This is a genomic window from Kosakonia radicincitans DSM 16656, assembly GCF_000280495.2.
GTDB lineage: Bacteria > Pseudomonadota > Gammaproteobacteria > Enterobacterales > Enterobacteriaceae > Kosakonia > Kosakonia radicincitans.
In genome coordinates this window covers 2408831-2523101 of record NZ_CP018016.1, presented here as the reverse complement: position 1 = coordinate 2523101, position 114271 = coordinate 2408831, and the positions used below count along the sequence as shown (strand labels likewise).

General features: G+C 54.0%; 110 protein-coding genes, 2 tRNA genes, 3 other RNA genes and 4 pseudogenes (2 of these 119 cut by a window edge). 60 read left to right on the top strand and 59 right to left on the bottom strand.

The window, feature by feature from the left end; all coding sequences use genetic code 11:
- From Y71_RS12270 to yciA, 3 genes are all read left to right on the top strand, one after another.
- On the top strand, positions 1–37 hold the 3' end of the coding sequence (locus Y71_RS12270; RefSeq protein ID WP_035885517.1) for a YciC family protein. It extends 704 nt beyond the left edge of the window; 37 of the gene's 741 nt are visible here — the last part of the coding sequence; its start codon lies beyond the left edge, outside the window; its stop codon occupies positions 35–37.
- Positions 38–88: 51 nt separating this feature from the next.
- A complete protein-coding gene (locus tag Y71_RS12265; protein WP_007371910.1) occupies positions 89–631 on the top strand; it encodes a septation protein A in 543 nt (180 codons plus the stop codon).
- 98 nt (positions 632–729) lie between these two features.
- Positions 730–1131 carry an acyl-CoA thioester hydrolase YciA gene (gene yciA / locus Y71_RS12260; RefSeq protein ID WP_007371909.1) on the top strand — a complete coding sequence of 134 codons (402 nt, stop codon included), beginning with the start codon at positions 730–732 and terminating at the stop codon, positions 1129–1131.
- A 27-nt stretch (positions 1132–1158) separates the two neighbouring features.
- On the opposite strand, the gene tonB is transcribed toward yciA, so the two are convergent.
- A complete protein-coding gene (gene tonB, locus Y71_RS12255) occupies positions 1159–1884 on the bottom strand; it encodes a TonB system transport protein TonB (RefSeq protein WP_035885515.1) in 726 nt (241 codons plus the stop codon).
- Positions 1885–2101: 217 nt separating this feature from the next.
- On the opposite strand from tonB, the gene Y71_RS12250 reads away from it, so the two are divergent.
- Complete coding sequence (locus Y71_RS12250) at positions 2102–2398, top strand: YciI family protein (RefSeq protein WP_007371907.1); 297 nt, start codon at positions 2102–2104, stop codon at positions 2396–2398.
- A gap of 45 nt (positions 2399–2443) precedes the next feature.
- On the opposite strand, the gene Y71_RS12245 is transcribed toward Y71_RS12250, so the two are convergent.
- The 3 genes from Y71_RS12245 to Y71_RS30025 all read right to left on the bottom strand — a co-directional run bounded on the left by Y71_RS12245 (position 2444) and on the right by Y71_RS30025 (position 3662).
- Positions 2444–2782 (bottom strand): SMR family transporter, encoded by a 339-nt coding sequence (locus tag Y71_RS12245; protein ID WP_007371906.1) that lies wholly within the window; start codon positions 2780–2782, stop codon positions 2444–2446.
- 19 nt (positions 2783–2801) lie between these two features.
- Positions 2802–3422: a LysE family translocator gene (locus Y71_RS12240; RefSeq protein ID WP_007371905.1), complete on the bottom strand. Its 621-nt coding sequence runs from the start codon at positions 3420–3422 to the stop codon at positions 2802–2804.
- Between the two features lie 66 nt (positions 3423–3488).
- Complete coding sequence (locus Y71_RS30025) at positions 3489–3662, bottom strand: YciY family protein (RefSeq protein ID WP_017457170.1); 174 nt, start codon at positions 3660–3662, stop codon at positions 3489–3491.
- A gap of 139 nt (positions 3663–3801) precedes the next feature.
- Here Y71_RS30025 and cls point away from each other — a divergent pair, with 139 nt between their 5' ends.
- Together cls and Y71_RS12230 are read left to right on the top strand one after the other, a co-directional pair.
- On the top strand, positions 3802–5262 hold the full coding sequence (cls, locus tag Y71_RS12235) for a cardiolipin synthase (RefSeq protein WP_007371903.1): 1461 nt from the start codon (positions 3802–3804) through the stop codon (positions 5260–5262).
- Positions 5263–5293: 31 nt separating this feature from the next.
- The gene (locus Y71_RS12230) at positions 5294–5623 is read left to right on the top strand and encodes an HI1450 family dsDNA-mimic protein (RefSeq protein ID WP_007371902.1); all 330 of its coding nucleotides are present in this window, start codon (positions 5294–5296) and stop codon (positions 5621–5623) included.
- Positions 5624–5677: 54 nt separating this feature from the next.
- On the opposite strand, the gene oppF is transcribed toward Y71_RS12230, so the two are convergent.
- The 5 genes from oppF to oppA all read right to left on the bottom strand — a co-directional run bounded on the left by oppF (position 5678) and on the right by oppA (position 11314).
- On the bottom strand, positions 5678–6682 hold the full coding sequence (gene oppF / locus Y71_RS12225) for a murein tripeptide/oligopeptide ABC transporter ATP-binding protein OppF (protein WP_007371901.1): 1005 nt from the start codon (positions 6680–6682) through the stop codon (positions 5678–5680).
- Entirely contained in the window at positions 6679–7692 is a 1014-nt protein-coding gene (locus Y71_RS12220) for an ABC transporter ATP-binding protein (protein WP_007371900.1), read from the bottom strand. The genes oppF and Y71_RS12220 overlap by 4 nt, the downstream gene beginning before the upstream one ends.
- Positions 7693–7703: 11 nt before the next feature.
- Positions 7704–8612: an oligopeptide ABC transporter permease OppC gene (gene oppC, locus Y71_RS12215; RefSeq protein WP_007371899.1), complete on the bottom strand. Its 909-nt coding sequence runs from the start codon at positions 8610–8612 to the stop codon at positions 7704–7706.
- 14 nt (positions 8613–8626) lie between these two features.
- Positions 8627–9547 (bottom strand): oligopeptide ABC transporter permease OppB, encoded by a 921-nt coding sequence (gene oppB / locus Y71_RS12210; protein ID WP_007371898.1) that lies wholly within the window; start codon positions 9545–9547, stop codon positions 8627–8629.
- Positions 9548–9682: 135 nt separating this feature from the next.
- Positions 9683–11314 (bottom strand): oligopeptide ABC transporter substrate-binding protein OppA, encoded by a 1632-nt coding sequence (oppA, locus tag Y71_RS12205; RefSeq protein ID WP_007371897.1) that lies wholly within the window; start codon positions 11312–11314, stop codon positions 9683–9685.
- Between the two features lie 226 nt (positions 11315–11540).
- Between oppA and Y71_RS30020 the strand changes: the two genes are divergently transcribed.
- Positions 11541–11777, top strand: a complete 237-nt coding sequence (locus tag Y71_RS30020) for a hypothetical protein (protein ID WP_007371896.1) — start codon at positions 11541–11543, stop codon at positions 11775–11777.
- 365 nt (positions 11778–12142) lie between these two features.
- On the opposite strand, the gene Y71_RS12200 is transcribed toward Y71_RS30020, so the two are convergent.
- Positions 12143–12787 carry a YchE family NAAT transporter gene (locus Y71_RS12200; RefSeq protein WP_007371895.1) on the bottom strand — a complete coding sequence of 215 codons (645 nt, stop codon included), beginning with the start codon at positions 12785–12787 and terminating at the stop codon, positions 12143–12145.
- A 477-nt stretch (positions 12788–13264) separates the two neighbouring features.
- Here Y71_RS12200 and adhE point away from each other — a divergent pair, with 477 nt between their 5' ends.
- Complete coding sequence (adhE, locus tag Y71_RS12195; protein WP_035885505.1) at positions 13265–15949, top strand: bifunctional acetaldehyde-CoA/alcohol dehydrogenase; 2685 nt, start codon at positions 13265–13267, stop codon at positions 15947–15949.
- A 60-nt stretch (positions 15950–16009) separates the two neighbouring features.
- On the opposite strand, the gene tdk is transcribed toward adhE, so the two are convergent.
- Positions 16010–16639: a thymidine kinase gene (tdk, locus tag Y71_RS12190; protein ID WP_035885504.1), complete on the bottom strand. Its 630-nt coding sequence runs from the start codon at positions 16637–16639 to the stop codon at positions 16010–16012.
- Between the two features lie 535 nt (positions 16640–17174).
- Between tdk and hns the strand changes: the two genes are divergently transcribed.
- Complete coding sequence (gene hns, locus Y71_RS12185) at positions 17175–17588, top strand: histone-like nucleoid-structuring protein H-NS (protein ID WP_035885502.1); 414 nt, start codon at positions 17175–17177, stop codon at positions 17586–17588.
- A gap of 274 nt (positions 17589–17862) precedes the next feature.
- Here hns and galU read toward each other — a convergent pair whose 3' ends face one another.
- The 3 genes from galU to rssA form a co-directional block, all read right to left on the bottom strand.
- A complete protein-coding gene (galU, locus tag Y71_RS12180) occupies positions 17863–18774 on the bottom strand; it encodes a UTP--glucose-1-phosphate uridylyltransferase GalU (protein WP_035885501.1) in 912 nt (303 codons plus the stop codon).
- Positions 18775–18971: 197 nt separating this feature from the next.
- Positions 18972–19985 (bottom strand): two-component system response regulator RssB, encoded by a 1014-nt coding sequence (rssB, locus tag Y71_RS12175; protein WP_007371886.1) that lies wholly within the window; start codon positions 19983–19985, stop codon positions 18972–18974.
- Positions 19986–20073: 88 nt separating this feature from the next.
- Positions 20074–20982 (bottom strand): patatin-like phospholipase RssA, encoded by a 909-nt coding sequence (rssA, locus tag Y71_RS12170; RefSeq protein WP_007371885.1) that lies wholly within the window; start codon positions 20980–20982, stop codon positions 20074–20076.
- A 110-nt stretch (positions 20983–21092) separates the two neighbouring features.
- On the opposite strand from rssA, the gene Y71_RS12165 reads away from it, so the two are divergent.
- From Y71_RS12165 to Y71_RS12135, 7 genes are all read left to right on the top strand, one after another.
- Positions 21093–21551: a YchJ family protein gene (locus Y71_RS12165; RefSeq protein WP_071532000.1), complete on the top strand. Its 459-nt coding sequence runs from the start codon at positions 21093–21095 to the stop codon at positions 21549–21551.
- Positions 21552–21599: 48 nt separating this feature from the next.
- Positions 21600–22442, top strand: a complete 843-nt coding sequence (purU, locus tag Y71_RS12160; RefSeq protein ID WP_007371883.1) for a formyltetrahydrofolate deformylase — start codon at positions 21600–21602, stop codon at positions 22440–22442.
- A gap of 163 nt (positions 22443–22605) precedes the next feature.
- Positions 22606–22690, top strand: a tRNA-Tyr gene (locus Y71_RS12155).
- 36 nt (positions 22691–22726) lie between these two features.
- Positions 22727–22811 (top strand) — tRNA-Tyr (locus Y71_RS12150).
- A 45-nt stretch (positions 22812–22856) separates the two neighbouring features.
- Positions 22857–22988: non-coding RNA, RtT sRNA (locus tag Y71_RS12145), on the top strand.
- A 45-nt stretch (positions 22989–23033) separates the two neighbouring features.
- A non-coding RNA gene (locus tag Y71_RS12140) (RtT sRNA) lies at positions 23034–23165 on the top strand.
- 45 nt (positions 23166–23210) lie between these two features.
- A non-coding RNA gene (locus Y71_RS12135) (RtT sRNA) lies at positions 23211–23342 on the top strand.
- 1 nt (position 23343) lies between these two features.
- Here Y71_RS12135 and Y71_RS12130 read toward each other — a convergent pair.
- Positions 23344–23787 (bottom strand): Lrp/AsnC family transcriptional regulator, encoded by a 444-nt coding sequence (locus tag Y71_RS12130; protein ID WP_007371882.1) that lies wholly within the window; start codon positions 23785–23787, stop codon positions 23344–23346.
- 108 nt (positions 23788–23895) lie between these two features.
- Between Y71_RS12130 and Y71_RS12125 the strand changes: the two genes are divergently transcribed.
- Entirely contained in the window at positions 23896–24780 is an 885-nt protein-coding gene (locus Y71_RS12125) for a DMT family transporter (protein WP_007371881.1), read from the top strand.
- A 30-nt stretch (positions 24781–24810) separates the two neighbouring features.
- On the opposite strand, the gene narI is transcribed toward Y71_RS12125, so the two are convergent.
- The 5 genes and pseudogenes from narI to Y71_RS12095 all read right to left on the bottom strand — a co-directional run bounded on the left by narI (position 24811) and on the right by Y71_RS12095 (position 33252).
- The gene (narI, locus tag Y71_RS12120; RefSeq protein WP_007371880.1) at positions 24811–25488 is read right to left on the bottom strand and encodes a respiratory nitrate reductase subunit gamma; all 678 of its coding nucleotides are present in this window, start codon (positions 25486–25488) and stop codon (positions 24811–24813) included.
- Positions 25488–26198: a nitrate reductase molybdenum cofactor assembly chaperone gene (gene narJ / locus Y71_RS12115; RefSeq protein ID WP_007371879.1), complete on the bottom strand. Its 711-nt coding sequence runs from the start codon at positions 26196–26198 to the stop codon at positions 25488–25490. The genes narI and narJ overlap by 1 nt, the downstream gene beginning before the upstream one ends.
- A complete protein-coding gene (narH, locus tag Y71_RS12110) occupies positions 26195–27730 on the bottom strand; it encodes a nitrate reductase subunit beta (protein ID WP_007371878.1) in 1536 nt (511 codons plus the stop codon). The genes narJ and narH overlap by 4 nt, the downstream gene beginning before the upstream one ends.
- Positions 27727–31470, bottom strand: a pseudogene (locus Y71_RS12105) (nitrate reductase subunit alpha). The gene narH and the pseudogene Y71_RS12105 overlap by 4 nt, the downstream one beginning before the upstream one ends.
- 390 nt (positions 31471–31860) lie before the next feature.
- Entirely contained in the window at positions 31861–33252 is a 1392-nt protein-coding gene (locus tag Y71_RS12095; protein ID WP_007371875.1) for a NarK family nitrate/nitrite MFS transporter, read from the bottom strand.
- Between the two features lie 308 nt (positions 33253–33560).
- Here Y71_RS12095 and narX point away from each other — a divergent pair, with 308 nt between their 5' ends.
- Complete coding sequence (narX, locus tag Y71_RS12090) at positions 33561–35360, top strand: nitrate/nitrite two-component system sensor histidine kinase NarX (RefSeq protein ID WP_007371873.1); 1800 nt, start codon at positions 33561–33563, stop codon at positions 35358–35360.
- Positions 35353–35973, top strand: a complete 621-nt coding sequence (narL, locus tag Y71_RS12085) for a two-component system response regulator NarL (RefSeq protein ID WP_007371872.1) — start codon at positions 35353–35355, stop codon at positions 35971–35973. Before narX ends, narL begins: the two co-directional genes overlap by 8 nt.
- A gap of 3 nt (positions 35974–35976) precedes the next feature.
- Here the strand turns inward: narL and Y71_RS12080 are convergent, their stop codons facing one another.
- Positions 35977–37380 carry a YchO/YchP family invasin gene (locus tag Y71_RS12080; RefSeq protein ID WP_050998909.1) on the bottom strand — a complete coding sequence of 468 codons (1404 nt, stop codon included), beginning with the start codon at positions 37378–37380 and terminating at the stop codon, positions 35977–35979.
- A 172-nt stretch (positions 37381–37552) separates the two neighbouring features.
- Between Y71_RS12080 and Y71_RS12075 the strand changes: the two genes are divergently transcribed.
- From Y71_RS12075 to Y71_RS12060, 4 genes are all read left to right on the top strand, one after another.
- A complete protein-coding gene (locus Y71_RS12075) occupies positions 37553–38104 on the top strand; it encodes a YbhB/YbcL family Raf kinase inhibitor-like protein (protein WP_007371870.1) in 552 nt (183 codons plus the stop codon).
- Between the two features lie 100 nt (positions 38105–38204).
- A complete protein-coding gene (locus Y71_RS12070; protein ID WP_007371869.1) occupies positions 38205–38558 on the top strand; it encodes a DsrE/DsrF/TusD sulfur relay family protein in 354 nt (117 codons plus the stop codon).
- Positions 38559–38665: 107 nt separating this feature from the next.
- Positions 38666–40450: a methyl-accepting chemotaxis protein gene (locus tag Y71_RS12065; RefSeq protein WP_007371868.1), complete on the top strand. Its 1785-nt coding sequence runs from the start codon at positions 38666–38668 to the stop codon at positions 40448–40450.
- A 215-nt stretch (positions 40451–40665) separates the two neighbouring features.
- Positions 40666–40911: a DUF1883 domain-containing protein gene (locus tag Y71_RS12060; RefSeq protein WP_007371867.1), complete on the top strand. Its 246-nt coding sequence runs from the start codon at positions 40666–40668 to the stop codon at positions 40909–40911.
- Positions 40912–40915: 4 nt separating this feature from the next.
- On the opposite strand, the gene Y71_RS12055 is transcribed toward Y71_RS12060, so the two are convergent.
- Both Y71_RS12055 and chaB read right to left on the bottom strand, forming a co-directional pair.
- Positions 40916–41614: a gamma-glutamylcyclotransferase gene (locus tag Y71_RS12055; protein WP_007371866.1), complete on the bottom strand. Its 699-nt coding sequence runs from the start codon at positions 41612–41614 to the stop codon at positions 40916–40918.
- Between the two features lie 172 nt (positions 41615–41786).
- Positions 41787–42017 carry a putative cation transport regulator ChaB gene (chaB, locus tag Y71_RS12050; protein ID WP_007371865.1) on the bottom strand — a complete coding sequence of 77 codons (231 nt, stop codon included), beginning with the start codon at positions 42015–42017 and terminating at the stop codon, positions 41787–41789.
- A 275-nt stretch (positions 42018–42292) separates the two neighbouring features.
- On the opposite strand from chaB, the gene chaA reads away from it, so the two are divergent.
- Positions 42293–43393, top strand: coding sequence for a sodium-potassium/proton antiporter ChaA (gene chaA, locus Y71_RS12045; protein WP_007371864.1), 1101 nt, complete (start codon positions 42293–42295; stop codon positions 43391–43393).
- 52 nt (positions 43394–43445) lie between these two features.
- Here the strand turns inward: chaA and kdsA are convergent, their stop codons facing one another.
- The 6 genes from kdsA to hemA are packed head-to-tail and all read right to left on the bottom strand — an operon-like array spanning position 43446 to position 48766.
- Positions 43446–44297, bottom strand: coding sequence for a 3-deoxy-8-phosphooctulonate synthase (gene kdsA / locus Y71_RS12040; protein WP_007371863.1), 852 nt, complete (start codon positions 44295–44297; stop codon positions 43446–43448).
- 36 nt (positions 44298–44333) lie between these two features.
- Positions 44334–45143, bottom strand: coding sequence for an invasion regulator SirB1 (gene sirB1, locus Y71_RS12035; RefSeq protein WP_007371862.1), 810 nt, complete (start codon positions 45141–45143; stop codon positions 44334–44336).
- Positions 45144–45146: 3 nt separating this feature from the next.
- Positions 45147–45539, bottom strand: a complete 393-nt coding sequence (gene sirB2, locus Y71_RS12030; RefSeq protein WP_007371861.1) for an invasion regulator SirB2 — start codon at positions 45537–45539, stop codon at positions 45147–45149.
- A gap of 6 nt (positions 45540–45545) precedes the next feature.
- The gene (gene prmC / locus Y71_RS12025) at positions 45546–46385 is read right to left on the bottom strand and encodes a peptide chain release factor N(5)-glutamine methyltransferase (RefSeq protein WP_007371860.1); all 840 of its coding nucleotides are present in this window, start codon (positions 46383–46385) and stop codon (positions 45546–45548) included.
- Complete coding sequence (prfA, locus tag Y71_RS12020; RefSeq protein ID WP_007371859.1) at positions 46385–47467, bottom strand: peptide chain release factor 1; 1083 nt, start codon at positions 47465–47467, stop codon at positions 46385–46387. Before prfA ends, prmC begins: the two co-directional genes overlap by 1 nt.
- A gap of 42 nt (positions 47468–47509) precedes the next feature.
- Positions 47510–48766: a glutamyl-tRNA reductase gene (gene hemA / locus Y71_RS12015; protein ID WP_007371858.1), complete on the bottom strand. Its 1257-nt coding sequence runs from the start codon at positions 48764–48766 to the stop codon at positions 47510–47512.
- Positions 48767–48967: 201 nt separating this feature from the next.
- Between hemA and lolB the strand changes: the two genes are divergently transcribed.
- The 4 genes from lolB (at position 48968) to dauA (ending at position 53313) form a co-directional block, all read left to right on the top strand.
- The gene (gene lolB / locus Y71_RS12010; protein WP_007371857.1) at positions 48968–49591 is read left to right on the top strand and encodes a lipoprotein insertase outer membrane protein LolB; all 624 of its coding nucleotides are present in this window, start codon (positions 48968–48970) and stop codon (positions 49589–49591) included.
- Positions 49588–50454, top strand: coding sequence for a 4-(cytidine 5'-diphospho)-2-C-methyl-D-erythritol kinase (gene ispE / locus Y71_RS12005; RefSeq protein WP_007371856.1), 867 nt, complete (start codon positions 49588–49590; stop codon positions 50452–50454). The genes lolB and ispE overlap by 4 nt, the downstream gene beginning before the upstream one ends.
- Positions 50455–50577: 123 nt before the next feature.
- Entirely contained in the window at positions 50578–51525 is a 948-nt protein-coding gene (gene prs / locus Y71_RS12000) for a ribose-phosphate diphosphokinase (RefSeq protein WP_007371855.1), read from the top strand.
- A 108-nt stretch (positions 51526–51633) separates the two neighbouring features.
- On the top strand, positions 51634–53313 hold the full coding sequence (dauA, locus tag Y71_RS11995) for a C4-dicarboxylic acid transporter DauA (RefSeq protein ID WP_007371854.1): 1680 nt from the start codon (positions 51634–51636) through the stop codon (positions 53311–53313).
- Here dauA and Y71_RS11990 read toward each other — a convergent pair.
- Both Y71_RS11990 and ychH read right to left on the bottom strand, forming a co-directional pair.
- On the bottom strand, positions 53299–54354 hold the full coding sequence (locus tag Y71_RS11990; RefSeq protein WP_007371853.1) for a MerR family transcriptional regulator: 1056 nt from the start codon (positions 54352–54354) through the stop codon (positions 53299–53301). The two genes, dauA and Y71_RS11990, sit on opposite strands and share 15 nt — an antisense overlap.
- Before the next feature lie 113 nt (positions 54355–54467).
- Complete coding sequence (ychH, locus tag Y71_RS11985; RefSeq protein WP_007371852.1) at positions 54468–54743, bottom strand: stress-induced protein YchH; 276 nt, start codon at positions 54741–54743, stop codon at positions 54468–54470.
- 271 nt (positions 54744–55014) lie between these two features.
- On the opposite strand from ychH, the gene pth reads away from it, so the two are divergent.
- The 5 genes and pseudogenes from pth (at position 55015) to Y71_RS11965 (ending at position 59215) form a co-directional block, all read left to right on the top strand.
- Positions 55015–55599: an aminoacyl-tRNA hydrolase gene (gene pth / locus Y71_RS11980; protein WP_007371851.1), complete on the top strand. Its 585-nt coding sequence runs from the start codon at positions 55015–55017 to the stop codon at positions 55597–55599.
- Positions 55600–55725: 126 nt separating this feature from the next.
- Complete coding sequence (gene ychF / locus Y71_RS11975; protein WP_007371850.1) at positions 55726–56817, top strand: redox-regulated ATPase YchF; 1092 nt, start codon at positions 55726–55728, stop codon at positions 56815–56817.
- Positions 56818–56986: 169 nt separating this feature from the next.
- Positions 56987–57166: pseudogene (locus tag Y71_RS30695) on the top strand (hypothetical protein); the annotation flags it as partial.
- A 300-nt stretch (positions 57167–57466) separates the two neighbouring features.
- Complete coding sequence (locus Y71_RS11970) at positions 57467–58399, top strand: DMT family transporter (RefSeq protein WP_007371847.1); 933 nt, start codon at positions 57467–57469, stop codon at positions 58397–58399.
- A 273-nt stretch (positions 58400–58672) separates the two neighbouring features.
- The gene (locus tag Y71_RS11965) at positions 58673–59215 is read left to right on the top strand and encodes a GNAT family N-acetyltransferase (RefSeq protein ID WP_007371846.1); all 543 of its coding nucleotides are present in this window, start codon (positions 58673–58675) and stop codon (positions 59213–59215) included.
- Positions 59216–59514: 299 nt separating this feature from the next.
- Here the strand turns inward: Y71_RS11965 and Y71_RS11960 are convergent, their stop codons facing one another.
- From Y71_RS11960 to Y71_RS11945, 4 genes are read right to left on the bottom strand one after another with little or no spacing between them, the layout of a single operon-like run.
- Positions 59515–60384, bottom strand: a complete 870-nt coding sequence (locus Y71_RS11960; protein ID WP_050998905.1) for an efflux RND transporter periplasmic adaptor subunit — start codon at positions 60382–60384, stop codon at positions 59515–59517.
- Complete coding sequence (locus tag Y71_RS31000) at positions 60381–60587, bottom strand: DUF1656 domain-containing protein (RefSeq protein ID WP_007371844.1); 207 nt, start codon at positions 60585–60587, stop codon at positions 60381–60383. The genes Y71_RS11960 and Y71_RS31000 overlap by 4 nt, the downstream gene beginning before the upstream one ends.
- Positions 60584–62611 carry an FUSC family protein gene (locus tag Y71_RS11950; RefSeq protein WP_007371843.1) on the bottom strand — a complete coding sequence of 676 codons (2028 nt, stop codon included), beginning with the start codon at positions 62609–62611 and terminating at the stop codon, positions 60584–60586. The genes Y71_RS31000 and Y71_RS11950 overlap by 4 nt, the downstream gene beginning before the upstream one ends.
- On the bottom strand, positions 62608–63207 hold the full coding sequence (locus tag Y71_RS11945) for a MarR family winged helix-turn-helix transcriptional regulator (protein ID WP_007371842.1): 600 nt from the start codon (positions 63205–63207) through the stop codon (positions 62608–62610). Before Y71_RS11945 ends, Y71_RS11950 begins: the two co-directional genes overlap by 4 nt.
- Before the next feature lie 213 nt (positions 63208–63420).
- Between Y71_RS11945 and Y71_RS31100 the strand changes: the two are divergent.
- A pseudogene (locus Y71_RS31100) lies at positions 63421–63518 on the top strand (transposase); the annotation flags it as partial.
- On the opposite strand, the pseudogene Y71_RS11940 reads toward Y71_RS31100, so the two are convergent.
- A pseudogene (locus Y71_RS11940) lies at positions 63514–63636 on the bottom strand (transposase); the annotation flags it as partial. The pseudogenes Y71_RS31100 and Y71_RS11940 sit on opposite strands and share 5 nt — an antisense overlap.
- A 228-nt stretch (positions 63637–63864) precedes the next feature.
- Between Y71_RS11940 and oqxR the strand changes: the two are divergent.
- Entirely contained in the window at positions 63865–64344 is a 480-nt protein-coding gene (oqxR, locus tag Y71_RS11935) for an efflux pump transcriptional repressor OqxR (protein WP_007371841.1), read from the top strand.
- A 66-nt stretch (positions 64345–64410) separates the two neighbouring features.
- On the opposite strand, the gene oqxB is transcribed toward oqxR, so the two are convergent.
- Together oqxB and oqxA are read right to left on the bottom strand one after the other, a co-directional pair.
- A complete protein-coding gene (oqxB, locus tag Y71_RS11930; RefSeq protein ID WP_007371840.1) occupies positions 64411–67563 on the bottom strand; it encodes a multidrug efflux RND transporter permease subunit OqxB in 3153 nt (1050 codons plus the stop codon).
- A 23-nt stretch (positions 67564–67586) separates the two neighbouring features.
- The gene (gene oqxA, locus Y71_RS11925; protein ID WP_007371839.1) at positions 67587–68762 is read right to left on the bottom strand and encodes a multidrug efflux RND transporter periplasmic adaptor subunit OqxA; all 1176 of its coding nucleotides are present in this window, start codon (positions 68760–68762) and stop codon (positions 67587–67589) included.
- Positions 68763–69093: 331 nt separating this feature from the next.
- On the opposite strand from oqxA, the gene Y71_RS11920 reads away from it, so the two are divergent.
- Positions 69094–69456: a helix-turn-helix domain-containing protein gene (locus Y71_RS11920; RefSeq protein WP_007371838.1), complete on the top strand. Its 363-nt coding sequence runs from the start codon at positions 69094–69096 to the stop codon at positions 69454–69456.
- A 111-nt stretch (positions 69457–69567) separates the two neighbouring features.
- Here the strand turns inward: Y71_RS11920 and Y71_RS11915 are convergent, their stop codons facing one another.
- The 3 genes from Y71_RS11915 to aroQ form a co-directional block, all read right to left on the bottom strand.
- Positions 69568–70908 (bottom strand): glycoside hydrolase family 28 protein, encoded by a 1341-nt coding sequence (locus Y71_RS11915; RefSeq protein ID WP_035942457.1) that lies wholly within the window; start codon positions 70906–70908, stop codon positions 69568–69570.
- A gap of 229 nt (positions 70909–71137) precedes the next feature.
- Positions 71138–71515: a hypothetical protein gene (locus Y71_RS11910; RefSeq protein ID WP_007371835.1), complete on the bottom strand. Its 378-nt coding sequence runs from the start codon at positions 71513–71515 to the stop codon at positions 71138–71140.
- A gap of 559 nt (positions 71516–72074) precedes the next feature.
- Positions 72075–72608 (bottom strand): gamma subclass chorismate mutase AroQ, encoded by a 534-nt coding sequence (gene aroQ / locus Y71_RS11905; RefSeq protein WP_035942249.1) that lies wholly within the window; start codon positions 72606–72608, stop codon positions 72075–72077.
- A gap of 567 nt (positions 72609–73175) precedes the next feature.
- Here aroQ and Y71_RS11900 point away from each other — a divergent pair.
- The 8 genes from Y71_RS11900 (at position 73176) to Y71_RS11865 (ending at position 79792) form a co-directional block, all read left to right on the top strand.
- Positions 73176–73610, top strand: coding sequence for a RidA family protein (locus tag Y71_RS11900; protein ID WP_007371833.1), 435 nt, complete (start codon positions 73176–73178; stop codon positions 73608–73610).
- A gap of 4 nt (positions 73611–73614) precedes the next feature.
- Positions 73615–74289 (top strand): DUF1028 domain-containing protein, encoded by a 675-nt coding sequence (locus Y71_RS11895; RefSeq protein WP_007371832.1) that lies wholly within the window; start codon positions 73615–73617, stop codon positions 74287–74289.
- A 15-nt stretch (positions 74290–74304) separates the two neighbouring features.
- Positions 74305–75462 (top strand): acetylornithine deacetylase, encoded by a 1158-nt coding sequence (argE, locus tag Y71_RS11890; protein ID WP_007371831.1) that lies wholly within the window; start codon positions 74305–74307, stop codon positions 75460–75462.
- Positions 75463–75645: 183 nt separating this feature from the next.
- Complete coding sequence (locus tag Y71_RS11885; protein ID WP_007371830.1) at positions 75646–76794, top strand: ABC transporter ATP-binding protein; 1149 nt, start codon at positions 75646–75648, stop codon at positions 76792–76794.
- Positions 76795–76800: 6 nt separating this feature from the next.
- Entirely contained in the window at positions 76801–77796 is a 996-nt protein-coding gene (locus Y71_RS11880; protein ID WP_007371829.1) for an NAD(P)H-quinone oxidoreductase, read from the top strand.
- Positions 77793–78404 (top strand): glutathione S-transferase, encoded by a 612-nt coding sequence (locus Y71_RS11875; RefSeq protein WP_035888517.1) that lies wholly within the window; start codon positions 77793–77795, stop codon positions 78402–78404. Before Y71_RS11880 ends, Y71_RS11875 begins: the two co-directional genes overlap by 4 nt.
- Positions 78405–78416: 12 nt before the next feature.
- Complete coding sequence (locus tag Y71_RS11870) at positions 78417–78866, top strand: type II 3-dehydroquinate dehydratase (RefSeq protein WP_007371827.1); 450 nt, start codon at positions 78417–78419, stop codon at positions 78864–78866.
- Positions 78863–79792 (top strand): 2-hydroxyacid dehydrogenase, encoded by a 930-nt coding sequence (locus tag Y71_RS11865; protein ID WP_035888519.1) that lies wholly within the window; start codon positions 78863–78865, stop codon positions 79790–79792. Before Y71_RS11870 ends, Y71_RS11865 begins: the two co-directional genes overlap by 4 nt.
- Positions 79793–79879: 87 nt before the next feature.
- Here Y71_RS11865 and Y71_RS11860 read toward each other — a convergent pair whose 3' ends face one another.
- Positions 79880–80842: a LysR family transcriptional regulator gene (locus Y71_RS11860; protein ID WP_007371825.1), complete on the bottom strand. Its 963-nt coding sequence runs from the start codon at positions 80840–80842 to the stop codon at positions 79880–79882.
- A 341-nt stretch (positions 80843–81183) separates the two neighbouring features.
- On the opposite strand from Y71_RS11860, the gene Y71_RS11855 reads away from it, so the two are divergent.
- The 6 genes from Y71_RS11855 (at position 81184) to Y71_RS30005 (ending at position 87153) form a co-directional block, all read left to right on the top strand.
- Positions 81184–82215, top strand: a complete 1032-nt coding sequence (locus Y71_RS11855) for an ABC transporter substrate-binding protein (protein WP_035888522.1) — start codon at positions 81184–81186, stop codon at positions 82213–82215.
- A 65-nt stretch (positions 82216–82280) separates the two neighbouring features.
- A complete protein-coding gene (locus Y71_RS11850) occupies positions 82281–83135 on the top strand; it encodes an ABC transporter permease (RefSeq protein ID WP_007371822.1) in 855 nt (284 codons plus the stop codon).
- Position 83136: 1 nt separating this feature from the next.
- A complete protein-coding gene (locus Y71_RS11845) occupies positions 83137–83955 on the top strand; it encodes an ABC transporter permease (protein WP_007371821.1) in 819 nt (272 codons plus the stop codon).
- 130 nt (positions 83956–84085) lie between these two features.
- Positions 84086–85336, top strand: coding sequence for a flavin-containing monooxygenase (locus Y71_RS11840; RefSeq protein ID WP_007371820.1), 1251 nt, complete (start codon positions 84086–84088; stop codon positions 85334–85336).
- A 71-nt stretch (positions 85337–85407) separates the two neighbouring features.
- Positions 85408–86556, top strand: a complete 1149-nt coding sequence (locus tag Y71_RS11835) for an alpha-hydroxy acid oxidase (protein WP_035888524.1) — start codon at positions 85408–85410, stop codon at positions 86554–86556.
- Between the two features lie 57 nt (positions 86557–86613).
- Positions 86614–87153 (top strand): DUF2058 domain-containing protein, encoded by a 540-nt coding sequence (locus Y71_RS30005; RefSeq protein WP_007371818.1) that lies wholly within the window; start codon positions 86614–86616, stop codon positions 87151–87153.
- 8 nt (positions 87154–87161) lie between these two features.
- Here the strand turns inward: Y71_RS30005 and Y71_RS11830 are convergent, their stop codons facing one another.
- A complete protein-coding gene (locus Y71_RS11830; RefSeq protein WP_007371817.1) occupies positions 87162–87857 on the bottom strand; it encodes an RluA family pseudouridine synthase in 696 nt (231 codons plus the stop codon).
- A gap of 249 nt (positions 87858–88106) precedes the next feature.
- On the opposite strand from Y71_RS11830, the gene Y71_RS11825 reads away from it, so the two are divergent.
- On the top strand, positions 88107–88583 hold the full coding sequence (locus Y71_RS11825) for a cold-shock protein (protein ID WP_007371816.1): 477 nt from the start codon (positions 88107–88109) through the stop codon (positions 88581–88583).
- Between the two features lie 126 nt (positions 88584–88709).
- Here the strand turns inward: Y71_RS11825 and cybB are convergent, their stop codons facing one another.
- Positions 88710–89246, bottom strand: a complete 537-nt coding sequence (gene cybB, locus Y71_RS11820; RefSeq protein ID WP_072439871.1) for a cytochrome b561 — start codon at positions 89244–89246, stop codon at positions 88710–88712.
- Between the two features lie 30 nt (positions 89247–89276).
- The gene (locus Y71_RS11815; RefSeq protein ID WP_035888532.1) at positions 89277–89966 is read right to left on the bottom strand and encodes a VIT1/CCC1 transporter family protein; all 690 of its coding nucleotides are present in this window, start codon (positions 89964–89966) and stop codon (positions 89277–89279) included.
- A gap of 188 nt (positions 89967–90154) precedes the next feature.
- On the opposite strand from Y71_RS11815, the gene Y71_RS30370 reads away from it, so the two are divergent.
- Positions 90155–90547, top strand: coding sequence for a hypothetical protein (locus Y71_RS30370; RefSeq protein ID WP_007371813.1), 393 nt, complete (start codon positions 90155–90157; stop codon positions 90545–90547).
- Complete coding sequence (locus tag Y71_RS11810) at positions 90480–92042, top strand: EAL domain-containing protein (protein ID WP_050998900.1); 1563 nt, start codon at positions 90480–90482, stop codon at positions 92040–92042. The genes Y71_RS30370 and Y71_RS11810 overlap by 68 nt, the downstream gene beginning before the upstream one ends.
- A 38-nt stretch (positions 92043–92080) precedes the next feature.
- On the opposite strand, the gene Y71_RS11805 is transcribed toward Y71_RS11810, so the two are convergent.
- A complete protein-coding gene (locus Y71_RS11805; RefSeq protein ID WP_007371811.1) occupies positions 92081–92959 on the bottom strand; it encodes an AraC family transcriptional regulator in 879 nt (292 codons plus the stop codon).
- A 248-nt stretch (positions 92960–93207) separates the two neighbouring features.
- Here Y71_RS11805 and Y71_RS11800 point away from each other — a divergent pair, with 248 nt between their 5' ends.
- On the top strand, positions 93208–93606 hold the full coding sequence (locus Y71_RS11800; RefSeq protein WP_007371810.1) for a VOC family protein: 399 nt from the start codon (positions 93208–93210) through the stop codon (positions 93604–93606).
- 53 nt (positions 93607–93659) lie between these two features.
- The gene (locus Y71_RS11795; RefSeq protein WP_007371809.1) at positions 93660–94055 is read left to right on the top strand and encodes a VOC family protein; all 396 of its coding nucleotides are present in this window, start codon (positions 93660–93662) and stop codon (positions 94053–94055) included.
- A 10-nt stretch (positions 94056–94065) separates the two neighbouring features.
- On the opposite strand, the gene Y71_RS11790 is transcribed toward Y71_RS11795, so the two are convergent.
- The gene (locus Y71_RS11790) at positions 94066–94311 is read right to left on the bottom strand and encodes a hypothetical protein (protein WP_145954135.1); all 246 of its coding nucleotides are present in this window, start codon (positions 94309–94311) and stop codon (positions 94066–94068) included.
- Positions 94312–94539: 228 nt separating this feature from the next.
- Here Y71_RS11790 and Y71_RS11785 point away from each other — a divergent pair, with 228 nt between their 5' ends.
- From Y71_RS11785 to Y71_RS11775, 3 genes are all read left to right on the top strand, one after another.
- Positions 94540–95022, top strand: a complete 483-nt coding sequence (locus Y71_RS11785) for a hypothetical protein (protein WP_035888537.1) — start codon at positions 94540–94542, stop codon at positions 95020–95022.
- 52 nt (positions 95023–95074) lie between these two features.
- The gene (locus tag Y71_RS11780) at positions 95075–95692 is read left to right on the top strand and encodes a RhiA family protein (RefSeq protein WP_007371806.1); all 618 of its coding nucleotides are present in this window, start codon (positions 95075–95077) and stop codon (positions 95690–95692) included.
- Between the two features lie 89 nt (positions 95693–95781).
- A complete protein-coding gene (locus tag Y71_RS11775; protein ID WP_007371805.1) occupies positions 95782–96438 on the top strand; it encodes a hypothetical protein in 657 nt (218 codons plus the stop codon).
- Between the two features lie 46 nt (positions 96439–96484).
- Here the strand turns inward: Y71_RS11775 and urtE are convergent, their stop codons facing one another.
- The 8 genes from urtE to atzF all read right to left on the bottom strand — a co-directional run bounded on the left by urtE (position 96485) and on the right by atzF (position 108170).
- Complete coding sequence (urtE, locus tag Y71_RS11770) at positions 96485–97183, bottom strand: urea ABC transporter ATP-binding subunit UrtE (protein WP_007371804.1); 699 nt, start codon at positions 97181–97183, stop codon at positions 96485–96487.
- A gap of 1 nt (position 97184) precedes the next feature.
- Entirely contained in the window at positions 97185–97976 is a 792-nt protein-coding gene (urtD, locus tag Y71_RS11765; protein WP_035888540.1) for an urea ABC transporter ATP-binding protein UrtD, read from the bottom strand.
- Positions 97969–99045 (bottom strand): urea ABC transporter permease subunit UrtC, encoded by a 1077-nt coding sequence (gene urtC / locus Y71_RS11760; RefSeq protein WP_007371802.1) that lies wholly within the window; start codon positions 99043–99045, stop codon positions 97969–97971. Before urtC ends, urtD begins: the two co-directional genes overlap by 8 nt.
- On the bottom strand, positions 99045–100619 hold the full coding sequence (gene urtB, locus Y71_RS11755; protein ID WP_007371801.1) for an urea ABC transporter permease subunit UrtB: 1575 nt from the start codon (positions 100617–100619) through the stop codon (positions 99045–99047). The genes urtC and urtB overlap by 1 nt, the downstream gene beginning before the upstream one ends.
- 93 nt (positions 100620–100712) lie before the next feature.
- Positions 100713–101984: an urea ABC transporter substrate-binding protein gene (gene urtA / locus Y71_RS11750; protein WP_007371800.1), complete on the bottom strand. Its 1272-nt coding sequence runs from the start codon at positions 101982–101984 to the stop codon at positions 100713–100715.
- 65 nt (positions 101985–102049) lie between these two features.
- Positions 102050–102751 carry a GntR family transcriptional regulator gene (locus Y71_RS11745; protein WP_035888544.1) on the bottom strand — a complete coding sequence of 234 codons (702 nt, stop codon included), beginning with the start codon at positions 102749–102751 and terminating at the stop codon, positions 102050–102052.
- A 9-nt stretch (positions 102752–102760) separates the two neighbouring features.
- Positions 102761–106375: an urea carboxylase gene (uca, locus tag Y71_RS11740; RefSeq protein ID WP_007371798.1), complete on the bottom strand. Its 3615-nt coding sequence runs from the start codon at positions 106373–106375 to the stop codon at positions 102761–102763.
- Complete coding sequence (gene atzF, locus Y71_RS11735) at positions 106368–108170, bottom strand: allophanate hydrolase (RefSeq protein WP_007371797.1); 1803 nt, start codon at positions 108168–108170, stop codon at positions 106368–106370. The genes uca and atzF overlap by 8 nt, the downstream gene beginning before the upstream one ends.
- Before the next feature lie 284 nt (positions 108171–108454).
- On the opposite strand from atzF, the gene Y71_RS11730 reads away from it, so the two are divergent.
- Entirely contained in the window at positions 108455–109411 is a 957-nt protein-coding gene (locus Y71_RS11730; RefSeq protein WP_007371795.1) for a quinone oxidoreductase family protein, read from the top strand.
- Between the two features lie 64 nt (positions 109412–109475).
- On the opposite strand, the gene Y71_RS11725 is transcribed toward Y71_RS11730, so the two are convergent.
- From Y71_RS11725 to Y71_RS11710, 4 genes are all read right to left on the bottom strand, one after another.
- Positions 109476–110261: a DUF3750 domain-containing protein gene (locus tag Y71_RS11725; protein ID WP_007371794.1), complete on the bottom strand. Its 786-nt coding sequence runs from the start codon at positions 110259–110261 to the stop codon at positions 109476–109478.
- A 158-nt stretch (positions 110262–110419) separates the two neighbouring features.
- Positions 110420–110866, bottom strand: a complete 447-nt coding sequence (locus Y71_RS11720) for a DUF421 domain-containing protein (protein WP_007371793.1) — start codon at positions 110864–110866, stop codon at positions 110420–110422.
- Positions 110867–110875: 9 nt separating this feature from the next.
- The gene (locus Y71_RS11715) at positions 110876–111376 is read right to left on the bottom strand and encodes a hypothetical protein (RefSeq protein WP_007371792.1); all 501 of its coding nucleotides are present in this window, start codon (positions 111374–111376) and stop codon (positions 110876–110878) included.
- Positions 111377–111458: 82 nt separating this feature from the next.
- Positions 111459–111782, bottom strand: a complete 324-nt coding sequence (locus tag Y71_RS11710; RefSeq protein ID WP_007371791.1) for a hypothetical protein — start codon at positions 111780–111782, stop codon at positions 111459–111461.
- Between the two features lie 159 nt (positions 111783–111941).
- On the opposite strand from Y71_RS11710, the gene Y71_RS11705 reads away from it, so the two are divergent.
- Positions 111942–114271, top strand: partial view of a phosphoketolase family protein gene (locus Y71_RS11705; protein WP_007371790.1) — the 5' portion only. 61 nt of this gene lie beyond the right edge of the window; 2330 of the gene's 2391 nt are visible here — the first part of the coding sequence; its start codon is at positions 111942–111944; its stop codon lies off the right edge, out of view.

Genomic DNA, 114271 nt, shown 5'->3' with positions numbered 1-114271 from the left:
TATTTATCTGTTCCGCCTCTATATGCTGATGCGCTAATGATTGTTCCGGCAGCCCGCTCAGGGTTGCCCCTGTTTATGGAATCGTAGAATGAAGCAGTTTCTTGATTTTCTTCCGCTGGCGCTCTTTTTCGCAGTTTACAAACTTTACGATATTTTCGCCGCGACCAAAGTATTGATTATCGCCTCAGCCATCGTGCTGATTTATTGCTGGATCCGTTACCGCAAAGTGGAAAAAGTAGCGTTAATCACGTTTGTGCTGGTTGCCGTGTTTGGCGGATTAACCATCAAATTCCACGACGTTGAGTTTATTAAGTGGAAAGTAACGGTGATTTACGGTTTGTTTGCTGTCGCGCTGTTGTTCAGCCAGTGGGTGATGAAGAAAACCCTGATCCAGAGCATGCTCGGGAAAGAGCTGACGCTGCCCGCAGCCGTCTGGTCACGGCTGAACATCGCCTGGGCACTATTCTTTATCGTTTGCGGGCTGGCGAATATCTACATTGCTTTCTGGCTGCCGTTTGATGTTTGGGTCAATTTCAAAGTGTTTGGCCTGACGATTCTGACGCTGGTGTTTACCGTGCTCAGCGGTATTTACATCTACCGCCATATGCCGCAGCAGGATGATAATTCCTGAAAACTGAAGCCAGGCCAGCGCCTGGCTTTTTTCTTCCCGAACGCCCCGTATTCGTAGTAGCATCGCGCCAGAAATCCCTCATCACAGAAGAGATAATAATGACCACCATTCAGGAAACTCCTCAGGGAGAACTTGTTTTACGCACATTAGCAATGCCAGCAGATACCAATGCTAACGGAGATATCTTCGGCGGCTGGTTGATGTCACAAATGGATATGGGGGGCGCAATCCTGGCAAAAGAGATTGCGCACGGACGCGTGGTCACCGTGCGGGTGGATGGCATGACCTTCCTCCGGCCGGTTGCCGTCGGCGACGTGGTGTGCTGCTATGCGCGCTGCGTGAAACGCGGGAATACTTCCGTCAGTATCAATATGGAAGTGTGGGTAAAAAAAGTCTCTTCTGAGCCCATTGGCCAGCGTTACAAAGCCACCGAGGCGCTGTTTATCTATGTCGCGGTTGATAAAGAAGGGAAACCTCGCCCGTTACCGCAACAGTCATAAAAAAAGCCTCCTGACGGAGGCTTTTTCTTATTCCATTGACGCCCCGCCATTCAGGCGGAATACCACATTAACTATCAGTCCTGAACCGGGCTTACCGGCTTCGTAGCGCCATTTCCGCATAGCCGCTTTCACTTCACGTTCGAACATGTTTGCTGGCTGTGCAGACAGAACTTCAACATTCTCGACGCGGCCATCGGCCGTAACGTCAAATTTCACCCGCACACGACCTTCAATACGCAGCGCCTGCGCACGCGCCGGATATTGCGGCTGGTTACGACTCAGCGCGCGGGGACCAGCAGGCACAGACGGCGCTGGCGTGGAGGACGCCGACGGTGTCGGATTAGCCACCGGACGCGCTGGCGCGTTGTTGTTAAACGGTGATGCCGGACGCGACTGTGCCGGTTTCACCTCCGGCTTCGGCTGCTCGACCTTTTTCTCCGGTTTCGGTTTTGGCTTCGGCTTAGGTTTCGGTTTTGGCTTTTCAATCACTACCGGGGCTTCTTTCGGCGGCTCCACTACCGGTTCCGGTTCGGGTTCTGGTTCCGGTTCGACGACAGGTTGTGGCGGTTGCACTACCTGCGGCGGTTCGAGTTCAGCTGGCGTTACCATCGTCACAGAGATAGGCTGTGCGGGTGCGGGCAATTCAACAACCTGATGTACCGATGTATAGAGCAGACCCGCCACGACGGCTCCGTGAATACCGACGGACAACAGCGTCGGCCAGGGAAAGCGGCGAGGTAAATCAAGGGTCATTGAAGTCATAATCGTGTCAGTTAAAAAACCAGGGCTCAATTTTAAATGCAAATAGCAATCATATTCAACAAGCCATCGCATTCACTGGTTATTTTCTCTCTGATAGGGTAAAAAACCGCACTTTTTACACGCATATTAATGTCAGTGCATCTTTACATTGCAGTCGCATTCCCTTTCACATACGGTATGCCTTTCTGATAAGTAAGGAGCTCTTCCCGTGCTTTATGTGATTTTTGCTGAAGATGTTGCTGACTCGCTTGAGAAACGTTTATCCGTGCGCCCTGCCCATCTGGCGCGACTGCAGCTGCTGCGTGACGAAGGCCGTTTGCTGACTGCTGGACCGATGCCAGCGGTGGACAGTAACGACCCTGGTGCCGCAGGTTTTACCGGTTCAACGGTGATTGCAGAGTTTGAATCGCTTGAGGTGGCAAAAGCCTGGGCGGATGCCGATCCCTATGTTGCCGCTGGCGTGTACCAGAACGTTATTGTTAAGCCGTTCAAAAAGGTTTTTTAAAACTTAAGACCCGCCAAAGATGGCGGGTCCTTCTGGTTACAACGATTAATGAGCAACACTTTTGGAAAAAAGATTAATGATAACCACACCGGCAATAATCAACCCCATCCCCAACATTGCCGGAAGATCCAGTTTCTGACCGTGAACCAACCAGCCAACAATCCCAATCAATACGATCCCGGCGCCAGACCAGATGGCGTAAATAATTCCCGTCGGGATGGTGCGCATCGGAATCGTCAGGCACCAGAACGCGATGCAATACCCCGCAATGCTAATGATACTGGGCAGCAGCCGGGTAAAGCTGTCCGATGATTTCAGTGCGGTGGTGGCAATCACTTCAACAACAATGGCGATACCAAGGAAAATAAGCGCTTCTTTATTCATTTTGTCCAACTTATATCCGTTAACGCTTGCTCATGGCCAGGCGGGTAGCAAACAGCAGGAACACCATGCCGGTACTGCGATCCATCCAGCGTATCACTCTCTCTTTACGCAAGAATGACGACAGCGGGCGGGTCGCCGAAATTAATACCGTTGACCAGCAGGAGCCCAGCACAACATGAATCATGACCAGGCCGAATGTCCAGGCAATCAGCGGCTGCCCGTGCGGAATAAATTGCGGCAAAAAAGAGACGTAAAAGATGCCGACTTTAGGATTCAGCACATTACCCAGCATGCCTTTTATAAACCAGTTTTGTGCTTTAGTTTGCGTCCCATTGTCTGTAGCCAGTGAACCGCGGGGACGTAACAGCATATTCAGCCCCAGCCAGCAGAGATAAGCGGCGCCGCAATATTTCAGGATGTTATAAGCGAGTTCAGAAACCGCAATCAGCGCGCCAAGGCCGAAGGCAACCATCGCCCCCCAAATCAGGCATCCGGTATTGATACCAAGCGCGGCTTTGAATGCCTGCTTACGCCCTTCCACCGCCGCCGTACGCAGTATCAGCGCGGTATCAAGCCCGGGTGTTAACGTCAGCAGCGTTGCCGCAAAAGTGAATGCAAGAAGACTATCAAGAACCGACATGCTGCCTCTCCTGTAGATAAAAGAAAGCCCTAAAACGACCGCGGGCACCTTATCGGTGCCCGGGTATCAAAGATCGTAAATGGCGAACAACAGCACATTACGATGGCGATTTACGCCGCATTTTCTGATGGCGTGGATGCGCATATTGCGGCGTGATTGCGCTTCCAGCCAGCGGGCTTTACGGCGGCTCATCTGCCGAAGCATACGCCAGCGCCCCACTTCCGTTCGACTACGCTTCATTTTTACAACTCTGAACAAAACAGAGAGGCCATTATAGTCCGTCGTTTTTCCCAGACCAGTGCTTTTCCGCGTTTTTATTTGCCAGATGAATGCGGATGCGTAAACTCATGAGATGTGGTTTTTAAAAGGATTTTTATCTATGTCCGCTTTTTACACCGTAATGAGTTGGCTGATCGTCTTAGGTTACTGGCTACTGATTGCTGGTGTAACCCTGCGTATTTTAATGAAACGGCGGGCGGTAACATCGGCGATGGCCTGGCTGTTAATTATCTATATTCTGCCACTGGTTGGGATTATCGCCTATCTCTCGCTGGGCGAATTGCATCTCGGCAAACGCCGCGCCGAACGCGCCCGCGCCATGTGGCCTTCTACCGCCAAATGGCTCAACGATTTAAAAAACTTTAAACACATCTTCGCACAGGAAAACAGCAGCGTTGCTTCCTCATTATTTAAATTGTGCGAACGGCGCCAGGGCATCGCGGGCGTTAAAGGCAACCAGTTGCAACTGCTGACATCCAGCGATGATGTGATGCAGGCGCTGATCCGCGATATTCAGCTCGCCAGGCACAATATTGAGATGGTGTTCTACATCTGGCAACCCGGCGGAATGGCCGATCAGGTGGCAGAATCGCTGATGGCCGCAGCACGACGCGGCGTGCACTGCCGTCTGTTACTCGACTCTGCGGGTAGCGTGGCATTCTTCCGTAGCCCCTGGGCTGCGATGATGCGCAATGCGGGCATCGAGGTGGTCGAGGCGCTGAAGGTGAATCTGATGCGCGTTTTTTTACGTCGTATGGATTTACGCCAGCACCGCAAGATTGTGCTCATCGATAACTATATTGCTTACACCGGCAGCATGAATATGGTCGACCCGCGCTTCTTCAAACAGGACGCCGGCGTCGGCCAGTGGGTCGATTTGATGGCGCGAATGGAAGGCCCGGTTGCCACGGCGATGGGCATCGTTTACTCCTGCGACTGGGAGATTGAGACCGGCAAGCGCATTCTGCCACCGCCGCCGGATGCCAATATCATGCCGTTTGAAGAAGCCAGCGGGCATACGATTCACACAATTGCCTCGGGGCCAGGGTTTCCCGAAGATTTGATTCACCAGGCATTACTGACCGCCGTTTACGCCTCACGTGAATACCTGATCATGACCACGCCCTATTTCGTACCCAGTGACGACTTGCTGCACGCCATTTGCACGGCGGCGCAGCGCGGTGTCGATGTGAGCATTATTCTGCCGCGCAAAAACGACTCGGTGCTGGTCGGTTGGGCCAGCCGCGCCTTCTTCACTGAGTTGCTGGCGGCCGGGGTGAAGATTTATCAGTTTGAAGGCGGTCTGTTGCACACCAAAAGCGTGCTGGTTGACGGCGAATTGAGCCTTATTGGCACCGTGAACCTCGATATGCGCAGTTTATGGCTGAATTTTGAGATCACGTTGGTTATTGATGATGCCGGTTTTGGCGGCGATCTGGCGGCGGTGCAGGACGATTATATCTCCCGTTCCCGGTTACTTGATGCGCGGTTGTGGGTAAAACGTCCATTCTGGCACCGGATTGCTGAACGACTGTTTTACTTCTTTAGTCCGTTGCTGTAAAACGTGCCCAACAGACATGAAGAGGTAAATCATGGAAATGGATCTGAACAACCGCCTGACCGAAGACGAAACGCTCGAACAGGCTTATGACATCTTCCTCGAACTGGCGGCGGACAACCTTGACCCGGCGGACATCATTCTTTTCAACCTGCAATTTGAAGAGCGTGGCGGCGCAGAGCTGTTTGATCCAGGCGAAGATTGGGCGGAGCATGTCGACTACGATTTAAACCCGGATTTCTTTGCTGAAGTGGTGATCGGGCTGGCAGACACCGACGGTGGCGAACTCAATGACATCTTCGCGCGTGTTTTGCTGTGCCGTGAGAAAGATCATAAACTTTGCCATATTCTGTGGCGCGAATAAGCTGCCGTGGAAGTAAAAAGGGCTGACAAATGTCAGCCCTTTTTTATGCATCGCTTATAACGGGTCGACTTTCAGGCAAGAGACCGCATGGCGGAAACTGCCCTCCAGTACCGGACGCGTCTGCGCGCATTCCGGCCCGGCAATCGGACAACGGGTACGGAAGACACAACCTGACGGTGGGTTAATCGGCGACGGTAAATCCCCTTCCAGTAACTGGATAGTTTTATTCTTTTCCAGATCCGGATCGGGAACCGGCACGGCAGACATCAGCGCTTTGGTGTACGGGTGTAGCGGGTTCTGATACACCTCATCGTAAGTACCTAACTCAACGGCGTGTCCGAGGTACATCACCAGCACGCGATCGGAGATGTGCTTCACAACGGCCAGGTCATGGGCGATAAAAATCAGTGACAGCCCCATTTCACGTTGCAGTTGTTGCAGCAGGTTCACCACCTGCGCCTGAATCGACACATCCAGTGCGGATACCGGCTCATCGCAGATAATCAGCTTGGGTTCAAGAATCAGCGCGCGGGCAATACCAATACGCTGACACTGACCGCCGGAAAACTCATGCGGGTAGCGGTTGATCAGGTTCGGCAACAAACCGACCTTCATCATCATCGTTTTCACGCGATCGCGCACTTCCTGACGCGACATTTTCGGGTGATAGGTGCGCAACGGCTCGGCAATGATTTCCCCGATAGTCATACGCGGGTTCAGCGACGCCAGCGGATCCTGGAAAATCATCTGGATATCACTGCGCACATCGCGCCACTCTTCCGGTTTCATGCCCAGCAGATCTTTACCCAGCCAGGCAACTTTACCGTCGGTAGCTTTTACCAGCCCGATAATGGCGCGGGCAAAGGTCGATTTACCGCAGCCGGACTCACCGACCACGCCGAGGGTTTCCCCTTCGTACAGACGCAGGGTGACGCCATCGACTGCTTTCAGGGTTTTTGCCGGTTGCCAGAACCACTGTTTGCCGTCTTTGATATCGAAATGCACCTTCAGATCGGCGATTTCCAGCAGCACTTTTCTCTCTTCGGTCATCGCGTTCATACCAGTTCCTCTACCGACTTAAAGCAGGCGCGCAGGCGGCCCGGGGCAAACTGCTCCAGCGGTGGAGCACTGTTACAGATTTCCATCGCATGCGGGCAGCGAGGCTGGAACGGACAGCCTTTCGGCAGACGCAGCAAGTTCGGCGGATTGCCCGGAATGGTCAACAGCGCTTCACCTTCAGCGTCCAGACGCGGTACAGCACTTAACAGACCGATAGAGTAAGGATGAGACGGATGGTAGAACACATCGCGCGCGTTGCCATATTCCATGGTGCGCCCGGCATACATCACCAGCACTTTATCGCAAATCCCGGCAACCACGCCGAGGTCATGGGTGATCATGATAATCGCGGTGTTGAATTCACGTTTCAGTTCATTCAGCAAAGTCATGATCTGCGCCTGTACGGTCACATCCAGCGCGGTGGTCGGCTCGTCGGCAATCAGCAGTTTCGGCCGGCACAGCAACGCCATCGCGATCATCACACGCTGACGCATACCACCGGAAAACTCATGCGGATACATACGCATGCGCTTACGCGCTTCCGGCATTTTCACCGCATCGAGCATTTTAACGGATTCTTCAAACGCTTCCGCTTTGCCTATGCCTTTATGCAACATCAGGACTTCCATTAACTGCTCGCCAACCCGCATATACGGGTTCAACGAGGTCATTGGATCCTGGAAAATCATGGAGATCTGTTCGGCGCGCAGTTTGTTCAACGCCTGTTCCGGCAAATTGAGGATCTCTTTACCGTTAAACGTCGCAGAACCGCCAATGCGACCGTTAGCCGCCAGCAGCCCCATCAGCGCAAATGCAGTCTGCGATTTGCCGGAGCCGGACTCACCAACGATACCCAGTGTTTCACCCGCACGCAGCGAGAAATTGAGATCGTTGACCGCCGTAACATCGCCATCCGGCGTCTGGAAGGTGACCCGCAAATCTTTGACATCCAGCAGAAGGTCCGATTGCTGCCGCGTCGTGGACGCTAATGAGGTTTCAGTAATGCTCATGACAGCACTCCTTAACGATCTTTCGGGTCGAGGGCATCACGCAGGCCATCGCCGATAAAGTTAAAACAGAACAGAGTGACAACGAGGAAACCTGCCGGAAACAGCAGCAGCCACGGAGACACTTCCATCGAGTTGGCGCCATCGCTTAACAACGCGCCCCAACTGCTCAGCGGCTCCTGCGTACCCAGCCCCAGGAAGCTGAGGAAGGATTCGAACAGGATCATGCTCGGTACCAGCAGCGACGCGTACACCACCACCACGCCCAGAACGTTCGGTACGATGTGACGCACCACGATATTCGCCGTAGAAACACCACCAACCTGCGCCGCTTCGATAAACTCTTTACGCTTCAGGCTTAAGGTCTGACCGCGAACGATACGCGCCATATCCAGCCAGGAGACCATACCGATCGCCACAAAAATGAGCAGAATATTTTGCCCAAAGAAGGTCACCAGCAGGATAACGAAGAACATAAACGGGAAGGAGTTGAGGATTTCCAGCAGACGCATCATGACGGAATCGGTCTTGCCGCCGAGGTAGCCGGAAAGCGATCCGTAAAGCGTACCGACCACGACCGCCACCAGCGCCGCAGCAATACCAACCATCAGCGAGATACGCCCGCCGATCGCCACACGCACCAGTAGATCGCGTCCGGAGGAGTCAGTACCAAAATAGTGACCGGACTCCATATCCGGCTGGCTCGACATCATGCCCCAGTCGGTATCGAAATAGGTAAATTGTGAAACCATTGGCGCCAGCGTCACAAACAATGCGATCAGCAACAGCACAACCAGGCTGGCAACCGCCGCGCGGTTATGCATAAAGCGGCGACGCGCATCCTGCCACAGACTACGTCCTTCGACTTCGAGTTTCTCACTGAAGTTTTCCAGCGCCTCGCTGTTTTTCTTACTTAACATCATGGCGAACTCCAGTGTTAATAACGGATCTTCGGATCGATAACGGCATACAGCACATCAACGATCGCGTTAAAGATAATGGTCAGCGCCCCCACAAGGATAGTCAGGCTCAGTACCAGCGAATAGTCACGGTTCAGCGCGCCGTTCACAAACAGCTGGCCGATACCCGGCAGACCATAAATGGTCTCGATAACCATTGAGCCGGTAATAATGCCGACAAACGCAGGCCCCATGTAAGAGAGTACCGGCAGCAGCGCAGGTTTCAGCGCATGGCGGAAGATAATGCGGCGCATCGGCAAACCTTTCGCGCGGGCTGTACGAATAAAGTTTGAGTGTAATACCTCAATCATTGAACCGCGCGTAATACGGGCGATACTGGCAATATAGGCCAGAGAGAGCGCAACCATCGGCAGGATCATGAATTTCAGTGCACCGCCATTCCAGCCACCGGCTGGCAGCCATTTCAATATAATGGCGAAGATCATCACTAATAACGGTGCGACAACAAAACTGGGGATCACTACCCCGGTCATTGCCAGCCCCATCACCGTATAATCCCACTTCGTGTTCTGGTTTAACGCAGCAACAACGCCTGCGGTAACGCCAAAGACAATCGCAAGAATAAAGGCTGCCGCCCCTAATTTCGCTGAAACCGGGAAGCTGGCCGCAACCAGATCGTTTACGGTGTAGTCTTTGTATTTAAATGACGGTCCGAAATCGAAATGCGCCAACTGTTTCAGATAGCTGAAATACTGCGTAGTGATCGGATCGTTTAAATGGTATTTCGCTTCAATATTCGCCATCACTTCCGGCGCAAGCGCGCGTTCACCGGTAAAAGGACTGCCCGGCGCGAGACGCATCATAAAGAACGAAATCGTGATAAGGATGAAAAGCGTTGGGATCGCTTCAAGACAGCGACGTAGGATAAATTTCAACATTGCCCGTACCTTCTGGCCTGTGCCTTTTACACATTCGCTTCAAGACAGCAATTTAGCCGTCCGTGCATGATGTGTATTCTGTTGCGAAAAAAATAAGACACTGTGGGGCAGGTCACCCTGCCCCACTCATTGCCATTAATGCTTGATAATATACAAGTTTTTAACGTAGATATTATCCATCGGGTCTTTACCGGTGTAGCCGCCAACCCAGGTTTTCACCAGACGGGCGTTCACGTAGTAGTACACCGGAACGATCGCCGAGTCTTTATCCAGCTGCTGTTCAGCTTTGGAGTAAAGCTCAGTACGCTGCGCTTCGTCAGTGACTTTCAGCGTGTCACCAATCAGCTTATCAAACGCCGGGCTCTTATAGTGCGCGGTGTTGTTAGAGCTGTCGGACAGCATGGTATTCAGGAAGGAGGTCGGCTCGTTGTAGTCCGCACACCAGCCCGCGCGCGCCACATCAAAGGTGCCCTGATGACGCGTGTCGAGGAAGGTTTTCCACTCCTGGTTTTCCAGCGTTACGTTAGCGCCAAGGTTTTTCTTCCAGATGGAAGCCACGGCAATCGCCAGTTTCTTATGCAGGTCAGACGTGTTGTACAGCAGGCTGAAGGAGAGCGGTTTATCCGCAGTATAACCTGCTTCGGCCAGCAGTTTTTTCGCTTCGGCGTTACGCTGTTCCTGGGTCATTTTGAACCAGGCTGGTTCAGTCAGTTTTGCACCATCGGTATACGGCGGCGTGTAGCTGTATGCCGGCAGATCGCCCTGGTTTTTCACTTTATTGACGATAATGTCGCGGTCCAGCGCCAGTTTCAGGGCGGTACGAACACGAACGTCAGTGAATGGCGCTTTTTGGTTGTTAATTTCGTAGTAGTAAGTACACAGGTACGGATCGACGTGTACTTCTTTAGGAATCTCTTTTTTCAGCTTCTGGAACAGTTCAATCGGCATGTTGTTGTAAGTCATGTCGATTTCACCGCTGCGATAGCGGTTAACGTCTGTCACTTCAGAAGAGATCGGCAGGTAGGTAACCTGGTTGATAACTGTTTTAGCGTTATCCCAATAGTTGGTGTTACGCTCAAGAACGATACGTTCGTTGACCACCCAGTCTTTCAGTTTGTAAGCACCGTTGGTGACGATGTTGGCTGGCTGAGTCCATTTTTCACCGTATTTCTCAATAGCGGCTTTAGGCACAGCAGAAACTGATGGGTGAACCAGCAGTTTATAGAAATAAGGAACCGGCTCGCTAAGCGTCACTTCAAACGTGTTGTCATCGATAGCTTTTACGCCGAGATCGGTGACGGGTTTTTTACCGGCGATAATGTCGTCGATGTTAGCGATATGACCGTATTGCAGGTAGCTCGCATACGGAGAAGCCGTTTTCGGATCCGCCAGACGCTGCCAGCTGTAGACGAAATCTTGCGCCGTTACCGGCGTACCGTCGGACCATTTTGCGTTTTTGCGCAGATGGAAGGTCCAGACTTTAAAATCTTTGTTTTCCCACTTCTCTGCGACACCGGCGGTCGGGTGGCCTTCAACATCAGAGATCAGCAGACCTTCGAACAGATCGCGGCTGACGTTGGATTCAGGAACCCCTTCAATTTTATGCGGGTCGAGAGATTGCACTTCAGAACCATTATTACGGACCAGCGTCTGATTATCCGCCAGTTGAACACCTGCCGGAACGTCGGCAGCCATTGCCGCGTTGCCGGTAATTAGCGCAGCCAGAACTCCTGCTGCTACCAGACTTTTCTTTGTGATGATGGACATTGTGTTGATACTCCACTCATTATAATTACTGACGTTGACGTCAGCGTGTTTCATCCCCTGTGGGGGCCTGAAGAGCGCAGGAGCTTTTTGGCGCTATCAGACATCTTTTTTTACTGCTGCTATCACCGACTTTTTTTATTACGGATCGCTCAAACGGCAATCTTACGTCGATTCGGGAAACCACCTCCCCTGTCGAGGCAGTTCTGATTCTGGCGATGGTCGTTATATGAAAACGATTCTCATCTATATTGTTTATCTTGCAAATTATAAGGAGCTAAATATAAGGGCGGAAAATATCAAATGCCTCACACTGCCGCCAATACAATTTGCAAATTTGTTAACCATTTCTCTTTTGCGACACAGCATCAGCCATGAAGCGCTGCGTGCACAGCCTCCCTCTGAGTTTTTTATCTCTTTAAATCAAGAAGATAAGAGAGCATTACCGCCATGTAATGCTTTTTAGCAGACGCCACATTATTTTGCACAAATAATCAACAATTGACTACTTTTTAGCACATTCATCTGCAGGAAGTCTGAAAGTACTAATATCATTTCAATTATGTCACGGCAAGCCCAATAGTATGGTGTGAAAGAAATAACAGCTTCAATTGCGCGAAATACGCGCAGGATCGATTCACATTACTTATAATTCACTGATTGAGAACAGATTTTCTGATGAGTGTAAATTGTTATATTTCGCGCCGCTTTGCGCATTCTTCATATCTTTTACTAATTTTTGACTTTCTCAGGCGGGTTCGTAGCGGCTGAATTTACCTGTTATATAAAGGAAGAGATAACAAGCTCAGCCGTACTTAGTAAAAAGGTGAATCAGTTCAGCAGGCCGGGGAACAAGGATCTTATACCGCCGACAATAAACTCAATGCCCAGCGCCATCAGTAATAACCCCATAATACGGGTGATAACGTTGATGCCGGTTTGACCCAGTAAACGCACTAACCATGGCGCGATGCGGAACAATCCCCACGAACAGAAAGCAAATAGTGCAATTGCCACAGTAAAACCGATTAAATGCACCAGGTTGTGATAGCGCGTCCCCCACACAATCGTGGAACTGATGGCACCAGGCCCCGCCATCAAAGGTAATGCCAGCGGCACCACGCCGATACTTTCGCGAATCGCGGTTTCTGACTTCTCTTGTTTATTCTGTTTATCCTCGCCGAGTTTGCCGCTGATCATCGACATAGCTATGGTGACAACCAGAATGCCGCCAGCAATGCGGAACGAATCAATCGAGATGCCGAATAACTGCAAAATGCCATTACCGAGAAATAAAGAAGTCCAGAGGATAATGGCCACTGAGACGTTTGCTGTAAGGTTGGTTTTATTTCGCGCCCCAACCATCTGATAACTGGTCATGCTGATAAAAACCGGAATGATGCCGACCGGGTTCACCAGCGCAAAAAGGCCAATAAAAAATTTAAAATAAAGAGGTAAATCTATCAATGTTTGCACCGCTGTAAGCTCCGTAATGTCACCCTATATCAACTATATCGGCGTGGCAGGAAAATCCATGCAGAAGATACGCGTTTTCATACCGACGTTCATTAAGATTTGCAGAAAAATCATGCAATACAGTGCGTTACTCAGTTGTTGTAATTGTGATAATCTTACGGCGCGCCAGGCCAAATGCCATTAACATTTGATACAAACGCCCAAAAACGGCCTGCTGAAAGGTGTCAGCTTCGCTGAAACTTGACACAGATCACGCATTACTTACTCAGAAGTGGGTAATCTTGAAGCCACGAAAAGAGAGCAAAATCGTCAATAAATGCGACTTTTCTGTTAAGGCTCTTTCAGTAAACCAGTAGTATTGGGTTGGCGTTAAGTTTTTGTTTTTCTGAACTTTATGCAACCTGCACCCGGCCTGTCTATAATTTCACCCTGGACAGCTGGTTTACTAAAAGAGTTTAACATTATCAGGAGAGCATTATGGCTGTTACTAATGTCGCTGAACTTAACGCACTCGTTGAACGCGTGAAGAAAGCCCAGCGTGAATATGCCAACTTTACTCAAGAGCAAGTAGATAAAATCTTCCGTGCCGCCGCCCTGGCAGCCGCAGATGCTCGAATCCCTCTCGCTAAAATGGCCGTTGCCGAATCCGGTATGGGTATCGTCGAAGATAAAGTGATTAAAAACCACTTCGCTTCTGAGTATATCTACAACGCCTATAAAGATGAGAAAACCTGTGGTGTGCTGTCTGAAGATGATACCTTCGGCACCATCACCATCGCGGAACCTATCGGCATCATTTGTGGTATCGTTCCAACCACGAACCCAACCTCTACTGCTATCTTCAAATCGCTGATTAGCCTGAAGACCCGTAACGCGATTATCTTCTCTCCACATCCGCGCGCTAAAGATGCCACTAACAAAGCCGCAGACATCGTTCTGCAAGCTGCGATTGCCGCTGGCGCGCCGAAAGATTTGATCGGCTGGATTGACCAACCATCTGTTGAGTTATCCAACGCGCTGATGCACCACCCTGACATTAACCTGATTCTGGCCACCGGTGGCCCGGGTATGGTTAAAGCGGCGTACAGTTCCGGTAAACCAGCAATTGGTGTAGGCGCTGGTAACACCCCGGTTGTTATCGACGAAACTGCCGATATCAAGCGTGCTGTCGCATCCGTATTGATGTCCAAAACCTTCGATAACGGCGTAATCTGCGCATCTGAACAATCTGTCGTTGTTGTCGATTCTGCGTATGACGCCGTTCGCGAACGTTTCGCCAGCCATGGCGGCTACATGTTGCAGGGTAAAGAGCTGAAAGCCGTTCAGGACATTATCCTGAAAAATGGCGCGCTGAACGCCGCTATCGTTGGTCAGCCAGCCTATAAAATTGCTGAGCTTGCTGGCTTCACCGTTCCGGCTACAACCAAAATCCTGATTGGTGAAGTGAAAGTAGTTGATGAAAGTGAACCTTTTGCACATGAAAAACTCTCCCCGACGCTGGCAATGTACCGTGCGAAAGACTTCGAAGACGCGGTAGAAAAAGCGGAGAAACTGGTCGCCATGGGTGGTATCGGTCATACCTCCTGCCTGTATACCGACCAGGATAACCAGCCGGATCGTGTTGCCTTCTTCGGTCAGAAGATGAAAACCGCACGTATCCTGATCAACACCCCGGCATCACAGGGTGGTATCGGTGACCTGTATAACTTTAAACTCGCGCCTTCCCTGACTCTGGGTTGTGGTTCCTGGGGTGGTAACTCCATCTCCGAAAACGTTGGTCCGAAACACCTGATCAACAAGAAAACCGTTGCTAAGCGAGCTGAAAACATGTTGTGGCATAAACTTCCGAAATCTATCTACTTCCGCCGTGGCTCACTGCCAATTGCGCTGGATGAAGTGATTACTGATGGTCACAAACGCGCGCTTATCGTGACCGACCGTTTCCTCTTCAATAATGGCTACGCAGACCAGATCACCTCTGTGCTGAAAGCTGCTGGCGTGGAAACTGAAGTGTTCTTCGAAGTTGAAGCTGACCCGACACTGACCATCGTGCGTAAAGGTGCGGAACTGGCGAACTCCTTCAAACCGGACATCATCATCGCGCTTGGTGGTGGTTCCCCGATGGACGCCGCGAAAATCATGTGGGTTATGTATGAACACCCGGAAACCCATTTCGAAGAGCTGGCACTGCGCTTTATGGACATCCGTAAACGTATCTACAAGTTCCCGAAAATGGGCGTGAAAGCGAAAATGGTCGCTATCACCACGACTTCCGGTACCGGTTCTGAAGTGACGCCGTTTGCCGTAGTGACCGATGATGCAACCGGTCAGAAATACCCGCTGGCGGATTATGCACTGACTCCGGATATGGCAATTGTCGACGCCAACCTCGTAATGGAAATGCCGAAATCGCTGTGTGCTTTCGGTGGTCTGGACGCAGTGACGCACGCACTGGAAGCTTATGTTTCTGTACTGGCTTCTGAGTTCTCCGATGGTCAGGCGCTGCAAGCGCTGAAACTGTTGAAAGAAAACCTGCCAGCGTCTTACAACGAAGGCTCGAAAAACCCGGTAGCGCGTGAACGTGTTCACAGTGCAGCGACCATCGCCGGTATCGCGTTTGCAAACGCCTTCCTCGGCGTGTGTCACTCCATGGCGCACAAACTGGGCTCGCAGTTCCACATTCCGCACGGACTGGCTAACGCCCTGCTGATCTGTAACGTTATCCGCTACAACGCGAATGACAACCCGACCAAGCAGACGGCTTTCAGCCAGTACGATCGTCCGCAGGCGCGTCGTCGCTATGCAGAGATCGCCGATCACCTGGGTCTGAGTGCTCCTGGCGACCGTACCGCAGCGAAAATTGAAAAACTGCTGGCATGGCTGGAAAGCATGAAAGCTGAACTGGGTATTCCGAAATCTATCCGTGAAGCTGGCGTGCAGGAAGCAGACTTCCTTGCGAACGTGGATAAACTGTCCGAAGATGCATTTGATGACCAGTGCACCGGTGCTAACCCACGTTACCCGCTGATCTCCGAACTGAAACAAATCCTGCTGGATACGTTCTATGGTCGTGAGTTCAAAGAAGGTGATACGACATCAGCGAAAGTTGAAGTGGTAGTACCGGCTGTAAAAGCAGATAAAAAAGCGAAGAAAACCGCTTAATTATCTCTGCTAATAAAAAAACCCGCTTCGGCGGGTTTTTTTATATCTGACACATTAAACTCAACAATCGGACGTTGTTCCGCGTACACGTTGCTGTATCGCCGTTAACGAGCCTTCCGCAAGAGCTTCTTTGTAGTGTTTACGGCACACGGAGACATAACGCTCATTACCGCCTATCACGACCTGCTCCCCTTCATTGTAGGGACGTCCGGCCTGATCCAGACGCAGTACCATGCTGGCTTTACGTCCGCAGAAACAGATGGTTTTCAGTTCGACCAGTTTATCTGACCAGGCGAGTAAATATTGGCTTCCCACGAACAGCTCACCGCGAAAATCAGTACGCAGCCCATAGCACAGTACCGGAATATCCAGTTGATCAACAACTTCAGACAATGCATAGACCTGCTCACGCGTTAAAAACTGGCTCTCATCCACCAGCACGCAATGCACCGCTTCACGCGCATGTTCAGCTTTTATCTCTTCAAATAATGCAGTGTGTTGATTAAACAAACGCGCAGGTGAGGATAATCCAATACGTGAACTTACCTTCCCCGCTCCGAAGCGATCGTCAATTTCAGCGGTGTAGACTACTGAACGCATACCGCGTTCCTGATAATTGTATGAAGACTGTAGTAACGCTGTAGATTTCCCTGCATTCATTGCTGAATAGTAGAAATAAAGCTGTGCCATTGCGTGCAAAACCCCAATCAAAGTGTGTTATTCCGGCAGCGATTGTACCATATTTTATCCGGCTAACCCTGAGCCAGCGCTGATCCTGAGTAAATCGGACCCGGTTATGGACTCATAGATATAAGGCAACTTTATGCAGTGGTTTGTTACTGCCAAAGAAACAGCAATTAGAAACCGGACCGCATACATACTATTTTTAATCAGAACATTCTGAGCTTATGGTTCGGAAATTATTAATAATTTAGAAGAAAACCCCCGCCTGATACCGTAATACACAAGGCTGTTATTTATCCATTGTGCCTATTACCCTTTCTGGATTAATCGAAAGCAGCCGTGATCCTGACGGTGAAGTTTGTCATCGTATAAGCGCTGTTTTGTGCGATTCTTCAAGCTAAATTTAAGTTAGCGATATTTAAAAATCATCGAAATAAATGGGTATTTTGAATTCCTTACATTCTCAGCTATTGCACTGGTCAAATTAACGCTCTATTATTAGCCCAACAAACCACCCCAATATAAGTTTGAGATTACTACAATGAGCGAAGCACTTAAAATTCTGAACAACATCCGTACTCTTCGTGCGCAGGCAAGAGAATGCACTCTGGAAACGCTCGAAGAAATGCTGGAAAAATTAGAAGTTGTGGTAAATGAACGTCGCGAGGAAGAAAGCGCCGCCGCAGCTGAAGTTGAAGAACGTACGCGTAAACTGCAGCAATACCGTGACATGCTGATGGCTGACGGTATTGACCCGAATGAATTGCTGAATAGTCTTTCTGCTGCTAAATCCGGCACAAAAGCTAAACGCGCAGCACGTCCGGCTAAATATAGCTACGTTGATGAAAACGGCGAAACTAAAACATGGACTGGCCAGGGTCGTACTCCTGCTGTTATCAAAAAAGCGATGGACGAACAAGGTAAACAACTCGATGATTTTCTGATCAACGAGTAATCAACCCGCTTCAAAAAAAATCCCGCCATCGGCGGGATTTTTTTTGATGAACCACACAATATCTTCACAAATATAGTGTATTGCCATCGCCGCTCCATACTTACCGCTTGCCTTTTGTTTAAATTCTCAGCATCACATTATTCTTTTTGTGCGCTTTGTTCTTACGAGAAGAAGTTAGCGGATGTTTCACCTGGAAACACAAAAATAAAAAGGCCGGAGATAATCAGTGCATTGCACTATTGTCTCCGGCCTTATTTGGGCAACAGGAAGAAGATTATGCTTTTCCGGCGCCTACAGTATCTTCCAGCCAGGTTTTAAATTCTGCCCCCAGCGAATTGTGACGGAGACCGTATTCTACGAACGCCTGCATATATCCCAGCTTATTACCACAATCGTGGCTTTTGCCTTTCATATGATAAGCTTCAACCGTTTCTTTTTCGATTAACATATCAATCGCATCGGTAAGCTGAATCTCATCACCGGCTCCCGGAGGCGTTTTCGCCAGCAGAGGCCAAATTTGCTCGCTCAGCACGTAACGACCTACCACGGCCAGATTGGACGGTGCAACGTCGGCTTTCGGTTTTTCCACCACGCCAACCATCGGCACGCTGTCGCCTGGATTTAACGTAGCGCCTTTGCAGTCAACAACACCATAGGCGGTCACATCGGCAACCGGCTCAACCATAATCTGACTGGCACCCGTTTCGTCAAAACGTTTAATCATTTCAGCCAGGTTATCCTGGGAAAGATCGGATTCAAATTCATCCAGAATCACGTCCGGAAGAATTACCGCAACTGGCTCATTGCCAACCACCGGATGCGCGCACAGTACCGCGTGCCCCAACCCTTTCGCCAACCCCTGACGAACCTGCATAATAGTGACATGCGGCGGGCAGATGGACTGAACTTCTTCCAGCAACTGACGCTTAACGCGTTTTTCCAGCATTGCTTCCAGTTCGAAACTGGTATCGAAATGGTTTTCAATAGAGTTTTTGGATGAATGTGTGACCAGAACGATTTCCGTAATACCTGCAGCGATACATTCATTAACGACATACTGAATTAATGGCTTATCCACCAGCGGCAACATTTCTTTAGGAATTGCCTTGGTCGCTGGTAACATCCTGGTTCCCAATCCCGCTACCGGGATTACTGCTTTAGTCACTTTCGAATTTATTGCAGCCATTGAAATCTCCTGGACTGTTCAAACTATGAACATGTTCATGAATTAACTCGCGCCTGAGTATATCAGCACCCACCCATCAACCAGGTCTGAAAAGGACGCGCTTACATCTAATTAGGACAAATACGCATATTCTGCGGCGATAGTACCACCCGTTTAATCCGACGGGTAAATGTATCTGCAATGGATGACGCGATCGCTCATTCCGCACTCAACATTAAGCGCAGCCTTCCTCCAGCGCCCCACACCTGACATTGCCAGGAGTCGCAACGCTGGCTCAACTGGTTAAGATAAGTATTACCCAATGTGCCAAGCGGAACACCGCTGCTAATTTGAATATGGTGATCGCCAGTATTTAACGATGCATTAAGTCCAGCTGAAACTAATATCAGGTTTTTAAGATCGCTGTGGTAATAGCCCACCAGCAGCGGAAATTGCCCCGGCAAATTCGCCTGGCGCAAAAGCTGATTCACCTGTTTAAGTAACGCTCCCATTTCAGGCAAACGCTGACGCTGATGCGACAGTTGCTCCTGCAGCAGGCCGTTAAATAACGCCCGCAATAATAGTGCAGCCAGTACGCCGTTATTCCCCGCACGGGTAACATCCAGGCAGTAAAACGCGAGATCCTGAGAAGAAATAGGCGCAATATCCAGTACCAGCCCTGGATTTTCCGCTGAAACTAACTGGCGATAATTTACCCGACACCCGGAAAGCACCTGCTGTACTGGCGGCTGAAGTTCCTGCAACAGATTGGCTGCCGCCTGCGGATTACCTACCAGCGCGTCCCAGTCCTGGAACAAGCGTTCCTCTTCTTCTACGCGTGAGTTAAACATATTGGGATAAATACAGGCGAAGATAGTTTCTTTAAGGCGGTTGAAATCTTTCACCGGTTTTAGCACCACGTCCTGCACACCAAGACGCAGCGCTTTAGCGATGTCAGCCATATTTTCTGTTGCGGAGATCACCAGCACCGGGGTCTGATCGCCCTGATTACGTAAGGATTCGATCAGCATCAAACCATTCATGCGCGGCATCGCAAGATCGCAAATCATCAAATCAGGCTTATTTGTCGTCATCAACTCCAGAGCGTCCACGCCATCACCAGCCAGCAGCGTCGTCGCACCTAATGACAGAAGCCATGAATCCAGCAGCGAGCGGAAAACGGGCTCGTCTTCAACGATCAGTATTTGTTTTCCGGTTAACGGCTGCGTCATCTTTTCTCCCCTGCCTGACGATAGACTAATAGTGGCATGCTTCGCCAGGAATCGCCTGTCAGAATTTGCTGAACTCTTGTAAAAATAGTCACACTGATGTCCGCACCAGAGGCATCAATTCATCGATTTTCTTTTCAACCGCCAACTGACCAGCAGCAATGGCAACGTCCGCACGGTGAAAGTCTAGCGTCGATATTTGCGGGCAAACAGGCTGTAGCAAAATATCAGGGGGATCGCCTGCCATACGGTTGCGCTTAAGCCGGTTCTCCAGCACTTGAATAGAGGTACTCATGATCTCCATCGCAGTTGGCGCTGCCGGACGTTTGGGCGTAATGCGGCCCAGCCGCACGCGCAGACGCTCATGCCACGCTAACGTCGCTCCGACGGCGCTTTCTGTTTCATTTTGCGTGAGATTTAATGACATCAGATCCTGTTGCATCAAATGCGCATCGTGCTGTAAATCAACAGCAATCACGACATCCGCACCTAACGCACGGGTCAATGAAATGGGAACCGGGTTAACTACCGCACCATCAACCAGCCAGTAGCCATTATGCGCGACCGGCGACATAAGGCCAGGCATACTACAGGAAGCACGTACTGCATGATGCAGATTGCCGCTGGTGAACCAGAGTTCACGCCCGGTACTCAGGTTGGTCGCCACTGCGCCAAATCGCTTTTCGCACTGGCTGAATTCAGTAAACGGTAAAATCTGGCGATATTGATTGAATACGCGTTCTCCACGGAGCAAACCGCCGCGCTGCCATGAGACATCCATCAACCGCAGCACATCCCAGTAGCTAAAGGCACGCACCCACGATTCCAGCGCCGACAGTCGCCCACAGGAATACGCCGCACCTACCAGAGATCCGATGGAACACCCTGCCACAATATCGATCTCAATGCCGGCACGTTCCAGGGCATTAATGACACCAATATGCGACCAGCCCCGGGCTGCGCCTGAACCGAGCGCCAGTCCTATTTTTATCGTTCTCATTACGCTTGTTCTACTTCCCCCGGCTTACTGTAGCCACAACGCTACGGCTCAGTTAACATATTGCTACCCTGGCGCAAACGCGCCGCTTTTATTGTTCCTGGAATGCTATTTTGTCTCAATCTTGCCCATGCGGTAGCGCTCTCGATTATAGCCTATGTTGTCAGCCTTATCTGTCTGGTACGCAGGTTGCGCCGGATCCGTCACGCCTGATGCGCTCGCGTTACACCGCTTTTGTTCTTCATCAGACCGAATACCTGATCAAAACCTGGCATCCCTCTTGCGAAGCTCATGCGTTCCGACAGCAAATTGAAGCCGCTTTTGCCGATACACACTGGCTGGGTCTGACAGTATTTGAGCATGCTGATGGCGTTAATGACAACGAAGGCTATGTCATTTTTGCGGCACGCTTTCAGGAAAAGGGTAAAAGCGGCGCGATAATCGAACGTTCCCGATTCTTAAAGGAGAACGGCCAGTGGTATTATATTGACGGTACGCGTCCTCAGTTTGGCCGTAACGATCCCTGCCCTTGCGGGTCAGGTAAAAAATTCAAAAAGTGCTGCGGGCAATAAGCCGGGCATCACCTTATAGCAAACATTATCAACAGGATTTACCCGGCAATGCATTCATTACAACGTAAAATTTTGCGCACCATTTGCCCTGACCAGAAAGGCCTTATCGCGCGGATCACTAACATTTGTTACAAGCACGAACTGAACATTGTGCAAAACAATGAGTTCGTTGATCACCGCACCGGACGCTTTTTTATGCGTACCGAGCTGGAAGGTATTTTTAATGACGCCACGCTGTTAGCCGATCTTGATAGTGCGCTGCCGGAAGGCTCCATTCGCGAGCTGAACCCTGCTGGTCGTCGCCGCGTGGTCATTCTGGTGACAAAAGAGGCGCATTGCCTCGGCGATCTGCTGATGAAAGCCAACTATGGCGGGCTGGATGTGGAGATTGCCGCCGTTATTGGTAACCATGATACGCTGCGTTCCCTGGTAGAGCGCTTCGATATTCCGTTCGAACTGGTCAGCCATGAAGGGCTGACGCGTGAAGCGCACGATGCACTGATGGTGCAGGCGATTGAAGCCCACCAACCCGATTACGTGGTGCTGGCGAAATACATGCGAGTGTTGACTCCGGAGTTTGTTTCCCGCTTCCCGAACAAAATCATCAATATTCACCACTCGTTCCTGCCCGCCTTTATCGGTGCCCGTCCTTATCATCAGGCTTATGAGCGCGGCGTGAAGATCATCGGGGCAACTGCTCACTATGTGAATGACAATCTGGACGAAGGCCCAATCATTATGCAGGACGTCATTCATGTGGATCACACCTATACAGCAGAAGATATGATGCGCGCCGGTCGTGACGTCGAGAAAAATGTGCTGAGCCGTGCGCTGTACCAGGTTCTGGCGCAACGCGTATTTGTATACGGTAACCGGACGATTATTCTTTAATCATTAATAAAATGAATTGCCTGCGTTTACGCCATTACGTGCAAAAAGCAGGCAACCGATTCAGTTTTAGTATTTCAACGCTTTACAGCGGCGCGTCATTTGATATGATGCGCCGCGCTTCCCGAGATGGAAGCAGGCCAGTACGAAACTAGCTTTACCCCGTGGTGGGGTTCCCGAGCGGCCAAAGGGAGCAGACTGTAAATCTGCCGTCATCGACTTCGAAGGTTCGAATCCTTCCCCCACCACCATCTACTGCACATGCATCAACAATAAGTATTACCCCTGGTGGGGTTCCCGAGCGGCCAAAGGGAGCAGACTGTAAATCTGCCGTCATCGACTTCGAAGGTTCGAATCCTTCCCCCACCACCATCTTCAAAAACACTTTCCCAGCTTCTATCCAGCTCAATACCCGCATATTTTGTCGATCGGGGAAGGTCGAGAACCTTCGATTAAGGTTCGACTCGAGCAACGCGAGAGCGCGTTGCCGCAGGCAACGACCCGAAGGGTGAGGCGCTTTAGCGCCGAGTAATCCTTCCCCCACCACCATCTTCAAAAACACTTTCCCAGCTTTTATCCAGTTCAATACCCGCATATTTTGCCGATCGGGGAAGGTCGAGAACCTTCGATTAAGGTTCGACTCGAGCAACGCGAGAGCGCGTTGCCGCAGGCAACGACCCGAAGGGTGAGGCGCTTTAGCGCCGAGTAATCCTTCCCCCACCACCATCTTCAAAAACACTTTCCCAGCTTTTATCCAGTTCAATACCCGCATATTTTGCCGATCGGGGAAGGTCGAGAATCTTCGATTAAGGTTCGACTCGAGCAACGCGAGAGCGCGTTGCCGCAGGCAACGACCCGAAGGGTGAGGCGCTTTAGCGCCGAATAATCCTTCCCCCACCACCATTTAGATTGGCGGTAACCGCCGTTTAACCGGTGAACTCTTCACTATTGACGTATTACATTGCGCATACTCGGAAATCGTGTCGAGCAGTGCATCCAGTTGCTCGATAGAGTGCACAACCAACCGCATAACGAAACAGTCTTCTCCGGTGACCTTGTCATTTTCTATACACTCGGGCAACGCCTGAATCAGCTTATCCACTTTCTGCAGCATCCCGGGCAATGGCCTGACACGTACCAGCGCCTGTATGCGATAATCCAGCGCCGCGAGATTTACCCGCGCGCCATATCCCTCTATTACGCCCCGCTCCTCCAGCCGTTTAACCCGTTCCGCCGTGCTGGGTGAAGTGAGCCCTACGCGTGCGCTAAGCACTTTTAACGACTGGCGTGCATCTTCCGCCAGAGAGGCAAGAATGGCGCGGTCGATGTCATCAATAATGTAATCCATAATTTCACCTAATTTATAAAGGCATTAACAATATCTTACCTTATATCCTCTCTGTAAAGCTGGCCGCTGATTTTCGACAATAAGCGCATCAACTTCAGGAGGTAATCGATGAAAACTATTCCAGAGGGTGCCTGGCAAATGAGCCTGGCGATGCTGATTTCCGGATCGATTGGTGCATTTGTCCTGCTCAGCGGGATGGCGGTGATTGATGTGGTTTTCTGGCGCTGCCTGATAGGCGCATTTACCCTTTTTCTGTTTATCCGCTTCAGCAAACAACCGCTGCGCCGCATCCCCCGCACAATATTACTTCTGGCCATTGCCGGGGGAGTTGCGCTGGTCATTAACTGGTTGCTGCTGTTCGCCGCTTACAGCCGAATTTCAATGGGGCTGGCGACAGTGGTCTACAACACGCAACCCTTTATGCTGGTGCTGATGAGTATGTTGCTCGGCGAACGCGTCACGCTGACAAAATGGGGATGGTTGCTGCTGGCCTTTTCCGGCGTGGTGCTATTGCTGCTTAGCGAACTGCGCCATCCGAATGCGCAATGGCTGAGCGGGATGGCGATGGCGTTAGGCGCCGCGTTTTTCTATGCCCTGACGGCAATGGTTGCCCGCCGTTTGCGTCAGTTACCGCCGCAACATATTGCTCTGATCCAGGTACTGACCGGCGTAGTGATGCTGCTGCCGCTGGCGCATATTTCAGCCCCTGCCCAGCCTTTTTCATGGGCCATGGTATTGACGCTGGGGATCCTGCATACCGGCGTAATGTATCAGTTGCTTTATAGCGCGATTCAGAAATTACCCACGCCGTTAATTGGTTCCCTGTCGTTTATTTATCCGCTGGTTGCGATTGTTATTGATAACCTGCTGTTTGGCCATTCGCTCAGTCTCGTGCAAATGGCAGGTGGCGTGCTCATTCTGCTGGCGGCCGCAGGGAATAATCTTGGCTGGGGTGAGCGTCGAAATGCCCCGGCGACACTCACCTCACGCTAATAAAAAACCCCGCAACGCGGGGTTTTTTCATTAGCGACGAGCGCGAACGATCTGGTATTTCCGCGTCAGATACTCTACCGGCGCGCTCCAGATATGCACCAGGCGGGAGAACGGGAACAGCACAAACAGCGTCATTCCCAGCACTAAATGCATGCGGTAAATAAAGGCAACACCGTCAAGATGCGCAGAGGCTCCACCATGGAAAGTAACCACAGCCTGCGCCCAGCCGACCAGTTTCATCATTTCGCTGCCATCCATATGCTGAGCAGAGAACGGAATAGTCAATAAACCCAGCGTACACTGCACCATCAGCAGCGTCATGATCAGGATATCTGCCGTAGTCGACGTCGCACGGATGCGCGGATTGAACAGGCGGCGTTTCAGCAGCAACAAACCACCCACCAGGCACATCACACCGCTGGCACCGCCACCAATCATCGCCATCTTCTGTTTCACTTCGATCGGCAGGAATGATTCATACATCCAGTGCGGCGTTAGCATCCCGAGAAAATGGCCCGCGAAGATACCCAGAATACCCAGGTGGAACAGGTTCGAGGCGAGGTTCATCCCTTTGCGATCCAGCATCTGGCTGGAGCCTGCGCGCCAGCTGTATTGCCCATAGTCATAACGCAGCCAGCTACCAATCAGGAAAATCGCACCAGCCAGATAGGGATAGATGTCAAAGAAGAACATATTAAGGAAGTGCATTAGCGCTCTCCTCCTGTTGTGATATTCAGATATTGCGGTGCGACAGCCCCGGCAAATCGGCGCTGATGAGCAGTAATGTCAGAGTCGCCGCAGCCCTGTTCAGCAAAGAATTTCACCTGCTCCTCTTCCCACACGGCATCCAGCGCCTGCGGCGTATCGTCGCGCGCTTCAGCGGCGATTTTTTCCGCCACTTGCGCGTTATCCACCGCCGTTTTGCTCAGCGAAAGCAGTGCCTCAAACAGCGTGGCGTAATGGCTTTCACGCTGCTGCAAACGTGCCTGTAACAGCGCCAGGATCGGCGCGATATCCTGCAAACCGCCAATCGCTTCCGCCGGGGGAAGCTGCGCCAGATACTCCAGGTAGAGCGGCAGATGATCCGGCAATTCGCGGCTGTCGAGCAGCAAACCGTGGCGCTCATACTGTGCCAGCAGATCGACCATCGCCTGGCCGCGATCGCGGGATTCGCCGTGGACATGTTCAAACAGCAGCAACGACGTTGCGCGACCGCGATCAAACAGCTCGCTGTAAGTGGACTGCGCGTCCAGCAGATCCTGCGCCGTTAAATCGCGTAAAAAGATCCCGACCTGCTGCGCATCGGCTTTCGCCAGATTTTCGCCGGAGGCCAGCGCATCAAACAGCTCCTGCTGATGCTGCCACAAGGCAGCATCCGGGTACTCCAGCAAACGGGAAATAACCACCAGTTCAATCATGGGTGCGGCTCCGTTTTAACTGTGACATCCACCGCATCAATGCGGCGACTGTTGAACAGGTTGAATTTGCTGTCTGAACCGTGGCAACCATCGCCAAAGCTGAAGCCACAACCGCTTTTCTCCGGGAACGCTTCACGCGCCAGCTCGCGATGGCTGGACGGCACAACGAAACGGTCTTCGTAGTTGGCGATTGCCAGGTAACGATACATCTCCTGCGCCTGCTCTTTCGACAGCCCGACTTCTTCCAGCGCGCGGGTATCTTCGATGCCTTCAACCGTTTCTGCACGTTTAAAGTGGCGCATCGCCAGCATGCGTTTCAGCGCCAGCAGCACCGGTTCGGTGTCTCCGGCCGTCAACAGGTTCGCCAGGTACTGCACCGGAATGCGCAGGCTCTCGACGTTCGGCAGAATGCCATTGCTGCCCAGTTCCCCCGCATCCGCTGCGGACTGGATCGGCGACAGAGGCGGTACGTACCACACCATCGGCAGCGTGCGATATTCCGGATGCAGCGGCAGCGCCAGTTTCCAGTCCATCGCCATTTTGTAGACCGGTGATTTCTGCGCCGCGTCAATCACGCTTTGCGGCACGCCATCGGCCAGCGCCTGCGCGATCACCGCCGGATCATGCGGATCGAGGAACACATCAAGCTGGCGCTGGTACAGGTCTTTTTCGCTTTCGGTGCTGGCGGCGTTTTCAATCGCATCCGCGTCATACAGCAGCACGCCAAGATAACGAATACGCCCAACGCAGGTTTCCGAACAAACGGTCGGCATACCCGCTTCAATACGCGGATAACAGAAAATGCACTTCTCGGATTTGCCGCTCTTCCAGTTGAAGTAGATTTTTTTGTACGGGCAACCGGTGACGCACATACGCCAGCCGCGACATTTATCCTGATCGATTAGCACAATGCCGTCTTCTTCACGTTTGTAGATCGCGCCGCTCGGACAGGTCGCAACGCACGCCGGGTTCAGGCAGTGCTCGCACAGACGCGGCAAATACATCATGAAGGTGTTTTCGAACTGGCCGTACATCGCTTTTTGCAGGTTGGCGAAGTTCTGGTCTTTGCTCAACTTATCAAACTCACCGCCCAGATCGTCTTCCCAGTTCGGACCGGCGGTGATTTTGTTCATCCGCTGGCCAGTAATCAACGAGCGCGGACGTGCAATCGGCTGATGTTTGCTTTCCGGCGCGTTATGCAGGCGCTGATAGTCGAAATCGAACGGCTCGTAATAATCATCAATCTCCGGCAGATGCGGGTTGGCGAAGATCTTACCGAGCAGCAGCGCACGGTTGCCCATACGCGGTTGCAGTTTGCCGTTGATTTTGCGGATCCAGCCGCCCTTCCATTTTTCCTGGTTTTCCCAGTCGGTCGGGAAACCGGTGCCCGGCTTGGTTTCAACGTTATTGAACCACGCGTATTCCACGCCTTCACGGCTGGTCCAGACGTTTTTACAGGTCACAGAACAGGTATGACAGCCGATGCATTTATCGAGGTTCAGCACCATGCCGACTTGTGAACGAATTTTCATTTTGCGCTCTCCTGTACCTGGTCATTGCCTTCGCCATCCAACCAGTTGATATTTTTCATCTTACGCACCACCACAAACTCATCGCGGTTGGAACCCACTGTCCCGTAGTAGTTGAAGCCATAAGCCAGCTGGGCATAGCCGCCGATCATATGCGTCGGTTTCGGGGTAATACGGGTAACCGAGTTATGGATACCGCCGCGCTGCCCGGTAATTTCTGACCCCGGCAGGTTCACGATACGTTCCTGCGCGTGGTACATCATGGTCATACCGGATGGCACACGCTGGCTCACCACCGCACGCGCTGTCAGCGCACCGTTGCTGTTGAACACTTCGATCCAGTCGTTATCCGCAATACCCATCTCTTTGGCATCAACATCGCTGAGCCATACCACCGGGCCGCCGCGACCCAGCGTCAGCATCAGCAAGTTATCGCTGTAAGTGGAGTGAATGCCCCATTTCTGGTGCGGCGTCAGGAAGTTGAGCGCTTTTTCCTTGTAACCATTAGGTTTCACGCCCATCACCTCTTTCACCGAACGGGTGTCAATCGGCGGACGGTACACCAGCAGGCTTTCGCCGAAGTCGCGCATCCATTGATGATCCTGATACAACTGCTGGCGGCCGGAGAGCGTACGCCATGGGATCAGCTCATGTACGTTGGTATAACCCGCGTTGTAAGAGACATGCTCATCTTCGAGGCCGGACCAGGTCGGGCTGGAGATAATTTTGCGCGGCTGCGCCTGGATATCGCGGAAACGAATCTTTTCGTCTTCTTTATTCAGCGCCAGGTGCGTATGGTCGCGACCGGTAAATTCACTGAGCGCTGCCCACGCTTTCACGGCCACGTTGCCGTTAGTTTCCGGTGCCAGCGTCAGGATCATCTCTGCCGCATCAATCGCCGTATTCAACATCGGCTGGCCTTTCGCCGGGCCATCCGCTTTGGTGTAGTTGAGCTTACGCAGCAGATCCATTTCGCTCTGGGTATTCCAGGCGATACCTTTGCCGCCGTTACCGATTTTTTCCATTAACGGGCCAATCGAGGTAAAGCGTTCATAGGTTGCCGGATAATCACGTTCGACCGGAATGATATGCGGCGCGGTTTTACCCGGGATTAGATCGCATTCGCCTTTTTTCCAGTCCTGCACGCCCAGCGGCTGCGCCAGCTCTGCGGCAGAATCGTGCTGGATCGGCAGCGTCACCACGTCCGTCTCTTTGCCCAGGTGGCCGACGCACAGCGCGGAAAAAGATTTGGCGATACCTTTGTATATCTCCCAGTCGCTTTTGGATTCCCACGCCGGATCGACAGCGGCTGAAAGCGGATGAATAAACGGATGCATATCCGAGGTATTCATATCGTCTTTTTCATACCAGGTTGCCGTTGGCAGCACGATATCGGAATAGAGGCAGGTGCTCGACAGGCGGAAATCCAGCGTCACCACCAGATCCAGTTTGCCGTCGAGGCCGTTATCACGCCATTCCACCTCTTCCGGCTTCACGCCGCCCTGCTTGCCAAGATCTTTGCCCTGAATACCGTGTTCGGTGCCCAGCAAATACTTGAGCATAAACTCATGACCTTTACCGGAAGAACCGAGCAGGTTGGAGCGCCAGATAAAGAGGTTACGCGGATGGTTTTTACCGTTTTCCGGCTGTTCCGCCGCAAAGCGCAAAGAACCTTCTTTCAGGGATTTCACCGTGTAATCCACGGCGCTCATCCCGGCTTTTTCCGCTTCAGCGGCGATGCGCAGCGGGTTAGTGCCTAACTGCGGGGCAGACGGCAGCCAGCCCATGCGTTCAGCACGCACGTTAAAATCGATCAGATGGCCGGTATAGCGGGATTTATCCGCCAGCGGCGACAGGAATTCCTGTGCTGTTACCGTCTCATAACGCCACTGACTGGAGTGATTATAGAAATAAGAGGTGCTGTTCATATGGCGCGCCGGACGCTGCCAGTCGAGAGCAAACGCCAGCGGCTGCCAGCCGGTTTGTGGACGTAGTTTTTCCTGGCCAACATAGTGGGCCCAGCCGCCACCGCTCTGCCCCACGCAGCCGCAGAAGATCAGCATATTGATAATGCCGCGATAGTTCATATCGAGGTGATACCAGTGGTTCATCCCGGCACCGATAATCACCATCGAACGACCATGGGTTTTGTCGGCATTATCGGCGAACTCGCGGGCGATGCGGATAATTTGCGCCTGCGACACACCGGTGATTTTCTCTGCCCACGCTGGCGTATAGGCTTTAATTTCGTCGTAACGGGTCGCGCAGTTTTCATCATCCAGACCGCGATCCAGGCCGTAGTTGGCGAGCGTCAGATCGTAGACGGTCGCCACCCGCGCGGTAGAACCATCTGCCAGTTGAATGCGTTTTACCGGCAGTTTGTGCAGCAGGATATTCTCCAGCGAAACGCCGCTAACATGCTCGCTGCTTTCGCCGCCGAAATACGGAAAACCAACCTGCGCCACATCGTCGTGTTTACCGAGCAGGCTCAGATTCAACTCTACGTCAGCGCCATTGCCGCCGTCGCGTTGTTCAAGGTTCCATTTCCCTTTCTCCCCCCAGCGGAAGCCAATGGAGCCGTTCGGCGCAACCAGGTTGCCATCGTTATCAAGGGCGACGGTTTTCCATTCCGGGTTATTTTGCTGGCCCAGCGCATCCACCAGATCGGCGGCGCGCAACATACGTCCTGCAGCGTAATAACCGTCGCGCTCCTCGAGCATCACCAGCATCGGCATGTCGGTATAGCGACGCACATAATCGGTGAAATACTGGCTCGGTTTGTCCAGATGGAATTCACGCAGCATGACATGGCCCATTGCCAGCGCCATCGCGGCATCGGTGCCCTGTTTCGGCGCCAGCCACAAATCGCACAGCTTGGCGATTTCAGCGTAATCCGGCGTTACAGCAACGGTTTTGGTGCCTTTGTAACGAACTTCGGTAAAGAAGTGCGCATCCGGAGTACGGGTTTGCGGCACGTTAGAACCCCAGGCGATGATGTAGCTGGAGTTGTACCAGTCAGCGGATTCCGGTACGTCAGTCTGTTCGCCCCAGGTTTGCGGCGAGGCTGGCGGTAAATCGCAATACCAGTCGTAGAAGCTGAGGCAGGTGCCGCCGAGCAATGAAAGGTAACGCGCACCGGAAGCATAAGAGACCATCGACATCGCCGGGATCGGCGAAAAGCCTGCCACGCGGTCCGGGCCGTAGGTTTTAACGGTATAAACGTTGGATGCCGCAATCAGCTCGTTCACTTCCTGCCAGGAAGAACGCACAAAACCACCGCGGCCGCGCGCCTGTTTAAAGCTTTTCGCTTTATCGGCATCTTCAATGATGGAAGCCCAGGCATTCACCGGATCGGCATGTTGCGCTTTCGCTTCACGCCACAGTTTAATCAGGCGTTTACGCATCAGCGGATATTTCAGGCGGTTAGCGCTGTAGAGATACCAGGAGTAACTCGCGCCACGCGGGCAACCACGCGGTTCATGGTTAGGCATATCCGGGCGAGTGCGCGGGTAGTCTGTCTGTTGGGTTTACCATGTGACCAGCCCGTTTTTAACAAAGATCTGCCAGCTACAGGAACCAGTACAGTTCACGCCGTGGGTAGAGCGAACGATTTTGTCGTGCTGCCAGCGGCTACGGTATCCATCCTCCCAGTCCCGGTTGGTGTTTAAGAACTGGCCGTGCCCGTCGGCAAAGGTTTCGCCTTTCTGTTTGAAGTAGCGAAACCGGTCCAGGAATTTACTCATCGGGGTTCTCCTGTTGGAGCCTGTATGGCTCTCTTGCTAAATCGACATTGCTGCATTTGCCGCGACGGTAACCCTCGCAAAGACAAAGAGAATTGATGGCGATCAAGCCCTCAGGGCTTCACAAAAGCAGCAAAAAAGAGAATTACTCCCAAAGGGTTAGTAATTTCTGTTTTTTAATCAACTGATAAATAAGAGTTTTTATGAAAGAAGTGCAGAATTGTCTCTACTTTTCCAGAGTGCCAGGTATTAAGGGGTAGATGTCCTGGTTGACCCCTTGCGCACGAAAGCTCCCGTAGCAGGCTGAAGTAAATTGAATAGTATGTTGTAACTATATTCTGAATAAAAAAAAGCGCGGCTTTCACCGCGCAAGATAATCAACAAGTTTTCATTTTATTGTTTTTTACGCCCGTATATCGCCCAGGTGATCACAACGCAGGCAATATAGAACACGAGAAATACTTTCATTGCGCCAGCCGGAGAGCCGGTTAATGCCAGTGAAGTCCCAAACGCTTTCGGAATGAAAAAGCCGCCAATCGCACCAATTGCGGAGATAAACCCAAGCGCCGCTGCCGTTTCTGTCGCCGCTTCACGCATGGCTTCACTCTCGTTGCCGCCGCGTTTTTGGACGCGTTCCATGGTCATTTTGCGGAAAATAACCGAGATCATCTGGAAAGTAGAACCACTGCCGAGACCCGCCGTCAGGAACAGCACCAGGAAGACGCAGAAAAAGGCAATAAAGTTACCGCCAGTCCCTTCTGTGGGTAAGGTCAGGAACAGCGCCGCGCTGAAAATGGCCATCACCACAAAGTTCACCAGCGTGACTAGCGTGCCGCCGAGGCGATCGGAGATCGCGCCGCCAGCCGAACGCGCCAGCGCGCCAATCAATGGGCCGAAGAAAGCAAAATGCAGGATCTGTACATCCGGAAACTGCGTTTTCGACAGCATGGCGAAACCGGCTGAAAAACCGATAAACGAGCCGAAGGTTGCCAGATAGAGAAAGCTCATGATCCACAAGTGGCTGCGTTTCAGTACCGGCAATTGCGCGCGCAGTGAGGCCTTAGAGGTTGCCAGTTCGTTCATGCCGAACCAGGCCGCCAGCGTAAAGAAGGCCAGCAGCGGAACCCAGACCCAGGCCGCGTTTTCCAGATACAGTATTGAGCCGTCCGGCTGAGCCGCGCCCGCACCACCAAAAGCGGCAAAAATGGAAAAAGAGACGGCCAGCGGCGCAATCAATTGCATCACGCTGACGCCCAGATTGCCCAACCCACCGTTGATCCCCAGCGCGCCGCCCTGCTTCTGTTTCGGGAAGAAGAAGCTGATGTTCGCCATGCTGGAAGCAAAGTTTGCTCCGGCGAAACCGCACAGCAGCGAGATAATAATAAACGTACTAAAAGACGTGGTCGGATCCTGCACGGCAAAACCGAGCCATACACAAGGAATAATCAAAATCCCGGTACTGAAGGCCGTCCAGCGACGACCGCCGAACACCGGTACCATAAAAGAGTACGGAACACGGAGCAGCGCGCCGGAAACAGAGGGCAGCGCCGTCAGCATAAAGAGCTGGTCGGTGGTAAACTTGAAGCCCACTTTTGGCAGGTTAACAGCGACGGCGCTGAACAGCATCCAGACGCAAAACGCCAGAAGCAGGCAAGGAACGGAAATCCACAAGTTACGGCTTGCAATCGCATGTCCCTGCTGTTGCCAGAAAACCGGATCTTCCGGGCGCCATTCGGTAATAACCCGTGATGACGAACCTTTTTCCGGGATGGATGAGTGCTGCATATACACCTCTGTTGATCGGTTTGATGCCTGCCACCATAGTTTTTGCAGCGCCAGGTAAGTTGATATAAATCAAAGGAAAAGCAGCGCTTTCTACGCCCGAAAATTCACCATGCTCATTAGTGAGTAGGCATAACATACAAAAAAGGTGTGGTTTTTCACGGCCATCGCCGCTACCACGCAGATTGTTCCCACGTTGGTCGACACGCTGGCAATAAAGAGGTAATCCTTTAGAGGTATGGGTATACCCCAGGCGATAGCTGACAATACCGCCACCCGCAGCGCATGCGGTCAAGGAGCTTTCATCACTTATGCTAAAACGCCTCTTTTCTCCTATTTCGCTGGTTAACCAACTGGCGCTGCTGATGTTGCTGTCCACCGTTATCGGCGTGGCAGGCATGGCGATCTCCGGCTGGCTGGTACAGGGCGTTCAGGGCAGCGCGCACGCTATCAATAAAGCCGGTTCTCTGCGCATGCAGAGCTATCGCCTGCTGTCAGCGATTCCGCTGCACGAAGACAAGCAGTATCTGTTTGATGAAATGGAACATACCGCATTCAGCCCGGAGCTGGCGCTGGCCGCGCAGCGTGATGGCCAACAGGCGCAGCTTGCCGGGCTACAAAACTACTGGCACAGCATTGTGATCCCCGCCATCCGCCAGGCGCAACAACCCAGTGAAGCCGCAGACATTATCGCCATCTTCGTTGGCAGGATTGATAAACTGGTGACGTCGTTCGATCGCAGCACAGAACAGCGGATTGAACAGGTCATCATCATGCAACATCTGATGGCGCTGTTGATGGCTCTGCTGCTGCTGTTTGCCGTCATCTGGCTGCGTTCAAAACTGCTGCGCCCGTGGCACCAACTGCTGCAAATGGCGCGCGCCGTCAGCCAGCGTGACTTTACCCGCCGCGCCTCGATTAGCGGACGCAATGAAATGGCAACACTTGGTGAGGCGTTGAATAACATGTCCGCTGAGCTGGCGGAAAGTTACGCGGTGCTTGAGCAGCGCGTCAAAGAGAAGACTGCCGGGCTCGAGCAGAAAAACCAGATCCTGTCGTTTTTATGGCAGGCTAACCACCGTCTGCACTCGCGCATTCCGCTATGCGAACGCCTTTCACCGGTGCTTAATGGCTTGCAGGATTTAACCCTGCTGCACGATATCGAACTGCGCGTCTACGACACAGAAGATGAGAACAACCATCAGGAATTTACCTGCCAGTCGGATGCCAGCTGCGATGATAAAGGCTGCCATTTGTGCCCGCGCGGTGTCACAACGCCGCATCCAGGTTCTGGTTCCACGTTAAAATGGCGGCTGGCGGATGCCCATATGCAGTACGGTTTGCTGCTGGCGCAATTGCCCCCAGGCCGGCATTTAAGCCATGACCAGCAGCAACTGGTTGATACGCTGGTGGAACAAATAACCGCGACGCTGGCGCTCGACAGACACCAGGACAAACAGCAGCAGCTCCTGGTAATGGAAGAACGCGCCACCATTGCCCGTGAACTGCACGATTCAATCGCGCAATCCCTCTCCTGTATGAAGATGCAGGTCAGTTGCCTGCAAATGCAGGGCGATGCGTTACCGCAGAACAGCCAGCAGTTGCTGGGCCAGATCCGTAACGAGCTGAATACCTCCTGGGCGCAGTTACGCGAATTGCTGACCACCTTCCGCTTACAATTAACCGAGCCGGGGCTGCGCCCGGCGCTGGAAGCCAGTTGCCAGGAGTACAGCGATCGTTTCGGTTTCCAGGTGCGGCTCGACTATCAGCTTCCCCCTCGCCTGGTGCCGCCGCATCAGGCGATCCATCTGTTGCAAATTGCCCGCGAAGCGCTGAGCAATGCACTGAAACACTCCGGCGCAACCGCGGTCAGCGTCGCCGTAGAACAGCAAGAAAACCGGGTGATACTGCGCGTTAGCGATAATGGGCGCGGTATTCAGGTCAATGCTGAAAGGACAAATCATTATGGATTGATCATTATGCGTGACCGCGCGCAAAGCCTGCACGGCGATTGCCAGGTACGCCCCGTTGCCTCCGGCGGGACGGAGGTTATCGTTACGTTCATCCCTGAGACGTTTCTCTCACCCATGCAAGGAGATACCCATGAGTAACCCGCAACCGGCCACTATTTTGCTGATCGACGACCATCCGATGCTGCGAACCGGTGTGAAGCAGTTGATCGGCATGGCGCCCGACATCACCGTGGTCGGCGAAGCCAGCAACGGCGAGCAAGGGATTGAACTGGCGGATGCGCTCGATCCAGACCTGATACTGCTGGATCTCAATATGCCTGGCATGAACGGCCTGGAAACGCTCGATAAACTGCGCGAGAAATCGCTTTCCGGTCGGGTGGTGGTCTTCAGCGTTTCCAACCACGAAGAAGATGTGGTGACCGCACTGAAACGCGGCGCGGATGGCTACCTGTTGAAAGATATGGAGCCGGAAGATTTGCTGAAAGCGTTGCAGCAAGCAGCCGCGGGAGAGATGGTACTCAGCGAAGCGCTCACCCCGGTGCTGGCAGCAAGCCTGCGCGCCAATCGCGCGACCAGCGAGCGCGATATTCTCAAGCTGATTGCGCAGGGCTTGCCGAATAAAATGATTGCCCGCCGTCTCGATATCACCGAGAGCACGGTCAAAGTCCACGTTAAACATATGCTGAAGAAAATGAAGCTGAAATCCCGCGTTGAAGCCGCGGTGTGGGTTCATCAGGAACGCATTTTCTGATCGTTACGGGGCTGGCAGCGACCAGCCTGCGTTAGCGTTATCGTCCGTCATCGGCGGTACCACCGGCTCGGTCAGTTTCAGTTCAATGGTATTTGACGCCACGCGTTGCCCTTTGTCATCTTCCACCAGCGCGGTGAGCGTCCAGTGATTGCTCGCCCCTTCATCGCTATCCCAGCGCGGCATAATCAGCGTCCAGCCATCGGCACTGCGGCCATTCGCTGGCGGCGTCAGGCTAAGCGCCTGCGTATCGCCCTGCCAGCTAATCGAACGCACGCCATGCGTACTGTTGATTTGCAGCTTCAGCGCCACGGTTTCGCCAGGCTGTAAATCCCACGGCGGCGTAGCGAGAAACACCGACAACGTTTTGCGCTGACGATACTCATACACCGGGGTACTGTTGCGCGTTGGGCTGTCGTAACGGCTGCCACGCAGCGAACGGCTGGCGGCCACTTCGCTGGCTGAAAGTTGCTTCCACAACGGAACGCCAAAGCGGTAGTTGAGCTTCAGACCTAAGTCATTCTGGCTCAGACCGCTTTCGCCCTGGCGGTGTTCGGCGGTCAGCGTTACCAGTGGAACCGGGGTATAGTTGAGGCCCACTTTCACCGCTACCGGATTGTGATAACCGGTGCCGGTATCAAACAGATCCACATTCTCACCGAAGTATTGTTCGACGCTAAGGCTGGTATTGAGCGGCTGCCAGAACGGCAATCGCGCCTGCGCCGTCACGTCGTAGCCCCGCGCCATCCGCTGTTGCTGCGTGGCGGTTTGATAATTCCAGCTGCTCACAGGCTGGTAGTAGTTGGCGGAGAAACGCAGATACTCCCCCCACGCCTCGGCGCCTAACCCGGCGCGGCTATAGTTGTCATCCAGCAGCGTGTCGTAAAAAGTGTTATAGCCGAGCAACCAGTCGCCTGCTATCCAGCGCTGACCGAGCCCGACATTGCCCACCAGCCCCTGGTCCTGTTGCGTCACCCCGAGCTGCCCCCAACTGAGGTAGCGGTTATTATCCTGCAGAGGCACAAACCAGTCGCCGTGGCTGCCGGTAAAACTGCCCTCGTTATCGACCTTAAAATCGATATTGGCGCTGCCCCAGGGCGACAGCCAGGATTCCACTTTCTGGTTCACCTCATCGCTCACCACATCCCGCAATTGCCCGAAGGCAAACTGGCGCGCCTGCTCTCCCGCAGTTAGCCCGTTATCGGTCATACTGGCTTCACCGAAGGCTTTGACCATTTCCGCGACGTGTTTTTCCTGCGCGCCATTTTCTGGCGCCATGCCGAGATCCGGCAAACCATCGCCGTCATTATCGAAGGGGTTTTCCGCTTGCTGAACGAAGCTATTTTGTGCGGCATCGACAACATCGCCCGCCAGCAGCAATATCAGGAGAGATGAGACCTTATAATTCATAACACCGTACAGCACTTTGCTGATAATAATCCGCCCAGTTTTGTTGACATGAACCAGTAAGTTTAACGGTTTTGCCTCTGCTGTGCAGGGAGCGGCAAAATACCAGGAAAATCCTTACCCACCCGCTGCGGTGCAACTACAGTTAATGCACCAATGCTGAAAGAGAATCGCCATGAATTGTAAACTGCGCGGAGTGCTCTGTAGCGCGCTGCTGTTGTACGGCGTACAGGTAGACGCCAATGAACTGTTTAACCTGCAATCCCCGGCTTTCGCCGACAATGCGTTGATGGAGAAAAAATTCGCCGGTAACGCCAGCAATAATCCCAACTGTACCGGTGAAAATCAGTCCCCCGCACTGGTGTGGAGTAACCCGCCAGCCAATACAAAAAGCTTCGCCCTGTTGGTTCACGATCCGGAAGGCGCGAACGGGCTGGGGGTGACGCATCTGGTGGCTTACAATATTTCGCCGTCAACGACCGGTTTTGCGCCAAACGATCTGCGCGACGGCAAACATTATACCGGCGGGAAAAATAGCCCCGGTAATCTGCGCTGGCATGGCCCCTGCCCACCGCCTGGCAGCGGCGCGCACCATTACACCTTCACGCTGATTGCCACTTCACTGCCACCAACATTGCCGGAAGGGCTAACCCGCGAGGCGCTGTTAGATAAACTCAAAGGACACGCGCTGGCCGCCAGCGGATTGATCGGCCGCTTCGGACAATAATTTCCTGGTAAACCACTGATTCTGCGCCGTCGTCCTTTCACCGGGGACGGCGGCGCAGTAGCATAAGCCCCGTCCGCACAATGTTATCGAAGGAGTGAAAATGCAAAAGATCGTCATTGTCGCCACCGGCGCGGCTTATGGTAGCGAATCGCTGTTCAGTAGTTTGCGGCTGGCAATCGCCCTCTGCGAAGAAGAAAGCGCGAAGCAGTTGAAAGTGTTTTTAATGTCCGACGCGGTTACGGCTGGTCTGCGCGGGCAAAACCCGGCGGAAGGTTATAACCTGCAACAGATGCTGGAAATTTTGACCGCCCAGGGCGTGGTGGTGAAATTATGCAAAACCTGCACCGATGGACGCGGTATCACCGCCCTGCCGCTGGCAGATGGCGTGGAAATCGGCACGTTGGTGGAACTGGCGCACTGGACGGTGGCCGCGGATAAGGTATTAACTTTTTAATACCTCCGCGAGTTCAATACAATTTTCTTATGAATGACGTTCCGTCATCAAGTTTGCCTGTTGTGTTGCCGATAGCCACTTAAGACAACACAGCAGGTAAGATAATTATGTTTAGATCGATTAAATCCCGCATTATTGCGGCCACGGCGGGATGTCTCGCTATCGCTTTGCTTCTTAACACCATTATTAACTATCAGGTCACTCGCCAGCATAATCAAGAAATTCAACAGGATATCCTTTCCAGCACCAGCGTCAGCCACAGTATTGCCATTGCCGACTGGGTCGCCAGTAAAATGGAGATCATCAACTCGCTGCAAAGCGTTGCCTTAACTGACGATCCGGTGCCCATTTTCACGCAGATGGCGCATGCCGGTGGCTTCACCAATGTGTATATCGGTTACGCCAGCAAAACGGCGAAATTCTCCGATCCGACCGGCGTACCCGCCGATTATGATCCGACGATTCGTCCGTGGTATCAGCAGGTGCTGAAAGCGGATGCACCGGTAGTGACCGCACCGTATGTCGATGCAGGTAGCGGGAAACTGGTGGTCACATTTGCCGTACCGGTGAAAGAGAACGGTACGCTGAAAGGCGTGGTCGCCGGTGATGTTTCGATGGACAGCGTGGTCGCTAACGTACGCGGCATCAATCCATCGCCTAACAGCAGCGGTTTGCTGCTGGATAGCGACGGCACGGTGATTGCCGCGAACAGCGATAAACTGACGCTCAAACCCTTTGCAGAAGCGCTCAGCGGGGTGAGTTTCGCCGAGTTGCGCGCCGGGAAAACCGTCGAAGGCCAGTACGCTGGCGCACAGAAGATACTGCAAGCCACCCCGGTCAAAGGCACCCACTGGCTGCTGACCGTGGCGCTGGACAGCGCAGATTCCACGGCTGGTTTGCAGGCACAGCTCAAAGCGTCCGCCCTGTCGCTGGTCGTGCTGGTACTGGTTGCCGGTGGGGTCATGCACTGGATCGTGTCGACCATGCTTAAACGACTGCTGACGATTCGCGATGCGATGAATGCCATCAGTAACGGCACCGACGATCTTTCCCAGCGTTTACCGGTGGATGGCCATGATGAAGTGACGCAAATCGCCCATGCCTTTAACGCTTTCAGCGATAAATTGTCGGTGGTGATGGTTAAACTGCGTGATTCCAGTCAATCCGTGCAGCAAGCAGCGCAAGAGATTGCTGCGGGTAACCAGGATCTCTCAGGAAGGACTGAACAGGCGGCTTCCAGTCTGCGAGAAACGGCCAGCGCCGTTGAGCAGATCACCGCGTCGGTCGCCCAGTCCACCGATGCTGCCGCTCAGGCTAATCAGCAGGCACATGCGGCATCTGCAGCGGCATCCCGCGGCGGTCAGGTAGTGACGCAGGCGATCACCACCATGCAATCCATTGAAACCGCTTCTGCGAAAATCGGCGACATCACCAGTGTGATTGACGGTATCGCCTTCCAGACGAATATTCTGGCGCTGAATGCCTCCGTCGAAGCGGCACGCGCAGGCGAACAGGGACGCGGGTTTGCCGTGGTCGCCGGTGAAGTACGCAACCTGGCCAGCCGCAGTGCGCAGGCGGCGAAGGAGATCAAAACGCTGATTGATTCGACCACCGAAAGCGTCGCCACCGGTTCACGCTTTGTTCGGCTGGCGGGCGACAGTATGACCGACATTGTTTCCAGCATCGACAGTGTGTCGGTGATCATGCGTGAGATCACCGTCGCCACCAGCGAGCAGATGAAGGGCATTCAGGAAATCAATCATGCGGTTATCGATCTTGACCGGATGGTGCAGCAAAACGCCGAACTGGTGATCCAGTCCGCTTCCGCCGCAGGCGCGCTGCGCTCACAAGCCGGGGAGCTTGCTGAAACTGCCGGACATTTCCGCATTTAATCTTCTTTCGGCGCATTTCACCCACGGTTTTATGCGCCGACATCCCCCCTCGCCAGATAATGTAATTTTTGTTTAATCGCTACGTCATTATTTGATCAAAATCAGCATTAGTTATCCTTCACTTTGGTGTTATTGACTGAGTGAATTGTGAACAGAATCACGCGCGAGAAGTTTTCGTGGCGGAAAGCGTTGTTATAAAACTACGGGGTTGGAAAATGGCGGTGGTAAAAGCAAGTTTGAAATTATTTGGCGGGGATACGATTGTCGTTCGTTGTTCAGCAAATTGTCATATTCATCTGATGAGCGAGAAGAGCAGCGCGGCTAACGCGGAGACCGATATTTTAAGCGTCCAGAACCGCGCAAGCGCCTATCTGGCGGTGCCTTACAGCGGGATCTGGAACGTGCTGATCGATAGCCACAGCCAGTCGCTGGAGCACTCAATCAGCTACGTTGCAGCGTAATCGCTCAACAGACAAAACCAGGTTGCAGGTCCGGGCCTGGTTTTTCTCCCTCCAGCAAGCCACGCACTCTCCCCACCAGCTCATTCAGGCAGTCATCGTGCATGCCGAGTTTAATCAGTTCCTGTTCAAGCGAGAAAAGATACTGCGCATTGGTGCCAAGCGGGCCGCTGGCAGAGGCAATCAACGGGGCGATAGTTTGCGTGCGGGTATCGGATTCGTAGAGTGGATGGCGTGGATCCATAATAAACACCAGCGCGTTAATAACACGGCCATCGTCCAGCGCCAGCTTGCACCAGCTCGGCATATAGCAGCCGGTGATCATTTCGCGTTTCCACAGCAGCGACAGTTCTTCCGTAAGCGTTTCCTGCGGCAGACGGTAAGCGACACCGGTCGTACGGCCGCCCTCTTTCAGCGCCAGCATGCGGCCAGGCTGACAGGCCGTTCCGCGCCCTGCGGTTAAACGCAGGCAAAATGCGCGATGCCAGCCAACCAGCGTTCCGGTGCATGACTCTTCAAATTCCAGCGCCGGGTTCCACATCAGCGAACCGTAGCCGAAAATCCACACTGGCCCCTCATCCGGACGACAAGCGAGCGTCGCTGCCAGCGATGCGGCCCGTTGTTCCGCTGACCATAACAGCGACTCCTCAATGTCGCCAAACGCCGTTTTACAATCGGCTGTTCGCAAGAAATCACGTGTTAACATCTTTTACCTCCGCCACTGCCTGCTTCCCTGCGACTGCTCTACTGCTGTCTTCCCGACAAATGCTGCTTTAAGCGCAGCTTACTACGCACCATATGCAATTCGCAGGCCGCTTGCAATAGCACCAACACATTGAATATGGCTATAAATGGCGAAGTGTAATTATTTCATTGTGTTACTTCTTTTTGTGCCAGCGATCGTCATCGCCTTTTTCATAATCCTGTTTAACGGCCGCCCAGGCCACGCGATGCGCAGTCTCTTCGCGGCTGGCGTCATCGCGCCGATCGGCTTTGTCTTTATACTGCTCCCAGGCGCTATTAAACGCCTCTTTATAAATTTCCTGCGCATGAGCAGGCAGTACATGCTGGACGCTGTCAGGAAGATCGGATTTCTCTTTATAGGGCATGTTTTGGCTCCTTTTGGGCTAAATGAATAAGCCTGGTTGATAATCCCGCCGACTGCCACCACACCATGATTTATTGCGAATAAAAAATCACATCACATTGTTATATAAATATAATTTTCATGAGATATCATTTTTTCAGGCATTAGAATAAAAATGATATCGAGATAGTAAAACTAAGTAAAAACCCGACTGAAACTGGCGATTTTTTGCTATCTTAGGCCGCTGATAATTTTATCTATAATCCACATACACCTGCACTATGACGGAGCATCATAATGACAACAACGCACGAAGCGGTTAAAACCCGCCACAAGGAGACATCCCTCATTTTCCCGGTGCTGGCGCTGGCCGTGCTGCTTTTCTGGGGAAGTTCGCAGTCATTGCCAGTGGTGATTGGCATCAATATTCTGGCGCTGGTCGGTATTCTTTCCAGCGCCTTTAGCGTGGTTCGCCATGCTGACGTACTCGCACACCGCCTGGGCGAGCCCTATGGTTCGCTGATTCTGAGTCTCTCGGTGGTGATCCTCGAAGTGAGCCTGATTTCCGCGCTGATGGCGACAGGCGATGCGGCGCCAACGCTGATGCGCGACACGCTTTACTCTATCATCATGATTGTTACCGGCGGGCTGGTAGGGTTCTCTCTGCTGCTCGGCGGGCGTAAATTCGCCACCCAGTATATGAATCTGTTCGGCATCAAACAGTATCTCATCGCCCTGTTCCCGTTGGCGGTTATTGTGCTGGTGTTCCCGATGGCGCTGCCGGAGGCCAATTTCACTATTGGTCAGTCGCTGCTGGTGGCATTAATCTCGGCAGCGATGTACGGCGTGTTTTTGCTGATTCAGACCAAAACGCACCAGAGTCTGTTTGTTTACGAGCATGAAGACGAGAGCGACGACGACGATCCGCATCACGGCAAACCGTCTGCACACGGGAATTTGTGGCATACCGTATGGCTGATCGTGCATCTGATTGCAGTGATCGCGGTGACCAAAATGAACGCGAAACCGCTGGAGGCACTGCTGACAGAGATGAATGCGCCCGTCGCGTTTACCGGTTTCCTGGTGGCGCTGCTGATCCTGTCGCCGGAAGGCCTTGGGGCGCTGAAAGCGGTGCTGAATAATCAGGTTCAGCGCGCCATGAATCTGTTTTTTGGTTCGGTGCTGGCAACCATTTCCCTGACGGTCCCGGTCGTTACGCTGATTGCGTGGCTCACTGGTAATCACCTGGTTTTTGGCCTTGGCGCGCCCGAGATGATTGTGATGGTGTCCTCCCTGCTGCTGTGCCAGCTCTCCTTCTCGACCGGCCGTACTAATGTGCTGAACGGCGCGGCGCATATGGCGCTGTTTGCGGCTTACCTGATGACGATATTTGCCTGACGCCCTTTTACCTGGCCGATAAAAAACCCCGCATTTGCGGGGTTTTATTTTTTTACTCGGTGTCGAGTTCGTCGAAGCTTTTCACCAGATCGTCAATCGCTTTGATCTGCCTGAGGAACGGTTCGAGTTTGTCCAGCGGCAGCGCGGACGGGCCATCGCATTTTGCGTTGTCCGGATCCGGGTGCGCTTCAATAAACAGGCCAGCCAGTCCGGTTGCCATCCCTGCGCGAGCCAGTTCAGTGACCTGCGCACGGCGGCCGCCGGAAGCCGCGCCAAACGGGTCGCGGCATTGCAGTGCGTGGGTGACGTCAAAAATCACCGGCGAGTTATTGGAGACTTTCTTCATCACGCCGAAACCGAGCATATCCACAACCAGGTTGTCATAACCAAAGTTGGCGCCGCGGTCGCAGAGGATCACTTTGTCATTACCGCCTTCATGGAATTTATCCACGATATTGCCCATCTGGCCAGGGCTGACGAACTGCGGTTTTTTCACGTTAATTACCGCGCCGGTTTTCGCCATCGCTTCCACCAGGTCGGTCTGGCGGGCGAGGAATGCCGGAAGCTGAATCACGTCGACCACATCGGCCACCGGCTGCGCCTGGGAAGCTTCATGCACGTCGGTGATCACTTTTACGCCAAAGGTCTGTTTCAGTTCCTGGAAAATTTTCATCCCCTCTTCCAGACCCGGCCCGCGATAGGACTTGATGGAAGAACGGTTGGCTTTATCAAAAGAGGCTTTGAACACATACGGAATGCCCAGTTTCTGGGTCACAGTCACGTAGTGTTCGCAAATGCGCATCGCCAGATCGCGGGATTCCAGCACGTTCATACCACCAAACAGCACAAACGGCAGGTCGTTCGCAACGTTAATGTCGCCAATGCTGACCACTTTTTGTTTCATAAAATCGCCTTATCAAGTGTGAATCGGAACTTACTTTTAATGCAGGGTAATCTGTTTGTGCGAAATCGTGTTGATTTGCGCGCGGATCATCTCGCTAATCGGATCCTCCGGACACTGCTCGACGAAGTAACTCAGGTCGTGCAGCGCCACATGATCGCAATCAAGCTGGGCGTAAATCAGCCCGCGGTCACGGATTTCATAGGGATCTTCCGGATTAAACTGTAACAGCGCTTCACTGGCGCGCAATGCCAGCTCCATCTGTTGCTCTTCCATCAGCGCTGACTTTAAGGTATCCAGCAGCTTGCGGATCACTTCAGCGTTGTCGGCTTCATCCAGATCTTCGTTAAACAGCTCGGCGACCGGGCTGATATTGCCCTTCAGCCAGACTTCGAGCGTATGCTCGTCCAGCGTGTCGCCATTAAACGGGTTAATGAGCCACATTTCGCCGTCCAGCCACTCGGCACGCAGGATCAGCTGCGTCGGGAAAATGACCGGCGTCAGCGGAATGTCGAGACGCCCGGCGACCCACAATAAAATCGCCCCCAGAGAGACGGCGCTTCCCTGACGATTTTCCAGCACTTTATCCAGCCACAGTGCATCAGACAGACGGTAAACCCCACGCGTGTCTTTAAAACCCCATTCGCCGTAAAACAACTCAATGAGCTTTTCCAGCTGCCAGTCCTGAGGCTTCGCCTGACTTATTTCCTCTCGCGCCAGGCTCAGCAGACGCTCCAGCTCTTCATGCACGTACAATGAAGGAAAATCATCGCGAATCAGCTCTGAAACAAGGATCATCCCGTCGCATAATGGCGCGTTGTTAAATTCGAAATCAGCTAACGACCTCATTTCTTACCCCAGTATCGGTACTTTTGTGGCGGCGAGTTTAATGATGATGTACAGCACCACCAGCCCCAGCATAAAGGCGATAAAACCCGTTTGCTGGCTGCGCGGACGATGTCGTCCAAGCGCGATAAAACCCAAAACGATGTAGATGATAACGCCAAACAGCTTTTCAGTCAGCCAAGCGCCTTTAACAGTAAAAGGTAAATAGCCCGTTACCCACATCAACCCGCCACCGCTTAACAGCAATAGGCTGTCGACCACATGCGGCACCACCCGCACCCAGCGGGCCTGCGCGCGTGGGTTGTTCGCCCAGCGCCACCAGTAGCGTAAAACGAACAGGCTAATGGTCAACGCAACGCAGGTCAAATGCAATGTAATCAGTATGTTAAAGGCGTGCATCGCGCATTACTCCTGTAAAGGCCGCTTTCCCAGCGTCAGCCGCTCATTACCGCCATAATCCCGGCAGGTTTCCACTTCCTGCCAGCCATATTGTGAAAACAGCGCACGCACCGCCGCGCCCTGCTGCCAGCCATGTTCCAGCAGCAGCCAGCCACCCGGCTGCAGAAAGCGTCGCGCGTCGCAAATGATGGTCTGTAAATCGGCGAGACCATGATCGGCCGCCACCAGCGCGCTCAGCGGTTCAAAGCGGACATCGCCCTGCGCGAGATGCGGATCCTGCTCGTCAATATAGGGAGGATTGCTGACAATCATGGCGAACTGCTGCCCTGCAAGCGCACTGAACCAACGACTTTGCAGGATATTGACATTGGTAATCGCCAGGTGTTCCGCATTGCGTTGCGCCAGTGCTACCGCTTCAGCAACCACATCGACGGCAGTAACGTGGCAATCCGGCCGTTCGCTGGCCAGCGCCAGCGCGATCGCGCCGGTGCCGGTACCCAGATCGAGAATGCGACACGGCGAAGCGGGAAGACGGTTTAACGCCTGCTCAACCAGGCACTCCGTGTCCGGGCGCGGGATCAGCGTCGCCGGAGAAACAAACAGCGGCAGCGACCAGAATTCGCGCTCACCGACCAGATGCGCCACCGGTTCGCCAAGCGCACGTCGCGCCAGCAGCGCATCCAGTTGCTGCTGCTGTTCCGCCGTAAGCACCGTTTCACCAAAAGCGAGAATGAAGGTGCGCGTTTTGCCGGTTACAAACCCCAGCAGAATTTCAGCGTCGCGGCGCGGGCTTTCGCTCGTCTGCAACTGGCTTATCGTCGTACGCAACCACTGTTGATAGTCCATTATTCCTGCTCGGAAAGCGCCGCCAGTTGATCGGCCTGGTATTCCTGCACAATCGGCTCGATCAGCATATCGAGCTTGCCTTCCATCACCTCATCAAGACGGTAGAGCGTCAAGTTGATGCGGTGATCGGTAACGCGCCCCTGCGGAAAATTGTATGTGCGGTTGCGATCGCTGCGATCGCCGCTGCCCAGCAGATTGCGGCGGGTTGATGCTTCCGCCTGCTGGCGTTTCGCCATCTCTGCCGCGTGGATACGCGCGCCCAGCACCGACATCGCTTTGGCTTTGTTTTTATGCTGTGAACGTTCGTCCTGGCATTCGACCACAATCCCCGTCGGCAGGTGGGTAATACGGATTGCCGAGTCGGTGGTGTTAACGTGCTGGCCGCCAGCCCCGGAGGAGCGGAAAGTATCAATACGCAGATCCGCCGGGTTGATATCCGGTAGCTCAGCTTCAGGCAACTCCGGCATGACGGCAACAGTACAGGCCGAAGTGTGAATACGCCCCTGTGATTCGGTCGCCGGGACGCGCTGCACGCGATGGCCGCCCGATTCAAACTTCAGACGCCCGTAGACGCCTTCGCCGCTGATTTTGGCGATCACTTCTTTATAGCCGCCATGTTCGCCTTCGTTAGCGCTCATGATCTCCACGCGCCAGCGGCGGGCTTCCGCGTAGCGGCTGTACATGCGGAACAGATCGCCGGCAAATAATGCTGCTTCGTCACCGCCCGTACCCGCGCGCACTTCAACGAAGGCATTGCGTTCGTCATCCGGATCTTTCGGCAAGAGTAAAACCTGTAAATGCTGCTCCAGTTGCTCACTTTTCTCTTTCGCATCGCGCAACTCTTCCTGCGCCATTTCACGCATTTCCGGGTCGTCGAGCATCATCTGTGCCGTTTCAATATCTTCCTGAACCTTTTGCCAGTCAGTAAAACAGCGCGACACATCGCTTAGCTGCGCATATTCCCGCGACAGCGCACGGAAACGATCCTGGTCGGCAATAGTTTGCGCATCACCCAGCAGCGCCTGAACTTCTTCATGGCGTTCATGCAGGGCTTCCAGTTTGGCAACGATAGAAGGCTTCATAGGCGTAAATGCACCTTTTAATAATCAGAGAGTGGTGTTGTGCTAATCCAGCCCGAGGCTGTTGCGCAAAGTATGCAGGCGCTCATCATCCCCGTCACGGGCGGCCTGCTGAAGAGATTTGGTTGGGGCGTGGATCAGCCGGTTAGTCAGCTTCCACGCGAGGTCCTGCATGATAACCTGCGGATCGCCGCCCTGCTCCAGCGCAGCCAGCGCTTTAGCGGTCAGCTCATCGCGCACGGCTTCGGAATGGCTGCGGTATTCACGGATAGTCTCGCTGGCGCTTTGCGCGCGCAGCCATGACATAAATTCGCTGGTTTCCTGGGCGACGATGGTTTCCGCCTGCACCGCAGCGGCTTTACGTTGCGCCAGATTATGCTGAATGATGCTTTGCAGATCGTCGACGCTGTAGAGATAAGCGTTGGCCACTTTCCCCACTTCCGGCTCAACGTCGCGCGGCACGGCGATATCCACCAGCAGCATCGGCTGGTTGCGTCGCGCTTTCATTGCGCGTTCCACCATCCCTTTACCGATGATCGGCAGCGGGCTGGCGGTAGAACTGATAACAATATCAGCGTCTTTCAGACGCTCGTCGATTTCGCTCAGGGAGATAACGTCCGCGCCGACTTCTTCCGCCAGCACCTGCGCGCGTTCACGCGTACGGTTAGCAATGATCATCTTCTGCACTTTGTGTTCGCGCAGATGGCGGGCAACCAGCTCAATGGTTTCGCCCGCGCCAACCAGCAATACGGTGACCGTCGAGAGGGATTCAAAGATCTGCCGCGCCAGCGTACAGGCGGCAAAGGCGACCGACACGGCGCTGGCGCCTATATCGGTTTCCGTACGCACCCGTTTAGCCACGGAGAAAGATTTCTGGAACATGCGTTCCAGATCGCTGGCATTGTCATGCCCGCGCTGCGAATCGGCGTAGGCTTTTTTCACCTGACCGAGAATTTGCGGCTCGCCAAGCACCAGAGAATCCAGCCCGCTCGCTACGCGCATTAAATGGCTGACGGCGTCATTATCCTGATGCCAGTAAAGACTCTGGCGCACTTCCTCTTCGCTCAGGTGATGGTAATCACACAACCAGCGAACCAGCGCTTCGCGCAGGTTTTCCCGCTCTTCGACGCTCAAATAAAGCTCGGTGCGGTTACAGGTTGAAAGCACCACTCCACCCTGCACCATCGGCTGCGAGAGCAGGCTTTCCAGCGCCTGGTCAAGCGTATCCGGCGAAAATGCAATGCGTTCTCGCAGCGAAACGGGTGCCGTTTTGTGGTTGATGCCAAGAGCTAAAAGGGTCATGAGCGCGGGAATAGTACCAACGTTGATAAGGTTAGACTGCACGCATCATACAGGATGCGCACGGTCAATAAAAGAGAGACTCTCCTTTCGGAGTAATTGGTATTTTAATGATTTAAGACAACTTGAACGTAGACGCTGTTACAGTGCGGCGCTAGCATTAAGCCTAATCACCGCAACCTCTCTCAAGGATTTGTCATCGTTATGACTCTGTCGGACTTCCGCTTTATTCGCCTGCTGCCGCTGGCCAGCCTCGTTTTGACCGCCTGTACGCTCAACGCGCCCAAAGGACCGGGGCAAAGCCCGGATTCGCCGCAGTGGCGTCAGCATCAGCAGCAGGTGCGCGCATTAAGTCAGTATCAGACGCGCGGTGCCTTCGCTTACCTGTCCGATCAGCAAAAAGTCTACGCCCGCTTCTTCTGGCAGCAGACAGGCGAAGATCGTTACCGTTTGCTGCTGACCAACCCGCTGGGCAGCACCGAACTGGAGCTGAATGCGCAGCCGGGCAATGTGCAACTGGTCGATAATAAAGGCCAGCGCTATACCGCTGACGATGCCGAAGAGATGATCGGCAAGCTGACCGGCATGCCTATCCCGCTCAATAGCCTGCGCCAATGGATCCTCGGTCTGCCGGGTAATGCCACCGATTACAAACTTGACGATCAGTATCGCCTGAGCGAGCTGAACTACAGCCAGGGCGGTAAAAGCTGGAAAGTCGTTTATGGCGGATATGACAGCAAAACCCAGCCGGCAATGCCTGCAAATATGGAGCTGAGCGACGGCAGCCAGCGTATCAAGCTAAAGATGGATAACTGGATTGTAAAATGACAACCTGGCCCGCTCCGGCGAAACTTAACCTGTTTTTATACATTACCGGCCAGCGAGCTGACGGCTATCACACCTTACAGACGCTTTTTCAGTTTCTCGATTATGGCGATACGCTGACCATCGAACCGCGCAGCGACGGTGAAATCCGTCTGTTAACCCCCGTTGCCGGGGTGCCTGACGAAGAGAATCTGATCGTGCGCGCTGCACGTTTGCTGATTAAACGCGCCCGCGAAACCGGGCGTTATCCTGAGGGCAGCGGCGCCGATATTGCGATTGATAAGCGTCTGCCAATGGGCGGCGGCCTTGGCGGCGGTTCATCAAATGCCGCGACCGTGCTGGTTGCCTTGAATCATTTATGGGGCTGCCAACTGAGCGTTGATGAGCTGGCAGCGCTTGGCCTGCAACTGGGTGCGGATGTCCCGGTATTTGTGCGCGGGCATGCGGCCTTTGCTGAAGGAATTGGCGAGATCCTGACGCCGGTTAATCCACCAGAGAAATGGTATCTGGTGGCGCATCCGGGCGTCAGCATTCCCACGCCGGTCATTTTCAAAGATCCCGAGTTACCAAGAGCGACACCGAAGCGGTCAATCGAAACGTTGCTAAATTGTGAATTCGGCAACGATTGCGAGGTTATCGCAAGAAAACGTTTTCGCGAGGTTGATGCCGCGCTTTCCTGGCTGTTAGAATACGCGCCGTCGCGCCTGACTGGCACAGGAGCCTGTGTCTTTTCCGAATTTGACACCGAATCCGCCGCTCGTCAGGTGCTTGAGCAAGCCCCGGAATGGCTGCACGGTTTTGTCGCGCGAGGCGTCAACCTCTCGCCGCTAGCACAAACCATCGCCGGGCAAGCTGAGCTCCGGTGACAACGTCACATGTTCCAGACGTTGCATCGCGCTCTTTAATACACCGCATGGATAGAATTTCGCCCTGACCGCACATTCTGGCGTATTCTATCCACCACTGGACGCATGCCTGAGGTTCTTCTCGTGCCTGATATGAAGCTTTTTGCTGGTAACGCTACCCCGGAACTAGCACAACGTATTGCCAACCGCCTGTACACTTCTCTCGGCGACGCCGCTGTAGGTCGCTTTAGCGACGGCGAAGTCAGCGTACAAATTAATGAAAACGTACGCGGTGGTGATATTTTCATCATCCAGTCCACTTGTGCTCCCACAAACGACAACCTGATGGAACTGGTTGTCATGGTTGATGCGCTGCGTCGTGCTTCCGCAGGCCGTATCACCGCGGTCATTCCTTATTTCGGCTACGCCCGCCAGGACCGTCGCGTACGTTCTGCCCGTGTGCCAATTACCGCAAAAGTCGTTGCTGATTTCCTTTCCAGCGTTGGCGTTGACCGCGTGTTGACCGTTGACCTGCATGCTGAACAGATTCAGGGCTTCTTCGATGTGCCGGTTGATAACGTATTCGGTAGCCCGATCCTGCTCGAAGATATGCTGCAACTGAACCTGGACAACCCTATCGTGGTTTCTCCGGACATTGGCGGCGTGGTTCGCGCCCGTGCTATCGCCAAACTGCTGAACGATACCGATATGGCGATCATCGACAAACGCCGTCCGCGTGCTAACGTCTCTCAGGTGATGCACATCATCGGTGACGTGGCTAACCGCGACTGCGTACTGGTTGACGATATGATCGATACCGGTGGTACGCTGTGCAAAGCGGCAGAAGCGCTGAAAGAGCGTGGCGCAAAACGCGTATTTGCTTACGCGACGCACCCGATTTTCTCTGGTAATGCGGTGAATAACCTGCGCAACTCCGTGATCGACGAAGTGGTAGTCTGCGACACCATTCCGCTGAGCGAAGAGATCAAAGCGCTGCCGAACGTACGTACGCTGACGCTGTCTGGCATGCTGGCCGAAGCTATCCGTCGTATCAGCAACGAAGAATCTATTTCTGCGATGTTCGAACATTAATCGCTGCTAAATAGAAAACCCGCTGCGGCGGGTTTTTTTATCTTTGAATGTCATTTGTATGATTTATTAAGTCGTTATTAATTTCCACCTCCAGGATGAAATAACATCGTGAATAAATTTTTCACTCCACATGTTCTGCCTTTCCGCGCGTTAATTGAGGCGTGCTGGAAAGAAAAATACACGATGGCTCGCTTTACCCGCGATCTCATCGCCGGTATCACCGTCGGGATTATCGCCATTCCCCTGTCGATGGCGCTGGCGATTGGCAGCGGTGTCGCGCCACAATATGGCCTGTATACCTCGGCGATTGCCGGTATCGTTATCGCCCTGAGCGGTGGTTCACGCTACAGCGTTTCCGGCCCGACCGCTGCGTTTGTGGTGATCCTCTACCCGGTGTCACAACAGTTTGGCCTTGCGGGCCTGCTGGTTGCCACGTTGATGTCCGGGGTGTTCCTGATCCTCTTCGGGCTGGCGCGTTTTGGCCGGTTGATTGAATATATTCCGCTTTCCGTGACGCTCGGTTTTACCTCCGGTATTGGTATCACCATCGCCACAATGCAGCTTAAAGATTTTCTCGGGCTGCATATGACGCATGTCCCGGAACATTACCTGCAAAAAGTTGGCGCACTGGTGATGGCGCTGCCCACCATTAATTTTGGTGATGCTGCAATCGGTGTGACAACACTGGCAACGCTGGTTCTCTGGCCGCGCTTACGCTTACGTTTGCCCGGCCACTTGCCTGCGCTGCTGGCTGGCTGTGCGGTTATGCTGGTGGTGAACCTGCTCGGCGGTCATGTTGCTACTATCGGTTCCCAGTTCCAGTACACGCTGGCAGATGGCACACAGGGCAACGGTATCCCTCAGCTTCTGCCGCAACTGGTATTGCCATGGGATCTGCCGGGTTCGAATTTCACCCTCAGTTGGAACTCACTCCAGGCGATGCTGCCCGCCGCGTTTTCGATGGCCATGCTGGGCGCCATTGAATCGCTGCTCTGCGCGGTGGTGCTGGACGGAATGACCGGCACCAAACACAAAGCCAACAGCGAACTGATTGGCCAGGGCATGGGGAATATTATCGCGCCGTTCTTTGGCGGTATCACCGCGACGGCAGCGATTGCCCGCTCTGCCGCCAACGTGCGCGCGGGTGCCACTTCGCCCATTTCGGCCGTGATACACGCACTGCTGGTGATCCTGGCATTACTGGCGCTGGCGCCTCTGCTCTCCTGGCTGCCGCTGTCGGCGATGGCCGCGCTGCTGTTAATGGTGGCGTGGAATATGAGTGAAGCGCACAAAGTGATCGATCTGCTGCGTCGCGCGCCCGCCGATGACATTGTGGTGATGTTGATGTGTATGTCGCTGACGGTGTTGTTCGATATGGTTATCGCCATTAGCGTCGGGATTGTGCTGGCCTCGCTGCTGTTTATGCGCCGCATTGCGCGGATGACGCACCTGGCGGCAGTGAATGTCAGCGTGCCGGATGACGTGCTGGTGCTGCGCGTTATTGGCCCGCTGTTCTTTGCCGCTGCGGAAGGTGTGTTCAGCGATCTGGAAACCCGCATCGCCGGTAAGCGAATTGTCGTGCTGAAGTGGGATGCCGTGCCGGTGCTCGATGCTGGCGGGCTGGATGCTTTCCGCCGTTTTGTTGCCCGCCTGCCGGAAGGTACCGAGCTGCGTGTCAGCAATCTGGAGTTTCAGCCGTTACGCACGCTGGCGCGCGCCGGTGTGCAGCCCATCCCTGGCCGACTGTCTTTCTTCCCTAATCGCGACGCGGCATTAGCCGATCTGTGAACCGGATGCGGAATAACGATTCCGCATCATCACCTCTATCGCCCGTTGTAGCCATTGCAGCACTTCGGGCGTCATCCATGTCCCCTTCATCAGGTGTGGTTCCTGCTGCATCGCAGTGCGAAACTTTTGTTGCGTCTGCGCATCCGTTCCGGCGTAAGACTGGAACAGCGCCAGCCAGTTTTGCGCCAACGCCTGCGCCTCTTCCGACTGCGGATCCAGTGATTGTCGCTGGGCGAGATGCAGTTTTGCCACCAGCGGCGGCCACTCCATCATGCGGTCAAAATAGTGGGCCCGTGTGAAGGCCATCTCTTCTGGCGACAGATAACGCTGCCAGATAGCGAGTTTACTTTCTGCGAAACTGCGGGTAATAAAATCGACGATGCTTTGCGTAATGCCGGTTTGCTCGCGCATCTGTGGTTCGACGCTGTGCATCTCGTTTAAGCGGGTAAGAAACTCCGGCTTATTCGCCGTATCGTCTTCAAGACGGCTCATCCAGCGCGTCGCCAGATCCATCGCACGCGTATCGTCCGGCGGGCAATTTTCTGACAACAATTTCTGCGCTTCACTCACCATTTCGGCCCAGGCCTGCTCCCGCGTCTCGTCTGGTGTGGCAAACGGCAATTCCTGTAGCTCTTGCGGGGTAAACCAACAATCGTACATTTTCATCATCTCCAGTGTCTGTAGCCATGACTCCAGGTCAGGCTCCGCACCGCTGGCAAGACCGTCACGCAAAGCTATGAGCTGATGACGTAATGTGACAATGTCACGCATTTGCTTATCAAGCATTGTAATTTGCTGATCCAGCAATTCCGCCAGCGGACGCGTCTCCTGCGCCAGATAATCATTAATTGCCGCCAGTTCCATTCCTGATTTCGCCAGCGCCTGAATCATATGCAGGCGTTTCACATCAGCAAGGTTATAGAGCCGATAACCGGCGGCACTTCGGGCAGAAGGCAGCAGCAAACCAATATGTTCATAGTGATGCAGCGTGCGCACACTGATTCCCGCCCGCCGCGACAACTCTCCAACCTGAATCAACATGGCTTCCCCCTTCTTCTCCACAGACCGGACTTTCGGGCCTGACGTTACGTGAGGGTCAAGCAGAACACAAAAAAAAACGGCTCGCTCAGGAGCCGTTATTGAAAAATTCATCTTTAGCTGTGATGTTGCCGGTCACGGCGGCAGCGTTTGTCATAGTGGCGAACCCACCAGTATTTATCGCACACCTGCTCATGGCCTCCTACGCGGGCGCCTGCGAGCCAGAGAACAGCTCCGAGGAAGATACTGAGTACCGCGCCGTGCGCAAAAAATTGCGGCAGGTTAAGCTGTGGAAGCTGGTTTAGAATAGAGTAACCAACACCGACAACCATCACTACCAACCCCAACCCCATGAGCACATTACCGAGTAACGAAGCGTTTTTGCGTTTCATATGTCACCTCCGGAACGACGGGTTGGATGGGAAAACCCCAATCCTTGTGAATAAAGTATAGACAGTGCTCTTTTTGGCGGTTGCGGGCACGATCACAATTACATATGTTTGACTAACAGAAATTTACAAATAAGCGATTGAACTACTTGAATTTCGAATGATTGAGGTGAGCAATCATTATCATTTTCCACCTGATACCGTGAGAATTTTGTCATCGCGCCCCGCACAACGTAAACTACGCGCCGGATATTGACCTGGTCAGGAATAAAAAGTGACGATTAAACTGATTGTCGGGCTGGCGAACCCTGGCGCTGAATACGCTGCGACACGCCACAATGCGGGCGCCTGGTATGTCGATTTACTGGCAGAGCGCGCGCGCGCTCCGCTGCGCGATGAACCGAAATTTTTCGGTTATACCTCGCGCATTAATCTGGCGGGCGAAGATGTACGTCTGCTGGTGCCGACCACCTTTATGAACCTGAGCGGCAAAGCGGTGGCGGCGATGGCGACTTTTTATCGCATCAATCCGGATGAAATCCTTGTCGCGCATGACGAGCTGGATCTGCCGCCTGGCGTGGCGAAGTTCAAACTAGGCGGTGGACACGGCGGCCATAACGGCCTGAAAGACATCATCAGTAAACTGGGGAATAACCCCAATTTTCACCGTTTGCGCGTGGGTATCGGTCATCCGGGGGATAAAAACAAAGTTGTCGGTTTTGTACTGGGCAAACCGCCGGTTTCTGAACAGAAGCTGATCGATGAAGCCGTTGACGAAGCGGCACGTTGTACAGAGATCTGGCTGAAGGACGGTTTAACCAAAGCCACCAACCGCCTGCACGCCTTTAAGGCACAGTAACCCCACTGCAACGGCAATTTTGCCGCGCGTTACATCGGTTACGTGTATAATAGGCAAAGTTATTCACTTTTCTACAATCCGTTTTACTCAACGGGTTGATTATCAAGAGATTAAGGTAATTACATCATGGGATTCAAATGCGGTATCGTTGGTCTGCCCAACGTAGGTAAATCCACCCTGTTCAACGCGCTCACCAAAGCAGGTATTGAAGCGGCAAACTTCCCCTTCTGTACTATTGAGCCGAACACCGGTGTCGTACCGATGCCCGATCCGCGTCTGGACAAACTCGCGGAAATCGTTAAGCCTCAGCGCATTCTGCCGACCACGATGGAATTTGTTGATATCGCCGGCCTGGTAAAAGGCGCGTCCAAAGGTGAAGGCCTGGGCAACCAGTTCCTGACCAACATCCGCGAAACCGAAGCCATCGGCCACGTTGTACGCTGCTTTGAAAACGACAATATCATCCACGTTGCCGGTAAAGTTGACCCGGCGGAAGATATCGACGTTATCAATACCGAACTGGCGCTGTCCGATCTGGAAACCTGCGAGCGCGCGATTCATCGCGTGTCCAAGAAAGCAAAAGGCGGCGATAAAGATGCGAAAGTTGAACTGGCCGCGCTGGAGAAATGCCTGCCGCAGCTGGAAAACGCCGGTATGCTGCGCGCGCTGGATCTGAGCAAAGAAGAGAAAGAAGCCATTCGTTATCTGAGCTTCCTGACGCTGAAACCAACCATGTACATCGCTAACGTCAATGAAGACGGTTTCGAAAACAACCCGTATCTGGACCAGGTTCGCGCCATCGCGGAAAAAGAAGGCTCTGTAGTCGTGCCGGTTTGTGCCGCGGTTGAATCGGATATCGCCGAGCTGGATGACGAAGAGCGTGATGAGTTCATGGCCGAACTGGGTCTTGAAGAACCGGGCCTGAACCGCGTGATCCGCGCAGGTTATGCCCTGCTGAACCTGCAAACCTACTTCACCGCCGGTGTGAAAGAAGTTCGCGCCTGGACAATCCCGGTTGGCGCAACGGCTCCGCAGGCCGCCGGTAAAATCCACACCGACTTTGAAAAAGGCTTTATCCGCGCGCAAACCATCGCTTATGAAGACTTTATTGCTTACAAAGGCGAGCAAGGCGCGAAAGAAGCCGGCAAAATGCGTGCAGAAGGCAAAGAGTACATCGTTAAAGATGGCGATGTGATGAACTTCCTGTTCAACGTCTAATCGTTTCTGTTGTCTCATGCGATCTCACGCATCGCATGTTCATCAACAATCCCCCGAAAATCCACGCAGCTGCGTGGATTTTTTCTTTTCATGGCTTCACACATAATCTCGCCACGACGCAGACAGAAATGAGAACACTCAGTTTCCATCTTCACTTTAAGTGAATGCAATAGCTGACAAGGACTCGCCATGCTCACTGACACACACTGCCGGGTTGAAAGAAAAACTCTATCGACTTAATGACTTCAACGGCCCCGGCCCTGAAGTGAAGCACAACGGCAAATCCAGCAAGTTCGCATTAGATGAGTATCCAGCAGTAAAACTCGCCGAAGCGCGAGAGAAATGCGAGTAAGCGCCGAAGCAAGCCGCGGAAGGAGCCAGTCCACAGCCATTTACCAGAAAGACAATGCCAGGCTGACTCTCAAAGTCTCTGATGTGCAGACTCACGGCCCCGTTGGGGTTCCGGTCCGGGTCATATTGAGATACCTGGCAACGGATTCAAACACTCTCGGAACCCTGTGAGAAGGAAGATTGTCCCGCATCGTTGAGTTTTTCTAAAAACGGGGCTGAATATAAATCGTTTTTACTGCCAATATCCCAGAGTTATTAATACCGTATGACAACGGGATCACTCTGGAGCAACGCTGTTGTGAACGCAAAACACATGAAATACTCCGACTGGAGTCTGCTTTTCCTGCTCTCATTGCTTTGGGGCGGTTCTTTTTTCTTCAACGGCATTCTGGTGAGATATATCCCTCCGTTGCCACTGGTGGCGGCACGAGTCACGCTTGCAGCAGCCGTACTGTGGAGCGTGTTGTTAATCTCCCGGACACCTGTGCAGCACAGCGCAAAACTCTGGGGTAGTTTCATGGTTATGGGATTGCTTAATAATGTTCTGCCGTTCCTGCTTATCGCCTGGGGACAGTCGCACATTGCCAGCGGCACGGCAGCCATACTTAACGCCACCACGCCGCTTTTTACCATACTGCTGGCGCACCGTTTTACATCAGATGACCGTCTTTCCTGGAGTCGTTGCGTTGGCCTGTTAACCGGCTTTGGCGGCGTTGCATACATGCTGGGCCATGAAAATCTTGCCGGTGAGGATCACAGCCTGGCCGCAGAACTTGCCGTGCTGGCTGCCGCCCTCAGCTATGCCATTGCCAGCCTCTGGGGACGGCGGTTTATGCGGGCAGGTCTGTCACCGCTGGTACCCGCTGCAGGACAACTGACAGCCTCCGCGTTGCTGACGTTACCTGTGGCTTTCCTGAACGGTAATATCAATACATTACTGCACGCAGACGCCATCTGCTGGATGGCTCTTGCAGGTCTGGCAATTTTCTCCACCGCCGTGGCGTATCTGATTTTTTTCCGTCTGCTAGCGAGCGCCGGAGCAACCAACCTGATGCTGGTGACCTTTCTTATCCCCGTCACGGCTGTGCTGGCTGGCTTTGCGTTGCTGGGCGAATCCCTGACTGCTGATAAGCTCATCGGGATGAGTATTCTGGCTGCCGGACTAATGATTCTGGATGGACGGCTCCTGTCTGCAGTCCAGCATCGCGCCGCCGGCAAGCCAGCACCGTAATAACCTGCAGCCCTGTATTCTGAACTGGCTATGTCAGTCATCCGGCTATGTTTTATGACAGTGTGAACAATCGGCGATCACTATCCTGCAGAGGCCTGGGCTGAAATCAGTGCCTGACCGGAGTGCCCCACCCTTACAGATGTCATAAAAAGTTTGTCGGATGTTTGAGGGCGTGAAGCGAATATGGCCCTCTTTTTATGGATTTTTTCGGAGATGAACCGCTCATGATGGTAAATTTAACCAAACATAGAGCTAAGAATAATGGGGGAAACAATGATTACACAGCAAGCGCCGCAGCTTGAAACAGAACGCCTGATTTTAAAGCAATTTACACTCGAAGATTTCCCGGCGCTCAAGGAATGCTGGGCGACTCCGGAAATGGTTAAGATCAATGGCGGCGAAATGCCGACTACAGATATGGTCTGGACCCGTTTATTACGCGATATCGGGCACTGGCAGATGTTGGGTTATGGTTACTGGGCAGTATTTGAAAAATCAACAAACCGTTATGCTGGTTCGTTTGGCTTTCAGGATGCTCATCGGGATATCACGCCTGCTCTGGAATATCCTGAAGCGGGATGGGCGTTAATGCCAGAAGCGCGTGGCAAAGGTTATGCAACTGAAGCGCTGACCGCAATTCTGCTGTGGGCCGATAAGACATTTTCCTCCCCGGTGTGCTGTATTATTGATGAAGAAAATAAACGTTCAAATTATTTAGCTGAGCGCTTTGGATTTCAGTTTCAAAATTATGTTAACTACCGTGGCAAGCAGGTGCGATTACTGGTACGCCAGAAAGCGCTTAATTCGGGTTTGTAAATTCTTGACCAGCCCATTTTGGGATGGTCCTTCACTGAGCAGATTCTGTTGCGGACGTTCTGCGCAAGCGGCAGAGCGTCCCTTTTCGCTCATAGCAGACTTTTATAAAGGGAGCTCATATTTTCAGGAGGGTTTATTTCTCCTCTCTTCATTAGCGCACCAGCTTTACCCGTCAGACAATTCCCGCAGGAAATAAAACCCGTCATTAAAAATAGTGAGTTGACTGAAATGAATGTTCCGTCCACTCACATATTTACTGATTTAATCTTTTTTACTGCATGCAACACGTCCGGGAAATATCACTGATAAATGACAGAAACACTCGCCGTCATTCCTGACGAAAGTCTGGTTTCCGGGGGAATATTATCAATTTTAATACGGACCGGAATGCGCTGCGCCAGCCTGACCCAGTTAAACACCGGCTCCACGTTTGGAAGCCCTAAGTGGTCTGCCGCTGTGTTACTGTCTGAGATGCCTCTTCCGAAGCTTTCCACATGTCCGGCCAGTTGCCTGTTACTGCCCATCAGTTTTATCTTCACTTTATCACCCACTTTAATGCGTCCGAGTTGTGTCTCCTGAAAATAACCAATAACACGGAAGCTGTCCGTTTCAAGGATCGAAACACTGGTGACACCAGAGGTGGCAAAATCCCCTGTCCGCAGACTCAGATTAGTTACATAACCGTCGGCCGGAGCCCGTACTGTCGTTTTCTCCAGATTCAGCCTGGCGATATTAACCTCGGTCTGCGCACTCTGAAAGTCCGCCAGCGCGACCTTCGCGTCGCTGGCCGCCTGCTCAATCGTTTCTCTGGATTCCGATGCCGTACCAAGAAGCGTTCGACGATTTGCCATTGATTTCTTGAGATTCATGGAAAAGTTTTTGGAATCCAGGGTGGCCTCAGCCTCCTGCAGGGCAAGCTGAAAGCGCTCAGGATCTATCTGGTAAAGGATTTCACCACGATGCACAAACTGATTGTCTGCCACATTCACTTTCAGAACGGTACCGGACACTTCCGGTGCTATCTGCACCACATCTGCACTGACCTTGCCATCGCGGGTCCATGGCGCGTACATATAATAGTCCCAGACATGCCAGCCGAGTAATGCAGCACATGCCAGCATTGCCATCGTTAACAGGATCTGACCCCACCGTAGATTAAATGGTTTCATTTGAATGTCCCTGACAATAATGTGCAACCGAAAAAGAGAACGAAATATGTGGCTATATCAAATAGCGGACGGTGCCATACATACCGGTAAAAACCGGCTACAGACAAAACCCAGTGCAGGGTACGGAATAACAGATAACAGGCGATCATGATGAACAGGAGAGACGGGACATAAACACCATAAACATCAATATCAGTGTTCATTTATTTACCTCGGCGTTGTTCTGGAGTGGTAATAAAGCCGTATGAAGGCCAGCCAGGGCATTGCGGATAAGAGGACCGGACACAGGTTGTCCGTCATTTGATCCTGACATGACCTGAAGGCAGTTATTAAGGTGATATTCCAACTGTGTCTGAATGCTGGTCTGTCCGTTAATCTTTCCCTTGTAATAAGCCGCAACACAGAGAAGCAGCTGTTCGAGGCTGTCCCTTTGTGCAACCGTCACAGAGATTTTATTATTCTGTATATCCATTACGCATAAACCTGCTCTGAGATCCCTCAGTAAATCAGTGGCGTATATATCTGATTCGGGTGGTACTGCCGCCATCCGTGGAACAAGCAGCCCCAATTGGTTCAGTATGTGATGGGTCATCCTCTCATCACTGGCGCGTCTCTCCGAACTGATGAACTGTACGATCATTCTCCAGCTGGCTTTCAGTAGTCGCCTTACACTTGTCTCTGCGCCGATGGTTCGAAATGTGGACAATGTCATTATGGCTATGACAATACCGGCAACTGTCGCAATGTTTGCATTCAGGAATGTCGGTAAATCCAGCGTTAATTTCTGGCGTAACTGAAGCATGAAGACCAGGTTCACACTCAGCACAAACCCGGTAAACCACTTTGAGGGGGTGGCAAGTAAAACGCCAACCGGTATCAGAAATAACCCCAGCGATGATATAAGGGGAATGAATCCCAGACTCTCTATAAAAGGGAATATCCCGAACTGATAGACGAAAGAAATGCCCACGGTGGCCAGGGTCAGTTCAAGCATTTTTCTGACTACAGGAACAGCATCATCCAGGGTGGCCATGGTACAGCATATAACGCTCACCATCTGTACGGCAGCGCTGCCATAGCTCCATCCGGTTAAAACCCACAGTGAACAGGCCAGTATGATGGAAACACAAACAGCGGCAGCAGAGAGAAAGGCCATGCCATAGTCCGGAAGCATTCCGACTTTACGCCTGGGTTTGTAGTCGGTTTCATGAACCTCTCCGCTGGTAATATCGCGCCGGAGGGTAAGGCAGTCGCTCCAGACTTCCGTCAATTCATGCAGTTGCCCTGCAAGACGGTTACGGTACAACGTATCCCAGGTCGGTTCTTTATCATGCGGGTGATTTTGTGCCTGGCTGAACAAGGACAGCAGATTTTCTTTTTCATTGTGGTTATCAGCAGGCTCTTCCAGCCAGCCGGAAACCCTGGAAAACCACTCTTTTGCCTGATTGTCCGATATTGTCCTCATTCTGAGGTCATACACTTCAGACAGTAAGGGCAGCAGGGTGACCATCCTCTCCAGTAAGATGGTCATTCTTTCAGCCAGTCTTCTGTCATCGTGGCTTTCGTACCCCACGTGCGTGGCGAAATTGCGAAGATCAACGGCATCGGTAGCCAGCGTCTGTCGTAACTGTAAAGTACGGGGGGAATTCACACTCCCTGACAACACATCCCGGGTCAGCGCATTCGCATTTTCAAGCCACAAATCCACCCTTCGTGACAGTACCTGGCTCGCTTTCTGGGGAAGAATGCCGCGGCTGAACAATGCTATACAGAGAATACCCACGAAGATTTCTTCAACCCGTGAGACTGCTACATCGAACGTGGTGCCCGGCGTGTCCACAATAGTGGATCCCGTGAGCACGGCGGTATAACCGGCAAGCATGAAGAGATAACTTTTCGGGGAACGATCGAGCATGCTGATGAAAAGGCAGCCAGCCGTCCATAATGCCATGCCGACAGAAAGAAGCTCAGGCGATGAGACCAGGTTAGGAACCAGAATTATGATGGCAATCGCGCCCAGAATGGTTCCTCCCATCCGGTACACCGCCTTAGAGGTGGTGGCACCCATTAAGGGATGCGCGACAATGTAAACGGTGCCCAAAGACCAGTAGGGATTGTTAAGATTAAACTTTACTGCGATCCAGTATGCCAGCATGGCGGCAGCGAATGTTTTAAGTGAAAAAATCACCGCTTCCGTCGTCCAGATATCAGATACCTGGGCTTTCATGGACGTCGACCCCGTTCATTGCAGGAATCCAGGTTTTCCAGCATACAGCTCAGGGTTTTTTCAACGATTTCGAGGTCTTCCTGCGGAATATTGCTGAGAATTTGCAGCCGCAGGCTACCGGCAAGGTGATCCAGCCGGTTTCCGAGATCAATCCCCTTTTCCGTCAGACTCAGCAATTTTGCCCGCCGGTCAACGGGATCTTCCTGCCTGCATACAAACCCGCTGTTTTCAAGTCCGTCAAGCAGGCGGACAACTGCCGAGTTTTCCAGCCCCAGTCGCCGGGCCAGTTCATACTGTCTTAATTGTCTGCTTCCCAGATGAAGCATTTCCAGTACCAGTAATGCGGCGGTTCCGGATACCCCCTCCTTGCTCAGGTGCTGGGTCAGGGCTCTTCGCCAGGACTGGCTTACGGCCAGAAGCAGGCGACCAAAGCCTTTTCTTTTATCACTCGCCATTAATTTGTTTTCCTGTGGTTGTTTAAAACATGACAGGGTTAATTCACGGGCAGTTGCCTTCAACTTTTGCAGTGGTTCAGTTAATGAAATAGATGATGCGTCATCTAAAATAGATGACGCATCATCTAAAATCAATGACAAGTCATCTATTAGCCTGTTTTTTTATTGTGTAATTGATTTGGTGTTTATCCATATAGACGCGCAGCCCAGGCATGCACTGTCACTGCCAGAGCGTGGGGGACGGCACACGTCCGGCCTTAAGTACTTGGCTGAACAGGCGATCTCCTGAAACAGTGCCAGGCTAAACCGGAGTATTCGGTTCTTTTCCACTTTACCGGGGGAGGCATATCAGCCATGAAAAAGACCCGCTATGCCGAAGAACAGATAGCGTTGGAGCACTCTGCAAAAAGATGGGCATTTCTGAGGCCACTCTTTATAACTGGAAGAAGAAAAAAGAGTGTGGGTGGTGATATCAAGAGCGGTTACAACGCTGGAAACAGAATGGCCACAATCAACGACTCGTTTGACTGCTTCAATTTCAAACTCTTCGGGATAACATTTACCGCTCAAATCTGTAACGATTCAGTCTCACATGATCTCCCTGCAACGCGGCAAGAAAAAAGTACACAGATTGATACTTTGCTCACATCCGGCGCGCGCTGGAAACTCTTTTTTACGAGCCAGGTCAATCGTGGACGTCTTCAAAAAAAATCCCGTATTTGTTATATTGTTGTTTATTGATTTTTCACCTCTGCGGTGCCAAAAAGAACAAGATTCACCGCAACCCAGGACAATAAAATGTTAGATTACCGCTTCCCGACAGCTTTGCAGATGGTTCTCAGCGTAGCGATGGCGGAGCAATTAGGTGAACGTTCGACAAGTGCGATTCTGGCCTACGGCCTGGAAGCTAATCCGAGCTTTATCCGCAAATTAATGGTTCCACTTACGCGTGACGGCATTATTGTCTCAACGCTTGGCCGCAACGGTTCTATTCATCTTGGTCGCCCGGCGGAACAGATCACCCTGCGCGATATCTACGTTTCCGTCACAGAAGATAAAAAGCTGTGGGCGTCGCGTCCCGATATTCCGGCCCGCTGCGTGGTCAGCGCCAACGCTTGCTGGTACTTCAAATCTATTGCTGATGAAGCGGAGCGGGCTTCATTAGAGGTATTAGCGCAGCATACCGTGGCAAGCGCGCTGGAAGAGGTCAAAAAAGCCGATACCAGCGGATGCGTTCCGGTGCCTGAAATTGATACCTGGTATAAAAAAGCGCATTAACTATTTCCTTATCGCGAAAAAAAACCGCCTTCACAGTGAAGGCGGTTTTTTGTTATTTGCAACATCCTACGCAGGCAGAACGTCGCTTACCGGTTTGCCGCGCGTAACAAATTTACGCAGCGTAACGTAAAACACCGGCGTCAGGAACAGACCAAACAGCGTTACTCCCAGCATACCGGAAAACACCGTGATCCCGGTGACGCCGCGCACTTCTGCACCCGCGCCGTGGCCGAGGATCAGCGGAATCGTCCCGGCAATAAAAGCGATGGAGGTCATCACAATCGGGCGTAAACGCAGGCGGCAAGCTTCCAGCGCCGCTTCCATGATACCTTTCCCCTGAATTTCCAGCTCGCGGGCAAACTCGACGATAAGAATCGCGTTTTTACAGGCCAGCCCCATCAGTACCACCAGACCAACCTGCACAAACACGTTGTTATCACCGCCGGTCAGCCAGACACCAAACAGCGCGGACAGCATCGTCATCGGGACGATAAGGATCACCGCCAGCGGCAGCGTCCAGCTTTCATACAGTGCCGCCAGCACCAGGAAAGCCAGCAGAACCGCGACCGGGAAGACGATCAGCGCAGTGTTGCCCTGCGTGGCCTGCTGGAAGCTCAGATCCGTCCACTCAATATTCATCCCATTCGGCAATATCTGCTTAGACATCCCGGCAAGTTGCGTCATCGCCTGTGCGGAAGAGAGTACGCGAGGATCGGCATCGCCAATAAGATCTGCCGCCGGATAACCATTGTAGCGAATCACCGGATCAGGCCCGTACGTGGTAGTGATATGCACCATACTGCCGATCGGCACCATTTCGCCCTGATTATTACGGGTGCGCAAATTAGCAATATTTTCCACGCTGTCACGGAATGGCCCGTCGGCCTGCGCCATCACGCGCCAGGTGCGCCCGAACTGGTTAAAATCGTTCACATAAGACGAGCCCAGATAAGTTTGCAGCGTACCGAAAAGGTCGGTCAGCGACACACCCTGCGCTTTCGCTTTATCACGATCGACCTGCACATCCAGTTGCGGAACGTTGGCCTGGTAGGTTGAGATCGGGAAATGCATCCCCGGCGTCTGCATAATCGCACCGGACATCGTATTCACCGCGTTTTGCAGCGCGCCATAACCAAGACCGGCGCGATCCTGGATGTAGAGCGAATAGCCAGAACCCTGACCCAGCCCTAAAATCGGCGGCGGCAAAATGGAGAAACCAAAGCCCTGCTGGATTTGTGCGATTTTCGCGTTGATCTCAGCGTTAATTTCCGCCGCAGTATGTTTACGCTGGTCGAACGGTTTCAGACCAAAAAAGACCGTCCCGGTATTCGGCGTATTGGTGAACTGCAACGCATTAAGCCCTGGAAAGGCGACCGCATAATCCACGCCTTCGGTATTCATACCGATTTCGCTCATTTTGCGGATCACCGCATCGGTGCGCGCCAGCGAAGAGCCTTCCGGCATTTTCACACCGCCAATTAAATAGAGCTTATCCTGAGTAGGAATAAACCCGCCGGGGACGGCTTTAAACATAACGCCAGCGGCGCAGAGCAGCAGCACATAAACCACAAACACCGCACCACGTCGTCCGAGCGTTTTGCCAACCAGCCCCTGATAGCCGTTTGAGCTACGGTGGAAAAAGCGGTTAAACGGACGGAAAATCCAACCGAACAGACGATCAATAAGCCTGGTCGGGAAGTCTTTCGGTGCGCCGTGCGGCTTTAACAACAGAGCAGCCAGTGCCGGAGAGAGCGTCAGCGAGTTGATGGCGGAGATCACCGTCGAAATCGCGATAGTCACCGCAAACTGTTTGTAGAACTGACCGGTCACCCCGGAGAGAAATGCCATCGGCACGAACACCGCGCACAGCACCAGCGCAATGGCGATAATCGGCCCGGAAACTTCCCGCATCGCCTGATGCGCCGCCTGAAGAGGAGCCAGCCCCTCTTCAATATTACGCTCAACGTTTTCCACCACCACGATGGCGTCATCCACAACGATACCGATAGCCAATACCAGCCCGAACAAACTCAGGGTATTAAGCGAGAAGCCAAGCAGGTAGAGAATACTGAACGTTCCCACGACCGATACCGGCACCGCGATCAGCGGAATAATCGACGCGCGCCAGGTTTGCAGAAACAGAATCACCACCAGTACCACCAGCACCACCGCTTCCAGCAGCGTTTGTACGACCGCGCGAATGGAATCGCGAACAAAAACCGTCGGATCGTAAGGTGCCGCCCATTTCATATCTTCCGGGAAACGCGTGGCCAGTTCGTTCATTTTGGCGCGCACCGCATTCGACAAATCGATGGCGTTCGCCCCTGGAGACTGGAAGATACCAATCCCGACCGCGTCTTTATTATTCAACTGGGAACGCAGCGCATAGCTGCCGGAACCCATTTCTATACGTGCCACGTCGCGCAGGCGTACCAGCGAGCCGTCTTCCGACGTTTTCAGAATAATATTGCCAAACTCTTCTTCGGTGTGCAGACGCCCCTGGGCATTAATCGAGATCAGGAAATCGCTCTCTTTCGGCAGCGGCTCGGCGCCAAGCTGCCCTGCGGAAACCTGGACGTTTTGCTCCTGCATCGCTGTCACCACATCCGAGGCAGTCAACCCGCGTGCCGCCACCTTATTGGGATCCAGCCAGATGCGCATCGCGTATTCGCCCGCGCCAAAAATCTGAATTTGACCAACGCCGGGCAGACGCGCCAGCTCATCCTTCACTTTCAGCGTGGCGTAGTTACGCATATACAGTGAATCGTATTTACCGCCAGGCGAAAACAGATGCACCACCAGCGTGAGCGTCGGCGATTGTTTCTGGGTAGTAATGCCCAAACGCCGCACATCTTCCGGCAGACGCGCTTCAGCCTGTGATACCCGGTTTTGCACCTGAACCTGCGCCTGATCGGGGTCTGTACCCGGACGGAACGTTACGGTGGTCACCAGTACGCCGTCGGAGCCTGCGACGGATTTCATGTACATCATGTTCTCAACACCGTTGATCGCTTCTTCCAGCGGCGTCGCCACGGTCTCTGCAATCACTTTCGGGTTGGCACCTGGATACTCCGCTCGTACCTGCACGCTTGGCGGTACGACGTCAGGATATTCGCTGACCGGCAACAGCGGGATGGCGATTAATCCTGTAATAAAAATCAGAATCGACAGCACCGCGGCAAAAATCGGCCTGTCGATAAAAAAGCGGGAAAAGTCCATGTTTCGGATTCTCAGGTAAGGGATCAGTTGAGGGCAGTGCTGGCGGTCATGGCAACGGTTTTCGCATTAACCGGCATACCCGGCATAAACACTTTTTGTAAACCGTCGACGATGACTCTGTCGCCAGGGGTCAGCCCCTGCTGCACGATGCGTAAACCGTCTGCCAGACGACCTGGAGTAATATCGCGACGCTGTGCTTTACCATCTTTATCAACGATATAAACATATTTGCGATCCTGATCGGTCAGTACCGCTTTGTCGTCGATAAGTGTGGCTTTGAATTCAGCGCTGCCAGGCAGGCGTACGCGGGCAAACAGTCCCGGCGTGAACTGACGCTGAGCGTTATCCAACAGTGCGCGCATACGGATCGTGCCGGTACTCGGCGTTAACTGATTATCAAGAAAATCCACTTTGCCCTGATGGGGATAGCCCTCTTCGCCAACAAGGCCAATCTCAACCGGTAGCGCCAGGTGATTACTGGACGCCCCCTGCCCGCTGCGGGCGAGATTTTGATAGTGAAGATAAGTCGACTCATCTACGTCAAAGTAGACGTAAACCGTCTTCTGCGATACCAGCGTGGTAAGCACGCTGGCGCTGTCACCCGCAGTGACCAGATTACCGCTGGTGATCAACGCACGACTGGCGCGGCCATCGATAGGCGCGGTCACTTTGGTGAAATCCAGGTTAAGTTGCGCGGCATCAACCGCCGCCTGCGCGGCGCGAATGTCGGCCTGTGCCTGGACGGCGGCCGAACGGCGCTGCTCCCACTCTTCACGGGATACCAGGTTGGTATTGATCAGTTTATCGGTACGGTTAGCCTCGCTTTGTGCCAGGCTGGCCTGCGTTTTGGCTCTCGCCAACGTCGCCTGCGCCTGTTCCAGCGCGGCGCGATAGGTTCTGTCATCAATCGTGAACAGCACCTCGCCCTTTTTCACCTCCTGGCCGTCCGTGTAATTCACTTTATCAATGTAGCCGGAGACACGGGGGCGTAGCTGAACGCTTTCCACCGCTTCAATCCGACCATTAAAGCTATCCCACTGACTAATGGATTTCACCACCACGTTAGCTGCGCTGACGGCGGGAGCTTGTGGAACGGCATTTTGCGCAACACCCTCATCACACCCGACGAGCAGTACGGAGAGAAACATCGCTCCCAGCGCATTCAGATGAAAATTAACCCAAGGTTTTTGCAGGCTCATTATTTTTATTCCGCTAATTGTAGCCGCCGGGCAAGACGCAGCAGGAGATGCCGCGCCACTTCCTTTGTCCGGGCTGGCTTAAGGCCATTTGTGTCGTTCATCGCCACAAAACTGTAACAGTTTCGAATACACTATCGCGGCGATTGTAGGAAGGCGCTTAATTAAGTGCAAGAATAATTGTTGCACTTTATGTGCTATTTGAGTCATCGGCAAATGCCCCGTTTCGGACAGGGATTTAAATGCAACAATAAAACTTGCAATTAATGCAAAAGCGGGTCACTTTAAATGCAACAGACAAAGATGCTTTTAATAGCCTGCGTGAGGAAACAAGATGAACACTGGCGCATTTATTCACGATTTACTCGACTGGATCGACAACAACCTGGAAAACCGTCTGGACATTGCCACCGTTTCCAGGCGAGCCGGCTATTCGAAATGGCACCTCCAGCGGATATTCAAAGAACATACCGGCTATCGTCTCGCCGAGTATATTCGAGCACAAAAGCTGAAAAAATCGGTCGAACGCTTAGCCCACAGCGACGAACCGATTCTGAACGTGGCGATGGCGTTAGGCTTTGACTCCCAGCAGTCCTTCAACCGCAGCTTCAAGCGTCAGTATGGCCAGGCACCCGGCGCGTGGCGTCGCAGTATCGGCTCCCCTAAAACGCAGCATTTGCGCCAGCAATCAGCATAGTGCGTCGTGGTTTTCGCCGTGAAAGTTGAGAGAAATCGTCGGCCTGACAACCGCAGGCCACCCGGCGTGTCCGATCTGATGTTTCATTAAAATAGCCGCTTTCTGCGGCATTCATTTTACGGATGGCGCATCCGTCACGGGAAAAGAGATCCAGTTTTTTGCGCAATCAGCAGAAACAACCGATCGCTGTACCGATGCTTCTCCCGGCGGAACAGGCGAGACACCGCCTGGGCCAATGCGGATCTGCGCCGATTCAATTAGCCAACGAGCCGCATTGCTGAAAGAGACACCGTTCAAGGCAAAATACAAAGGATGAACGGCATCATAACCGCGTAACACCAACTGGCCGGTTTCGCCGGAAATATGACTCAGCGAGATATCACGGTAGACGGGAATGTTGTTCCCGATCGCGTGTGCATCATAATGCGTATCAAAGTCGAGCGGCCGCCGGTTCCCCCGCATACAAACATTGTCGTAGCGGATATCACTGACCATTCCGCCCCGGCTGATATCACTTTTGATACGAAGCCCTGAAGTCGTACCGTCAAGCGTCAAATCACGCACCCGAATGTCGCTGACACCGCCCACCGTCTCGCTACCAATCGACATGCCGTGTCCCCAATAAAAATGGTTGTCCACTAACAGTACATGGCGCGTGGGTCCAGCGGCGCCAGCTTTAATCGCCACATTGTCGTCACCGGTTCTGATGAAGCTGTGAGCAATAACGATATTCTGCGACGAAACAGGATCAATGCCGTCGGTATTACGGGCATTTGCGGGTGTATCAATACGTACGCCCCAGAAAGTCGCATTGCGCACATTCTTCAGGGTGACATGGAATCCAGGTGAATTTCGCAGCGTAATGCCGTGAAAAATAATATTTGAGCCATCATCTATTTCAATCAGGCGAGGCACATTCTGCGCCGCACCTTCAGTCTGCGCGCGGCGAGCCAGCTGCCACCATGATTCATCCTCGCCTTTCATCAGCTCACCGCCCTGCCCATCAATAATCCCCTCCCCGACAATACCTCCACCGTCGCTGTTCTTAAAAAGAATAAAGGGCCGACAGCCATTCCCCTTATGATCAAGGGTTCCACAGCGCCCATTTTTGTCGTAAACACGTGGGTCAGTATTTGCTGTGAGCATTGCGCCATGTGAAATCCAGAGTGTAACGCCAGATTTCATGGTCAAAGGTCCACTGGAGAAACGACCGGCAAGGAGTTGTAAAGCCTCACCCCGGGGGCAGTGATTAATCGCCGACTGAAGCCGTTGGGTATCGTCGCCTGCTGAATAAGTCTGCCGGGGAGCCAGTTTTGCGCAGATATGCGCGGGCAGTACAGGCTCAGGTAAATCAGGGCTATCCTGGGCCAATATCGTCGCGCTGAACCCTGATACCAGGACGGCTAACATGCCAGCGATTATTACTTTCAAATGACAGCGAAGAATAAACATAATGATCCCGACATCAGAATTATTAACGTATTGTAGCGTCGCCGCGATAAAAAAATGTAGCAAACAGGTGTTCAGTTGAAGTGGCGTTTATGTTTGTTGCGAAAAAAAAGATATAATTTTTCGCCTCTTCATTTTTACAACAGTCAGTGAACAGGCGTTCATTGATTAAATCGCGCTGGCTTTAGCAACTCGTACGGTTTTTTATTTCATGTAAAAGGGAAATTTATGATTATTCATCACTTCCCGGATTTGTAAAAACCCGTCCGGATATGGCATCAAGGGCATTGACAGCATGCTTAACCTCTTCGAAGTCATGATAAAACTGATTATTTATCGGCATATGTTTCAGGATCCCAAGACAATAGTTCAGCGCGTTTAGTGCATTGTGTATCGGGTAAAGACAAAGCATCGCGTTGCTGTCCAGGCTGGCCCTGCTTAACAGGCGAATATCCTGTTCAATACCCGCCTTGATAACATCCAGTTTAAAGTGCAGCAACCGCAAGGTGTCAGGCTCCTCGGGTTCCAGGATCAACACGTTAATCAACCCAATGGCTTCTTTAAAATTTTTAATGATAGAGTTAATAAAATTACGCGTTTCAGATGCCATGTTCACTCCGTAAAAAGTCATTAATGCCAACACTGTCACCCGGTATCGTTGATGTTATTCTCCGGAGGCATACAAAAGTAAACTGTATTGCAATATCTGTAAAAACACCGTCGGGACGTTACCCGCGGAGGTTCTCATTTTCATTAGACAAATTTAACATTATAAAATTAAACTTTACTGCAATAACGCTTTTAAATATCGCCAGTGGTATAACGATAAAAGGCTTTCAGCGACATAAAAACCGGGTATCACGTGAACCTGAAGATATCGGTAAATCTGAAATATGACGGAATTGCGTCAATTCGTTTTGCAAATGAGAAAACAGAAGCGCTGTAAGAGGAATCAGATAATGATGAATTATCGTTAATTTCCAGCGCCTGAATTATCGGGTTTGATATTGCCGCCAGCCGACCCTGTCGGATTGAATAATCGTGATGAAATATTTCTTCCGTACCGCATATGCATCCAAAGCGTTAATCGAATCGGTCTGAATGATCAGTGGCCCGAAAACACTTACCAGCCCGGACGCTGAATCGCCTGGCAGCGCAGTAGCGCTCTCCTACCCGGCGCGCTGAATATAGCGCATGGTGTCCAGTAGATTATCCTTCTCGGCTACAGTCAGATTCGGAGACGCTGTTCTCTCAGCCAGCCAGGCCCGCTCAGAATAAGAGAGTTGACCTGTGCGAAGCCGCTGGCTGATGGTCATGAGCAAATGCTTGTCCAGTTCATTGATACGCTGTCTGATTCCCTCAAGATCCCGTTGGGTGACAGATAAATCTGCTGGCGCAAACCCATCTGCCAGATAGCGATACTGTATCGTTTTACCCGCAGTCATCAACGCACTGATGAACGACTCCACTGACTGAGGTTCCAGCCCGGCTTCTTGCGCCGTGTTCCGCGCCGCCGACAGCACTTTTTCTTCCCGCGCTAAATCCTCCACGGGTAAATCATACTTCGCCTTGTAAGCCGCAACGTCTCTCATTATCTGCATGCGTTCGGTCAGGATTAACGAAAGGGCATTAAGACAGATGGAAGCTGATGCTCCCGCAAAAACGCTTCCGGACATGAGTAGAGTTGATGCGAAATTCTTCATAACCATTCCTCAAAGAAAGGTGAGACATTTAATTTACCCGCGCAAATATAACTAAAGATTACTATTTCGTTTCTGGATGTAAGAGCTTTGTTATAAGCAAAGCCAGCTTTTCCTCGCGCTCGTTACCCCGCAACGCTTATGGCTCCCGCGCTGGCGGCTAACAAGCTCTCTGTTTCAGATACACAATTACGTGATTGACACTGGCTGAACAAAGGCACCTGCGGGAATAAGCGGCAAACCAGGCGCCTGAACACATCATTCACTTTTCATTAATTTAATTACGTTATTATTTCATCAAAGCGGCTTTAGGTAAGGAAATGTAACGCGCTGATATCCATGTAGATTCATCAGCGACCCGCAAGACTTTTACGAGGCGGCGATTGAAATGTGGAAAAAACGTTATCAGGCCTTTTGCGCCGGGGCGCTCCGTCGTTTGATGATGACAAAAGCGGTGCAGGTCTGGAGGGGTGTTCGCATTTTCTAAACTAACGCCTCGGATTATTCTGTTTTGTTTGTTATGCCTGAGAAGGTATACCTTGCCGGGAATCCATTTCCAGGCAGGCAGACATGAGCACACATACCCGCATTCGTAAATTCAACACCAAAGACACTTATCCAAATCAGTCACTTGATAACGATCTTTGCCAGGCCGTGCGCGCAGGCAATACCGTGTACGTTCGCGGCCAGATTGGTACCGATTTCGAAGGCAACCTGGTGGGGCTTGGCGATCCAGCAGCGCAGGCCGAGCAAGCGATGAAGAACGTAAAACAACTGCTGGAAGAAGCGGGCAGCGATCTGTCACACATCGTTAAAACCACCACCTATATCATCGACCCCCGCTACCGCGAACCGGTTTATCAAGTGGTTGGCAAATGGCTGAAGGGTGTATTTCCGATCTCAACCGGGCTGGTCATTTCTGCGCTTGGTCAGCCGCAATGGCTGATGGAAATTGATGTTATCGCGGTGATTCCGGACGACTGGCAGCCGCAATCAGGAGCCTAAAATCATGACGTTATCGATTATCGGACGCTGCGCGCAAACCGGCCAGATCGGCATTGCTATTAGCTCTTCCAGCATCGCGGTCGGCGCGCGCTGCCCCTGGCTGCGCAGCAAGGTTGGCGCGGTATCAACGCAAAACATCACCTTACCGGCGCTGGGGCCGCGCATTCTTGATCGGTTACAGCAAGGCGATGCTGCCGAAACCGCACTGCAATTCGGGCTCGACACGGATGACTACTTCATGTACCGACAGGTTACCGTGTTGACAGCCAGCGGTGAAAGCGCGTTCTACAGCGGCGAAAAGACGCTGGGCGTCAACCACGCACTGCGCGGGGAGAACTGCGTGGCGGCGGGTAATCTGCTGGCAAATACTGATGTTATTACCGCGATGGTCAACGCCTTCGAACAGCAGTCCGGGCATCTTGCTGACAGGCTCATTGCCGCGATGCAGGTGGGCCTGCAAGCGGGCGGGGAAGCCGGTCCGGTGCATTCGGCGGCGCTGTCGATTGTCGATTCGCCAGTCTGGCCGATTGTTGATTTGCGCGTTGACTGGACCGATGCCGATCCGATTGCTGAACTTAGTAACCTCTGGCACGCCTATAAACCGCAGATGCAGGACTATTTAACCCGCGCACTCGATCCCCGCAGTGCGCCGGGTTATGGCGTGCCGGGCGACGAGTAACCGCAAGGAGATCCGATGATGAGCAGCCGCAAACTGCTGGAACAACTGGTGGCGTTTAACACCACCAGCCGCGAATCTAATCTGGCGCTGATCGACTTTGTTCGTCGCTACTTAACCGGGCTTGGTGTCGAGTGCGAACTGATTCACAACGCCGAAGGCAGCAAAGCGAATCTGTATGCCCGGCTTGGCCCGGCGGGTAGCGGCGGCGTGATGCTTTCGGGCCACAGCGACGTGGTGCCCGTTGACGGGCAGAGCTGGAGCGTTCCCCCTTTTGTACTGACTGAACGAGAAGGCAAACTGTACGGTCGCGGCACGGCGGACATGAAAGGCTTTATCGCCTGCGTGCTGGCTGCCGTCCCCTATTTTCTTACGCAGCCGCTGGCGCAACCGCTGCATCTGGCCATTTCCTATGATGAGGAAGTGGGATGCCTTGGCGTGCGAACCCTGCTGGATGCCCTCTCCCGGCGCCCGGAAAAGCCCGATATCTGCCTGATTGGCGAACCCACCGAACTGCAACCCGTGCTCGGCCACAAAGGCAAGCTCGGCGTGCGTTGTGAAGTACAGGGTGCCGCCTGCCATTCGGCTTACGCACCACAGGGCGTGAATGCCATCGAATATGCCGCAAAGCTTATCCATAAGCTTACGGTGATAGGCCAGCGGCTGGCCGCGCCGGAACATCAGGATGCGCGTTTTGATCCGCCGTTTACCACCGTACAAACGGGCGTCATCCTGGGCGGCCGGGCGCTCAATATTGTGCCTGCCGAATGTACGTTTGACTTCGAGGTACGCACATTGCCGCAGGATGATGCGCAGGAAGTGGCACGGGAACTGGAGAATTACGCGCAGCGCGAACTCCTGCCGCAAATGCACGCCGTGAATGGCGAGGCAGCGATCCGCTTTTATCCCATTAGCGGTTATCCCGGTTTGTACACCGACGCGCAAAGCGCCGCGGCCCGGCTGCTTGCCCATCTCACCGGTTCTGACGCGTTCAGCACCGTCGCATTCGGTACGGAAGGCGGGTTGTTCCATCAGGCAGGTATTCCCAGCGTGGTCTGCGGGCCGGGTAGTATGGCGCAGGGCCATAAACCGGATGAATTTATCACCATCGAACAGATGGAGGCCTGCGATGCCCTGCTACGTCGTCTTGCGACGTGGATGTGCCAGAAAGCATGACGTTGCCGTCCAACACCATCGCACCGTAAATGCAGGGCGCATCCTGGCCGCCCGGCATTTATCCCCCACTCTTTACTGCTTTAACTTTTCCAAATGCCAGCTTCAGGAAGCACTAACCGCGTGATGCACGCTTAAGCCGTATGCTGGTGGACAGTATTTGATAGCCCCGTTTCTGGAGATTCCATGGTCAGTGCAGAAATCACCACATTCCCGCAGCCCGACACGCTGCCCCCCGTCGCGCGCAACGCTAACGTTGCCGTACGGCTTGATGGCGTACTGAAACGCTTTGGCGACGCCATCGCCCTACATAAAATTTCCCTGATGATTGAGGAAGGGGAATTTATTACGCTGCTCGGCCCTTCAGGCTGCGGTAAAACCACGCTGCTGAATCTGATGGCGGGTTTCGCCGAAGCGGATGGCGGCGAGATCTTTATTGATGGCGATCTGGTGACCGATATACCGCCCTGGCAGCGGGAAATCGGCATTGTCTTTCAGAACTACGCGCTGTTTCCGCATATGACAGTCGAGAAGAATGTGGGTTACGGCCTGCGTATGCGCGGTGTGCCCAAAGCCGAGATTGCTGAACGCGTTGAGCAGGCGCTGGCGCTGGTGAAGCTTGCTGGTTACGGCCACCGTAAGCCACGTGAACTGTCTGGTGGCCAGCAGCAGCGTGTGGCGCTGGCCCGCGCGCTGGTCATTCGCCCCAAAGTGCTGCTGCTGGATGAGCCTTTCTCCGCGCTGGATAAAAACCTGCGCCTGTCAATGCAGGTTGAGTTGAAAGCGATTCAGCGCAAACTTGGCGTCACCACCGTCTTCGTGACGCACGATCAGGGGGAAGCGCTGAGCATGAGCGATCGCGTGGTGGTGATGTCGGCAGGCCATGTACGCCAGATCGGCACACCGGATGAGATTTATCGCCGTCCGCAGGATCCGTTTGTCGCAGGTTTTGTCGGTGATGTAAACATTCTGCCGGGGCGCTACGCCGGTCGCGATGGCGATGCAATACTCGATCTGGGCGGTAATGTGCTGCGTCTGCCAGCAGAGCGCGTTCATGCCACGATTGGCGAGCGCCTTGATGTCTACGTCCGTCCGGAAAATATTCAACTGGCCGCGCTTGGCCCGCATTCACTGTTTAGCGCCACGGTTATCGCCCATGTCTTTCAGGGCGATCATGTTGATGTCCATCTTGATGTGCCTGCACTGGGCAACGCCGCGCTGTTTGCCCGCCAGTCCGGCCTGAATTCGCTGACGCGCTGGCCAGTCGGTAGTCTGGTTGGCGTGAGTGTCGATGACGAAGGCGTGTGCGCCTTTAGCACGGCAAACCAGGGGTAAGCCGCGATGATACCTGAAATGATGAATGCCGTGATTGCGTGCCGGCCTGGAGGCCCTGAGGTATTAGAGCGCGTACAGCGCCCTGTCCCGCTGCCTGGCGCCGGTGAGGTGCTGATTCGTGTTGCCAGTGCGGGGGTCAATCGCCCCGATATCCTGCAGCGCAACGGTATGCCGCTGCCGCCAGGGGTAACCGATGTGCTGGGGCTGGAAGTCTCCGGCACCGTGGTAGCGCTGGGCGCAGGCGTTGAATTCCCCGCTGTTGGCTCGCCGGTCATGGCGCTGCTCAATGGCGGCGGTTATGCGGACTACTGCGTAGCGCGCGCTGAACTCTGTTTATCCGTGCCAGAAACGCTGCCGCTCGCGCAGGCCGCAGGCGTGCCGGAAGCAGCATTTACCGTGTGGCATAACCTGTTTGAACTGGGGCGTTTGCAGCCGGGCGAAACCGTACTGATTCACGGTGCGGCGAGCGGCGTTGGCACCTTTGCTATTCAGTGTGCGCAGGCATGCGGGGCGCGAGTGATTGCGACGGCTGGCGGGAGTGAAAAGATTGCGGCGCTGCGACAACTCGGTGTATGGCGCGCCATCAACCGCCACAACGAAGATTTCGTCGCCGTCGTGCTTGCCGCAACCGAAGGACGCGGTGTCGATGTGGTGCTGGATAATGTCGGTGGCGATTACGTGGCGCGCAACCTGAGCGTGTTAGCGCCGGGCGGACGTCATATCAGTCTTTCATTTATGCAGGGTGCGAAGATTGAACTCGATCTGCAACTGGTGATGCGCAAAGGGCTGAGCATCACCTCTTCTACCCTGCGCCCCAAAAGCGTGGCCGAGAAAATGCGGCTGGCGCAGTGCATCAGCAAGCATCTGCTGCCGCTGATCGCCGCAGGCAAAGTCGCGCCGACGCTGTATCAAACCTTGCCGCTAGCGCAAGCGGCTGACGCTCATCGTATCCTTGAAGCCAACGCCAACATCGGCAAAGTGCTGCTGCAGGTGGCGTCATGATGCAACTCTTTTTTGCCACCACGTCCGCTTATGTACGCAAAGTGATGGTGTGCGCAAGCGTACTGGGTCTTGCTGATGAGATAGAACGGCTGGATTCTGCCGCCCATCCGATCGAACGTGACGAACGTATTGCCGTGTTTAATCCTCTGGCAAAAGTACCGGCGCTGCGCACCGAAAACGGGCTCTGTCTTTATGACAGCCGGGTCATCTGCGAATACCTCAACGCGCGGGCCGGGGGCGATTTATACCCGGCACAAGGCGATGCGCGCTGGAGAAGTCTGGCACGCCAGGCGCTGGGCGACGGGATGATCGATGCCGCATTACTGGCGCGCTACGAATTCAGTGCGCGTCCACCGGAGAAACAGTGGCAGAACTGGGCTGACGCGCAACTGAAAAAAGTCGCCGCCGCACTGGCAGAGATCGAAGGCCAGGTCAGCAGTTTCAGCGCTCATCCCAACGATATCGGGCTGATTGCCATTGGCTGTGCGCTCGGTTATCTCGACTTTCGCTTTGCCGGGCTCAACTGGCGCGCTGGCCACCCGCTTACCGCCGCCTGGTTCGCCCTCTTCGATGCGCATCCGGCAATGGCCGCGACGCGTCCGTATTAATCAGGAGTGTGCATGTCACAGCAGATCTATTTTCTCAATGGGCCGAACGCCAACTTGTATGGGCTGGATAAAAACGGCACCTACGGCAGCGAAAGCTTTGTCAGCATCGAAGCGCGCTGTCAGCGCCGCGCCGCGTCACACGGTGTGATATTGCATTTCCGCCAGAGCAACCATGAAGGTGTGCTGGTTGACTGGATTCAGGAAGCGCGCCAGAACGCGGTGGGATTAATTATCAACGCCGCGGGTTTGACCTACAGTTCGGTACCCATTCTTGATGCGTTACTGATGTTTGATGGTCCAATCATTGAAACGCATATGAGCAACATCTGGAAGCGCGAGCCGTTCCGCCATCACTCTCTGGTGTCGAAAGCGGCAACCGGTGTGATTGCCGGGCTGGGTGCAGTCGGTTACGAGCTGGCGATCGATGCGGTGGTCAACCTGGTGGGAACGCGCGCTGCATGAGTACATTAGTGTTTTACAGCGAATTCGACAGCTTCGAAGAGTGGTCCCATTTACTTGCCCCACATTTGCCCGGCGTGACAATTTGCCGCGCCGAAACGGTGCAAAACCCCGATGAGGTGCACTATGCGCTGGCATGGAAGCCGCCTCATGGCTTCTTTGCGCCGTACCGCAATCTCAAACTGTTGGTGAATCTTGGCGCGGGCGTTGATTCGCTGGTGGGACGCGACGATCTGCCGGATATTCCGATAATTCGTCTCTCCGATCCGGATATGGCGCGCATGATGGCCGGTTACGTGCTGTTTGCCGTGCTGCGCTACGCGCGCGATATCCCGGCCTTTGAACGCGCGCAGCGTGAACAGCGCTGGCATTACCTGCATCCACGCAAACCTTCCGACATCCGGGTCGGTGTGCTGGGCCTGGGAGAGTTGGGCGCATATACGGCGCGGGAACTGGTACGACAGGGGTTCGACGTGCGCGGCTGGTCGCGTTCGCCAAAAGCGATGACGGGTATGAAGTGCAGCAGTGGGCTGGCGTCGCTGAATGATTTTCTCAGCCAGAGCGACATTCTGGTGGTCATGCTGCCACTTACACCACACACGGCTGGCTTGCTCAGTGCTGAGCGGCTGTCGCGCCTGCCGTATGGCGCGGCGTTCATTAATGTTTCGCGCGGGGCGATTGTCGATCAGGCGGCGCTGACTGACGCGCTGCGCTCAGGGCAGATCGCTGAAGCTACGCTGGATGTGTTTGACCGCGAACCGCTGCCTTCCTGCGATCCGCTGTGGCGGATGGACAACGTGCTGATCACGCCGCATCTGGCCTCGGTCGCCATCCCTGCCAGCGCCGCACAGCAGGTGGCAGAAAACATCCAGCGCGCCGCACGCGGTGAATCGGTGACCAATCAGGTGTTCCCGGAGCGCGGGTATTAACGGAAAACCACGCAATTTATGGCGCAATGTCTGGCAGCCATGCTGCCGACATTGCTGTACGCGTTAAATTGCGCTGCCAGGCATCAGTCACGCCACCCGCACCACCTGCGGATCGAAATAGCTTGGTGCCGCCATGCCAGGAATATACTGGTCGGAGATAAAAACGCGGCAGCGCTCAGCGAAGGCGTTAACCACCATCGAGTGCTGGGTGTGGGCGGCGGTCGCATAACCGAGTTGCATCGCCCTGTTGGTCCCCGCCAGCCGTACGCGAATCAGGCGTTTGCCATCCTGGGAGAGATGCGCTTTCGGCCGCACGTTGGCGATACCAAACCCCACGCCGTTCGCCACCATCGCACGCACCACTTCCATATTGCTGGAGCGCATTACCACATTCGGCGTCACGCCCGCCTCGCTAAACAGGCCAAGGAAGTATTCACGGCTCCACGGCATATCCAGCAACACCATCGGCATCGTCGCCAGATCCTGAATGGTCACCGCCGATTGCGTCGCCAGCGGATGATGTTCACCCACCATCACATACGGTGGCAACTGTGCCAGCGATGTAAATGCGATGTCGCTGGCGGGGACTAAATCGTAGGTCAGCGCGATATCAATATCGGCGGTGCGTAACTGTTTCAGCAACTGTTCATGGTTGCCTTCGACAAGCGTAATGCGCACACCGGGAAACGCGCGGCCAAAGCCGAACACCAGTTCGGGGGTCAGCATGGGCGCCAGCGTATCCAGACAGCCCACGCGCAGCGGGCCGCGTACATTGTTCATGGATTCCGACGCGATAGTATAGAGGTTCAACATCTGCTCCAGAATGAGCTTCGCCTCTTTCAGAACCTGATGACCGATCGCCGTGAGCGAAACGCCCTGCGCGTGATGGCGCACAAAAAGCTGTACGCCCAGTTCAGATTCGATATGGGTGATAGCAGCAGAGATCGACGGCGACGAAACGTGGATACGTTCTGAAGCGCCAATAATGCTGCCAGCCTCTCCGGAGGCGACAAAATATTCCAGCTGACGCTGGGTAATGCGACTGAGCATGCAGGTTCTCCTGAGATCGCCGACGCGATCATGTCGCGTCAGTCATTCTAATAGTGCTTATTTTCATGCATTTATCATGCCAAACGCTAAATAACAGCATAATTCCCTGGTTTTGTTGTGCCACCATTCCTTCAGCCTTATCACTGGTTAAGAAAATCCGTTGCAAAGCAGCGCCTTTTTTAGCGTCAGAAATCCTGATGCAACGACGAGGAAAAGGCTGTTTTACGGAATCAACTCGCAACGTCATTATCGATTTCACACCAGGGAACACCGTTTGCACCGTTCCGGCGCGTCGGGTTTCAGATTGCTACAACAGCCATTTCATAAGTGGGGATGAGAATATGTTGCGTAAGATTTGTGCCTTAACGTTGTTGACCACATGCGTGCTCAGCGCGGGCAATGCGATGGCCGCTGACAAGCTGATTGTCAGCACCTGGGGCGGCGGTTTTAAAGATCTGATCGATGAAACCATTGCCAAAGAGTTCACCAAAGAGACCGGCGTAGAAGTGCAATTTGTCACCGGCGGCACCATTGATCGCCTCAACAAAGCCAAGCTGGCGGGCGGTTCACCTGAAACTGACGTGACCTTTACCACCGCGCATGTGGGCTATCTGTACGCCAACTCAGGCCTGTTTGAAAAACTCGATATGAGCAAAATCCCGAACGCAGCAAACCTGGTGCAACAGGCGAAAGTCAGCCCTTATCACCTCGGCGTGTGGGGCTACGTTTACACCATCGGCTATCGCCCGGACCTGGTGCCCAAAGGTGAAACCTTTACCAGCTGGAACGATCTGTGGAAGCCCGAGCTGAAAGGCACGCTGGCGCTGCCGGACTGGGACCCGAGCCATATCATTGCGGTGGCCGCCAAACTCTCCGGCACCGATGCGGCGCACTGGCAGCAAGGCCAGGCGAAGCTGAAAGCGCTGATCCCGAATATCAAATCTTTCTATACCGATGATGCCAACAGCCAGCAATTGATCTCCACTGGCGAAACCCCGGTACAGGTGATGCTGTCGATGAACGCCTACAACATGATGGCTGAAGGGGTGGACGTCAAACTGGCGATCCCCAAAGAGGGGGCGATTTTGGGCGTCGATACCATTGGTATCAACAAAGGCACCAAACATAGCGATCTTGCATATAAGTTCATGAATATTGCCCTGAAGCCCGAAATTCAGGAGCAAGTGGCAAAGATTTATCACGGCAGCCCAACGGTAACCAACGCGCATATCGATCCTGAACTGGCGAAACTGCCGGGCATGCTCACCACGCCTGCGCAGTGGAATGCCACCATCAATACCGATCCGCAGCTGCGTGCCGAGAAAACCGCAGAGTGGCGTCAGTGGTTCTCTGAAAACATCATGTCTCATTGATTTATCGGGCGGCTTGCGGGCCGCCCGGGTTCTACCGGCAGCACATTACTCAGGCAGCAAGGTCTATGACGAGAAAACCAACATTTTTACCCTGGTTCATAATCCCCGCGACGCTCGCCGCAGTCGGACTGGTTGTCGCGATGTTCGCGGTGATGCAGTTCAGCGTGCGCGCTTATATTCCCGGTTCGCTCGACGTGGGCGGATTTACGCTGGCGAACTTCAAAGGCCTGTTCAAAAGCATCTATGCCGATGCGTTTATTAACACCGTCATACTGAGCGCGAAAACCGCTATTTTTGGCCTGCTGATGAGTTATCCGCTGGCGTATGCGCTGGTGCGCACCCGTACTACGTGGATCAAATCCGCGATTTTGATTATTGCGATTACGCCGATGTTTCTCGGCGAAGTGGTGCGCACCTATTCCTGGATTATCGTGCTGGGTAACAGCGGCTTCCTTAATAGTCTGCTGCTGGCGCTGGGCGTTATCTCCACGCCGATTCAGTTTATGTTTACGCAAACCGGCGTGGTGCTGGCGCTGGTGCACGTTACCATGCCAATCATGGTGCTGATGCTGGCGACCGCCTTGTCGCACATCAACCCGGATTATGAGAAAGCCGCCGCCAGCCTGGGCGCAGGGCCGATCCGCACCTTGCTGACCGTGACGATTCCCCTCTCAATTCCCGGCATTGTCTCCAGCCTCACTACCGCGTTTGCCTGGACCTTTAGCGCCTTTGCCACACCGCAACTTATTGGCGGCGGACGCGTCAGCACCGTGGCGACCATGGTCTATCAGTTGGGTTTCTCGTCGATGAACTTCCCGTTTGCTGCCGCGCTGAGCATCGCCGGTTTGATCCTGACCATCCTGCTGTTGCTGGCGCTCAAACGCATGACCCGATTCCTGCGCACGATGGGAGAGCATTGATATGACCCGTTCGCTCAACGACAAACTGAGTGTACTGGCGGGCCGCCTGCTGGTTGCCGCTATTCTGCTCTTCGTGATGCTGCCGACTATCGTGGTATTGATCTCCTCGTTCAGCAGTACCGCCGTGTTGTTCTTTCCGCCGAAAGGCTGGTCGCTGCGCTGGTTCGAGCGCGCGGTGAATTACGATGATTTCCGTCACGGCTTCTACTCCGGGTTAATTGTTACCGCATGGGCATCGTCACTGGCGGTGATCATCGGCACCACGCTGGCGATTGCTATCGAACGCTATTCGTTTCCCTGCAAACAGGTGCTGGAAGGGATTTTGCTGTCACCGCTGTTTATCCCGCACTTCACCATTGGCCTGGGCCTGCTGATGCTGGTGTCGCAACTCAACCTGGGGCGCGGTTATCCGCTGGTGATTTTCTGCCACATCGTGCTGGTCCTGCCGTTTGTGCTGCGCAGCGTTTATGTGTCGATAAAAAACCTTGAACAGCGCATTGAACTGGCGGCGGCAAGCCTTGGCGCATCGCCGTTGCGCGTGGTGTGGACCATCACCGTGCCGCTGATTTTGCCGGGCCTGTTTGGCGGCTGGCTGTTTGCCGCGATCCTCTCGTTTAACGAATTTACCGCGTCGTTGTTTATTACTACCCAGGCAACACAGACCTTACCGGTGGCAATGTACAACTATGTGCGTGAATTTGCTGACCCAACACTGGCAGCCCTGTCGGTCATTTATATTGCCGTCACCGCCACGTTATTAATTATCGCCAATAAGTTTTTAGGCCTGGGGAAAATATTGAATATTGAGACCAGACATTAATTAACCGTGAATGAAGGCGCACTGGATTTTCCCGTGCGCTGCCTTTAAGACGCCTGATTATCATTAATACGACACCCGATTACGCTTCGCGATAAAATTATCGAGGGTCGCCTGAATTTAGGGATTCAACATGTCAGTAGAAAAAATTAATACCGTCATTGTCGGCGCTGGTCAGGCCGGTATTGCCATGAGCGAACATCTGGCATTGATGGGCGTGCCTCACGTCGTACTGGAACGTAGCCGCATCGCTGAACGCTGGCGCTCGGAACGTTGGGATTCGCTGGTGGCAAACGGTCCTGCGTGGCACGACCGCTTCCCGTCGCTGAAATTCGACAATATTTCCCAGGAAGCTTTTCCGCCGAAAGAGCGCATGGCGCAATATTTTGAAGAGTATGCCAGCATGATTAACGCTCCCGTACGGACCGGCGTTGACGTGCATCAGGTTGTGCGCCTGGCAGGGCGCAGCGGCTTTAAAGTGGTGACCTCCGCCGGTGAATTTGAGGCCGCGAATGTGGTGGCCGCCACCGGCCCGTTTCAGAAACCCTCATTCCCGCAGATCGTGCCAGAAAGCGCAGGCGTGCAGCAGATTCACTCTTCGGTCTACAAAAATCCGCAGCAGTTGCCCGCAGGCGGCGTGCTGGTGGTGGGTGCTGGCGCTTCTGGTACACAAATTGCCGAAGAGCTGCGTAAAGCGGGTCGGGACGTTTATCTGTCGGTTGGCGAACATTATCGCCCGCCGCGCGCCTACCGCGACCGCGATTACTGCTGGTGGCTCGGCGCGCTGGGTCTGTGGGATGAAGTGAAAATAAAACCGAAGAAAGAGCACGTTGCCTTTGCGGTAAGCGGTTATGAAGGCGGTAAAACCGTGGATTTCCGTCGTCTGGCGCATATGGGCATTACGCTGGTAGGCATCACCCAAAGCTGGGATAACGGCGTCCTGAGCTTTGCCGACGGCCTGGCGGAGAATATCGCTGCGGGCGATAACGCCTACTTTGACGTGCTGCGCGATGCCGATGCTTATATCGAACGCAACGGGCTGGATCTGCCGCCCGAGCCGCAGGCGTGGGAACTGCTGCCGGATCCGCAATGTCTGCTCAATCCGCTGGCGCAATTAGATATTGCCGCAGCGGGTATTACCACTATTATCTGGGCGACGGGTTTTAAATTTGATTTTAGCTGGCTGCAAGTGGATGCCTTCGACGAAAAAGGCCTGCCATTCCATAAACGCGGTATTTCCGCCGAGCGCGGTATTTATTTTCTCGGTCTGCCTAATTTAGTAAACCGTGCCTCATCGTTTATTTATGGTGTATGGCACGATGCGAAATATATTGCCGATCATATTGTTTTGCAGAACGCTTATACCGACTACGTTAAATCATAATTGTCTACGTATTCTGATCGTCACCGGTGGCTAAATCATCGTTATTTAGCCACACCGTCCTGGATAACGACATGATCATCACCTGCATTGAAGATCTACGGCAACTGGCGCGTAAGCGGGTGCCCAAAATGTTTTATGACTATGTGGATGCCGGCTCCTGGAGCGAATATAGCTATCGTGCCAATGAAGCGGATTTACGTCGCCTTGAGTTTCGCCAGCGCGTGGCGGTCGATATTGCCGCCCGCAGCACCGCCAGCGTGATGCTCGGACAGCCCGTAACAATGCCTGTAGCCATTGCCCCCACGGGGTTAACCGGCATGATCCATCCCGACGGCGAAATCCTTGCGGCGCGGGCAGCGAAAACGTTCGGCATCCCCTTTACACTTTCGACCATGAGCATTTGCTCCATTGAAACCGTAGCGCAGGCCACGGATTACCATCCCTTCTGGTTCCAGCTCTATGTCATGCGCGATCGCCAGTTTGTCGCGAATCTTATCGATCGCGCGAAAGCCGCCCACTGCGGTGCGCTGGTCGTCACCATGGATCTCCAGGTGTTTGGGCAGCGCCATAAAGACATTAAAAATGGCCTGTCGACCCCGCCGAAAATGACGCTGCGCAACCTGCTGAATATTGCCAGCAAACCACGCTGGTGCCGCAATATGCTCGCCACACGCAACCGTAACTTTGGCAATATTATCGGTCACGCCAGCGGTGTTAATAACATTGATGCCATGGTGGAATGGACAGCGCAGCAGTTCGACCCGCACCTCTCCTGGCAGGATATTGAGTGGATTAAACGGCGCTGGGGCGGCAAGCTGATCGTTAAAGGCATTATGGACGTGGAAGATGCACGCCAGGCGGTGGCGGCAGGCGCAGATGCGCTCATTGTCTCCAATCACGGCGGCCGTCAGCTGGATGGAGTGTCGTCCTCAAGTACTTTATTACCAGAGATTGTCGCCGCAGTGGGTAATGATATTGAAGTCCATTTCGACGGCGGGATACGTTCCGGGCAGGATGTGCTGAAAGCGATTGCGCTGGGGGCTAAAGGAACCTATATCGGGCGCAGTATGCTGTATGGATTAGGGGCGATGGGCGAAGCAGGTGTCACCATGGCGCTGAATATCATTCGTAATGAATTCGATTTGTCGATGGCTTTTTGCGGCAAGACCCATGTTGCTGCGATTGATGCAGGGATCCTGCGGCGCAGGTTGTTTGACTGACTTGCCCGATTTGGCTGTTATAATCCCGCTAACACTCCAACGGGTTTAACGACGACGATGACAAAACTTACCTTGCAAGAGCAGATGTTAAAAGCTGGATTAGTCACCAGCAAGAAGATGGCCAAAGTCCAGAGAACGGCGAAAAAGTCCCGCGTTCAGGCGCGTGAGGCCAGAGAAGCGGTAGAAGAAAATAAGAAAGCGCAACTTGAGCGTGATAAGCAGCTTAGCGAACAGCAAAAACAGGCTGCGTTATCGAAAGAGTATAAAGCGCAGATCAAGCAGCTTATTGAGATGAACCGCATCACAATAACGAAAGGCAATATCAGTTTTAACTTCACCGACAATAACCTGATTAAAAAAATAGAGGTCGATAAAGTGACTCAGGCGCAGCTGATCAATGGCCGTCTCGCCATTGCCCGCCTGGTGTCCGACAACAACGGTGATAACCCATACGCCATTATCCCGGCGGCTGTTGCCGATAAAATTGCCCAGCGCGATGCCAACTGTATTGTGCTGCACAGCGCGCTCACGCAGGAAGCACAGGATGAAGATGACCCATATGCGGACTTCAAAGTGCCCGATGATTTGATGTGGTAATTCGCGTTTCAGAATGGGCTGTCATGACGGGCGTTGATCCACGTGTTGCTGATGGGATGAACAAAATGCAACGCGCTGGCATGCAGCATCAGCCGCGACGCCCGTTCAGCACCAGGCATCAGGCGACCGCCATACAGATCGCATCCCAGAATCGGATGTCCCAAATGCTGGCAGTGAATGCGTAGCTGGTGCGTGCGCCCGGTTTCAGGAATCAGCTCAACGCGTGACAACGGCAGTAAATTACCGTCTTCCTGCGTCTGGTAAAAACGCTCAATGACCCGAAAACGGGAACGCGCTGGCTTGCCGCCGGTCGCACAAATCGACATCAGCGGGAAGCACGCCGGGTCTTTGACGATCGCCGCAGCGATCACCCCTTCGTCGTCGTGCACGTGTCCGCAGAGCAATGCGCTGTAAACCTTAGTGACGGTGCGCTGGCTGAACTGCTGGCAGAGCGCGGCATTAATGGCCTTATTGCGGGCAACCACCATCAACCCGGATGTGCCAAAATCGAGGCGGTGCACCAGCGTGCAGCCGGGGAATATCTGCACCAGCCGATAATGCACCGAATCGAGATTTTGCGGGTTTTTCCCCGACAGGCTGAGTAATCCGCTGGGTTTATTGATCAGCACCAGGTGCTCGTCCTGATAGAGCGTTTCAATGTTGTCGTGACACGGCGGGGCAATAAAAGTATCGATCGTAGACATCCGGCTGCCCGAGTGGAGAATGGCTGCGGATAATAACGGATTTTCACCGCACTGGCGAATCCGTCCGTTGGTTTAAACGGACGCGATCGGCGTTTTCCCCCTGCAGCTTCGCGTTCCGAGGCTTTCCTCACTCGCAGAGCAGAAATTTATCATTCACACTTAACCAGGCATGGCCTGCGCAGGCATTGTGCTTTACACTGCGCGCTGCAAAAAACTGAGTAGATAAACGATTAACCAGGCGGTACAGCGATGAACGGAACGATCACAACGTGGTTTAAAGATAAAGGTTTTGGCTTTATCAAAGATGAAAACGGCGATAACCGCTATTTTCATGTGATTAAGGTCGCTAACCCTGAACTAATTAAGAAAGATGCCGCGGTGACTTTCGAACCCACCACCAATAACAAAGGGTTATCGGCTTACGCCGTGAAAGTCATCCCTGACAGCAAATACATCTATATCGCAGGCGAACGTTTTAAGCTTGCGTCGATCAAATCGTATCTGGTGTACAGCGAAGAAGTCCCCGCTGATGCCCGCATCGATAAAGAAAATGCCGTGTTGTCTGTGGGTCTGCTAATGGGAAACATCCGGCCGAAAACCACCACGAAACCGGGTGAAATGCGCTCAGTGAAAAAACTGGCGATCACCACTTTTCAGGGCACAACCTCCATTTTCTCAGAAGATGAAATCGACATTGATACGACGGTGAAAATGCTCAAAGTCTGAGCAGCGCCGTTGCCCTGCTCCTTCAGGTAACTTTCAGCACCACGCGCTGGCGTACCGGCAGCCAGCGCGGGTGATGAGTAAGAAGCGCGCAGAATGTTGCTTCTTTTCCGTCCTGAGAAAACCCGGTTAATCCGGGCGCTTGCCAGGCATCATTCTCAGCAAGGTATTATCCCGCAGTATATAGTGGTGCAGCAGCGCCGCCGCCGCATGCAAGCCGATGATAAAATAGCCCGTATTAGCCAGTAATTCATGAACCTCTTTCAGGCTATGTTGCAGTACACTATTTTTTTCCGCCGCAATCGGCATGTTAATAAACAGAAAACTCCACTCTTTCTGGCCGTAATAGAGCGACACCACCCCCAGCAGCGGAAGAAAAATAAACAGCGCATATAAAACAAAATGTACAACGGTGGCGCTGAGCTTTTGCCATTGTGGCAGCGCGGGAACAACCGGCGGTTCCGGGAAAATAAATCTAAATACCATTCTGATTAACATCAGAATAAATACACTGACACCACAAGTGTAATGAGTTATTGCCATCCAGTAACGACCGACAGAATCTTTTGGGAAAATATCCCTGAATTCCATCGCGGCATATGCGATCACGATTAGCAATAAAACCAGCCAGTGTAGTGCTATCTGCCCACCTGAGTATTTCTTCATTTTTTTCTGTCCTGAGAATGAAACGATTATCTAAGCCAGCGCCTGTCCGGCGAGCGAACCCGCACCCATCGACAAAGCCATCGCCATGGCGCTCCAGAAGGTGATTCGAATAATGGCTTTCACCGGCGGCGCTTTGCCTGCGACCGACGAGATATAGCCGAGGAGCGCCAGTGAAAAAAGCGTGGAAAGGATGACGAACAGCAAAACCAGCGGTGCCGGCGTTAACCACGCCACCAGAACCGGCAACACCGCGCCGGCAGAAAAACTGATGGCTGAAAAAATTGCAGCCTGCAGCGGCTGTGCTGAATTCGTCTCCGTCAGGCCCAGTTCTTCCCGGGCATGCGCGTCGAGCGCATCCTTTGCCATCAGTTGTTCCGCAACCTCGCGGGCAAGCGAAGGCGCCAGCCCTCGTTGCCTATACAGTGACGTCAGTTCCTGTACCTCCCCCTCATAATCCGTCGCCAGCTCCCTCCTTTCCTGTGCCAGCGCGGCCTTTTCGGTATCAGCTTGTGATGAGACGGAAACATATTCTCCGGTCGCCATTGACATGGCGCCTGCAACCAGCCCGGCAACGCCCGCCAGCAACACCCCAGAGGAGGAGCTCCCTGCAGACGCAACACCGAGAACAAGGCTGGCCGTCGACACAATGCCATCATTGGCACCCAGCACTGCCGCCCGGAGCCACCCCACTCTTCCAATGCTGTGTAGTTCCAGATGCATGATGATGTTTTCCTTTTATCCGTGAATGAATCTGCCCGGCATTGCTGATATTAAAAAAATCGCGTTGAGCAGGTGTTAATTTATTCTGTCAGCCTTAACGCCACATTAAGAGTGAATGAGTAAAATCCAGGATCTACTGATTTTTATATACCCTGGCGTTGAAATGATAATAGCTATCATGCTCATTCATGAATGCCTCAGCAAATTATCTTATCTGCGTTAGCGTTAATTTTATTTTATCATTCATGCAGATTCTGACAGGCGATTTTCAGGTGCCAGCATTAATTGTTGAGACTATTCACTCGCCGTCAAAGCTAATTGCCGACGTTGTTGGGTTGTCAGCAAAAAAGAGGCGTAAATTCTCCGGTGTTTACCATAACGTAATAGCGCAGCAACACCATTTCAGCCATAGCGATACCCGCCGTGCGCTGGCGATTTCAGCGTCTCTCGACCATGCTTTTTGTACTGACATTTTGACAAGAGAAATCACTCCCTTCGCCCCAGGACACGATGATGCGCAATGCCCTTATTCCTCTAATCGCGGCTGTGCTTCTTTTTATTACCGGCGTTTTTATTCTTAATATGCAGCTTTGGTTCTCCACCCGGGCAGATCGCCTTGAAGGAGCCAGATACGCGGTGAATAACATCAACAACATTCTTGATGAAGCGTCCCATGCTACCCGTCTCGCCGTTGACATCGCGGGTAAAGGATGCGATCCGGAGGGACAATTTCAGCTCGGCACTGAAGCTGCCCTGCAACCACATCTGCGCACAATCCTGATTGTTAAAGGCGGGGAAGTCTGGTGCTCATCGCTACCGGGAAATCGCGGGCTGCTGGCGCGTATTCCCAGAATGTCTGCGGCCAGTCTGTTTCTCGCACCGGCAGAGGACGCAGCAAACGAACAGCCATTCCTCGTCTATCAAACGCGATTTGCCGCGAGCCGCGTGCTGGTCACCATCAGCGATCAGCATATTCGCGAGGCGCTGAATGCACCGTTAGAGGGTGTTATCTACAGATTGCGCGTCGGGAATCATGTTATCGGTCTGTCGGGGGATATTGCCGCGCTTAGCGAAAAAACGCCCCCTTCGGGACAAGCCAATTCGAAAGCCTATCCCTTCAGTATCATCTACAATCAACCGCCGCTGTTTAGCTTGTTCCGGCTCGTCTCGCTGGGGCCGGGCATCCTGATTTTCATCCTGTTAATCTCCTGCGCGACGGCCTACGCGCTGATTAAGTACCTGAATAAAAATGCCACGCCGGCAGAGACATTGCGCCGGGCCATTACCAACGGTGAGATCGTGCCTTTTTACCAGCCAGTGGTGAATGGCAGAGAGGGAACCCTGCGCGGTGTCGAGGTGCTGGCGCGCTGGAAACACCCGCGATCCGGCTATATTCCGCCCGCATCCTTTATCCCTTTAGCCGAAAAATCAGATCTGATCATACCGCTTACGCAAAGCCTGATGCGGCAGGTCGTGGCCCATATGAACGCCATTGCCCACCGGTTGCCGGAAGGTTTTCACATCGGTATTAACTTCAGTGCGTCCCATATCACTTCGCCCGATTTTGTCGCGGAGTGTCTGAAATTCAAAGAGAGTTTCAGACACCCTGCGCTCAATCTGGTGATTGAAGTCACCGAACGCGAACCCTTAAACGTGGATGAAGATCTTGTACAACGGCTAAATGTCCTGCATGAAAATGGATTTGTTATCGCGCTGGATGATTTCGGTACTGGCTACTCAGGGCTTTCTTACCTGCACGATCTGCATATCGATTACATTAAAATCGACCAGAGTTTCGTTGCCAGAGTGAATGCCGAGCAGGACTCGACGCGGATTTTAGACTGCGTGCTGGATCTGGCGCGCAAACTCTCTTTAAGCATTGTCGCCGAAGGCGTCGAAACGAAAGAACAGCTCGATTACCTGAATCAAAACAACATCACTTTCCTGCAGGGTTACTACTTCTATAAGCCGGTCAACTTCCAGGATCTGATCAAAATTCTGCTGTCAAAACCCAAAGTGAAGGTGGTTGTTGATACAGCGCGGAAGAAAGAGGATGTGCACAACATGGTGGATTGAAATAAAAGCGCCTTTCCCGGCACAGATTATTGGAGATCTTACCTTTTCAGTATTTGTCGGCGATCGACAGAAGGCGGTAAACCAAACAGCCGGGCATATTCCCGACTGAATTGCGTATGGCTTTGATAACCGACCGCTAATGCAATTGTCATGATACTCGCGTTTGTTGTACGCATTTTTTCACGCGCCTGCATCAGCCTTATCCGTTTTTGATACTGAACCGGGCTGAGGGCCGTAATCGTCAGGAAATGGCGATGAAACGCGGAAACGCTGAGTGCCGCCATTTCGGCCAGCGCTTCCACCCGCACGGCCTGCATATAGTTCTGTTTTATCCAGTTAATCACCGTATAAATACGCGACAGATGCGACTCTGGTCGCGCAATATCACGCAGCATCCAGCCAAGCGGTCCCTGCAACACACGGAACAGTATTTCCCTTTCATAGGCGGGAGCCAGAGCCGGGATCGCCTCCGGGGTACGCATCAGACGTAGCATGCGCACCCAGGCATCCAGCAATTCCACAGTCACTGGCGCAACGGAAAATCCCGAATGAAAGAGCGCAGCGGAGCCAGAATCAGGCAAACAGTTCTGCAAATCAGCAAGGATCCCCGGATCCGGCGTCAGGCTGACAGCCAGATAAGGCGCCCCGGTCTGCTCATCCGGGTAAACGCGGCCAATGGCAGGCAAATCCACCGACATCACAAAATAGGTTGCGGGGTCATAGCGGTAGGTTCTGTCCCCTACTGACATGCTTTTCGAGCCGGTCAGAATCAGGTTGATCATTGGTTCATAAACGGCAGACAACCGGTGCTCAGGGATCTCACCCTGCACCATCGCAAGGCGTGGAATGCCGGTTTCAGTGCGTTGATTTCCCGCCACCGATGCCAGTTCGCGCAATTCGTGTAATTGATTTTCCATCGCCGATAAATAGCATGCCATCAGATGAGCAACAAGATAAAAGCAGTATCAGGCAACGTTTAAAGAGGATCGCATCAGCATGCAACACCTGCTCCGCGTACGCTTTGTCTGGTTATCCGACAGCCAGGTGGGCTAGTCGTGAGTACGGCGTCATTTTTACTCTGCGTAACAGCGAGCAAGCAGCCGCTAAAACCGTCAATCGCCTTCAGGTTGTGGGCAGTTATATCATCTGACAACAGGAGCACAGCATGCTGGATCATCTGTTTATTACCGTCAGCGACATCGCGCGATCGGTAGACTTTTATGAAAGGGTACTCCCTGTTCTGGACATTAACCTTCGCCATGATTATGACGGAAAAGAGGGCCCGCAGGGCCATCCCGACCTGAAGGGCTTTGGTGCGAATGGCCGTATGTTTTTCTGGTTACGCCAGGGTGAGCCCTCCCCCGGCGCTGTCCATGTCGGTTTTGTTGCCAACTCTCAGGCGCAGGTTAACCAGGCCTGGGGTGAAGCGCTGGCTGCCGGGGCGACGGAGATCCACCCACCTGGCGCACAACATCACTATGACCCACGCTATTACGCCGCGCAGGTTCGCGATCCCGATGGCTACAGCCTCGAATTTGTCTACAAAAGTTGGCAGCACGCATAATGGGTGGCGCGGCAGGCGACTTATTCCCCCTTTTACACGCGCAGGAGAGAACCGTGTCCGTTATTGATCACATTGAAATAGCCGTCAACGATGCCACTATATCCCGGCATTTCTACGAACAAGCACTCGCGCCGCTGAAATTCCGGCTCATCATCGCCGTCGCGCAGAGCCAGACGCGTACGGGAGGTTTACGTTACGGGCTCGGCCCAGGGTACTATCCACGCCTGTGGCTGCATGATAATGACAAACCGGGTGCAGCAGTACATATCGCGTTCACCGCTCAAGACCGTTCTACAGTGGATAAATTCTGGGAGGCTGCATTACAGGCTGGTGGGAAAAGCAACGGTTCTCCCGGAATACGTTGCCACTACCATGAGTCGTACTACGCAGCCTATGTTTTTGATCCTGATGGCAATAATATCGAAGTTGTGTGCCAGACAACGCCCTGAATGCGGTCGGTTATCCCCCGGCCAGCCCAAAATCGGTGCCATTCGCGCTGGCATATTCCCCCAATGCGCATTCCAGCGTTCGAAAAGCGCATTGACTTCCCCTTTGCTTAAAAAGCGTCACGATATTGATCGTTGCCTTGCAAAAATGAACGCGAGAGGCAGATCGGTTAATATCGAACGGCGACTTTTTCGCATGATAATTCCGAATTAATAACGCCGCGCCCTTCATCACTGCGCGCCTCTCGCCTTCATTCACGCAGCAATCCACAGCCCTCGTGTAATACATTACGCGGTGTGCGCATTCGCGATAAACGTTTTCAGCACGCACATATTATATATCGGGTAATCGTGCAACTACTCTTGTTGTACCCGCGCGCTTTGCGGGGGAACACTTCCTCCGTGCTGCCATGGATATTCGCGGTTAATACTTTATCTCACAACTGTGGTAGCCCTTACGAAATAAGACCATCGGCATGAGGTAAATGTGAATAATACAATACACGATGTTTTATTACAGGATTATCCTTTGCTATTTTCCGGCTTGCCAGCAATAAGCTCTGAAAACGAAAGGGAGTTAGTGCAGTTCTGCGAACAGCATAAGGAACATGTTTTATCTGCGATGCCATGGGCGGCTTCAGAGATTGCAGGTACCTGCGGGTTTAAATCCCTTTTTCAGCTCATTTCTCATCATGGCGGGCGAAAAATATATATCCCCAAGGATGCATCAAAATTTTATAAATTATACGAGATTGACATTCCCAAAAAACAGTATTCCCGGTTATGCAAATATGCGGATTCGGCCGGGAACATCGAAATGCCATCAGCATGGGGCGTATTCGTGGCCATTCGTCGCGCGGCCATGCAGATAGCGATGCAGGACCAGGTTTCACCAAAATCGTTAGTGAAAACGTTTGGCGTCACCATGAGGAGTATAAGGCTCATAAAATCACGAAATACCTATCTGTAAGCAGGCAGTTGTCATCACGTTTTATTTTCACTCAATAAACAAGGTGGATATTATGTCTCAGCAATACACTGTCAATGTTACCAATAATTCAACGATTTTTGGCTCTTTCTGTATCTATCAGTCATTACCGGACATCAGTAATCCGAATATTATGTCATTGGCCTGGCTGACAAAATCGGCCTTTCCCGGCACGTTGCTCTCTTTCGAGTGGGGAATTGACTACAGCTTTGTCTGGGATGATTCAGGGCCGCTGAATGTGGGCAGCGTATTCACAGCATCGCAAAGCGTTCCGTGCGATCCCTCCGGCAATAATAATATCACGCTGATGTACAGCAACGGCGCTTACAATTTTACCGGGCTGAATAATGGCGGGCGTAATGGCACATTATTTATTACCGGCCATGAAAGTATTAACCCCGTTAATAGCGCCGCAGTCGGGATCGCCATGTCGGGCGCAGGAACATTTGTCCAGCCAGCGCAGCCGAATATGGATCTGGTATTTTCTGTTACGCCGACGTACTGGATCACTTATGGTAATTATATCCCCGGCCAGGTTATTCAGATCAGCGATATCAGCAATGCGCAGCAATTAACGTTCCCGATGGGCAGTTATGAACTTGATGTGACGCTGCAAAGAAATAATAGCTGGGTTGTCGCCAGCAACAGTTAAGCGTTAACAACAGCGGGGAAAGGTGTGAGGCCATTATTTTATCCCGCACGCCCTTCCCTCTTTATAATTCCTTTCAGAAGGGGAATGAAATGGACAAAGAACAATATGACAGGCAGAAAATTAATGAATTTATCCAGTTGGTGAGCAATGAGGATGAAGTCATTACCTCTACCGGTGCCAGTGTCGTCAATATTAGCGGCACACTTTATAACGTTGATGGCAGTACAGCGGATCCCAAAAGAGTGCCGGGATATAAAGATAAAAGCTGGAAGGATTTACTCATTGCGAAAGGCATTCCGTCAGGCAGCCCTTGCTATATTACCAATGCTGTTCCGGTTGGCACCAGCCATCCCGATTTTTCCGTCGGCGGTCATATGACGCCCTCCAGCGACGGAAATGTGCCTGTCGGCGGGAGCTGTTATTTAATGCCCGAGTGCCAGTGGCATAACAACAAAGCCCGGGACGGTATCGCGTTTTATCACAGCGAAACGGCAATGCTTCAGCTCACCGGCTATATGCAGGGCGAGCTGGCAGCCACATTCCAGATACGGCTACCGTGCAGCGAAGCTTTTGGCCTGCTGTACAACCTTGAAGGTGACTGGCGACATGAAAACTTCGCCACTAAAGCGGACGCAGAATATTTTCTCGCCCAGTTGAATGGCGGCCAGCAAGTGGAACACCACCTTTTCGAACGCTATATCCAGCTCCAGGGGCAGAACCAGCGGCTGAAGCTGGTCAAAGTCTGAGTAAACCGTTCCTGCCGACGGAATAACCGGCAGGAACGCCTACCCTTTAAATCGCCACCAGTTGTCTCACGCCCTGCGCTTCCATCTCATCGCCGCGCCCACGCTGGATAATGGTGCCGCGCGACATCACCAGATACTGATCGGCCAGCTCGGCGGCAAAATCGTAAAACTGCTCCACCAGCAGAATGGCCATATCGCCGCGATTCGCCAGGCTGCGGATCACCGCGCCAATCTCCTTGATAACCGAGGGCTGAATACCTTCCGTCGGCTCGTCGAGGAGCAACAACTGTGGCTTGCAGGCCAGCGCCCGCCCGATGGCAAGCTGCTGCTGTTGCCCGCCGGAGAGATCGCCGCCCCGCCGCTGCTTCATCTCGCGCAGCACCGGGAAGAGATCGTAAATCTCGTCGGGAACAGTTTTCGCCTGGCGTCCCGAAAAGCGCGACAGCCCCATCAGCAGATTCTCTTCGACGGTCAGACGGGGGAAAATCTCCCGCCCCTGCGGAACGTAGGCGATCCCCTGCTGCACCCGCTGGTGCGGCTTGCTGTTATTGATCAGTTTGCCCTGCCAGTGAACCGTGCCGGATTTCGCCGGGATCAGCCCCATCAGGCACTTCAGCAGCGTGGTTTTTCCCACACCATTGCGCCCCAGCAGGCAGGTAATTTCACCCGGCGTGGTCTCGAACGACAAGCCACGCAAAATGTGGCTGCCGCCGTAATACTGGTTTAACTCTTTCACCTGCAACATATTAGCGCCCCAGATAAACGTCGATAACCTGCTCGTTGGCCTGTACTTCGCGCAGCGAACCTTCTGCCAGCACTTGCCCCTGATGCAGCACGGTCACATAGTCGGCAATGGTTTCGACAAAGCCCATATCATGCTCCACCACCATCAGCGAGTGTTTGCCCGCCAGCGTGCGAAACAGCTCGGCAATATAATCCGTTTCGGCATCCGTCAGACCGGCGGCGGGCTCATCCAGCAACAGCAAATGCGGTTCCTGAACCAGCAGCATGCCAATTTCCAGAAACTGTTTTTGCCCGTGGGAAAGCAGCCCGGACGGGCGATGTCGATGCTCGGTCAGCCGCAACAACAGCAGCACTTCATCAATGCGATCCCGCTGCTCGCCGCTGAGCCTGGCGCGCAGGCTGGTCCACACCGACTTATCCATTTTCAGCGCAATTTCGAGGTTTTCCGTCACGCTTAACGCTTCAAACACCGTGGGTTTCTGGAACTTACGCCCAATGCCCGCACGGCTAATGTCCACCGGCGACATCCCGGTAAGATCGATGTTCTGATCGTAGGTTATCGTGCCGCTGTCCGGCCGTGTTTTACCGGTAATGATATCCATCAGCGTGGTTTTGCCTGCGCCATTTGGCCCGATCACGCAGCGCAGTTCCCCCACGCCAATCGACAGTGACAAATCCGTCAATGCGCGAAACGAATCAAAGGTGACGTTGATTTTTTCCAGTTGCAGCACCGGATCGGTAGTTTCGCGGTAGCGGTCCTGCAACTGCGGCTGGGTAAAAAGGGAATCAGTCATGCTTCCTCCGTTTGAGCAGGCCAATCACGCCGCGCGGCAGGAACAGCGTCACAAGAATAAACATCAACCCAAGGAAAAAGAGCCACACATCCGGGAAAGCAACGGTAAACCAGCTCTTCGCGCCGTTCACGATCCCGGCACCGAGGATCGGCCCAATCAGCGAACCGCGCCCGCCGAGCGCCACCCAAATCGCCGCTTCAATCGAGTTGGTCGGCGACATTTCGCTGGGGTTGATAATCCCCACCTGCGGCACATACAGCGCGCCCGCCAGCCCGCACAGCACGGCGGAGAGCGTCCAGACGAAAAGCTTGTAGCCTTTCGGATCGTAGCCGCAGAACATCAGCCGGTTTTCCGCGTCGCGCACGGCAGTGAGCACCCGGCCGAACTTGCTGCGCGTCAGCATCACGCCAATCGCCAGCGATCCTGCCAGCAGCAGCACCGTTGCCACAAACAGCGCGATGCGCGTACCGGTTGCCGATACCGGAAAGCCGAGCAGCGTGGTAAAACCGGTAAAGCCGTTGTTGCCGCCAAAGCCGGTTTCGTTGCGAAAAAACAGCAGCATCCCGGCGTAGGTCAGCGCCTGGGTCATGATCGAGAAGTAGACATCTTTAATGCGCGAGCGAAAGGCGAAATAGCCGAACACCAGTGCCAGCAGGCCCGGCACCAGGATCACCAGGCACAGCGCCCAGGCAAAGTACTGCGTTCCGGCCCAGAACCACGGTAATTCCGTCCACGAGAGAAACGACATAAACGCCGGCAGCCCGTCACCGGCGGCCTGGCGCATCAGATACATTCCCATCGCATAACCGCCGAGGGCGAAAAACAACCCGTGCCCCAGCGACAGCAGCCCCGCGTAGCCCCACACCAGATCCAGCGCCACCGCGACAATGGCGTAGCAGAGAATTTTGCCAATCAGCGTCAGCGTATAGGTGGAAATCGCCAGCGGATTTTCCGCCGGAAGCAGCGCGAAAAAGGGCAGGATCAGCAACGCGGCCAGCAGCAGTGAAGCGAGCATGCAGGTCAGGCGCGGCGCGCGTCGGGCGATAGTTAACGTAATAGGTTGGCTCATCAGTCAATTACCCGCCCTTTGAATGCAAACAACCCTTGCGGTCGTTTCTGAATAAACAGCACGATCAATACCAGGATCGCGATCTTGCCCAGCACCGCGCCGATTTGCGGCTCAAGGACTTTGTTCAGCACGCCGAGGCCCAGCGCCGCCACGACCGTGCCCGCCAGTTGTCCGACGCCGCCGGTTACCACCACGAGGAAAGAGTCAATAATGTAGCCCTGTCCCAGTTCCGGGCCGACGTTACCGAGTTGCGACAGCGCCACCCCGCCCAACCCGGCAATACCGGAACCTAAACCGAAAGCCAGCATATCGACGCGCCCGGTCGGTACACCGCAGCAATCCGCCATGCGGCGGTTTTGCGTCACCGCCCGCACGTTCATGCCGAGGCGGGTTTTGTTCAGCAGCAGCCAGGTGAGGATCAGCACGCCGATAACAAACACAATCACCGCGATACGGTTCCAGGGCAGCACCAGGTTCGGCAGTACCGACCAGCCGCCGGAGAGCCATGCCGGGTTGGCGACTTCCAGGTTCTGCGTGCCAAACAGCACGCGCACCAGTTGAATCAGCATCAGGCTAATTCCCCAGGTGGCGAGCAGGGTTTCCAGCGGCCGTCCGTAGAGATGACGAATAATGGTGCGCTCCAGCAGCATGCCAATGATGGCGGTGATAAAAAATGCCACCGGCAGCGCCACCAGCGGGTAAATCGCCAGCCAGTCGGGGGCAAAGCGCTGAAACAGATCCTGCACCAGCCAGGTGGAGTACGCGCCCAGCATCAACATTTCGCCGTGCGCCATATTAATCACGCCGAGCAAACCGTAAGTGATCGCCAGCCCCAGCGCCGCCAGCAGCAGGATCGATCCGAGCGAAATCCCGCTGAACGCTTGTCCGAGCCAGTCGCCCCATCTCAGGCGTTGCTGTACCTGCTTCAGGCTGTCAGCGGCGGCTTCACGCACCGCGGAGTCCGGCTCATTTTGCGGCTGCATCAGACGTTGCAGGCTGGCCTGCACCTGCGGATCGCTGGCTTCGCCCAATAGTTTCACCGCCTGCAAACGCCGTTCGGCGCGGCTATCAGCAAGTTGCAGGTTCGCCACCGCAATGGCGAGCGCAGTATGTACGCCGTCGTTTTTTTCCGCCGCCAGCCGTGCGCTGAGAAACGGCAGTTGATCGGCCTGCGCGCTGTTTTGCAACGTCAATGCCGCGCGCAGGCGGACGCTGTCGTCCGGGCTGACCAGTTGGTGCGTTGCCAGCGCGCTGGCCACCAGGCCGCGAATGCGGTTATTCATAAACACTTTTTTCGTCGCACCCGCAGGCGCTGCGTCGCCTTCCAGCGCCGTTAGTTTGCCGTTCTGCTCGCTGAAGAGTTGACCATTCGCATCGGTGACCACCGTTTCGTCATTCAGCGCCTGCAACAACGGCAAACGCGATGCCTCCGGCGCGGCAGACCACTGCTGAAGCAGTTGCGCCTGCTGCGTGCGGCTGGCCTTGCCATAATCAGCGGCAGGCCCGGCCTGCGCCGTCGCGGTCATCAGCAGGCAGCCGAAAAGGAGAAAGCCCAAAGCCGGGAATATTTTCATGTGTCAGCGTCTTTTGATGGTTATCCGGCCAGGCCGGAACATTCAACCACTGTCAGGGGCAGTACGCCTGCCCCTGACACGTACCGCACGGGCTTATTTACCGCCGGTTTTTACCGGGTAATCCGGTTTTTTATCGTTGCCCGCAATGTACGGGCTCCACGGCTGGGCGCGGATCGGCTTATCGGTATTCCACACCACATTGAACTGACCGTTCTCTTCGATTTCGCCAATCATCACTGGTTTGTGTAAGTGGTGATTGGTGGCATCCATGGTCAACGTAAAGCCACTTGGCGCGGCAAACGTCTGGCCAGCCATCGCCGCACGGACTTTATCCACGTCGGTGGTTCCCGCTTTCTCAACCGCCTGCGCCCACATATGGATGCCGACATAGGTTGCTTCCATTGGATCGTTGGTCACTACGGTATCGGCGTTCGGCAGTTTGTGCGCTTTGGCATAGGCACGGTAATCCGCCACAAATTTGGTGTTCACCGGGTTGCTGACCGACTCAAAGTAGTTCCACGCCGCCAGATGGCCGACCAGCGGTTTGGTGTCGATACCGCGCAGTTCCTCTTCGCCGACCGAGAAGGCCACCACCGGCACATCGGTCGCTTTGATGCCCTGGTTCGCCAGCTCTTTATAGAACGGCACGTTGGAGTCACCGTTGATGGTGGAAATCACAGCCGTTTTGCCGCCTGCGGAGAATTTCTTGATATTGGCAACGATAGTCTGGTAATCGCTGTAACCAAACGGGGTATAGACTTCTTCAATGTCTTTATCCTGTACGCCTTTGGAGTGCAGGAAGGCGCGCAGAATTTTGTTGGTGGTGCGCGGGTAGACATAGTCGGTGCCGAGCAGGAAGAAGCGTTTTGCGCTGCCGCCGTCTTCACTCATCATGTATTCCACCGCCGGGATCGCCTGCTGGTTTGGCGCCGCGCCGGTGTAGAACACGTTCGGCGACATCTCTTCCCCTTCATATTGCACCGGGTAGAACAGCAGGCCGTTCAGCTCTTCAAACACTGGCAGCACCGATTTGCGCGAAACCGAGGTCCAGCAGCCAAAAACCACCGCGGCTTTATCCTGGGTCAACAGTTGACGCGCTTTTTCTGCAAACAGCGGCCAGTTAGAGGCGGGATCGACCACCACCGGCTCCAGCTTTTTACCCAGCACGCCGCCTTTGGCGTTAATTTCATCAATGGTCATCAGCGCCATGTCTTTCAACGGCGTTTCTGAAATGGCCATGGTGCCGGAGAGAGAGTGCATGATCCCCACTTTGATGGTGTCTGCTGCGTATGCCTGTAACGACAAGCCCATGCTCAAAAAAGTGGCTGACAGGGCAAAAGCTTTCAGTAAAGAACGTCTTTTCATTACAAAACCCCTAAATGATATTGAGTGATTAAAATTCCCCGCCGGACGAAGGGGCGGAACCACGGCTACGGTGAAACGGGTTGTAAACTTGCCTGCTGGAGCATGTGTAAGGTGATTTTCCTGACCTCGGCTTTGCTCTGAGAAATGTGCTCGGTCAGAATGCGCTGCGCCTCCTCGGTTTGCTGTTTCAGGATCGCCTGTAAAACACGGGCATGTTCGTTGTAGGTCGCATCCACACGGTCATTGCGGGTGAAATCAAGATGGCGAATGATGCGCATCTTCTCGGTCAACTCCACATGTACCCGTACCATTTCACTGTTGCCGCTGGCGCGTACCAGCGTGGTGTGAAATTGCTCATCCTGCAGCGATAACGCTTTGCTCGGCTCCATGCGCGGCGCGTCGATCCAGAAGCTGACCAGCGGCGCCAGATGTTCTGAACAGATGCCCGGCGGCATGCCGCACAGGCGACGCACCGCTTCCCTTTCCAGCACGATACGAAAGTCGTACAGCGCCTCGAAATAATTGAAATCAAAAGGTTTCACCTGCCAGCCGCTGCGCGAGTAAACCTGCACATACCCTTCATGTTCAAGCCAGAACAGCGCCTGCCGTACCGGGGTACGGCTGGCGGACATCCGCTCGGAAATCTCGTTTTCGCTGAAATGCGCGCCCGGCATTAAGCGAAAATCAAAGATGTCGTTTTTCAGTTCGTGATAAATGCGCTCCGCCAGACCGACGGCGCGTTTTTTACTGCCCTTTTCGCTCATCATCCGTCTCCCTTATTCCAGCCACAGCAGCGTGTCGCCAGGGCTGACCGGACGCCCCGGCTGGCAGGCTATGCGTTTAACCTTGCCGCTCTGTGGCGCGTTGATGGCCAGCTCCATCTTCATCGCTTCGACGATCACCAGCGGCTGGCCTTCTGTCACCGCATCGCCGGGATTAACCAGCACTTTCCAGATGTTGCCGCTCATATCGGCGCACACCGGCAATGCGTCGTCATCCTCGGCGATCGCTTCCGGCGGCAGGCTTTCCGCTACGCTGGCCTGATCGTCCAGTTGCCAGCGCTCCACTTCCGCCTCGAAGGCTTCCGCCTGGCGGGTGCGGAATTCGGCAATGTCGGCGGCGTTATCACGCAGGAACTGCAAATGCTGCGGGAAATCAAACACCGTCTCTTCAATGCGGATGGTGGCGCGGCCTTCACGGAAATCGTCACGCAACTGGGTGAGTTCCGCTTCACTTACCGGGTAGAAACGCACCTGGTCGAAGAAGTGCAGCAGCCACGGCTCGTTGGCGGCAAATTGCGCGTTTTTGAGGAACTTGTTCCAGATAGGCAGCGTGCGGCCCACCAGTTGATAGCCGCCGGGGGAATCCATGCCGTAGATGCACATGTACATCCCGCCGATCCCGACGGTGCCTTCGGCGGTAAAGGTGCGCGCCGGGTTATATTTGGAACTCAGCAGACGATGGCGTGGATCAATCGGCACCGCGCAGGGCGCGCCGAGATAGACATCGCCAAGGCCCAGGATCAGATAGCTGGCGTCAAAAATCGTCGCCTTCACCGCTTCGCGGCTCGCCAGACCGTTGATGCGCTGAATAAAGTCCACATTGTTGGGCAACCACGGCGCTGTCGCGCGCACCGTGTCTTTGTAGCGGCTGACCGCATCCAGCGTGGCGTTGTCTTCAAACGCCATCGGCAGATGCACAATGCGTGACGGCACTTTCATCTGGCTGACATCGCCAATGTGCGACTCCAGCTCCAGCAGCAGCGCCACCAGTTCCTGCTGGCTAATAGCGAGACTGTCATAACGCACCTGCAAAGAGCGCACGCCTGGCGACAGCTCTTTCACGCCCGGATGCGCCCGTTTGCGCAGTTGTTCCATCAACAGGTGAACGCGCAGACGCAGCGCCAGATCCAGCACGTTGTCGCCATACTCAATCAGAATGTAGTTATCCCCGGCCTGGCGATAGACAATCGCAGGCGCGCCAGCAGCAGCGGGCAGCGACACCAGCGCGGTGGCGGAAACCCCGTCGCGATCGGCAAGGGATGGCGTGGCGAATTCCGCCAGATGGCTGGCATGCAGCGTCTCAATGCTGCGCTCCTGCGCTTTTTCCCGCGCCACCGCCTCTTCCACGCTGATCGGGTAGAAGCGGATGCGATCGCCCGGTTTGACCTGCCCGACTTTCCACAACTCTGCTTTAGCGATGGTCACCGGGCAGACAAAACCGCCGAGGCTTGGGCCATCGCGGGTGAGGATCACCGGGAAGTCGCCGGTAAAGTTAATCGCGCCGATGGCGTATTCGCAGTCGTGAACGTTAGAGGGGTGCAGACCGGCCTCGCCGCCGTTTGGCCGCGTCCAGCCTGGTTTCGGCCCGACCAGCCGCACGCCGAGGCGGTTAGAGTTGTAATGCACTTGCCAGTCGCTGGCGAAGAACTCGTCGATCGCGTCCTGGGTAAAGAAATCCGGCGCGCCGTGCGGCCCGTACAGCACGCCGATGCGCCACAGTTCGCCATACTCCGGGATCAGCGACGGGCTTATCGCCTGGGGTTCGCTCACCGGCGCGGGCGTGGTGCAGGCGGCCAGTTGCGGGCGTGAAATCGGCAGCAAATCGGCGACTTTCAGCGTGCGTCCGGCGTGGCCGCCAAACTGCCCGAGCGCAAAGGTGGAGCGGCTACCAAGGTATTGCGGCACATCAATGCCGTTACGTACCGCGAGATACGCGCGGCAGCCGACCTGCGCGCGCCCATACGCCAGAATCTGTCCGGCGTTAACGGTGATCGGTTGCCATAATGGCACCGCTTCGCCATCCAGCGTCGCCTGGCAATCCGCCCCGGTCAGAGCGATCACCGCTGCGCTGTGAAATTGCAGCACCGGGCCTTGCAGGGTGAACTCCAGCCCCGCCGCCGCGTCGTGGTTACCGACAATGCGGTTGGCCAGGCGGAAAGCAAAATCGTCCATCGGGCCGGAAGGCGGCACGCCGATATCCCAGTAACCAAGGCGACCCGGATAATCCTGAACGCTGCTCCAGGTGCCCGGTTGCAGCACCTCAATCACCGCCGCGTGCGCTTCAAAACTGTCGAGCATCCGCGTCCACATGCTGCCATTACGGAAGGCTTCGCTGGCGGTGATCTGGCGCAGATAATCCAGGTTCGTGGTAATGCCATGCAGGCGAGTGGTGTCGAGCGCAGCCTGCAGTTTTGCCAGCGCCTCTTCGCGGCTGGCACCCTGTACAATCAGTTTGGCGATCATCGGGTCGTAAAATGCCGACACTTCACTGCCGGTGGTCACCCCGGTATCCACACGCACATCCGGCGGGAAAGCGACTTCGGTTAAAACACCGGGGCTGGGCTGGAAGTTTTTCAGCGGGTTTTCGGCGTAGATACGCACTTCGATGGCCGCGCCCTGCGGTGCCTGTTGCAGACGCGCCCAGTCAATCGCTTCATCCGCCGCCACGCGCAGCATGCACTCGACCAGATCCAGCCCGGTAACGCACTCGGTGACCGGATGCTCCACCTGCAAACGGGTGTTGACCTCCAGAAAGTAGAACGCATCCCGCTGCGCGTCGTAGATAAATTCCACGGTGCCCGCGCTGCGGTAATTGACCAGTTTGCCAAGCTGCACCGCCGCGCTGAGCAGCGCTTCACGGGTAGTGGCTGGCAGGTTCGGCGCCGGGGTTTCTTCCACCACTTTCTGGTTGCGGCGCTGCAATGAGCAGTCGCGCTCGCCGAGCGCCACGACATTGCCTTTGCCGTCGCCAAAGATCTGCACTTCAATATGCCGTGCGCGATCGATGCAGCGCTCGACAAACACGCCGGCGTCGCTAAAAAACTGTTCGCCAAGCCGCCGCACGCTCTCCCAGGCATCATGGAGCGCCTGCGCATCGGCGCAGCGCGTCAGACCAATACCGCCGCCGCCCGCCGTGCTTTTCAGCATCACCGGATAGCCAATATTCGCTGCGGCTGCAAGCGCTGCGTCCAGCGAGTCGAGCAGACCGGTGCCCGGCGTCATCGGCACGCCCGCCTCGGCGGCCAGCTCGCGCGCCCGGTGTTTCAGCCCAAACTCGCCAATCTGCTGTGCAGTCGGGCCGACAAAAACAATGCCCGCCTGTTCGCAGGCGGCGGCAAACGGCAGGCTTTCCGACAAAAATCCGTAGCCCGGCCAGATAGCCTGCGCGCCCGTTTCCTGCGCTACGGCGATAATTTTGTCGATACGCAGGTAACTGTCGCTGGCCTTTTCGCCGCCGAGTGCCACGGCAATATCGGCCTGTTTAACATGTTCTGCATTTTTATCCGCGCCGGAATAGACCGCCACGCTTTTGATACCCAGACGTTGCAGTGTGCGGATGGCGCGACAGGCAATTTCGCCCCGGTTGGCAATCAGTACAGTGTTAAACATGTTTGCTCTCCTGGCGGGCAATCCAGTTACGCCAGCCTTTAAATTCAGTAATGTCGGTGGCATCGTGCAGCGCTGCCGGTTCGCAGATAAACCCTTTCACCCAGCGTCCATCGGCCAGCTCCAGCGAACCGATACCGAGCGGCGCGGGGATCTCTGCGACAAACTCACCAAAGCGCGCCAGTGGGATATCCCATAGCTCCACCGCAATGGCTGCGCCCTGCGCCTGGCGGGCAATACCCGGCTTGGGTGGTGTGGTGTTTGCCAGCGCATACAGCCGGTAGCACGGCGCGGTTTCGGTGGCTTCGACAAACGCGGCATCACGGGTGGTGAGCTGGAAATTCAGCGGCATGCCGCGCAGATGCGCGCCCACCACGGCAACGCGAACATGGTGTTGAGAAACCGGTAATGCCGCCGCTGGTGGGGTGAATGGCTGGCCGGTCGCACCAAGCGGCAGTGCCAGTTGCTGTTGCCAGCGCAGGCCGAAATCCGCCAGCGCGCGGTCATACCAGGCCGGAGCGATCAGCGTGATCCCGGCCGGTAAACCGTCGGCGCGAAACGGCGCAGGCAAGGCCAGCGCACAGAGATCCGCCAGATTGGTAAAGTTGGTGTAGGTGCCAAACTGCGAGTTGAAGAGAATCGGTTCCTGCTTTATCTCTTCCAGCGTACGGATGGTGGGCGATGTCGGTACTACCAGCGCATCAACCTCGCTCAGGGCGTGCTGGATTTTTTGCGCCAGCTCTGCACGCAGGTACTCCGCGTTAAAGGCATCCACCGCGCTGTAGTTCAACCCGGCGGAAATAATAGTGTGCACCGTGGGGTCCATCTGCTCCGGATGGTGCAGCATCTCGCCGACAGAGGCGGTACGTTCCGCCACCCACGGCCCCTGATAAAGCTGCTCGGCAAGCTGGTAGAACGGCGAGAAATCAATCGGCTGCAACGTCGCGCCGCTGGTGCGCAATGCCTCCAGCGCGCTCAGCCAGGCGGCTTCAGCCTGCGTATCGCCAAAGAAACGCAGCTCTGCCGGGATGGCGAAAACCGGGTTTTGCGGGATGGCCGCTGGTGCTGTTGCCGGGTTAACCCGCGAGTAGGCATCTTCACTGTCTGCGCCGCCCGCCAGCGTCGCGATGTAAAACGCATCTTCCACCGTCAGGGCAAACACCGACAGCGTGTCATTCAGACGGCAGGCGGGCAGCACGCCGGTTGCCGAGAGCCAGCCTTTGGTCGGCTTCAGTCCGACAATATTGTTAAACCCGGCAGGCACGCGCCCCGAACCGGCGGTGTCAGTGCCAAAGGCAAACGGCACCAGGCCGCGCGCCACTACGGAAGCCGACCCCGAACTGGAGCCGCCGCTGACATACGCGGGATCAAAGGTGTTCGGCACTGCGCCGTAGGGGGAACGCGTGCCGACCAGCCCGGTGGCGAACTGATCGAGGTTGGTTTTACCAATCACAATCGCCCCGGCCGCTTTCAACCGGGCAACGGCGGTGGCATCTCTTTCAGCGATAAATTTGAGCGCCGGGCACGCCGCCGTGGTCGGCCAGCCCGCCACATCCACATTGTCTTTGACGGCGAAAGGCACGCCGAACAGCGGAAACGCATCGGGATTATTGCGGTACAGCGGCAGTAACGCATTAATTTGCGCCTGCAACTGCGCGTCGCTGGCGATCACCAGCCAGGCATTATCCTCAAGGGATAAAGCATCAATATGCGCTTTTAAAAGCGAATAAACCGACTCACTCTCCTGCCGGATGCGCTGCTGCCATGCAGCCAGTGTTTTTCCTGTCATTAACGCCATCGTTGAATTCCTGCTGGTATACAAGATGGAATTCAATCAGCAAGCGGCATGCCAGAAATTCAATATGTTGTTTTTTAAACAAAAATGCTATTTGCCGGGTGTTTTTTCAAAAACCACCTGCACTCTTTCTGAACATATGCGCGCAATAGCAGTGCAATTATTATTGGAAAAACAGATATCTATAACCAACATCAGAATATTCAATTATGGCTGTATGCGGCTATTCTTTGCCTGACCAGAACATTAACCTGCGCGAACCCTTCGCGTTATAGCGAGGAGAAAAGATGAAAGCCGCTGTCTATTTTCAGCCCGGAAAACCGGACGTATTGCGCTATATCGATGTGCCGCAACCCATTTGCGGCGCAGATGAGGTGTTGATTAAGGTTGAAGCAATCGCCCTTGAAGGCGGCGATGTGATTAATCGCGCCACCGCCGCCCCTTCTTCGCAGGGCACTGTCCCCGGCTATTCGGCGGCGGGCACCATTGTGGCGGTGGGTAAAAATGTGCAAAACCGCCAGCCCAGCCAGCGCGTTGCCACCATTGCGCTTAGCGGTTCACATGCCCAATACCGCGCTGTGCCCGCCGCATGGAGCTGGGTTATCCCTGATGGACTGGATGTGGTGACCGCCGCCGTGATCCCGGTTAGCTTTGGTACCGCCGCCTGGGCGCTCTCTTCCCGTCTTCATCTTCAGGCTGGCGAAACGCTGCTGATCCAGGGCGGTGCGGGCGGCGTTGGCGTGGCCGCCATTCAACTGGCGAAAGCGCGCGGCGCGCGCGTGCTGGCGACACTTTCCGGCAGAGCCCGCGTGGCAAAACTTCACGAACTGGGTCTTGATGTGGCGCTCGATTACCGCCAGCAGGATATTGTGGCCGAGGTGCAAACGCTCACCCAACAGCGCGGCGTGGACAGCGTGCTGGATCTGGCAGGCTCCACGCTTGAACAGTCCTTCGCCTGCCTGCGTGAAGGCGGAACGGTGGTGCTGGCCGGTAACGCTGGGGGCAGTACCCGCGCCGATTTAGCGGCGTTACAGCAGGCCAATCAGACGCTGAGCGGGCTGTTCTGGGGGCGCGAACTGGCTAACGAACAGGCCAGAGCCTCCGTCGACACGCTGCTGGCGCAGGCGCGTGATGGCACGTTATGGGTGCTTATTGATCGCGAGTTTGCGCTACAGGAGGTGGTGGAAGCCCACCGTTACGCCGAAGAGAACCGCGTGCTGGGGCGCATTATTCTGCGCCCCTGAAGGCCGTTATTGCAGGCTGACGCTAAGCCAGAACAAGCTCAACCGCGGCAGCGGAACGCCCTGCTCACTGAGCGCGTTCCGCGGTCTCTTTCTGCAAATTATTGCTGCCAAGGCCGCCGATAAACGGCAAACGCAGGCGCAGCGGCGTGAAACCCAGCCCGACATTCAGCCCCAGTAGATTGAGTTCAAACCCCTCTTCCGCCCCCAGCGTTACGCCCGCAACACCGAGCAGGGAGACCTGCACGCCGCGGCCGGAGGGTGGCAGGCCAATCGGATTGCGCAGCGAGCGGAAATCTTTGCCGACCGCATTGGCGGGCAGATCCAGCTTCAGCGCCGGGACTTCGCGCCCGATATGTGCGAGAAACGTATTGCTGTTTGGCCCAGGCCAGGCGTGGTAGGTCTGCGGCCACGGGTAAGAAGCAATCGCCGCTTCAATCTGCGGGATCATCGCTTCGGCCTGCGGGCCACGGTGATCGACCAGCAAGCGCGGCTGTGCGCCGTACCAGTAGCCATCAGGAATATTACTGTTACGCCGCACTTTATCGCCTGCGCCCCAGCTAATCACTTCGTAGCGGTTATAGTGCGTTTCACCGGCGCGTTTGAAAATGATCCACGGATGCACCGCCACCGCGCCTTTCCAGCCCCAGGTGGGTGCGGCATAAACCTGCACGATGGCGAGTTGGGCATTTTTACGCGCATCAGGCGCAATACCGGCTGAATCACGCCGGGCATCCCACCACCCTTGCTGCGTGCGCGTGTCCCGCTGGTGCATCGCCTGGGCGAGGCTGACGGCAAGGGAGAGCAGCGTGATGCACAGCAGGCTCAGGAAAAAGGTTTTTATGACGATCATGGCGGCCTGCTATCAGAAGGGAGAATTCAGCGTCTGATCATTGTACTGGTGTTTTTTTGCCCGGCAAGACACGCCGCGCTGGCGGGCCGGGCAAACAGGCCGAATAGCATAAAAATCCAAAACGCGGCGAAGCCCGAAAGAATTAAGAAGGATTGTGTCTACCCCTCAACGGGAATAATGGAGATATGCCCGTTGCGTTCGAGAATGGCATAACGGATTTTACTCAACTCGGTAATGCCCTGATTCTGTCGCGCTGCGACCAGAATATCATCACAAGAGACATCCACTTTTTGCAGTTTATCGACAAGAGGAATGCCATTTTCAACCAGGATAACCGGCGAACCATCAATGACCGACTCCGCCCCGGAGAGATATTTTTTCACCAGCCCGAACAAAATATCGACCGCTACCAGCGTAACAATGGTCAGCATTGCACCGGTAACGGAAAAGTCGTTGCCGAGGAGCGCCTGTTGCGTGGCCTCGCTGATGATCAACAGCAGGATCAGGTCAAAACTGGTCATCTCTAATAACGCGCGGCGTCCCACCACTTTAAAAACCAGTAACAGGATTAAATAGATCGCCAACGCCCGCAGCACCATTTCCATTTTATTCTCCTACGGATAAATGAACTGCCAGAACCGGATGCCCGGTTCATCGTTAACGGCGACGGTGTTAATCGATTTTCCCGGTGTGCCCGGCGTGGTATTCAGCCACACCGTAAAAGCGCCGCTGCCGGTGATGTTGTTATAAACCAGATACAGCGTTTCTCCCCGGCTGTACATGCTGTCGGGCTGGGGCCAGACATTGCCGTGTTGATAATTCTCATTAAATGCGCCACCAAGGCTGATGACATACCTCTTCGCCGCCTGAGTTTGCAGGGTGATTTTTAGCGTCTGGGCGTTTTGCAGACGCCCGAATCGTTCATAGTGGATTTTCAGCGTCTGCTGAGCATTACTTTTGTCTGCCGGGCTAAAATAGCCGCCGGAAAAAACGCCGCTCAGCGCGGCGACAATAATCGTCAGTAACACAAAAGCCCCGGCCCGCCGAAACCCGGCTTCGAAATTCAGCGCCCAGGCCCTTTCAGCCACGCCGGGCAATGTCTCATCGTGTTTCATTATGTTCCTCGCCGTTTCGGTTTCCACAGATGAAGAGCACTATCCAGAAGCCTGGCAGCCTGGCTCGCTTTCAGTATCAGATTCAGGCGAAATCGTCGGACGGCCCATCCAGCGGGCGCAAAGGCGGGAAAATACGGGCAATTTCATCGGCAACATCAAATTCGGTTAAATTTTCTTCGGCAATCAGTAGCCAGGTCGAACCCTGTGGCGATTTCCATTCGGTAATAAAAAGCTGCGCGTCCGGGCGTAACTCGATCTTCTCTCCGCTGTCGCGCGTATAAAACTGCCCGCCGCGTTTATCGTTATCCGGCAGCGTTAACCAGAGCGCCGGGTAAACGCCGCGCCAGACTTCGCCATGGTGCTCGCCGCCCAGAACCAGATATTCCTGCATCACTGTTTTCGCCATTGACCTTCTCCACCGGGTGAACATTTATCAAGCTTACAACATAGGCCAGAAATCGCGTCACGACGCTCCTCCTTAACATCTATGCCAGGCTTAGGGGGAACCCACTTTTACAGGAGTTCCCTCTTCTGACCTCATCGCAACCATACAAAAGGAGAACGCATGACGGCATCTTCCCTTTCTGACCATGACATTCAGCTGATCGATCGCTACTGGCGGGCCGCGAATTACCTCTCCGTCGGACAAATTTACCTGATGGATAACCCCTTACTGCGCGAACCTCTCAAGCCGGAACACATCAAGCCGCGCCTGCTGGGGCACTGGGGAACCACGCCCGGCCTTAACTTTATTTATGCCCATCTCAACCGCGTGATATGCCAGCGCAATCTCGATATGATCTATATCTGCGGTCCAGGGCATGGCGGGCCTGGCATGGTAGCGAATACGTGGCTTGAAGGCTCCTACAGCGAGATTTACCCGCAAGTAAGCCAGGATGCGCAGGGGATGAAAAAATTGTTCCGCCAGTTCTCTTTTCCCGGCGGCATCCCCAGCCACGCCGCGCCGGAAACGCCCGGCTCCATTAATGAAGGCGGCGAGCTGGGTTACTCACTGGCGCATGCCTTTGGCGCGGTATTTGATAACCCGTCGCTGATTGCCGCCTGCGTGATTGGCGATGGCGAAGCGGAAACCGGCCCGCTGGCCTCAAGCTGGCACGGGATTAAATTCCTCAATGCCGCGCGCGACGGCGCGGTGCTGCCAATTTTGCATCTTAACGGTTACAAGATTGCTAACCCGACTATCCTCGGGCGCGCCAGCGATGAAGATCTGTTTCAACTGTTTCGCGGCTACGGGTATGAACCCCTGCTGGTCAGCGGCCATGAGCCGGAGCAAATGCATCGCGATATGGCGCAGGCGCTGGACATCGCCCTTGACCACATTGCGGATTTTCAGCAGCAGGCGCGCAGCCATCAGACAGCAGAGCGCTTACCGCGCTGGCCGCTCATTCTGTTGCGTAGCCCGAAAGGCTGGACCGGTCCACAGACCGTGGACGGCAAAAAGGTGGAAGATTTCTGGCGCGCGCATCAGGTGCCGGTCTCTTCATGCCGGGAAAACGATGACCATCGTCAGATCCTGCAACGCTGGATGCAAAGCTACCAGCCGGAGGATCTCTTTGATGAACGCGGTCAGTTAAAGGCGGAACTGCGCGCGCTGGCACCGACCGGTGATAAACGCATGGGCGCGTCGCCGTGGGCAAACGGCGGTCGCTTACGCCGCGAACTGGTGACACCGGCACTGCAATCGTACGCCGTGGAAGTCACCTCGCCCGGCGAAACCCAGGCGGAATCCACTGCGGCACTTGGCGCATATCTGGCAGGCATCTTCCAGGAAAATGCGGATAATTTTCGTCTTTTTGGCCCGGATGAAACGGCGTCTAATCGCCTGAGTAAGGTGTTTGATGTGACCAGCCGCACGTGGCAGGCGGCGCAAAAACCGTGGGATGAACAGCTTGCGCCCGATGGCCGGGTGATGGAGATCCTCAGCGAGCATCAATGTCAGGGCTGGCTGGAAGGGTATCTGCTCACCGGGCGGCATGGTCTGTTTAACTGCTACGAAGCGTTTATTCATATTGTCGATTCGATGTTTAACCAGCATGCCAAGTGGCTGAAAGTGACGCGAAAATTGCCGTGGCGGGCGCCCATCTCCTCGCTGAATTACCTGCTCTCGTCTCATGTCTGGCGCCAGGATCACAACGGTTATAGCCATCAGGATCCCGGCTTTATCGATCACGTTGCCAACAAGAAGGCCGATATTGTGCGCATTTATCTGCCGCCGGATGCGAACACGCTGCTCTGCGTGGCGGATCACTGCCTGAAGACCTGGGATCGCATCAATGTGATTGTCGCCGGGAAACAGCCTGCGCCGCAGTGGCTGACGCTGGATGACGCAGCGAAGCACTGTGCGGACGGAATGGGGATCTGGTACTGGGCGGGCACGGTTGAGGAAGGCGAAACGCCGGATGTGGTGATGGCCTGTGCCGGTGACGTGCCCACCATGGAGACGCTCGCGGCGGTCGATCTGCTGCGCGAATTCCTGCCAGCGTTACGCATTCAGGTGGTGAACGTCGTCGATTTAATGGCTTTACAGACCCACGATCAGCACCCGCATGGCCTGAGCGAGCAGGCGTTTGACGCCCTTTTCACCGTTGATAAACCGGTCGTTTTCGCCTTCCACGGCTACCCCAGTTTGATCCACCGGTTGACCTACCTGCGCAATAACCACGGCAATTTCCACGTACGTGGCTTTATGGAGGAAGGCACCACCACCACGCCGTTTGATATGACCGTGCTGAATGAACTGGATCGTTTTCATCTGGCGCAGGAAGCGATATTGCGTGTGCCATCGCTCCAGGGGAAAGCGGACGCAATCCTTGATGTGTTACAGGAGAAAATCGCCGCCCATCATCGTTATGTCCGCGAATACGGTGAAGATCT

Bases quoted from the DNA above. Each gene is read 5' to 3' on its own strand.
- Y71_RS30025 (WP_017457170.1), bottom strand. From the start codon at position 3,662: ATGAAGCGTAGTCGAACGGAAGTGGGGCGCTGGCGTATGCTTCGGCAG.
- yciA (WP_007371909.1), top strand. From the start codon at position 730: ATGACCACCATTCAGGAAACTCCTCAGGGAGAACTTGTTTTACGCACA.
- narJ (WP_007371879.1), bottom strand. From the start codon at position 26,198: ATGATTGAACTGGTGGTTATTTCCCGTTTGCTGGAGTACCCGGATGCT.
- hns (WP_035885502.1), top strand. From the start codon at position 17,175: ATGAGCGAAGCACTTAAAATTCTGAACAACATCCGTACTCTTCGTGCG.
- purU (WP_007371883.1), top strand. From the start codon at position 21,600: ATGCATTCATTACAACGTAAAATTTTGCGCACCATTTGCCCTGACCAG.
- Y71_RS12095 (WP_007371875.1), bottom strand. From the start codon at position 33,252: ATGCAGCACTCATCCATCCCGGAAAAAGGTTCGTCATCACGGGTTATT.
- Y71_RS11870 (WP_007371827.1), top strand. From the start codon at position 78,417: ATGTCACAGCAGATCTATTTTCTCAATGGGCCGAACGCCAACTTGTAT.
- Y71_RS11835 (WP_035888524.1), top strand. From the start codon at position 85,408: ATGATCATCACCTGCATTGAAGATCTACGGCAACTGGCGCGTAAGCGG.
- Y71_RS11805 (WP_007371811.1), bottom strand. From the start codon at position 92,959: ATGGAAAATCAATTACACGAATTGCGCGAACTGGCATCGGTGGCGGGA.
- narL (WP_007371872.1), top strand. From the start codon at position 35,353: ATGAGTAACCCGCAACCGGCCACTATTTTGCTGATCGACGACCATCCG.
- narI (WP_007371880.1), bottom strand. From the start codon at position 25,488: ATGCACTTCCTTAATATGTTCTTCTTTGACATCTATCCCTATCTGGCT.
- oppC (WP_007371899.1), bottom strand. From the start codon at position 8,612: ATGATGTTAAGTAAGAAAAACAGCGAGGCGCTGGAAAACTTCAGTGAG.
- oqxA (WP_007371839.1), bottom strand. From the start codon at position 68,762: ATGAGCCTGCAAAAACCTTGGGTTAATTTTCATCTGAATGCGCTGGGA.
- Y71_RS11860 (WP_007371825.1), bottom strand. From the start codon at position 80,842: ATGCTCAGTCGCATTACCCAGCGTCAGCTGGAATATTTTGTCGCCTCC.
- Y71_RS11845 (WP_007371821.1), top strand. From the start codon at position 83,137: ATGACCCGTTCGCTCAACGACAAACTGAGTGTACTGGCGGGCCGCCTG.
- Y71_RS12220 (WP_007371900.1), bottom strand. From the start codon at position 7,692: ATGAGCATTACTGAAACCTCATTAGCGTCCACGACGCGGCAGCAATCG.
- oqxB (WP_007371840.1), bottom strand. From the start codon at position 67,563: ATGGACTTTTCCCGCTTTTTTATCGACAGGCCGATTTTTGCCGCGGTG.
- oppF (WP_007371901.1), bottom strand. From the start codon at position 6,682: ATGAACGCGATGACCGAAGAGAGAAAAGTGCTGCTGGAAATCGCCGAT.
- Y71_RS11920 (WP_007371838.1), top strand. From the start codon at position 69,094: ATGAACACTGGCGCATTTATTCACGATTTACTCGACTGGATCGACAAC.
- Y71_RS12065 (WP_007371868.1), top strand. From the start codon at position 38,666: ATGTTTAGATCGATTAAATCCCGCATTATTGCGGCCACGGCGGGATGT.
- tonB (WP_035885515.1), bottom strand. From the start codon at position 1,884: ATGACCCTTGATTTACCTCGCCGCTTTCCCTGGCCGACGCTGTTGTCC.
- Y71_RS12080 (WP_050998909.1), bottom strand. From the start codon at position 37,380: ATGAATTATAAGGTCTCATCTCTCCTGATATTGCTGCTGGCGGGCGAT.
- ychH (WP_007371852.1), bottom strand. From the start codon at position 54,743: ATGAAACGCAAAAACGCTTCGTTACTCGGTAATGTGCTCATGGGGTTG.
- uca (WP_007371798.1), bottom strand. From the start codon at position 106,375: ATGTTTAACACTGTACTGATTGCCAACCGGGGCGAAATTGCCTGTCGC.
- Y71_RS11885 (WP_007371830.1), top strand. From the start codon at position 75,646: ATGGTCAGTGCAGAAATCACCACATTCCCGCAGCCCGACACGCTGCCC.
- Y71_RS12245 (WP_007371906.1), bottom strand. From the start codon at position 2,782: ATGAATAAAGAAGCGCTTATTTTCCTTGGTATCGCCATTGTTGTTGAA.
- Y71_RS11825 (WP_007371816.1), top strand. From the start codon at position 88,107: ATGAACGGAACGATCACAACGTGGTTTAAAGATAAAGGTTTTGGCTTT.
- rssA (WP_007371885.1), bottom strand. From the start codon at position 20,982: ATGAGAACGATAAAAATAGGACTGGCGCTCGGTTCAGGCGCAGCCCGG.
- Y71_RS12130 (WP_007371882.1), bottom strand. From the start codon at position 23,787: ATGGATTACATTATTGATGACATCGACCGCGCCATTCTTGCCTCTCTG.
- oppA (WP_007371897.1), bottom strand. From the start codon at position 11,314: ATGTCCATCATCACAAAGAAAAGTCTGGTAGCAGCAGGAGTTCTGGCT.
- Y71_RS11720 (WP_007371793.1), bottom strand. From the start codon at position 110,866: ATGGAAATGGTGCTGCGGGCGTTGGCGATCTATTTAATCCTGTTACTG.
- Y71_RS12240 (WP_007371905.1), bottom strand. From the start codon at position 3,422: ATGTCGGTTCTTGATAGTCTTCTTGCATTCACTTTTGCGGCAACGCTG.
- ychF (WP_007371850.1), top strand. From the start codon at position 55,726: ATGGGATTCAAATGCGGTATCGTTGGTCTGCCCAACGTAGGTAAATCC.
- Y71_RS11725 (WP_007371794.1), bottom strand. From the start codon at position 110,261: ATGATCGTCATAAAAACCTTTTTCCTGAGCCTGCTGTGCATCACGCTG.
- Y71_RS11910 (WP_007371835.1), bottom strand. From the start codon at position 71,515: ATGGCATCTGAAACGCGTAATTTTATTAACTCTATCATTAAAAATTTT.
- prmC (WP_007371860.1), bottom strand. From the start codon at position 46,385: ATGGACTATCAACAGTGGTTGCGTACGACGATAAGCCAGTTGCAGACG.
- Y71_RS11730 (WP_007371795.1), top strand. From the start codon at position 108,455: ATGAAAGCCGCTGTCTATTTTCAGCCCGGAAAACCGGACGTATTGCGC.
- Y71_RS11745 (WP_035888544.1), bottom strand. From the start codon at position 102,751: ATGATGAGCGAAAAGGGCAGTAAAAAACGCGCCGTCGGTCTGGCGGAG.
- Y71_RS11775 (WP_007371805.1), top strand. From the start codon at position 95,782: ATGGACAAAGAACAATATGACAGGCAGAAAATTAATGAATTTATCCAG.
- oppB (WP_007371898.1), bottom strand. From the start codon at position 9,547: ATGTTGAAATTTATCCTACGTCGCTGTCTTGAAGCGATCCCAACGCTT.
- Y71_RS11850 (WP_007371822.1), top strand. From the start codon at position 82,281: ATGACGAGAAAACCAACATTTTTACCCTGGTTCATAATCCCCGCGACG.
- Y71_RS31000 (WP_007371844.1), bottom strand. From the start codon at position 60,587: ATGAACACTGATATTGATGTTTATGGTGTTTATGTCCCGTCTCTCCTG.
- rssB (WP_007371886.1), bottom strand. From the start codon at position 19,985: ATGACGCAGCCGTTAACCGGAAAACAAATACTGATCGTTGAAGACGAG.
- urtE (WP_007371804.1), bottom strand. From the start codon at position 97,183: ATGTTGCAGGTGAAAGAGTTAAACCAGTATTACGGCGGCAGCCACATT.
- Y71_RS12070 (WP_007371869.1), top strand. From the start codon at position 38,205: ATGCAAAAGATCGTCATTGTCGCCACCGGCGCGGCTTATGGTAGCGAA.
- urtB (WP_007371801.1), bottom strand. From the start codon at position 100,619: ATGAAAATATTCCCGGCTTTGGGCTTTCTCCTTTTCGGCTGCCTGCTG.
- atzF (WP_007371797.1), bottom strand. From the start codon at position 108,170: ATGGCGTTAATGACAGGAAAAACACTGGCTGCATGGCAGCAGCGCATC.
- cls (WP_007371903.1), top strand. From the start codon at position 3,802: ATGTCCGCTTTTTACACCGTAATGAGTTGGCTGATCGTCTTAGGTTAC.
- Y71_RS11800 (WP_007371810.1), top strand. From the start codon at position 93,208: ATGCTGGATCATCTGTTTATTACCGTCAGCGACATCGCGCGATCGGTA.
- lolB (WP_007371857.1), top strand. From the start codon at position 48,968: ATGACTCTGTCGGACTTCCGCTTTATTCGCCTGCTGCCGCTGGCCAGC.
- narH (WP_007371878.1), bottom strand. From the start codon at position 27,730: ATGAAAATTCGTTCACAAGTCGGCATGGTGCTGAACCTCGATAAATGC.
- Y71_RS11900 (WP_007371833.1), top strand. From the start codon at position 73,176: ATGAGCACACATACCCGCATTCGTAAATTCAACACCAAAGACACTTAT.
- Y71_RS11915 (WP_035942457.1), bottom strand. From the start codon at position 70,908: ATGTTTATTCTTCGCTGTCATTTGAAAGTAATAATCGCTGGCATGTTA.
- cybB (WP_072439871.1), bottom strand. From the start codon at position 89,246: ATGAAGAAATACTCAGGTGGGCAGATAGCACTACACTGGCTGGTTTTA.
- Y71_RS11895 (WP_007371832.1), top strand. From the start codon at position 73,615: ATGACGTTATCGATTATCGGACGCTGCGCGCAAACCGGCCAGATCGGC.
- Y71_RS11815 (WP_035888532.1), bottom strand. From the start codon at position 89,966: ATGCATCTGGAACTACACAGCATTGGAAGAGTGGGGTGGCTCCGGGCG.
- chaB (WP_007371865.1), bottom strand. From the start codon at position 42,017: ATGCCCTATAAAGAGAAATCCGATCTTCCTGACAGCGTCCAGCATGTA.
- kdsA (WP_007371863.1), bottom strand. From the start codon at position 44,297: ATGAAACAAAAAGTGGTCAGCATTGGCGACATTAACGTTGCGAACGAC.
- sirB1 (WP_007371862.1), bottom strand. From the start codon at position 45,143: ATGAGGTCGTTAGCTGATTTCGAATTTAACAACGCGCCATTATGCGAC.
- Y71_RS11855 (WP_035888522.1), top strand. From the start codon at position 81,184: ATGTTGCGTAAGATTTGTGCCTTAACGTTGTTGACCACATGCGTGCTC.
- urtD (WP_035888540.1), bottom strand. From the start codon at position 97,976: ATGACTGATTCCCTTTTTACCCAGCCGCAGTTGCAGGACCGCTACCGC.
- Y71_RS12230 (WP_007371902.1), top strand. From the start codon at position 5,294: ATGGAAATGGATCTGAACAACCGCCTGACCGAAGACGAAACGCTCGAA.
- Y71_RS30020 (WP_007371896.1), top strand. From the start codon at position 11,541: ATGAAAACGATTCTCATCTATATTGTTTATCTTGCAAATTATAAGGAG.
- Y71_RS11950 (WP_007371843.1), bottom strand. From the start codon at position 62,611: ATGAAAGCCCAGGTATCTGATATCTGGACGACGGAAGCGGTGATTTTT.
- sirB2 (WP_007371861.1), bottom strand. From the start codon at position 45,539: ATGCACGCCTTTAACATACTGATTACATTGCATTTGACCTGCGTTGCG.
- urtC (WP_007371802.1), bottom strand. From the start codon at position 99,045: ATGAGCCAACCTATTACGTTAACTATCGCCCGACGCGCGCCGCGCCTG.
- aroQ (WP_035942249.1), bottom strand. From the start codon at position 72,608: ATGAAGAATTTCGCATCAACTCTACTCATGTCCGGAAGCGTTTTTGCG.
- ispE (WP_007371856.1), top strand. From the start codon at position 49,588: ATGACAACCTGGCCCGCTCCGGCGAAACTTAACCTGTTTTTATACATT.
- Y71_RS12125 (WP_007371881.1), top strand. From the start codon at position 23,896: ATGAAAACTATTCCAGAGGGTGCCTGGCAAATGAGCCTGGCGATGCTG.
- Y71_RS11830 (WP_007371817.1), bottom strand. From the start codon at position 87,857: ATGTCTACGATCGATACTTTTATTGCCCCGCCGTGTCACGACAACATT.
- argE (WP_007371831.1), top strand. From the start codon at position 74,305: ATGATGAGCAGCCGCAAACTGCTGGAACAACTGGTGGCGTTTAACACC.
- Y71_RS12265 (WP_007371910.1), top strand. From the start codon at position 89: ATGAAGCAGTTTCTTGATTTTCTTCCGCTGGCGCTCTTTTTCGCAGTT.
- Y71_RS12060 (WP_007371867.1), top strand. From the start codon at position 40,666: ATGGCGGTGGTAAAAGCAAGTTTGAAATTATTTGGCGGGGATACGATT.
- Y71_RS30005 (WP_007371818.1), top strand. From the start codon at position 86,614: ATGACAAAACTTACCTTGCAAGAGCAGATGTTAAAAGCTGGATTAGTC.
- prfA (WP_007371859.1), bottom strand. From the start codon at position 47,467: ATGAAGCCTTCTATCGTTGCCAAACTGGAAGCCCTGCATGAACGCCAT.
- Y71_RS11715 (WP_007371792.1), bottom strand. From the start codon at position 111,376: ATGAAACACGATGAGACATTGCCCGGCGTGGCTGAAAGGGCCTGGGCG.
- narX (WP_007371873.1), top strand. From the start codon at position 33,561: ATGCTAAAACGCCTCTTTTCTCCTATTTCGCTGGTTAACCAACTGGCG.
- Y71_RS11990 (WP_007371853.1), bottom strand. From the start codon at position 54,354: ATGTTGATTCAGGTTGGAGAGTTGTCGCGGCGGGCGGGAATCAGTGTG.
- Y71_RS11780 (WP_007371806.1), top strand. From the start codon at position 95,075: ATGTCTCAGCAATACACTGTCAATGTTACCAATAATTCAACGATTTTT.
- Y71_RS11965 (WP_007371846.1), top strand. From the start codon at position 58,673: ATGATTACACAGCAAGCGCCGCAGCTTGAAACAGAACGCCTGATTTTA.
- urtA (WP_007371800.1), bottom strand. From the start codon at position 101,984: ATGAAAAGACGTTCTTTACTGAAAGCTTTTGCCCTGTCAGCCACTTTT.
- Y71_RS11880 (WP_007371829.1), top strand. From the start codon at position 76,801: ATGATACCTGAAATGATGAATGCCGTGATTGCGTGCCGGCCTGGAGGC.
- adhE (WP_035885505.1), top strand. From the start codon at position 13,265: ATGGCTGTTACTAATGTCGCTGAACTTAACGCACTCGTTGAACGCGTG.
- oqxR (WP_007371841.1), top strand. From the start codon at position 63,865: ATGTTAGATTACCGCTTCCCGACAGCTTTGCAGATGGTTCTCAGCGTA.
- chaA (WP_007371864.1), top strand. From the start codon at position 42,293: ATGACAACAACGCACGAAGCGGTTAAAACCCGCCACAAGGAGACATCC.
- tdk (WP_035885504.1), bottom strand. From the start codon at position 16,639: ATGGCACAGCTTTATTTCTACTATTCAGCAATGAATGCAGGGAAATCT.
- Y71_RS12075 (WP_007371870.1), top strand. From the start codon at position 37,553: ATGAATTGTAAACTGCGCGGAGTGCTCTGTAGCGCGCTGCTGTTGTAC.
- Y71_RS30370 (WP_007371813.1), top strand. From the start codon at position 90,155: ATGAATGCCTCAGCAAATTATCTTATCTGCGTTAGCGTTAATTTTATT.
- galU (WP_035885501.1), bottom strand. From the start codon at position 18,774: ATGGCTGCAATAAATTCGAAAGTGACTAAAGCAGTAATCCCGGTAGCG.
- Y71_RS12055 (WP_007371866.1), bottom strand. From the start codon at position 41,614: ATGTTAACACGTGATTTCTTGCGAACAGCCGATTGTAAAACGGCGTTT.
- Y71_RS11960 (WP_050998905.1), bottom strand. From the start codon at position 60,384: ATGAAACCATTTAATCTACGGTGGGGTCAGATCCTGTTAACGATGGCA.
- Y71_RS11875 (WP_035888517.1), top strand. From the start codon at position 77,793: ATGATGCAACTCTTTTTTGCCACCACGTCCGCTTATGTACGCAAAGTG.
- Y71_RS11810 (WP_050998900.1), top strand. From the start codon at position 90,480: ATGCGCAATGCCCTTATTCCTCTAATCGCGGCTGTGCTTCTTTTTATT.
- Y71_RS11840 (WP_007371820.1), top strand. From the start codon at position 84,086: ATGTCAGTAGAAAAAATTAATACCGTCATTGTCGGCGCTGGTCAGGCC.
- Y71_RS11710 (WP_007371791.1), bottom strand. From the start codon at position 111,782: ATGGCGAAAACAGTGATGCAGGAATATCTGGTTCTGGGCGGCGAGCAC.
- hemA (WP_007371858.1), bottom strand. From the start codon at position 48,766: ATGACCCTTTTAGCTCTTGGCATCAACCACAAAACGGCACCCGTTTCG.
- Y71_RS11865 (WP_035888519.1), top strand. From the start codon at position 78,863: ATGAGTACATTAGTGTTTTACAGCGAATTCGACAGCTTCGAAGAGTGG.